The following is a 115,343-nucleotide window of genomic DNA, read 5'->3' as shown; positions in this document are numbered from 1 at the left end:
ATAAGCGCCTTTATTCGGTACGATCCGTACCAGTCCTTCCAGTTCAAGCTGACGGAGAGCTTCCCTTACCGGTGTACGGCTGACTCCCAGTTCATCCCCGATGGAAATCTCCCTAAGCTCATCATTTTCTTTGTATTTACCATTTAATATATCTTCACGCAGTCTCTGAAAAACTCTTCCTCTCAGAGACTGATCCTGATATTCCATCATTTTTATACCTCTCTCAATTTGTTCGTTGTTATCTGAGACGGATGCCAAGCTCTTTGCACGCCTCATCAATAACACCTAACAGTTCTTCATCTGTCAGGACGGTGACACGACCGCTTTCATATTCCTTATCTACCCACTCTTTTACTTTGTCAACAAGCTTGCTGTTCTTGTCAACCTGCTTCTCTTCTTTCAGTCCGAAGTAAGTATTGATCCAGTGTGCGATTCCCGCAAGACCAGATGTATTTGAAATTGCAACAAGTGGCGGGCGATTCAGGAATTTATCTGTATCGAAAATATTATAAATCTCTTCATTTTTCAGCAGACCATCCGCATGGATTCCTGCACGGGTAACATTGAAATTCTTTCCGACAAACGGTGTCCTCGACGGGACTCTGTAGCCGATCTCTTTCTCGTAATACTCTGCAATCTCTGTGATCACTCTTGTGTCCATGCCATCCAGTGTTCCGCGAAGCTGTGCATATTCAAATACCATAGCTTCCAACGGTGTATTACCGGTACGTTCACCGATTCCAAACAGCGAACAGTTTACACTGCTTGCACCGTACAGCCATGCGGTTGTAGAATTGCTGACTGCTTTGTAGAAATCGTTATGTCCATGGAACTCGATCAGTTCGCTCGGAACTCCGGCATGTACACGAAGGCCATAGATAATACCCGGAATGGATCTTGGGATCACGGCACCCGGATAGTTGATACCATATCCCATCGTATCACAGACTCGGATCTTCACCGGAATCTTATATTCTTCCATCAGATGCATAAGTTCCAGACAGAACGGAATCACGAATCCGTAAATATCAGATCGTGTAATATCTTCCAGATGACATCTAGGTGAAATTCCTGTCTCCAGACATTCACGAACGACAGAAAGATAATGGTTCATTGCCTCTCTTCTTGTCATTTTCAGTTTATAAAAAATATGATAATCAGAACAGCTTACAAGAATACCGGTCTCTTTCATACCGATCTCTTTCACAAGTTCAAAGTCTTTCTTGCTTGCACGGATCCAACTTGTGATCTCCGGAAACTTATATCCTCGCTCCATACATTTATAAACGGCATCTCTGTCTTTTTTACTGTAGAGGAAAAATTCACACTGTCTGATCTTTCCATTCGGTCCGCCCAATCTGTGAAAATAATCATAAAGCGTTACGATCTGATTTGTGGTGTACGGAGTTCTGGACTGCTGTCCATCGCGGAAGGTTGTATCTGTGATCCAGATTTCATCCGGCATACTGTGCGGTACAATACGGTCATTGAATGCAATCTTCGGGATCTCATCATAGTGGAACAGATTCCGGAACACATTCGGTTTATCGACATCTACGAGCGGATACATATGCTCTTCCAGCTGCAACAGATTGCTGTGTTTATCAAGGTATACTTTTCTATCTTCCATTGCTATCATCTCTCTTTCCGTAACAAATACAATTTTTTTCAATCTTTATGTATGATTGTATACAATCATACATTGTATGTCAAGAAAAAATTACAATTTTTATGAGGAAAATAGAAAAGCAATATGAATATCTTAGGTTCTCTCCTATTATACCCATACTGCTTTTATGTCTGTAGCATCTCTGTATTCAATTATTACTTCCACCAGATGACCTGGCAGAAAGTCATGTTTTGCTATATCATACTTTCAGCATTTCTTTTCATTAGTACAGTTTTGCACTGATCTCTCTCGGGCGAAGTCCTTCATCTTCCAGTGCCTGGAGAATCTCATTCTTATGCTCTGTTCCAAATGCTTCCATTGTGATACGAAGCTCCACAGCCGCATTACGGTTCGTGCTTACAAACTGGTTGTGTTCCAGTTTGATAACGTTACCTTTGGCATCCGCAATCGTCTTCGCAACACGCACTAGCTCACCGGCTTTATCCGGAAGGAGTACAGATACAGAGAAGATACGGTCTCTCTGGATCAGACCATGCTGTACGATAGATGACATCGTAATAACGTCCATATTACCACCGCTTAAGATTGCAACTGCTTTCTTACCTTTTAAGTTCATCTGTTTCAGCGCTGCAACTGTCAGAAGTCCGGAATTTTCGACAACCATCTTATGGTTCTCTACCATATCAAGGAACGCGCCGATCAACTCATCGTCCTCTACGAGCAGAATCTCATCGATATTCTCTTTCGCATATGGGAAAATATTTTCTCCGACACGTTTTACAGCTGTACCATCAGCAATTGTATCTGCGCTGTCCAGTGTAACCGGCTCACCCGCATTAAATGCTGCAGTCATACTTGCTGCTGCTTTCGGCTCTACACCAATGACTTTGATCTTTGGGTTCAGCATCTTCGCAAGTGTTGATACACCTGTGATCAGTCCGCCACCACCGATCGGTGCAAGAATATAATCAACTGTAGGAAGTTCCTGTACAATCTCCATTGCGATACTTCCCTGTCCGGTTGCAACTTCCAGATCATCAAACGGATGTACAAATGTGTATCCTTTCTCTTCGGCAAGCTTCAGCGCATACGCACATGCATCGTCATAAACATCACCATGAAGGATAACTTCCGCTCCATAGCTCTTTGTACGGTTGACTTTGATAAGTGGTGTAACTGTCGGCATAACGATTGTTGCTTTACAGCCAAACTGCTGTGCTGCATAGGCAACACCCTGTGCATGGTTTCCGGCAGAAGCAGTGATGAGTCCACGTTCTCTCTCTTCTTCTGACATTCTGCTGATCTTATAATAAGATCCACGTACTTTGTAAGCGCCTGTATACTGCATATTTTCCGGTTTCAGATAAATCTTACCACCTGTCTCTTTGCTTAAATACTCGCTGTAAACCAGCTTGGTAGGCAGTGTGACTTTTTTCACGATCTCACTCGCCTGTTCAAAACTTTCCAGTGTTAAACTTTCCATCTTTGTTGCCCTCCTAATTCTCGTCTTCCTTCGCAAATAACGCATTTACAAATGCATCCGCATCAAATTTCTGCAAATCATCTATTGTTTCTCCGACACCGATGTACTTCACCGGTATACCAAGTTCTGCCTGGATTGCAACTGCAATACCACCCTTGGCTGTTCCATCCATCTTCGTCAGTACGATTCCGGTAATATCCGCAACATCATTAAAATCCTTTGCCTGCTGCAATGCATTCTGTCCCGTTGTCGCATCCAGCACGACCAGCGTCTCTCTGTATGCTTCCGGAAATTCCCGGTCAATGATACGATTCATCTTTCTGAGCTCTTCCATCAGGTTCTTCTTGTTGTGCAGTCTTCCTGCCGTGTCGCATAAAAGTACGTCTGCATGTCTTGCCTTTGCGGCTGCAACTGCATCAAATACAACGGATGCCGGATCGGAACCTTCCTGACCGCCGATCAGCTCTGCCTGCGATCTGTTTGCCCATTCTTTTAACTGTTCACCGGCAGCAGCACGAAATGTGTCCGCAGCAGCTAGTACGACTTTCTTATTCTGGGCACGCAGTTTTCCTGCGAGCTTGCCGATTGTCGTTGTCTTTCCGACACCATTGACACCGATCATCATTACAACAGAAGTCTTGTCTTCAAATTCATAAGCAGTCTCACCAACATCCATCTGTTCTTTGATACTCTCAATAAGAATTTCTCTGCAGTCTGCCGGTTCCTTGATGTGACGCTCTTTTACCTTTTCCTTCAGGTCATCCAGAATATCGTAGGTTGCCTGAACGCCAAGATCTCCCATGATCATAACTTCTTCCAGTTCTTCATAAAAATCATCATCAATATGTGTAAATCCGTGAAAAATGCTGTCCATTCCGGATACAATATTATCTCTTGTTTTCGTAAGCCCTGAAACGAGCCGGCTGAAAAAGCCGCCCTTTTTCTCCTCTGCCATAACAGCCTCCTCTTATCATACTATTATTTTAATTCATTTTCCAGTAAATCTACCGAAACAAGGGTTGAAACACCTTTTTCCTGCATTGTGATTCCATATAATCTATCCGCAGCGATCATCGTTCCTCTACGATGTGTAATTACAATAAACTGTGTATTCTCTGTCAGCTTGTGTAAATATTTTGCAAAACGATCTACGTTATTATCGTCCAGCGCCGCCTCGATCTCATCTAAGAGACAGAACGGTGAAGGCTTGAGATTCTGTATTGCAAACAACAGGGAAATCGCCGTCAATGCTTTCTCCCCTCCGGATAACTGCATCATATTTTGCAGTTTCTTTCCCGGTGGCTGTGCGATAATGCGGATTCCTGCTTCCAGAATATCTTCATCTTCCATAAGCTCAAGCGTTCCTTTACCACCACCGAACAGTTCTTTGAATACGGTGTCAAATTCCTTACAGATCCGTTCAAACTGCTCCCTGAACTGCTTACGCATCGCTGTATCCAGCTCCGCAATGATCTGTTCCAGTGTCGCTTCCGCTTCCACAAGGTCATCGTGCTGGTTCTTTAAGAATGTATAGCGCTCGGAAACATTCTTGTAATCCTCGATTGCGTTTACGTTTACGGAACCTAACTGCCGGATTTCGCCTTTTAACTCCTGGATACACTTTTTCATTTTGGAGAGATCTGTAAGGTTCGCATCTCTTAATTCCTGTGCATGACCATATGTGATCTCATATTCATCCCACATATAATTAATCTGTTTTTCTGTGGATTCCTCGTAGCCTTCTTTCTGGCTTTCCAGACGGAATACTTCCTTATCCAGATTAGACATATGTCTCGAAAGTTCTTCCCGTTTCTCTAAGAAACTTTTATGTCTCTGGTTCAGTTCTTCACGCTCTTTCCTTGATTTCTCAATCTCCTGCCGGATCTCTGTAAATAACTCTCCGGAATTTGCAATCGTCTCTTTCAGCTCACGGATCTGTAATTCCTTATCTTCGATTTCTTTCGAATTACCGCCCTGGCTTGCTGTAAGTTCTTCCATTTCCTGTGTGAATTTATCAATTTCTTCCTGGATACGTGTAACATTTTCTGTAATAAATGTTATCTTCTGCTCCTGACTTGCATTAGCAAGATGCAGAGTCTCCACCTCTTTCTGACATAAAGTTTCTTCCTCTCGGATCTGATCTAATACAGTCTGATCCGCTTCAATTCTGGCATTTAACTCCTGCTCCATCTTCTCTGATGTATCCAGCTCTACCTGTATAGATTCCTGATTATCAGAAATATTTGACATCTCATGTTCCAGCTCTTCTGATTCTCTGTTAATATCTGAAATCATGTTCTCTGACGTATGGATCTTCGCCTCCGCCTGATCAAGGTTCATCTTCGCTGTATTCTGAACGACATATGCCTTCTGCAATTCTTCTTTTAACAGCTCTATCTTCTCATAATATCCGGTACGTTTCGTTCTCTTTTCATTCAGAGACTGCTCCAGATCATTCATCTGTGCTTTTAGCTTCTGTACCGCTTTTTCCAATTCTTCAATCTCTCTCCTGCGGCTTAACAGATTACTCGTATTCTTAAATGCACCACCAGTCATAGAACCACCTGGATTGATCAGTTCTCCTTCTAACGTAACAATGCGGATTGACTGTTTGTATTTTCCCGCAATCTGGATTCCATGATCAATGTGGTCAACAACAAGCGTACGTCCCAGAAGATTCGATGCAAGACCGTTGTATTTCGGATCGACTGTAACAAGTGCATTCGCAGGTCCGATCACTCCCGGCTCTTTCAGCGCTTCCGGTCTGCCGATTCCATTTCCCGGACGAATACTTGTAAGCGGAAGAAATGTTGCACGTCCAAACTTATTCTTCTTAAGGAACTGAATCATCCGCTTAGCAGTATCTTCATCACGGGTAACAATATTCTGGATACTTCCGCCAAGTGCAGTCTCAATCGCAAGCTCATACTGCTTTTCTACTTTGATGAGATCTGCAACAACACCGAGAAGTCCCGGTTCCTGGTTCTTGTTGTCCATGACACGCCGAATGCTGTTTCCATATCCATCATAACGCTCTGTAATATTTTTCAGAGACTCCAGTCTGGACTGCTCCCGGTGATAAGAAGTCTGGCTGATACGGAACTGTTCCGACAGCCGGTTCATCTCTGCCTGAATACTTTTAATCTGTTCTTCATATGTATTCTGCTTCTCATTAAGTTCAATGATCTGTGCGGAAATATCTTCTAATTCCGCAGCATATTTTTCTTTCTCTTTCTGCTGTTTGTTTCCGGATGTCTGTTCCTCTAAAATCCGTTTTGTAAGCTCTGAACGACGCACCTGGATCTGTTCCCGCATCGTGTCATATTTCTGGATCTTTGCTTTCGTAGATGCACGGTTATTCAGCACATCCATGATATTGCTGTTACCGCGGTCAATCGCATCTGTCAGTTCTGCAATCTTGCTCTGTACTTCAACAAGTGTCAATTTCGCCTCATCTTCCTTGTCCCGGCTTTCCTTATGTTCAGCAAGAATTACCGTCTGTTCTTTCTTAAGTTCAGCAAGCTGGCTTTCACGTTCACTCAGTTCCATCTCAATGCTCTGTGCACGCTGGGCATAATGCTCATCGTTCATACGTGCACTGTGGATCTGTTCTTTTAAAAGTGCGATCTGGTTCTCCAGCTGCTGCTTAAGCATGGAAGTCTCATTCAACTGATTCTTGGAGTGTTCAATGGATTCATCAATCGTCTCCATCTGCTCTTCTACAGCTTCATATTCCTGCTTCATTCCATCATAATCTGCAGAAGCTTGCTCCAGCTCTTCTTTAGTAAGCTTAAGCTTGTCTTCCACCTGACCGGAAAGATCCTTAAGTCTCTCTGTCTCCAGAAGAAACATATTAATATCGTATGTCTTGAGCGCTTCTTTCTTCTTCAAATATTCTCTTGCCTTTTCCGATTGTCGTTCCAGTGGACCGATCTGTTTTTCCAACTCAGCAAGAATATCATTGACTCGCAGAAGGTTCTGACGCTCTTCTTCTAACTTCTTAACAGAAGTATTCTTCCGTCTCTTAAACTTAACGATACCTGCCGCTTCATCAAAAAGCTCTCTTCGTTCCTCCGGCTTCCCGCTTAAGATCTTATCAATCTGGCCCTGTCCGATGATCGAATACCCTTCTTTACCTATTCCGGTATCATAAAAGAGTTCATTGACATCTTTCAGCCTGCATGTACCGCCGTTGATCAGATATTCACTTTCGCCGGAACGGTATAACTTTCTTGCTACCGTCACTTCCTCATAATCAATCGGAAGCTGATGATCGGAATTATCCAACGTAATCGCAACCGATGCATAACTTAAAGGCTTACGGTTCTCTGTCCCGGAGAAAATAACATCCTGCATCGTGCCTCCACGCAGTTGCTTGATTCGTTGTTCACCAAGTACCCACCGGACAGCATCCGCAACATTACTCTTACCGCTTCCGTTCGGTCCGACAATTCCAGTAATTCCGTTATGAAAGTCAAACTTTAATTTGTGCGCAAAGGATTTAAATCCATGCACTTCAATACTTTTTAAATACATACCTCACCTACTCAATGTTCTTTTTCCGAAGTGCCAGTATACTCTGATAAGCAGCCTCCTGCTCCGCTGCTTTCTTTGTGCGCCCGGAGCCGACTCCATATCTGTCGTCTCCGATCCGGACAGCCACTTCAAACACTTTATTATGATCCGGTCCTTTTTCTCCGAGCAGCTCATAGGACACAGGTGCTTTAAAGTTTGACTGTACAATCTCCTGCAGGATAGTCTTGCTATCATAAAAGAGCTTCTTATTTTCCAGATCTTTTAAAATAAATCTCTCAATAAACTCTTTTGCATTAGCAAAACCACCGTCCAAATAAATTGCACCGATCAGCGCCTCCATCGCATCTGATGTGACAGATTCTCTCTTTCTTCCTCCGGTTGCATCCTCACCTTTTCCGAGCAGCAGATATTTACCCAGCTCAATATCTCTTGCACAGAAAGCAAGCGCAGGTTCGCACACCATACTTGCACGCGTCTTTGTAAGCTGCCCTTCCGGCATCGTCTTGTGCAGGGAAAATAAAAATTCACTGGAAATAAGCTCCAGCACCGCATCTCCTAAAAATTCCAGACGTTCATTGCACTCGTATTTTGGAAGATGCTTCTCATTTGCATAGGAACTGTGTACCATCGCTTTTTTCAGAAGTTTATCATCCTGAAAATGATAACCGATCCGATCCTGTAACTCTTTTAACATATTATCCATAAATTATCTACCTCATAAAACGAAAAAGCCCGCTGTGGGCTTTCTCGTCTTGTTCATGCCTAGTCATTTGTTGCGTTTTTTATCTGTTCTACAGCATCTCCGACTGTAACAATCTTCTCCGCATCTTCATTATCGATCTCGATATCAAAAGTTTCTTCGATTCCCATAATAATCTGGAAAATATCCAGTGAATCTGCTCCGAGATCATCTACAAATGTAGAATCCATGTGAATATCATTCTCATCAAGATTTAATACATCTGCGATAATTGCTTTCAATTTTTCAAATTCCATATCTGTTCATCCTTTCTGCTCTTCTATCTATCCAACGGAAATTACTCCGGCTGAATACTTTCTTTGATCTTCTCATTGATCTTCTGTTCTTTAAATGTAACACACTGTATAATCGTATTGCAGATTTCCTTCGCAGTAGAGCTGCCGTGTGTCTTGACAACGAGACCGTTAAGTCCCAGAAGTGGCGCTCCTCCGTACTCGGACGAGTCAAAACTCTTCAACGCCTTCTTCAGTGCCGGTTTTACAAGAAGCGCACCGATCTTGCTTCTTAAGCTTCCCATCATGCCTTTCTTGATCTCGGAAATAAGCACACTTCCGACACCTTCGAATAATTTAAGAATAATATTACCGGCAAATGCTTCACAGACAATGACATCAGCCTGTCCATGCGGAATCTCTCTTGCCTCCACACTTCCAATAAAATTGATATTCTTCTCTCCTTTTAATAATGGGAAAGTCTCTTTTACAAGCGCATTGCCTTTCTCTTCTTCTGCTCCGATATTCACGATGCCGACTTTCGGATTCTTAATGCCGACAACATGCTCCATATAAATGGAACCCATCTTCGCAAACTGTACAAGATGAGACGGTCTTGCATCTACATTGGCTCCACAGTCAACCAGAAGGCTGACGCCTTTCTCCGTCGGGATCAGCGGTGCAAGAGGAGGTCTCTCCACGCCTTTGATCCTGCCAACGATTACCTGACCTCCAACTAGTACAGCCCCGGAACTTCCGGCAGAAACAAAGGCATCTGCCTGTCCTTCCTTCACGAGCTTCATACCGACCACAATAGAAGAATCCTTCTTACGACGGATCGCATTCACCGGCGGTTCTGCTGTCTCGATCACTTCCGTTGCATTTACAATCTCGATACGTGCTTTATCATACGTATACTGTGCAAGTTCTGCACGGATCACATCTTCTTTACCTACAAGGAGTACCTGCACGGCATCTGTTTTTTCAAGTGCCTGCACAGCTCCCTTGATCATTTCTTTTGGGGCATTGTCCCCGCCCATAGCATCCAGGGCTACTATTGTTCTATCTGTCATCTTAATTCCTCCCAGAACTACTAGAATAATTCTACTAGACATCATTATAAAAATCAATCATTTTATAATGATATAAAAAGATTGTGTCAAAAAAAATCAAGAGCGACAAACGCCGCTCTTGATTTTAACTTCATTCTCAAAATTAGTCCTGAGCAATGATTTCTTTTTTGTTGTACGAACCACAAGCTTTGCATACTCTGTGAGGCATCATTAATTCGCCGCATTTGCTGCATTTTACCAGGTTTGGTGCGCTCATTTTCCAGTTCGCTCTTCTTTTGTCTCTTCTTGCTTTTGAAGATTTATTCTTTGGACAAATTGACATAGGTTACACCTCCTTAAAATTCTTAAAAACATCGCGGATAACTGACATTCTCGGATCGAGGCCTGTATCTTCACAGCTGCAGGTACCCTCATTTAGGTTTTGACCACATACGCTGCAAATCCCTTTACAGTCTTCGCTACACAGAACTTTCATCGGCCATCCTACCAATATCTCATTATAGAGTAATTTTTCTACGTCAAGATGATATCCGTCAATATAATTATTTTCGTCTAATTGATCCGCTTCATCCGAAGCGACTTCTGCTTCTTTTGTCTCAACTTCTCTTGTAAAATCCAGTTTGAAATCAACCGGGACCTCTTCAAGACATCGATCACACGGAATTCCAATCGTCAGATTTGTCAGACCGGATACTCTCAGCTTCTGATCACCTGCATATTCAACCTGAATATGCAACTCATCTTTTGAAAGAACCGGATAAGTCTTTCCTCTGAGTCTGAATTCATCCATCGAAATCGAAACATTCTTATCCACAGATTTGTGCTGTTCAGACAAAACATTGGATAGGTCTAATAACATAATACTATCACCCCTATTCATACCTAAATTATTATATCATGGAAAATTGTTTTGTCAACTGGTATTTGAGATATTTTTCCTATGTTTGTCCACATTTTTTCAAAAGCTGCTCTAAAACACTTAATCTGTCAAGTCTTCTGTTACAGATTTAAGGTTCAGGAAGTTTGTCAGATAATCCGCTGTTCCTGTCTTCGCATCTGTTCCGGACATATTAAATCCTCCAAACGGATGCTACAATACAACAGCTGCTGTAGATTTACCGTTGAAATATAAGTTACCAACCTGGAACTCTACTTTTGCTCGAAAGTATTTCCGTCTACATAAAAAAAATATGTGCATACTGCCGAAGGATTTTTATTTATATGAAATGAATGAAATTTCCTATCACGCAACAATAAAAAATAAGCGAACAGCCACAATATTCACGGTAGCTGTCCGCTTACTCTATGATTCTGTTTTGTTATCTCTGTATTTACAGCCTGCACTATTACATTCTGTATGCGATGCGCAATTACAATTTATTTCCATTTCAGAGAATACCATCCTGAAGATTTGGAATTACCACGGTATACTTTAATATAATAAGTTCCTTTTGACCATTTGCCTAATGACTGTAAAGTATAAGAAGAATTTGAATAAATCAATGATCGAGTTCCGATCGTTCTTCCTCCCTGATATACGGTAATCTTCATTGTATCATTGGTCTTTGCTTTCCATAAAATCTTCACACTCTTCTTGCTGGTCAGTTTGAATTTGTACCAGTCTGCCTGTGAGCTTCCTGCCTGCAGTGTTCCGCTTACAGTCTTGCCTTTCTTTATTGTTACAGCTTTTCCCTTGCTCTTGCCACTCTTTTCAGAAACTTTGTAATTCTTAACTTTAAAGAAATATCCACCATTGCTGTTATAGGATGACGCTACTTTAAAATAATATGTCTTTCCTTTTGTTACTCCATAAGAAGGATTGTATCCAACCGCTGTATAATCGGAATAAGCTTTTTTCTTGCTGTTACAAAGTGCAACCTTTACTGAATATTTGCTGTCTTTGCTGGCAAATGCAGAGACATATCCCGTCTGTGTTGCTTTGAATTTAAAATAATTTGTCTGTGGCTCTTTTTGTCCAATCGCAATCTGCTTATTATGCAAAATCGTACGGTCTGCACCGTTATAGAAACCTGCTGCAGCCACAAATCCCCAAGCATCATAGACTCCATCTGAATAAGTGTTTGCATAAACATAGATTCCAAGATAATATTTTCCCGGTTTCGGGACTTTGAACATGCGGGAAGTTGTCTCTCCCAGCTCATCACAAAACTGATAAGAATCTACCGGCTTTGTTAAAGCGGAATCATAAAACAATCCGTAAGTAGCTGATTTCTGCTTTGCACCGTCTGATTTTGCCGAATAATTCATTGCGAAATCCAATGTACCTTTCGTTTTGAATGTTACAGCCTGACTGTACTGATAGTGATTGCCTACTGTTCCATTCCGGGCCGCAAGTATAATCTGACCTACTTTGTTGACACTCTCGTTTCCTGTATTCATCATGATAACCGGAATACTTCCATCTACAACTGTTGTTTTCGTTGCTTTCACAGTTGCGCTCTGTGCGCTTACCGGACTCACTTTTGCAGCCTTCACTGCCTTTACAATACTGCTCTGTGCTTCCAGACTCTGCGCCTCTGCCTTCACTGCCTGTGTATTCTGTACTTTTGTCGATGTATCTGCCGCCTGTACTACACTTCCTGAAGAAACAGTAAGGATAGCCGCTAATACAAGTGACAATACTTTGCCTTTTCTCTTCATCATAACCTCTTTCTCCTTTTCCTTTATTGTGATATAAAATCAGGGGCAATCATCGTAATATCATTCTATTTAAAATGGTATTGAGAAAAACTGTCCCTCTTTTTATTCATTATAATATAAATATCTGATTATTTCCATCTTAAAATATACCAACCGGAAGATTTTTCTGTATCTGTATATACTTTCAGATAATATGTATCTTTTGGCCATTTTCCAACGGACTTAAGTTTGTAGGAAGCATCTGCATAAGTCAACGTCTTTGTATCAATCTTTCTGCTTCCCTGATAAATAGCAAGTTTCATCTTTTCATTCGTTCTTGCTTTCCAGGAAAGTTCCACACTCCGTTTGGATGTAAGGCGGATCTTATACCAGTCCGCTCTCTTCACTCCTGTTTCCATTGTTCCTTTGATTGTGGTATTTTTCTTAATCTCCACAGCATTAGATTTACTGCTTCCGCTTTTTTCGGAAATCTTACGATTTTTTGCCACCAGCGTATAACCGCCATCTTCACTCGCCGGAGACCATACTTTAATATAGTAAGTTCTTCCCTTTGGTACACCATATGTGACACCATATTTTGCAATTGTACTCTCTGTAAGACGATTCTTCTTACTGTCATAAAGAACGATCTTATTCTTCGGATCACTTGTGATCACTGTGATATAACCGCTTTCTGTGGTTTTCATTTTAAAATAATTCGTCTGCGTTGTTTTGTGACCGACTGCAATCTTCTTATCACTGGTAATCGTACGATTATTGCCATTCCAGTAGATCGCTCCTGTCGTAAACTTCCAGGATTCGCTCTTATCTTTTGCATTGACCATTGTATAGATGCCGATATAATAGGTTCCTGCTTTCGGGATCTTTACAACGACTGTCTTGTGATCGCCTTTTTTCGTTACAACATCAACGCTTGACTTATCAATCGGATCTTCCAGGGATGCCTGCTTGAATACTCCGTAGACAACATTACGTCCCGCCGTCTTTGCTTCTGTACATTTAACAGAAAATGAAAAAGAACCCTTGCCCTGAAATTCAACTTTCTGTGAATAGAGGTATCTCTTTCCCATCGTGCCATCTGTAGTTCCGACAGAATTACCAAGTGCAACATTGCCCTGCTTGCCTTCTTCTGAACCTGTTACACCTTTGACTACCGGAATATAACTCATATTCTTCTTTGTTGTTGCTTTGGCTCTGACATTCTTGCCAGTAAGTGCTGCTTTTTGCTTTGCGGCGCCTGTCTGGATTGCAAGTTTCTTCTGGCTCTTCCCGGTATCCTTTGTCAACACGTCTGTTGTCAGCGCATTTCCTTTTTCTGCACTAACTGTCTGAAGTCTGACACCGGATGTATTTCCTGCCGCCTGTACATGACCTGCACTTGCCAGAGATGTAACACTGAGAATTGCTGTAAGTAAAACTGCTGCATACATGTTCCTTTTTTTCATTCTATATCTACCCCTTTTTATTTTATCTCCTATCTTAAGAACAAGCACATTATACTTGATATTTCTCTCAAATTCAATTCTCTTTCCGATCATTCCCGGAATCTTAAGAAAAATATTAGAAATAATGTTCTGCCTCTTCGCGCGAGTGCGCATCCTGCCGACGGCTTTATATCTGTCGAAAGCTTTATATATAACAGGAAATGCAATTTCCTATTATATATAAAGAAGGCTGCCGCTCCCGCGACAGCCTTCGATATACCTCTCAATTCTATGATCGTTCAACTATGCTGATTAAACTAATGCAACAGTCTCTCTTGCAATTGCAAGTTCCTCATTTGTAGGAATTACAAATACATCAACTTTAGAATCTGGAGTTGAGATTTTCACTTCTTCACCATGTGAATCATTTGCTTCTTTATCGATTGCAACTCCAAGGTATCCAAGGTATTCCATAACTTTCTCACGTACAAGACTTGCATTCTCACCAATTCCTGCTGTAAATGCAATTACATCCACACCATTCATGGCAGCTACATAACTTCCAACGTACTTAGCTACACGGTAGCAGAATACATCAACTGTTGTAGCAGCAATCTCATTTCCGCTCTCAGCAGCGCTTGTAAGATCACGGAAATCACTGGATAAGTTATTAGAAAGACCAAACACACCAGATTTTTTATTTAACATTGTCATAAGCCCTGCAATATCAAGGTCTTCTTTCTTAGCGATGAACTCTAAGATAGCCGGATCGATATCTCCGGAACGTGTTCCCATTACAAGACCCTCCAGTGGAGTCAGTCCCATAGATGTATCTACGGATTCACCATTCTCTACAGCACAGATACTTGCACCGTTACCAAGATGACAAACGATTGTCTTCACTGCATCATATGGTTTCCCAACAAGTTCAGCAGCTCTCTTGGATACAAAACTGTGGCTTGTTCCGTGGAATCCATAACGTCTTACTTTGTATTTGTCATAATACTCATATGGCAGACCATACATATATGCCTTTGCTGGCATTGTCTGATGGAAAGCAGTATCAAATACAGCTACCATCGGCGTACCCGGCATTAATTTCTGGCATGCATTGATACCAATCAGGTTAGCTGGGTTATGAAGAGGTGCAAGGTCATTACACTCTTCGATTGCTTTCATAACTTCATCTGTAATTACTACAGATTTGGCAAACTTCTCTCCGCCATGTACAACACGGTGTCCGACTGCCCCAATTTCCTTTAAGTCTTTTACGACACCTGTCTTGTCATCTGTCAGTGCGTCAATAACGAACTGAATAGCCTCTGTATGAGTCGGCATAGCTTTGTCAGATTTGACTTTCTCTCCGCCTGCCGGCTGATAAGTAAGGCTTCCATCAATTCCAATTCTCTCACAAAGTCCTTTTGCAAGAACCTGCTCTGAATCAGAATTGATCAGCTGGAACTTCAATGAAGAACTTCCACAGTTGATTACTAATACGTTCATAATCTTTTTTCCTCTCTTTTTTATTCTTCAGCCATACACTGTACAGCTGTAATGGCAACAACACCTTCAATGTCTTTTGCGCTGCATCCTCTTGAAAGATCATTAACCGGCGCTGCAATTCCCTGTGTTAAAGGACCGTAAGCTTCTGCTTTACCAAGTCTCTGTGCAAGTTTGTATCCGATATTACCAGCATCCAGGTCTGGAAATACGAGTACATTTGCTTTACCTGCAACCGGGCTGCCCGGTGCTTTGGATGCTCCAACTTCCGGAACGATTGCTGCGTCAAGCTGGAACTCTCCATCTAATAATAAACCTTCTTTTGCATTTTCTTTTGCAATACGTGTAGCTTCTACAACTTTGTCTACGTCAGGATGTTTTGCACTTCCCTTAGTAGAGTGTGAAAGCATTGCAACGATTGGCTCTTTTCCTGTCAGCAGTTCGAAAGAATCTGCAGAAGAAAGTGCGATTGCTGCAAGTTTCTCTGGATCCGGATTCTGCTCCAGACCGGAATCTGCAAATACAAATGTTCCGTCAGCTCCCATATCGCAATCCGGTACTACGATTACGAAGAAAGCGGATACGAGTTTTGTACCTGGTTTTGTCTTCAGGATCTGAAGGCATGGTCTTAATGTATCTGCTGTAGAATGGCATGCTCCGGATACCATACCGTCAGCATCCTTCATCTTAACCATCATAACACCATAATATAAGTAATTTGTCAGAAGAAGCTCTCTTGCCTGTTCTTCTGTCATTCCTTTTTTCTGTCTTAATTCAACAAGTTTTGCAATGTATGCGTCTGTCTTTTCAGACGTTGCAGGATCTACAATAGTAGCTCCGCTGATATCAAAAGATCCTTTGTTCTTTGCGATCTCTTCTTCGCTTCCGATCAGGATCAGATTAGCTGTTCCTTCTTTTAATACAGCTTCTGCTGCTTCATAAGTTCTGCTGTCTTCTGTTTCTGGAAGAACGATTGTCTTTTTGCTTGTTTTTGCTTTTGCTTTAATCTCATCTATGAATCCCATGATAAATAGACTCCTTTCCATATTTTCTCAGATAGGACTATTATAATACAAAGAGACCTTGCAAACAAGGTCTCTTATGTGTATTTTTTCATACATTCTGTCACTTTATCTCATTTTTTCTGTCTATATGCATATATCACGCATCTATAACTGAAATACTGCACTGACAATTGCAAAGTATACGCTGATCGTGCTGATATCTACCAGTGTTGAAATCAGAGGTGTTGCCATAATCGCCGGGTCCAGACCTACCCGCTTTGCGATAAGCGGAAGTGTACATCCAACAACTTTGGCGATCACAACGGTACAAGCCATCGTCAGACCGATCGTAAATGCCATCAGCGCATCGCCCTGCCCCATCAGCATAATTCGCAGTCCATTTACCACAGCAAGCACAATACTGATACATACTGCGATACGGATTTCTTTCCATATTACTTTCAGGAGATCCCGGAATTCAATCTCGCCGACTGCCAGTCCCCGGATCACCAGTGTTGAGCTCTGGGAACCGCAGTTTCCTCCGGTACCTGTCAACATCGGGACAAATCCTGCGAGCTGCGGCATAATGGCAAGCGCTGATTCATAACTGTTCATGATCATCTGTGTCACGGTTGCCGATAGCATCAGAAACAGAAGCCATGGGATTCGGCTCTTCACATGTTCCATAACCGTTGTCCCAAAATAAGATTCTTCATTCGGATTGACACCCGCCATGATACTGATATCTTCCGTCGTCTCTTCCTGCAATACATCCATTGCGTCATCTACTGTTACGATACCGACCATACACATCTCATGGTCTACGATTGGAAGTGCGATCAGACCGTATTTGCGGATCGTCAGTGCAACTTCCTCCTGGTCATCTGTTGTATGTGCATAGAGCATGTTTGTCTCCATGATCTCTTCCACTGTCTTCGATTCACTGGTCGTCAGTAATTCTTTGACATCTACAAGACCGATAAGCTTACGCTTTTCCGTGACATAACAGGTATAAATTGTCTCCCGGTTCAAACCGACCTGACGAATCTTCAAAATAGATTCTGCAACCGTCATCTCTTTACGGAGTGCAATATACTCCACATTCATAATGCTGCCCGCACTGTCCTCCGGATATTGCAGGAGCTGATTGATCTGCACTCTTGTCTCTTCATCTGTCACCATCAGGAGACGGTCAACAACATTCGCCGGCATCTCCTCCAGCACATCGACCGTATCATCCAGATACATCTCTTCCATGACTTCTTCCAGCTCGGAATCAGTCAGTGCATTAATCAGAATCTCACGCATGTCACTGTTCATATAAGTAAACGTCTCAGCCGCTTCTTCTTTAGCAAGAAGCCGGAAGATCATAACAAGCTGCTTCTGGTCAAAATCCTCTAAAATCTCAGCGAGGTCAACAGGATACATATTACTTTCCAGTTGTTCTTTTAATTCTTTGTACTGCCGATTTTCCAACATCTCTTTAATCTCATCTTCTGTCAGTATATCTTCGATTTCCTGGCTCATATATATCCTCCTTTCTCTCCTGAAAACAATTGTAATAAACAAAATGTGAAAATAATGACTTTTTTGACCTAAAGTCCCTTTTTATAGTATAATCAATTTCAAATAGATATACAAGGAGATTTTTTATGAAAATTGTCGGACTGATTGCTGAATACAATCCCTTTCATAACGGGCATTTATACCATATAAGAAAAGCAAAAGAAATCACCGGAGCAGACGCTGTTCTTGTTATTATGAGTGGAAATTATGTACAGCGTGGAACACCCGCGATCATGCCAAAGCATCTGCGCGCCCAGGTAGCTCTGGAAAGTGGTGTTGCCGCCGTCTTTGAACTTCCGGTCTGCTACGCAACTGGAAGCGCCGAATATTTCGCCACAGGTGCTGTTTCTTTGCTTAACCATCTTGGCTGTGTAGATGCACTCTGTTTCGGAAGTGAATGTGGAAACTATGCACTACTGGAACGTATCGCCGGGATTCTTACAGAGGAACCGGAGGATTATACCTTCTATCTGAAAGAAGCACTGCGCAAGGGGCTTTCTTTTCCGCGCGCAAGGCAGCAGGCATTATCCTCCTATTTAAAAGATGAAAATGTGGATCAGGTACTGGATGAACCGAACAACATTCTCGGCATCGAATATATCAAAGCATTATATCAGACCGGAAGCCTGATCAAAGGCTATACAATCCAGCGTAAAGAGTCCGGTTATCATGATCGGGATCTGTCCGGAAATTACAGTTCTGCCTCTGCGATCCGCAGACTCCTTGCGCAGGCCGGAAGTTCGATTCATTTAAGAAGTGACAGCATTTACGACGAACCACCGCTCTCTGATGTACTGACAAGACTGGAAGACCAGGTACCTTCTGCTTGCATTGATCTTCTTCGGGATACACACCTGATTCGGTATCCGGTATATGCAAATGATTTTTCACTTCTTCTGAAATACCGGCTTATGAACGAAACTTCAGATTCTCTTATGAAATATCTTGATATCACAGAGGATCTTGCAAACCGGATCATGAATCACATTGATGACCTGATCTCTTACGAACAGTTTTGTGATCTTCTGAAATCAAGAGATCTTACCTATACAAGAATCAGCCGGTCACTGCTTCATATTCTTTTGCAGATTAAAACCGCAGATATGCTGGATTATCAGGCTCGTGGAAATTGTCAGTATGCACGCCTTCTCGGTTTCCGAATGGATCAGTCTTCTGTCCTTACAATACTTAAGCAGACTTCTCGCATCCCATTGATTACGAAGCTAACACAGACAGACAGCTTATCAGAGACAGGGCTTTCCATGCTCCACACAGATATCCAGGCTGCTAATTTATATGAGAGTGTTTTAACTGATAAGTTTAAGATTCCATTCTTTAATGAATACAGACAGCAGATCATAAGAGTTGACACCGAATAATCCTGTTATTCAGAATGATTAACAGATTTGATACAGATTCATTCTGTTGACACAGGTTTCGGAATGATATCCAAATTAAAAATTTATTATATAAAATCATTGGACAAATAAATTTGCAAGGAAATTTTTGCAAGTATGCAGCAGATTCCCAGAGTAATAGCTCATCGGTGGTTCCCCCGGAAAATAACACACCATGCGGTAAATATAAAAAATCACAAGTGCCACAAGTGCGATTCCTGCAAGTATCTTCATACTCTTTGGCTGCCTTAACTGAAGCCTGATATAACGGTTCCAACAATAGTGAAATACAAGAATTGCAACCACATAGATAAATGGATGCATATGCCATGCTCCTTCAAAATCAAAATGCAATAGCCGGATACCGGCTCTTGTAAGTCCGCAGGACGGACATGGATATCCGGTAAGAATAATGAGCGGACAAATACTATAAATAAATTTTCTACCAAACACAAAATAGGCGATTATAACAATAATCGCCCATTTTGTTTGCTTTATATCTTTTATGAATTGTTCATATCCTTCGGATATTATCGTTTTGAAAGATCTTTTCATACGATTCTCCTGTATCCCAATTTCATAAATCTCTGAAAAAGACGTTCTTCTACAGAATGATCTTCTTCGGACATTTTGCTGCACATGCACCGCATCCGATACATTTTTCCGGATCAATATGTGCAATGTTATTCTCAACCTTAACAGCGTCGAATTTACAGATCTTCTCACACATCTTACATCCGATACATCCAACGGAACATACAGACATAACATCTTTACCTTTGTCCTTAGAGCTGCACTGTACGAGGTGTTTCTGGTCATACGGTACAATCTCGATCAGGTGTTTCGGACAAACTGCCACACATTTACCACATGCTTTACATGCTTCTTTATCTACAACAGCAACTCCGTTTACAATATGGATGGCATCAAACGGACAGGCTTTCACACATGTTCCTTCTCCAAGACATCCATAATTACATCCTTTCGGTCCTCCCGCCTGCATCATGTTCATCATAACACAGTCGTTCAGTCCGTGATATTCATATTCCTGTTTTGCTTTGTCACAGGTTCCTGCACATTTTACAAATGCTACTTCGTGTACCTGTGCACCGGCTTCCTGTCCCATGATCGCACCAATCTTTGCTGCAACCGGAGCTCCACCGACCGGACATCCTCCAACTTCAGCTTCGCCTTTCACAATAGCAGCTGCAAGTCCGGAACATCCTGCATATCCACAACCACCACAGTTGTTTCCAGGCAATACTTCAAGGATTGCTTCTTCTCTCTCATCTACTTCTACTGCAAATTTCTTTCCTGCAATACCAAGGAACACACCAATGAATAATCCGGTGCCGCCTACGATTGCAGCAGCTAAAATAATACCTGTTATACTCATAGTCTGTTTCCTCCTATATTAATCCTGAGAATCCAAAGAACGCAATTGACATCAGTGCTGCTGTAAGCAGTACGATAGGAGTTCCCTGGAATGACTCAGATACATCATTGTATTCGATCTTTTCACGGATACCTGCCATGATCACAATTGCGATTGCAAATCCGACAGAAGTACCGATACCATTGATCACACCTTCCAGAATAGAATACTCATTCTGAACGTTTGTAAGTGCTACACCAAGTACTGCACAGTTTGTTGTGATCAGAGGAAGATACACACCAAGTGCATTATACAGAGACGGCATGCTCTTCTTCAGGAACATCTCTACAAACTGTACCAGTGCAGCGATTACGAGAATGAATACGATCGTCTGCAGGTAAGAAATATTCAATGGTAACAAAATAAACTTATAAATCAAACTTGTAAAGAATGATGCGATTGTAATAACGAAGATTACAGCTCCTCCCATACCGGAAGCAGTCTCAACCTTTTTGGATACTCCAAGGAATGGACAGATTCCCAGGAACTGGCTGAGTACAACGTTGTTGACAATCGCAGATCCAATTGCGATAAGTAATAATTCTTTCATCTATGTACTCCTCCTATTCTTCGTTTCCTGTAGGGAATACTTTTCCGCCGCATCCATTACATGATGCACAGCCTTCGCCGCATCCCTTAGCTTCTACAACTTCTTTACCCCTCTTGGCAGCATTGGCTTTGATCTTGTTCTGAAGAGCAACCAGTCCTGCAAGTACCAGGAATGCTCCCGGTGCAAGAATAAAGATTGTAACCGGTACATATCCGGCTTTTCCTGCTGCTTCGTCAGCGATCGGAATAATCTGTTTACCGAAGATCTGTCCTGCTCCGATCAGCTCACGTACAATACCAATACATGTAAGACCTACAGTAAATCCAAGTCCCATACCGATACCGTCAAAGATTGACGGAAGAACCGGGTTCTTGGAAGCATAGCTTTCTGCACGTCCTAAGATAATACAGTTTACTACGATCAGTGGAATGTAAAGACCAAGTGCGTCATAAAGACTCGGTACAAAACCTTCCAGAAGAAACTGTACAATTGTTACGAATGATGCTACGACTACGATGAATGCCGGCATTCTGACTGAATCCGGGATGATCTTACGTAACATGGAAATCAGCATATTGGATAATACCAATACTACTGTTGTTGACAAACCCATACCAACACCATTGGTTGCGGATGTAGTTACGGCAAGTGTAGGACACATACCAAGCATCAGCACGAAGGTAGGATTCTCTTTAACTAAACCATTATATAGTCTTTCAGTACATCTGTTCATGTCTGCTACCTCCTAAAATGCATTCTGATAATAAGCCAGTGCTACGTTGACAGCTCCTGTAACTGCACGTGATGTAATTGTTGCACCACTGATTGCATCGATCTGTTCACCGTCTCCACCATCTTTTGATACAACGAATTTCTCAGCTTTCTTGCCCTTGTACTGATTGTAGAACTTCGGCTCTTTTGCTTTCATACCAAGACCGGCTGTCTCGCTGATCGATAAGATAGAAATTCCGTTTACTGTACCATCAGAAGTAATACCTACTGTAATCTGGATATCTCCACCATAACCTTCCTTGTCTGTGGTTGTGATTACATATCCTTTGTCACCTGCTTTACAGACTTCATCGACAGTTGCTTTTGCACCGACTGATTTGATCGCTTTATCTGCAATCTTCGCATCTACGTCCTGTGCTTCAAAAGCATTCGCATCTACATCTGTAAATACCGCCTGCCATGCTTCTTTCTTAGCTTTTTCCTGCGCCTGTGCGATCGGGTTTTTGGTGATCTCATATACAAAGCCAAGACCTAATCCTGCGATTAATGTAATAATTGTAAGAATAAGTGCATTCTTAATAATTGGATTTTTCTTCATTATTTTTCTCCTCCTTTACCAAATGGTTTTGGAAGAGTAACTCTTTCAATCAGTGGGACTAAAAGGTTACTGATGATGATCGCATAAGATACCCCTTCTGCGGAACCACCGAACAGACGGAACAGTCCGGTCAGTACTCCAAGAAGGATACCATATACATACTGTCCTTTTTTCGTAATCGGAGATGTTACATAATCGGTTGCCATGAACCATGCTCCGAGCATCAGACCACCACCGCAAAGGTGTGCTGTGATGTACTGTGGATCAAAGAATCCTACATGTGCTTTTGTAAATGGTCCGAAAATTCCGACGAAAATAACAAAGGATACAATGTATGTTCCCGGAATACGCAAATCAATAATACCAAGCATAATAAGGAATACTGCTCCGATAATGATTGCGATCACAGATGTCTCACCGATTGTTCCCGGAATTGTTCCGATAAGCATCTTCATGGAATCAACAGAGCCACCGTCTTTTAAAGTAGCAAGCGGTGTCGGTCCGGATACTCCATCGTAAACAAACTTTGTCATCGGTCCTGCAAAAGAAATCAGCAGGAAACATCTTGCACCGAGCGCCGGGTTCATGAAGTTCTGTCCCAGTCCTCCGAATAACTGTTTTACAACGAGAATTGCAAATACACTACCAAGAGCGCCCATCCACCATGGTGCTGAAGCCGGCATGTTAAGGCCAAGCAACAGACCGGTAACAACTGCACTCCAGTCGTTGATGGTAATCTTCTTGTGCATCAGTTTCTCATATATGTACTCTGTAAGAACCGCTGATACGGTTGTGCTGATCAGTACGATCAGTGCTGGTATTCCAAAGTTATAAACTCCGAATGCCGAAGCCGGCAAAAGTGCAATAACAACCATAAGCATGATATTGCTGGAGGTAACTTTGTCACGAATATGTGGTGAAGATGACAGTTTATAATTGTTCTCACTCACGTTTGTTCACCTCTTCCTCTCTTCTCTTATTTTTTCTTCTTACGATTAGCAAGTGCAATTTTTCTCATAGAACCGATTGCCTGTTTCAACTGACGTTTTGCCGGACAGACGAAACTGCATGATCCACATTCCATACATTCCAGACCATTATGTTTTGTAAAGGTCTCTTCGTCATGATGCTCTGCATAATCTGCAAGTCGAGATGGAATCAGACGGCTTGGGCAGGCATCTACGCATCGTCCGCAGTTAATACATGCGGTTGGCTCGAATTTTGCTACTTCGTCTTTTGTAAATCCAAGAATGGATGATGATGTCTTTGTAACCGGAACATCTAGTGAAAACATTGCAAATCCCATCATCGGACCACCTGAAATCAATTTCTCCGGCTCTGTCTTGAATCCACCGGCAGCTTCTACCAGCTCAGCCTGGTTCATACCAAACGGAACACGGAAGTTACCTGGTTCATTCACTGCATCTCCGCTGACTGTTACGACACGTTCCATAGAAGGTTTTCCTTCTGCTACAGCCTGATAAATGCTTACAAGTGTTGCAACGTTGTCTACAACGCATCCTGCATCTGCCGGAAGCATAGCAGAGTTAATCGCACGACCTGTCGTCGCATAAATAAGCTGACGCTCACCACCCTGTGGGTATTTTGTCTTAAGCGCCAGAACTTCCAGACGTGGGTCACCTGCTGTGAGTTCTTTTAATTTTGCGATACAATCTGGTTTGTTATCCTCAACACCGAATATACCTTTCGCGTTATCGAAAAGTCTCAGAACGATCTTCATACCTTCTACCAGTTTCTCCGGTGTTTCGATCATTGTTCTGTAGTCTGCTGTGATATATGGTTCACATTCTGCACAGTTTGCAATAATGTAATCAATCTTGTCAGGTTCTTTTGGAGAAAGCTTAACTCTGGTCGGGAAACCTGCTCCTCCCATACCAACAACACCTGCGTTGCCAATTGCGTTAAGGATCTCTTCCTTTGTCATCTCATCAACTGGTTTTACCGCAGGATATTCTACTTCTTTATATTCACCATCATTTTCAATGACAATGCTGTTGACAGTACCTCCAGTCGGGTTCAAATGTGGAGCGATCGCCTTAACTGTTCCTGATACTGAAGCATAGATTGGTGCAGAAACAAATCCTCCGGCTTCTGCTATCATCTGTCCTTTTAAAACATGATCGCCAACTGCTACGATCGGATTGGCAGGCGCCCCGATGTGCTGGGAAACCGGATATACCAGATCTCCTGTGGGTTTAACATCAACGATTGCCTTGTCTTTTGCAAGACGCTTACCGTCATCCGGATGAATACCACCCTTAAAAGTTAACAATGCCATTCCCTTTTCCTTCCTTCCTTTTAATTTTCATATTAACTATACCCAAAAAGCACCAGACTTACCAGTGTGTCAAGTGATTTTTTTGTACATTTTAATGAACATCTTGTTCATTTTTTAACAGATGTTCAGACACACAAAAGATAGAGGTATGAAACCTCTATCTTTTCTCTTTCGCTTTTATATATACGCTTGAATTCTTACAGTACGATTACTCTTCAGAGCTTTCGTTCTGTGAAGCCTCTGACTCAGCCGGCTCTAAAGCTTTCATGCTCAGGCTGATCTTCTTGTCAGCTTCATTAAGATCAACAATCTTAGCTGTTACTGTCTGTCCTACAGACAGTACATCAGACGGTTTATCAACATGTGTTCTGGAAATCTGTGATACATGAAGAAGTGCATCTACTCCAGGAGCTAATTCAACAAATGCTCCGAAGTCTGTCATTCTTGCAACTTTTCCTTCGATTACAGTTCCTACTGCATACTTCTCAGCTGCATCTGCCCATGGATTAGTCTCCGGGAATTTTAAGCTGAGCGCGATCTTTGTATCGTGAATGTCTTTGATCAGGACTTTCAGTTCATCGCCAACTTTGAATACTTTCTTCGGATTCTCAACGCGTCCCCAAGACATCTCTGAGATGTGAAGGAGTCCGTCTACTCCGCCAAGGTCGATAAACGCTCCGAAGTCTGTAACATTCTTAACAGTTCCTTCTACAGTATCTCCAACCTGTAATTTAGCAAACAGTTCTTTCTGTTTTTCTGCTTTCTCTGCAACAAGAAGCTGTCTTCTGTCACCGATCACGCGGTTTCTTCTAGGATTAAACTCACTGATAACGAATTCAATCTCCTGATCCTGATATTTGCTCAGATCTTTCTCGTAGGTATCAGATACAAGACTTGCAGGGATAAAGACTCTTGCCTCATCAACAACTACGCTCAATCCACCGCCAAGGATCTGTGCAACCGGAGCTTTCAGAACTTCATGGTTCTCATAAGCTTCTTTCAGTCTCTCATTTCCTTTCTCGGCAGCCAGTCTCTTGTATGTCAACAGCACCTGACCTTCTCCGTCGTTTACTTTCAGTACTTTTACTGTCATTGGATCTCCAACAGATACGACTGTTGTCAGATCTACGTTAGGTTCGTTCGTATACTCATTTCTCATAATGATACCGTCTGCTTTGTAGCCGATATTCAAGATGATCTCATCCGGTTTTACATCAATGACTGTACCATCTACGACTTCTCCATTTCTGATTGTCTTAAATGATTCTTCCAACATTTGTTCAAAAGTTAATTCTGACATTATTTTGAACCTCCTCAATTATTTTCTTGGGCGTGGATGCCCCTGCTGTAATACCTACTGTTTCCACGGACCTTAATTGATTCATATCAAAATCGTCAAGTGTCTGTATATAGTACGTATCCGCACATGCATTACTGCATATCTCAAATAGTTTGCGGGTATTAGAGCTTCTCTTGTCTCCTATAACAATCATAGCGTCCACCCTCTTTGCAATGTCGCGAGCCTCTTCCTGGCGTTCTTTTGTTGCACTGCAAATCGTATTTAAAACAAGTATATCATACCTCTTTTTTTCAATAATTTCAACTATATCTTTGAATTTATTGTAATTAAATGTCGTCTGAGATACGACACACAGTTTTTGCTTTTTATTTTTTAATTGAAAACTTTTCGCTTCTTCTACAGTCTGGATGACTGTCACATCATTTCCACTCCATCCTTTAATGCCCTGCACTTCAGGATGTTCCGAATTTCCGATCACAACAATGTGTGCACCCTGTGCGCTCTGCTCTTGGACAATTTTATGGATTTTCTTGACAAATGGGCAGGTTGCATCCACACAGGTCAGTCCTTTTTCAGTCAACAAATCGTAGACTTCTTTTGCTACTCCGTGAGACCGGATGATTACGATTCCGCTGTCCAGATTCTCCAGCTCTTCTGCGCTTCCAATCACCTTCACGCCGTGTTTTTTCATATCTTTGATGACTTCTTCATTATGGATGATCGGTCCGTATGTGTAAATCGGACTGTCTGGGTGTGCTTCTATCTGTCTGTATACAGTATCCACTGCCCGCTTTACTCCGAAGCAAAATCCCGCTGTCTTCGCAAGTTCAACTTTCATATATGCCTCCTAATGGCAGAGCGCCGTAATTGCGGCAACTACTTCCGGGATTGTCATATCTGAGCTGTCTACGAGTGTCGCATCTTCTGCCTGTCTAAGCGGTGCGATCTCTCTCGTCATATCTCTTCTGTCGCGCTCTTCAATGTCTTTTTCAATCTCGGCGAGATCACAAGTTTCACCTTTTTCTGTCAGTTCATCAAAACGACGTTTTGCTCTTGTCTGTACACTTGCAGTTAAAAATACTTTCACATCTGCATCTGGTAATACACAGGTACCGATGTCACGTCCGTCCATGACAACATCTTTTGTTTTTGCAAGATCTCTCTGCAGTCCTAAAAGTGCTTCTCTGACTGCCGGGATTGCAGAGATCTTAGACGCCATATTTCCTACTGCTTCTTCTCTTAATTTCCCTGTGATATTCTCACCGTTTAAGTAGACCTGCTGTCCGCCTTCTTCATAGCCGATCGTTACTTTTACATTCTTGCAGTCTGCTGCGATCGTTTCTGTATCTTCCGGCGAAATATTCTTTTCCAGAAAATAAATTGCCATTCCACGGTACATCGCTCCTGTATCTACATAAATGTATCCTTTTTCTTTTGCCACCAGTTTCGCAATGGTGCTTTTTCCGGCTCCTGCCGGTCCGTCAATTGCGATATTATATCCCATTCTTCTGCCCTCTTTCTCTATCTGTTTTATTTAATTTTAATAATATATAGCTTGCTTTTCAAACTCACGTGCCTTCCCGTTACAATCTTTGTCTGTTTTCCAAAACAGCACGTAAGCATATACATATCCATTTATTTCTGCCATGCACAGGCTCTTGCAGCCGCACATGCAGTAGACCATGCAATCTGTAAATTAAATCCTCCGGTCACTGCATCCAGATCCAGTACTTCTCCTGCAAAATACAAGCCAGATACTGTCTTTACCTCCATCGTGCCCGGATCGATCTCTTTCACGCTGACACCACCTTTTGTGATGATTGCCTCATTATAGCCGCGCAGTCCGGTTAATGTCACTGGAATTTTTTTGATCAGGGAAACAAAATGCTGTCTTTCCTCTCTGGAAATTACATTGACCTTTTTCTCCGGATCGATTCCGCTAAGTTTGAGCATCACCGGAATGAGTTTCGCCGGAAACAGCTTGTGGATCGCATTCTTGAACTGTCGGTTATGGTTTTCTTCAAAATCACGTAGGACTCTCTGATCGAGCTGCTCTATAGACAATGCCGGTTTCAAGTCGATTTCCAATGTCAGTGGATGATCTTTTAGTTTCTTGCCAATTACACTGCTGGCACTTAACATAAGCGGACCGCTGACGCCGTAGTGCGTGAAAAGCATCTCTCCAAAGTCTTCATACAGCTTCTTCTTACCGTCTCTGATAACCGCATTTACATTTCGAAGAGACAGTCCCTGAAGCTCCGGCACCCAGTCTTCCTGAGTCTCCATCGGTACAAGCGACGGCAGACAGTCTGTCACTTCAAGTCCCAGTTCTTTTGCAAACCGGTAGCCGTCCCCGGTAGAACCTGTAGACGGATAAGAGATGCCTCCGGTTGCAACGACACACGCATCTCCGGACACTTTCTTTCCATCAGATAATACGACGCCTGTAAAATGCCCGTCCTTCGCTTCAATCTTCTTCACAGATGTATTCAGGCAGATCTTCACACCAAGTCTCTTCATCTCTTCTTCCAAAGTGCGGATCACATCGGAAGAATGATCAGATAACGGGAATACCCGTTCCCCTCGTTCAATCTTCGTCCGCATGCCAAGCTCTTCAAAGAAATCCATGACATCCTGGTTTGTAAATCCGTAAAAACTACTATACAGAAACTTCGCATTCGTTTTCACTGCCGGAAACAGATCTTCTACATCACAGGCATTTGTCAGATTGCAACGACCTTTTCCTGTGATAAATACCTTCTTGCCCAGTTTTTCATTTTTTTCAAACAGTGTAACCGCGCAACCTTCTCTTGCCGCCATAACTGCCGCCATCATGCCCGCAGCGCCACCGCCTGCGATTAATACTTTATTCATAAGTCTCTTCTCCATCTATCTGTGCTTTGGACGAAGACAGTTCTACTTTATCATCTACCATGTTTAGTTCATCTTTGCTGTATACCTGATACTCATCCCAGATCCGTTCCAGCGTCTCCAGTGTTGTGATGACTTCATCCTGCTTCTTCATACAAAGTGCTACCACAAGCGCATTTACCACGCTCAGAGGTGCTACAAGTGAATCTACGATAGACGCCATGTCACTTCGTGCGATCAGATTGCAGGAAGAATATAACGTCATCGGCGAATGGACGCTGTCTGTCAACGTGATTACTTTTGCCTTGCGGTTGCTTGCAAATTCCAGCGCTTTTAAAGTACGCATGGAATACCGCGGGAAGCTGATTCCGATGATCACATCGTCTTCATCGATCCGGATAAGCTGTTCAAAAATCTCACTTGAACTGTTTGTGTGCACAGCAACTACATTATCACAGATCAGGTTCAGATAAAACCCAAGAAAACTTGCAAGCGGTGCACAGCTTCTGATACCGATCACATAGATCTTCTTCGCATTCAGAATCGTCTCCACTGCAAGTTCAAATGATTCATGGTCAATGGACTGCATCGTCAGCTTGATCTTATCAATATCTGACTGTAATACAGATGTCAGTATCTCGCCCTGACTGATGCGTCCATATGTGACTTCCATTCTCTGGATGGAATTTAATTTGGTACGGACCATCTCGCCCAGCGCTTTCTGGAATCCCGGATAGCCGTCATATCCAAGCGCCATCGCAAATCTTACAACCGTAGACTCACTGACGCCGACTTCTTCCCCCATCTTCGCAGCAGTCAGGAATGCCGCTTTATCATAATCTTCTTTGATAAAATCCGCCAGTTTTTTCTGACCTTTGCTGAATTTTGAATAACCTTCATCTATCTTCTGAAGTAATTCATTTTTATTTCCCATATCGTTTTTGTCCTTTTCTTCTCAATTTACCGTATCCATTATATATAAATTTGAGAAAATATTCAAGGACTATAAACATTCCATCTGCCCGGTTATTTCCCTGTAAAATGCATCTTTGTCTTCCCCTGCCTTCAATTCTTTGAGAATAACTCCATCTTTCAGAAGCAGAATCCGCCCGCAACAGCTCGCCATCTTTGGATCATGCGTCACCATAAGAATCGTTTTTCCAAGTTCTTTCGAGATTTTTCCAAGCGCATTAATCACGATCTGCCCGGATTGGGAATCCAGATTTCCTGTCGGTTCATCTGCAAGAATCAGTTCCGGTTCATTCATGAGTGCACGGCAGATCGCCACTCTCTGACGCTCTCCGCCGGACAGCTCGTATGGATATTTCTTAAGCAGATGTGTAATCTCAAACTGCGTGGCATAGGCGGCAGCTCTTTTCCTCATTTCTTCCGGCTCGCTCTTTGCGATCATCATCGGAAGCATAATATTTTCTTCAACAGACAGACTGTTCATCAGGTAAAAATCCTGAAAAATAAATCCGATCTTCCGGTTGCGGATGTCTGCCCTCTTTTCTTCCGGCAGTTTTCCGGTATCTTCTCCTTCAAGCCAGACACTTCCGGACGTAGGACGGTGGATCAGACCGAGAGTCTTTAAGAGCGTCGTCTTTCCACAGCCGGATTTACCCATGACTCCGACGAATTCTCCTGCCTCCACGGAAAAATCCAGTCCCTTCAATACATGGATCTGCGTCCTTTCTTTTTTATCTTCACTGATAATGCTGTAATCACGCACCAGTTCTTTCACTTCCAGTATATGCATATCCACTCCTCCTACAGTTCCTGCATCTTGTCCACAATTCTGTGGTAAAACGCATCCTGGTCTTTTTCTCTTTTCAGTTCTTCCAGAATCTGTCCGTCTTTCAGCAAAATAATCCGGCTGCAATAGCTTGCCATTTTCGGATCATGCGTAACCATAAGGATTGTTTTCTTCATTTTCTCGTTAATCTCGGTCAGTGCATCAATAACGATCTGTCCTGACTGGGTATCGAGATTGCCTGTCGGTTCATCTGCAAGGATGAGTTCGGGATCATTAATGAGCGCGCGGCAGATTGCTACCCGCTGACGCTCCCCGCCGGACAGTTCATTCGGTTTCTTCTTTGTCAGATGCATCAGACCAAATTTCTCCATATAATAAGCTACTTTTTCCAGACAGTCCTTCACCGGCGCTTTATCAAGCACCATCGGAACCATGATATTATCTTCTACCGAAAGACTGTCAAGCAGATAAAAATCCTGAAATACAAATCCCATTTTTCTTCTGCGGATATCAGCAAGCTCGTCGCTCCACAGTTTTCTCGAATCCACGCCATTGAAATACAATGTACCATCGGTTGGTTTATCGATCAGACCAAGCACTTTCAGAAGCGTTGTCTTTCCACAGCCGGATTTTCCCATGATCCCGACAAATTCTTCTGTCTTCACAGCGAAATTCAGTCCTTTTAACACCTTGATCTCCCGGTCTTCCGGATTCTCTGCGTAGATCATCCGATAATTCCGTGTCAGATCTTCTACTTTTATGATTTCCTGATTATTCATCGTCTTTTTCCACCTTTCGAACCATAAACTTTCCAAGCAGCCACATAAACAGAAGTTCTACAAGAATATAGCCGCCCCAGAGCCATACTGCGTGAGTTATAAACTGTAGCTTAACTGCATTTGTATACATCCGCACATAGAATGTAATTCCGGTAAATACAGCTGTCACAAGCGCGGTAAACGCTCCCGGAAGCCAGAACATCAGATGTAATTCACCGAGAAGAATGCGGATTCTCTCTTTCTTTCTCATACCCATACAAGTGAAAAATTCGGCTCTTTTGTTCTTCTCATCCAGTTCAGAAAGCACTTTAATATAGACAAGGAACATGCTTATAAAAAGCATTGTTGCCGTGACAAACAGGTTCACGATCAGCTTCATCATGCGTTCCGTACGCAGGTCTTTTACACTTTCATCCTTTGCATAATAATTTGCGATTTCCGCATCGTAAGCCTGATCTTCTTTATGTTTTTCCTGGAATTTTTCCAGTTCTCTCTTGATTGCTTTGTGATCTTTCGCTTTACTGTTTATCAACACCAGTTTTGTCGGTCCCTGCTTCACAGTCAGCCCTTCAATCGCATCCGTTTTCTTTTTAATAAACGAACCATTCAGCACATTCGTTGTCTTCCAGAGATTCTGTGCTTTTGTGAAGAATGCATCCGAAAACACAACGAGATTTTCCAGTTTTCCATCGCGGAAACATCCGGTCAGGCTTCCAATCTCCTCGCCTGCGATTGTACGTTGCTGATATGTCGTCTCCTCGGAAAAATGCTCATATGGGGTATATCCTTCACATACAATGCCAACATGGATATTGGGTTTCTTCTTACTAAACGTCCAGTCTATCGGCTGTGCTTTCACAGAGCGGTCCTGCTGGTGCACAAGATAGACTTTCTCTCCCTTTGCATCCAGATGGAGAAAGTGTGGTTTATAATCCGGATCAATTGCTTTTTTCAGTGCATGATAAGTAGATTCTGAAATACCGATCTGTTGTCCCTGTATTCGTTTTTCATAATAGCCCTCATTCTTCTCCGTTTTATCCGAATTCGAGATTCTTACCATCGGATAAGTCGTAACCTTTGCTCCGTACTGTTTCTCCAGATTTTCAAATGTCTTCTGGTCTTCATCGTAAGAAATGCACATGAAATCATATGGGAACAGGCTTTCCGGTTGTTCTGCAACCGTTACAGATACTGACTGGAATGCAAAATAAAACATTCCGCAGATATGCAAAGCTGTAAGCGCTGCCAGATACCACGCAGTTGTCTTTGAACGGTGATAGCGGTCATTGCGTTTCAGAAGCGTACCCAGATACCCTTTTGATGCCTTGTCTTTTCGCAGCAACAATGTCCCGCCAAAGCGGTAGAGAAGAAACAGTCCGACAAACAATGCCAGCATCAGTGTAATCTTCTCGTAATTGTAAATCTTGCTGTAAGAAATAGCACTGTATCCGCAGATAGCAGCTCCGATCACAGTAATGATCTTCAAAAACCTCCGCGGCATCTTCTCTTTTGCAACATTACGTGTTGCCGCTGAGATCAGGTTAAAATCCGACACAATGTCTCTTGTCGCCATCAGTGAAACAAGATAGACAAGGAACAGAACAGCAAGTGATACCAGATACGTTGTTTTACTTGCATATGACAGATTGATCTGATCGCCCACCATGTTTCCGACAATTTTACGGAAAAGCAGAAGGACTCCATTTCCGACAATTACTCCGCCTATATAGGAAAATACAAATCCCAGTCCGATTTCCAGTCCGGCGATCGTCCAGAGCGCCTTTCTTCTAATTCCGAGTGTTACAAAGATACTATAGTTCTGAATCCATTTTCTGAGATAAAAGATCAGCACAAATACCATCAGGAAAAGGCAGCATGCCGCAAGCGGGATCATCGCATTGATCAGGATTCGTCCAAGTCCTTCGCCACCATACATAGACAGATCAGCCCGGTGGGAAGAAGACAGCATCTCATAAGCTCCCAGTCCGGAAAATGCCAGTGTTCCGACCATGATTCCGCAGAATAGGAAAAGCCGGTAATCTTTCCAGTCAGAGCGGAAATTCTTCCAGATCATATGATAGAAAAGTTTCGTGTATTTGCCCGGAAAATCCAGTCTTCTGTGCGCTTCTTCTTTCTTTTCCTGTTCCTGCACTTCATAATTTCTAGATCTTGCCAGTGCTTCATCATAGACATCGATCATCTTCTGCAGAGCAAGCTCAAGAAGACTCATTACTACCATAGGCACAAAAAACATAAATGCCATCACATTATCTGCAACTGTACCGTAAGCTGCATAATCACTCAGAAACATCTCTGTGATCGCAATACCGATCACAACCGGCTGGATATACCGGTATTTGTTTAAAATCAGCAGTATCAGATACAATACTGCCACGATCTGCATAATTACAAACAGGCCAACCTGAATCTTTATGGCTCCCATATTGCCGTCCCACACATCCCGGCAACTGTCTGTCAGTGCGGCAGCTCCTTTCTGCGACAATAATCGGAAAACACCATAAAAGGAATGATACCCATCCCGGAGCCGGTAAACCGGCCACATGGAATAGATCAGAAATATCGCGTATCCGATGACTCCGACACATATTTTTTCTTTTCTTCTGCTCTTTTTCTTCTGCATTTCTTTTTCCTCTCAATCCTAAGATTTTCTCTATTTCATGTCATATATGGATACACTGACAAGAAAACTGGTATCTGTAGTTATATATTGCAGATCACCTTCATGTTTTTCTACGATTTCCCGAACATTTTTCATACCGTATCCATGCAGTCCGTTTTCTTCTTTCTGCGACCGGAACTGTCCATTTTCCACTCTCACTGCTTCCTCTGCACTGTTCTCAATCTCCACGTAAAAAAGCCGGTTCCGTCTTATAAATTTCACATGGATCCATGGATTTTCCGAAGTCACTTTCTGCGTTGCCTCCAGTGCATTATCCAGAAGATTCCCAAATAGCGTAATGATCTCCCAGTCCGTAAACGGCAATTTTGTAAATACTTCCGTCTGGATCGTCATCTGTACACCGGAGTCTTTCGCATCCTGCATCTTCTGGTTCAGAATCATATCCAGCATCTGGTTTCCTGTCCACACCTGATAATTATGCACCAGTATCGCATCACTTAATTTTTCCAGATATTCGTGAATCCCATCCCAGTCTCTTTCCTGTTCATAACGCCTTAGCGCCAACAGATGATTCTTCATGTCATGGACAACCTGCAGGCTCTTTAACATTCCTTTGAACCGCTCTTCCAGCACATTTACCTTAAGTTCCAGTACTTCCTGTTCTTTCTGCTCCAGCTTTTTCTGGCTGGAAAGATTCATATACTCCAAACTTTCTGTCATCCTACATGCAAAATACTGGACACCTTTGACCACAAGCCACGTATTCAGGTAAATGAACATGGACATCGGAATATAAAACTGCTCATCTGCTCCCTGATAATCTGCATATTCAAGGAAGAACACCCACGTCATCGCGATAACCCAAAACAGTCCCTGATGATCTCGGTACGGAATCTGGTTCATATTCCGGTATAAAAGAAGCAGATCCACTACCTGCGCCACCAGAAAACTCATCAGATAAACAAGGACCAGGATTGCCATCTTCTGTTCATAAATCCCCAGATCTTTTCCCGGATAGTACGTCTTGTTAAACGCTTCTATGTAATCATTTCTTGTCAATGCTCGGAAAATATACCGATGCAGAGAACAATGCAGGCCGCTATACTTAAGCCACGGGAAGAAATAAAAAATCTGCATTAGTCCGCAGAATATGATATTTATCAGTTGGACACTTGTCCATTTTCTTTCTCTTCCCATTAGTTTTTTCTCCAGTACGCAGTTACTTTTTGTTTCACTTCCCAAATCAGTTCTCTTCCGGCTCCGATTACATCCCCATTATCTAATTGCATCGACTCTGCTGAAATACCCGCAATGTGTTCAATATTTACAAGACAACTTCGTCCGACCATGATAAATGCATCTGTTCCCAGTTGTTCCTGTATCTGAAATAAAGGCATCCGCTCCCTGTACACTTCTTTCTTCGTTCTGTACTCCGAGTATTTCTGCCCTTTTACCTTACTCACACAGATGATGTCTTTATAAAACAACTTCTTCTCATGATCTCCAACCCACAGGAAATCCTGTTCGCTCGTTTGCTTTTCCTTCGCAATCCCCCGGAGCACATCTCCGAGTCGCTCTTTCATATCCCGCTTCAGAATATACTGATAAGCCTCCAGTATATAACTGTCTGCCGCAAATTCTGCAAAAGACGTCAGAAATACGAGATATGTTTCTATGCCGTTTCCTTTTAACTCCGCTCCCAGTTCAATTCCATTCATTCCCGGAAGGTCAATGTCAGAGATTACAACGTCCGGATACGCTGTTTCTTTCTTCACTTCAAGTGCTTTAAGGAACCTCTCTGCGTCTTCGTATTTTTCTATATAAACTTCCGTCTCACCGGACAGTTCCTGTATGACAAGCTCGCCGATTCGCTCACGCGCCGGCTGTTCGTCTTCTATAATTGCTATTGTTAAATGCATATATTCCCGCATCTCCCTCTGTACACATATCCGAAGACTTTCGTCTTACTTTTATGCTTGTAGCAGGGCAGGCACTGAATGATTATTCTCTTTGTATGTGAAACCTATGTAGATGTACCATATTCACCTGCCGATATCACACATTATAGCACATCACAAAATTTTCTTATACATTTGGACATGAATCCAGGTATTTCAGGACATGAAAAAGTCCTGCCGGACAACTTTCATTGTCTGACAGGACTTCTGCATCGCATATAAAATATACAATTTTTAATTAAAAGAAGTTATTATACCGGATAACTTCCGTTCTCTGTATCAGCAGCATTCGGATCGATCTTTGTCTGCTGTGCTTCTCTGTATTTGAAGAAGTCAACAGCTACCTGCGGGAATAATGCATAAGTTAATACATCTTCATCCTGCTGGATCCACTGTGCACACTCTTTGCGGAGTGTATCTAATTCTGCCGGAATCAGATCTGCCGGACGGCATGTGATGATCTCAGCATCGTCTCCTAATACTTTCTTCTTCACTTCTTCGTTAAATGGTTTTACAGTTGCACCGTATTTACCACTTAATACGTCTTTTGTCTCTTTTGTAGCCATCTTATAACGCTCGCCCATCAGTACGTTAAATACAGCCTGTGTACCTACGATCTGTGAAGACGGTGTTACAAGCGGCGGCTCACCTAAGTCTTTTCTTACTCTCGGCACTTCTTCCAGTACTTCATAGTATCTGTCTTCTGCATTCTGCTCTTTTAACTGAGATGTCAGGTTTGAAAGCATACCACCCGGTACCTGATACAGAAGAGTCTTGATATTTACACCAAGGTTCTTCGGGTTCAGCAGTCCGCTGTCTAATGCATCGTCACGGATCGGGCGGAAGTAATCAGCGATCTCCGCAAGTAATTTCTGATCCAGACCTGTATCATAAGGTGTTCCTTTGAACGTCTCAACCATAACTTCTGTTGCCGGCTGTGATGTTCCCATTGCAAATGGTGACATTGCAGTATCAATGACATCTACACCTGCCTCTACTGCTTTTAAGTAAGTCATAGAAGCAACACCGGATGTATAATGTGTATGAAGCTGGATCGGAAGATCTGTAGCTTCTTTTAATGCACCGATCAGCTCTGTTGCCTTGTACGGAAGGAGCAGACCCGCCATATCTTTGATACAGATAGAATTAGCACCCATATCTTCGATTCTCTTGGCGATATCTACCCAATAATCCAGTGTATAAGCATCTCCCAGTGTATAGGAAAGCGCTACCTGTGCTTCTGCTTTTTCTTTGTTTGCTGCTGTAACGGCCGTCTGCAAGTTTCTAAGGTCATTCAAACAGTCAAAAATACGGATCACATCAATACCATTTGCAACCGATTTCTGTACGAAATACTCTACTACATCATCTGCATACGGACGATATCCTAAGATATTCTGTCCACGGAACAGCATCTGTAATTTTGTATTCTTAAATCCGTCACGGAATTTACGAAGTCTCTCCCATGGATCTTCTTTCAGGAAACGTAAAGATGCGTCAAATGTTGCACCACCCCAGCACTCTACAGAATGATAGCCAACCTTGTCCATCTTATCGATGATCGGAAGCATCTGTTCTGTTGTCATACGAGTGGCAATCAGAGACTGGTGTGCGTCACGCAGAATTGTCTCTGTTATTTTAATTGGTTTTTTTTCAATTTCTGCCATTATTTCTTCCTCCATATAATCAGTATTCAATCGTTATCATACGAAATATCCGGTTCTTAAACTCCGAAGATCGCCATAAATGTTCCGGCTGCAACTGCTGTACCGATAACTCCGGCAACGTTCGGACCCATTGCATGCATCAGAAGGAAGTTCGTAGGATCTGCCTCTGCTCCAACCTTCTGGGATACTCTGGCTGCCATTGGAACGGCGGATACTCCGGCTGATCCGATCAGCGGATTAACTTTTCCCCCTGTAACTTTGCACATGATCTTACCGAATAATACTCCGGCTGCTGTACCAAACATAAATGCAATCAGTCCAAGGATAACGATGAAAATAGTCTGTTTGTTCAAAAATGCTTCCGCACTTGTTGTCGCTCCGACAGATGTACCAAGTAAGATAACTACGATATACATCAGTGCGTTGGAAGCAGTCTCTGTCAACTGTCTTACAACACCTGATTCACGGAAGAGGTTTCCGAGCATCAGCATACCTACCAGCGGTGCTGTTGTAGGAAGGATCACACAAACAACGATTGTAACGATGACCGGGAACAGGATTCTCTCCAGTTTGGATACCGGTCTTAACTGCTCCATCTTGATCTTACGTTCTTTTTCTGTTGTTAAAAGCTTCATGATCGGCGGCTGAATGATCGGGACAAGCGCCATGTACGAGTACGCCGCCACTGCGATCGGTCCCATAATTGCTGTCTGCTGTAACTTTCCGGCAAGGAAGATGGAAGTCGGTCCATCCGCCCCACCGATAATGGATACAGCCGCGGCCGCTTTATCAGAGAATCCAAATGCCATCGCTCCAAGGTAAGCTGCGAAAATACCAAACTGTGCTGCAGCACCTAAGAGGAAACTCTTCGGATTCGCGATCAATGGTCCAAAGTCTGTCATTGCTCCAACTCCAAGGAAAATCAGAGACGGCAGGATTGCCCATTCATCTAATTTAAAGAAATAATACAGAAGTCCGCCCGTTCCATTTGCCGAATCTTCTGCATGCAGCATAATATCCGGATAGATATTAACAAGCAGCATACCGAATGCGATCGGCACAAGGAGCAAAGGTTCAAACCCCCGCGCGATTGCCAGATACAGGAAAAAACATGCTACAGCAATCATGATCAAATTGCCCCATGTGAGACTGAAAAAAGCTGTCTGATGCACGAGGTTTCCCAATGTTGATGTTATATATTCCATTTCTTAACCTCCAGTCGTATTCATTCCATAAGGAATCAGTTTCACATTAGTTTAATGTAGCTAAAACTGCACCGGATTCGATTGCGTCTCCAACTGCTACGTTAATGCTTGCAACTGTTCCGTCTTCCGGAGCTACTACTGGAATCTCCATCTTCATTGCTTCAATGATGATAACTGCATCACCTTTCTTCACGCTCTGTCCGACACTTGCTTCCAGCTTAAATACTTTTCCGGCTGCTCCTGCTTTTACTTCAATGCTTCCGGCATTTCCAGCCGCAGGTGCTGCTGCTTTCGGCGCTGCCTTAGGAGCTGCCTTAGGTGCTGCTGCTCTTGGTGCTGCTGCAGGTGCTGTGCCTGCGCCGTTCTCTTCAACAGTTACATCATATACATTTCCGTTTACTGTAATTGTATAATTTTTCATGATTCAATCCTCCTAAATTCTCTATGCGTTCCATTTATTAGACGGACGGCGTCTGATGCTTCTTACTACAAATCCATCTGTGCCTGTTCCTTCATATTCTGCAATAGCCGCTGCAATAACCGCTACCAGCTCTGTATCATCCGTAACATCTTCTGCCTCAGCAGATGCGCTCTGTGTTGCCTCTTCTACTACAACAGCCTCAGCTTCTTTTGCCGATTTCTTTCCTCTGTTCTTCCATGCTTCTTCCAGCGCAGGGATGAATCTGAAAAGAGAAATAATCAGGGAGATAAAGATCAGCACAACGAATACCGTTCCCATTCCAAGTACGGTATTCAGGCCGGCTTTTTCCAGGACTTCACCCATGGAATATTTTCCGTCAACTGTCATACTCTCCAGTTTTAATTTCTGGTTATATACAAATGTCAATGTGGCATCTCTGTCTTTGAATTTTGCCGCTGTTGTAACCTTAAGTTCGTCTTTGGAAGTTTCATATTTGAAATCTCCATGACTTACATATGCTCCACACTCTTTGATTCCAGACTGCCAGCTTTCCAGTGCACTGGTAAATCCGTCTGCTGTATACGGAAGTCCTGACTGCATCAGCTGATATTCCAGATTAAAGTCGTCCATATCTTCCCACTGCTGAATCGTCGCATCATCTGCACTCTGGCAATAGTTGATCAGAAACTCTGTTGATTCTTTAATAGAAGATTTGTCATACTTCAATTCATTGCCTGAATTGGAACAACCGGTAAAGCATAATACAGCTACAAGCATACAGATTATTAAGCTAATTTTTTTCTTCACTTTGCCTCACCTCTCTAAATTGTTCCGTGTTTTTTCATCGGGCGATCCTCTCTCTTGGTAAATAACATCTCAAATGCGCCAATGATGTATTTTCTTGTATCTTCCGGATTGATGATCGTATCCACATATCCTCTTCTTGCTGCTGCATCCGGGCTTGTCTGAAGCTTTGCATAAGCAGCTGCTTTCTCATTAATTGTCTCAGCATCTGTATCTGCATACATGATTTTGGCAGCCAGCTTCGCATCCATCATACCGATCTCTGCCTGTGGCCACGCATATACCATATCTGCTCCGACAGATTTGCTGTTCATTGCTACATAAGCACTTCCAAAAGCTTTGCCGATCACGACGTTTACTTTTGCTACAGTTGCCTCTGTAAATGCATAAGTCAGTCGTGCTGCCGCTTTTGCAAGATGTGTCTCATCGTATGCACTTGCTGCAAATCCGGATACATTCGTAAGAGTCAGCACCGGAATTCCAAATGCATCACAGAAACGCACAAAATCTGCTGCTTTATCTGCTCCGTCAGCAGTTAAAGATCCGTCAAATTCTGCTACAACTTCTGCTTCTTCATTATATACTTTTGAACGATTGGCAACGGCGCCAACAGTCAGTCCGTTTAATTTGATGAATCCTGTTACCATATCTTTCGCAAAATCACGTTTTGTCTCAAAGAAAATATGGTCATCAGAAATCTCTGCAAGTGCGATTGCAGTATCTTCTGCTGCATTCGCCAGATCTGCACATACACGGTTCAGATCATCCTCGCATGTCTCATAGGAAGCATCATCTTCGTTGTTAGAAGGTAACATGCATACGAGAGAACGGATATCTGCAAGAATCTCTTCTTCTGTCTCTGCAACATCTACCAGACCAGCTTTCTCGCTCTGGAATTTTGCAGATGATGTATCACATCTGGAGATCTCATTTCCTGCAACTGCGTTCGGAGAGTTTACGAAAAGCTTTCCTTTCTCTACTTCCATAAATGTAAAATCAGAAAGAGCCGGAACTACGGAAAGTCCTCCTCCGCATGTTCCAAAGATTGCTGTAATCTGCGGAATCACGCCGGATGCAAGTGCCTGTTTTGTATATAATTTACCAAAAGCATCCAGTGCATCGGTTGCCTCTTGAAGTCTCAGTCCCGCGCAGTCGATCATTCCGATCACCGGCGCTCCCATTTTCATTGCCATATCATAGATGTTTACAATTTTCTTCGCATGCATCTCGCCGATCGCACCGTTTAATACGGATGCATCCTGGCTGTACACATACACTAAATTACCGTCTACTACTCCATATCCGGTCACCACACCGTCTGCCGGAGTTTCTTTGTCCTGCATGTTGAAATCTGTTGTTCTTGCTGTTACAGCGCCACCGATCTCAACAAAGCTTCCTGCATCAAGAACCGATAAAATACGATTACCTGCTGCATTTTCTGTTGCCATGTTGCCCATAGTCCAGCCCTCCATTTTCCTTATTTTAAGGTTTATACTTCTCGGAAAAGTAAAACCAAATTTTAGCCAATTATATTATATCTTTTCCGACATCAATCTGCAAGTATTTTCCTTTATTTTTTGTTAAAATCTTATCAACTTTTTTACAGGTTTTTATGCACAAACATGTTGTTTCCTATTAATAATATGCATAATTATAAACTTTTATATTGCATTTTTCCTCGTCGCCATAATAAATAAACAGGACACGAAAAGCACTTACATTGCTTCTCCATGTCCTGTTCTTTAATAATATCTTAAAATTTCTTTACTTTCTTGCGCCTCATATTCGTACAGCGTTCCAATAAAAATGCTCTCAGCTCATCAATACTTCCTTGTTCCAGCGCATCCTTCGGGAAGCCGCACATTGCTCTCGGTGATCCTTTGCTGTCCGGTTCTGTCTTCACAACAACCGCAAATGCATCTTCCGATTCCAGTAATTTAACGACATTCGCATACTGAAAGGATCTTGTCTTCATTTCCATTACACTGTCAAAATGATCGTCGTAAAAATCCAGCTCAGTCGATACAGTTCCACCGTTCAGTTTATTTCTTCTAAGGAACTGGTCTTCCGCATCTCCGATTGCTGTAGCATCCAGAGCCTTTCTCCAGATTGTACGATTTAATGTAATACCAACTGCAAAAGCTGCAATCCACCAGATTATATACCGTACAACAAACTTTGTCATATCATTGCCAGGATTTCCAAATTTCATAACAAAATAAAAAATCAGGATTCCAAGGAAAAATACTACAAATTTAAGCGTAATATCACTCTCATCCATTCGGAACAGCTTACAGATCTTCTGCAATGTATTCTGAGATTCCTTATACTTCACACAATAACGTCCTGCCATAAATCTTCCCCATCTTTCTTCTATTATAATTTTGTAAAATATATCCGTTTCATTATATATGTTCAGATACTAACATTCAAGCATTTTACGTTTTTTTTATATTCCCCGTTAATTTTCTGACAATTATGCATTTTGCATTACCAAATGGGTGTTTTTTTATCCTTTTTATGGCATATTTATGTCAAAAAAACGACAAAAAATGAAAAACTTAACATTTTCTTAAATTAATTGGTTGTACTTTAGTCTAAGTTATGCTATCATATAGAACATTGAGAGCACAAAATTTAGAACTTATGTCTCTACATTTTGTACATCATGAAAAATTTCATATTGGAGGGTGAAACTCATGGAAAACACTAAGAAAAAATTTCCATTTGGCTTCTATGTATGCTGCCTCTCTTTCACATTCGAAAGACTTGCATACTATGCTGCTAAGTGGGGACTGTCGATCTTTATCGTAGTCGCTGCAGCAAAGGGTGGTCTTGGATTAGACAAATCCGTAGGTGCTGCAATGAGTTCTAACCTGGTAGCGTTTACTTATATCACACCAGTTATTGGTGGATATATCGCTGACCGCTGGATTAGTCCTCGTCTTCTTGTACCAGTTGGAGAGATTCTTATGGGACTCGGATACCTGTGTGCATGGAAAGCTAACGGAGTTGGAATGCTTTGGGTAATGATCGTACTGATCGCTATCGGAACTGGATTCTTCAAAGGAAACGTTTCTGGTATCAACGGACGTCTGTTCCCATCATCTGATCAGGATGAACTGGATACTGCATTCAGTCTTCAGTACTCATTCGTTAACATCGGATCATTCATCGGAACAACTTTCCTGTCACTGGTCGGTACTAACGTTGGATATCGTGAGATGTTCCTCGTTTGCGGAATCTTCATGTTCATCGACTGTGCATGGTGGTTATTCGGAATGAGATTCTTCGGCGATGCTGGTAAGAAACCATTCCTGGTTGACAACCGTACAGAAAATGTTGAGAAAGCTGACAAAGAGAAAGACAACGCTCCACTTACCAAACTTGAGAGAAACCGTGTTATCGCTATTCTGATCGTAACATTATTCTCTGGAATCTTCTGGCTGATTTGGTACATGGTTTACATGCCTGTTTACTATGAATTCGGTCCAGCTTCTCAGGGAGGACAAGGATGGGCTAACTGGAACATCGGTTCCTTCGAGATGCCTACTGCATGGTTCGACTCTATGAACGGTCTGCTTTGTATCATCCTTTGCCCTGTATTTGCAGGAATCTGGGCTAAGATGAGACAGCGCCCACAGGGAGACTGGGGAATGTTCACAAAGACAGCTTTAGGAATCATCGTACTTGGTCTTTGTACAGCATCCATGGTACTTGCAGCAGTTCTTTCAGGACAGAGCTCTGATCATCCGGTTGGTATCTGGGTAATCATTCTGACAGCCGTTTGTATGTCTGTTGGTGAAGTTATCTTCTCACCACTTGGAAACGCTTTCATCAGCAAGTATTCTCCGAAGAAACTTCTCGGAACAATGCTTGGTGTATGGCCACTGATCATCTTCTTCTCTGGTAAAGCTTACGGACCACTTTATAACTGGCTCGGAAACTTCGACTTCGTTAAAGCTTATGGTACAGTAACAGCTATCATCATCGCTTGCGGAGTTATCATGTTAGCATTTACTAAGAAGTTCGACAGAATGGTTGAAGGCGAATAATTCAAACTGAATATCGTACATAAAAAGAGTTGTCTACTAACTTCGGTTAGTACGACAACTCTTTTTGTTATAGCAATTTTTTGTTATAGCAATACACAATAAATGGGAACCAGCACTTGTCTGATTCCCATTTATAACTTACTTCTTCTTATGATTCTTTTTTGACTGCGTATAAGTCATCTTCGTCTGGCTGACACTTCCTCTGGATGTGATCTTCTTGGAAGTCCGTTTCTCTTTCTGGTCTTCAAAAGCAGGTTTTAATAAAACTTCTGCTCCGATTACAAAACATGCTGCCTGCACTGCAAGCTGTATGTTATCGGCCCAGCTTCCCATCTGTGCAAATACTGGATCCAATACCCTCGCACCGGCCAGAATGATAAGACTTAATCCCGCATATGCAAACAATGCATAGATACGCATTGTCTTACCGGAGCCTTCATTCTTCTTCATAAAAGAATATCCAGCAAGGAAAATCAGGCCACCGGCAACTACTAATAAATACTTTACCATGTTCTCTCCTCCGTCTTGTACCCTTTCTTCTATTGATTCCTGCGTATACCGCTCTGATATCTTACAAATTTATAAGTCTATATTTCTTCGTATACCGCTCTGTCTATTATACGCTAAAACATCCCGGCTTTCAATCAATGATAATAAAAGATCTATAAAATTTCAGGAACAGGTTTGTACTTTAGTCTAATAAGTGTTAAAATATAGACAGATTTAAATACTAAGGAGGATTTTCAAATGAAAGTATCAGAAAGAATCGCAAAACTGCGTGCTCTGATGGCTGAAAAAGGAATTGATGCCTATGTCGTTCCAACAGCCGATTTCCACCAGAGTGAATATGTGGGAGAACATTTCAAAGCCAGAAAATACATCACCGGCTTCAGTGGTTCTTACGGAACTGCTGTTATATGCCAGGATGATGCAGGTCTTTGGACAGACGGACGTTATTTCTTCCAGGCTACAAACGAACTGGAAGGCAGTGGAGTCCGCCTTATGAAAATGTTCGTTGGGGATACTCCATCTGTTACAGAATATCTGGCAGACAAGATTCCGGAAGGCGGAAAGGTTGGATTTGACGGACGTGTTCTTTCCATGGATGAAGGAAAAGAATATGAAGATGCTCTTTCTTCGAAGAACATTTCTATTGATTACGAAGAAGATCTGATCGACCAGATCTGGGAAGACAGACCACCGCTTTCTGACAAACCGGCATTCTTCCTTGAGGAGAAATATTCCGGCGAAAGCTCAGCACACAAACTGGAGCGTGTCCGCAAAATCATGAAAGACAATGGTGCAACAGTACATATTATCGCATCTCTGGACGATACAGGATGGCTTTTAAATGTCCGTGGTGATGATATTGATTTCTTCCCGTTACTGCTCTCTTACTCTATCGTAAGAATGGACGGCGTAGATCTCTACGTTGACGAGACGAAGTTAAATGACCGTATTCTGGAAGAGTTCAAGAAAGTAAATGTTACACTTCATCCGTACAATGACATTTACGAAGACATTAAGAAACTGGATGCTTCCGAGACTGCCCTCATCGATCCGATGAAGATGAACTACGCACTTTACAAGAACATTCCTTGCAAGATTGCAGAAGCTGCCAACCCGACAATTCTTATGAAAGCCATGAAGAATGATGTTGAGCTGGAGAACATCAAAGAAGCTCATATCAAAGATGGTATTGCGATTACAAAATTCATGTACTGGATCAAGACTCGTTACGACAAAGAAGATATTACAGAGTTAAGCTCTGCTGACAAGCTGACAAGCTTAAGAGCAGCTCAGGAAGGATATATCCGCGACAGTTTTGAACCTCTATGCGCATTTGCAGATCATGCAGCTATGATGCATTATTCTCCGAGTAAAGAGACAGACGTTGTATTAAAAGAAGGCGCAATGTTCCTGAATGATACAGGCGGTGGATACTATGAAGGATCTACAGATATTACACGTACTTTCATCCTTGGTTCTATCGATCAGGATATGAAGAAATATTTCACAGCCGTTGTACGTGCTATGATGAACCTGTCCCGTGCAAACTTCCTCTACGGATGCCACGGTTACAACCTGGATGTCCTCGTAAGACAGCCGATCTGGGATCTGAACATTGACTTCCAGTGCGGTTCCGGACATGGTGTCGGATACCTTGGAAATGTTCACGAGCCACCGACAGGCTTCCGCTGGTATGTTGTTCCAAGCAAGAACGAGCATCATCAGTTAGAAGAAGGTATGGTTATCACAGACGAGCCTGGTATTTACGAAGATGGTAAATTCGGTATCCGTATCGAGAATGAATTTATCGTAAGAAAAGGTGAGCTGAACAAATATGGTCAGTTCATGCATTTCGAGACGATCACTTTCGCTCCGATCGACCTTGACGGAATTGATCCGGAAGAGATGACCAAATCCGAGAGAGAATGGCTCAACAACTACCACAAAGACGTATATGAGAAGATCGGACCGCACCTTACAGATGAGGAAAGAGAATGGCTCAAAGAATACACAAGAGCAATCTAGGCCTTGACTGCGAGGCTTCCCTGGCTACACGATTTTCTGGCTGCCAGCTAAGCTGTTTGCATAGTAGAATTGCATATATTGATTGCAGGATCCGGCGGATTCCCGCCGGATCCTGTTTTATGAAAATTTTCGGCTTAATTTCGAAATTTTTTAATAAGAATAGCAAATACGCGCAAAATCTTATGTTCTCTTGCAAGCAGTGCGCTCACAATCCCAAGCAGTACTGCGAAGCCTGCAAAAAACGGATACATAAGGAAACCACTTACCGGCGCGAGAAACACCGCAATCGAAACGAGTCCGGTAATGATCATTCCTACAAATGTGATAATTGATATTTTATTCATCATAAGTATTGTCCTCCCAGTATTTTTCGCATCTTCCGGCATTTCTTTTCCAAAGTTGATTTCTTCGTGTACCAACTGTCATAGCCAACGCTGATGCTCATATTTTCCGGCGTAAATATCTCATTTGCCAGTTGTTTTAATTCTTCAACTGTAACATTTTCATATTGGCGGATAATCTCTTTCACTTCATATGCAGAACTACCCTGTGTAAACACATTTTCCGCAATATACTGATTATATTCGCAAGAGTCATCCCATAGTCCCGGCTGGAATGTATGAAATCCAATCACTTCTTCTCTGTCTTTTTCGGATAAATTTTCTTTTGCTTTCTGAAGTGTCTTAGCAAAACAGATCATGGAATCTGGCAGATCTTCTTCTTCGACTGCATAGTCAATTTTTAATCTGGCAAAATTTGCAAAATTTTCTATGCTTCCAAAGACATCTCCTGTCCAGCCCTTTTTATCCTTTAATTTCCATTGTAACTTTGCTCCATCTCCATTTACGAATATGTTCATCAGCATATCCACAGCAAACGGATTACATTCCCGCAAAATATCAAAGGATTCCTATAATTTTATTATAGCTGGAATATACAGGTTGTACAACCGGAGAATCATATCTCATACCAGAACATATAATCACAGCCTCTGACTGCTATATACCGATTCCCAATAAATTGAATTTCACACCAGCTAAGCTCTGAATCTTTCAAAGTAATTTCCCGCTCACATGCTTCTTTTTCGAGAGAATAAATGTATACTTTTGAGGTCTTCCCCGGTATCACATAAGCGCATCGCTTTCCATCCTCGGAAAATGCAAGCAAATCATTTATTTCAGTCAGTTTTCTAAAGCTATCCATTTTTCTGCTATCTTCTAATTTTACCAGATACGATTTCCAAGCCGGCGCAAAACATCCACGAAACCAAATTTTTTCTTTTCTGTCAAATGCATAATCCCAAAAATCCTGATCTTGCTCCATTTCATAGCGCATGAACATTTTCCCGCTTCTAAGCCATGCCAGCTCCTCCCAGAATACTTCTCTCCTGTTTTCTTCGTATATCTTTCTATAACACAGCAAGTAATCTTTTTTTCTCTTGCTATAAAGAATCTGCAATAAATATGTATGCTCTGATTGCCAGACAACCTCTTCCCTGTAATCTTCATTTATATGAATTATCGTTAAAACAGCAGTGTCTTTTTTATCAGAATACAAGCCTGAATATACAAGTTGTTCCTGCTTATTGTATATCATATTTGTCGATTCACTTCGTACAAAATATCGTTCCTCATTCCATTTGATCCTTTTCACTAATTCTAAGGATGGTATTTGCAGCACATCAATAAATGTTGTATCTTTCCCCATCGCGAACAATGTATCTTCTACAACTAAAATCTGCGCATAATAATACTGCGGATTATCTCTTTTCAATATCTGATCAAATGATTGGTTATAAACACGGATCGAACGCGTATACAGTTCAATATAATACAAATTCTTATATTCAACAATCTGCCATGCTTTATCATTATATACAAAACTCATTGGCTTTCTCCTCTGCTTTCAGTCGGAAACTGTCTCTCTAACCTCTACTATCTTCTAAACGTTGTATCTTCTTCCCTCATGATAAATTTTACACCCACAAAGTCTTCTGCTCTGATTCCCTGATGTTTTCTGCCATCCACAGAAACATATGGTGGGCAAAATTTTCGGTCGGCATAGAGCCTTTTCCCGTTTTTCAGATAAACACGCACTTCATACAATATATAAATCATTTCTTTTATATCATCTTTTGATACAACAATTACTTCTTCCGGCAATTCAAAACAAATATCATTTCCATTTATGATTACTTCGGCAATGAAATTGTAATCTTTGAACTTTATTATTATTACAACCATCAAATTTGCGACTATAAACCAGCCGCACAGTGCAAAAGTCGCATCTCCTCCGTACTTTACAGCCAAAACAAAAAAACACAATATTTAATATAAATATTCCTTTTAAAATTTTCTTACCTATCCGAAGTGCTCTCGCATGTGTCCATGGATCTGACTTCGGTCCAAAAATATTTATAAGTAGCTTTTTCAGTGGTTCCAACTATTATCTCCTTATCAAAAACTTATTCTATTACCTACTTTTTGACTCAATGTCAGTTTTTTTTAAATGAAGCTTAGCTATTCTAGCTAATTATTGACTTAATCTTGAATTTCTTCAATTTTAGCTTAGAATACTTCTTAATTTCTTTGACTTTATTTCAGATTATCTCATCTAAGGCTTATTCTTGCACTTGATCCTGTCAGCATCATTCAATATTTCGCCATTTTAGGCTTCTTTTCCTGTAAATCTTGGTTTTTTTTGAATTTCTCCAATCCTTTCTGCTCTTCGGATGAATACACCGCCAGGATTATCTTATCATCATTTGCCGGATCATTGTCTCAGTAGTTAAATGATAATTCATATAACATAGATTCACCTCTTTCTCAGATAATTTTCTTACATATATAGTAACAATCCACAACTCCATTTCGTGACATATAATATTAAAGTTTTTAGAAACAGCAGGGAAATTCTGTTTCATATATTCAGAAATTGCTCTGCTGTTTCTCTTTAACTATCGTACAGTTCTGTAAATCAAATCTCTATCGCATCTAACAGCTTCATATCTCCATTTTGCTGCCGCACAAACACAAAGACAATATTTCCACAAGTCTGTACCGTATATTCTTCATTCCGCTTATAGCCGTTCACTTTGCTTTCTTTGATACATTTATCATCTTTCACCTGATAACATTTTACAGTTCCTTTGCAAAATGTCGAATAATAGTTATCTGATACTGCAAGCACCTGCTCTTTGTCTTTGATTACTTTATGTGAAATCTTTCCTGTTGATAAATCAATCCGTGCAAATCCACTGCCTTCAAATTCTGCTAAAGAACCTGTTCGGTTCACGCCACGTCCATCATCTCCATAAGATATAAATCTCACAAGGGCAGTATTTTTCTTTACATCTGCCGACACGATGCTGTACTTGTCCGTAATACAATTTGCATAATCTTTCCATTTGTTTTCTCCGGATATTTTCAGCAAATCATCACGGACATATAAATCTTTGCCATCATAATTAACTACCATATTCTCTGTTAATACAAGCCGTTTTTCATGTTTGTCTACAAATGCAACTCCAGCGATTTTACCAGTTATTTTCAACGTTTTCTCTTTGTCCATCCATTGCACTTTGCTGTCCGACCGGTCAACAATAAGCCATAAATCCGGTAATTCCACTGCCCGGTATTCTTCTAACATCTTATTCCCATCTGCCGAATAGTCTGTTGTCTGATCTAAAATTTCCGAAGACATTTTGCCCGGTCTTGCCACATCGTCCAGATCAAAACTATACACATACCGTATTCCTTTTAAATCTTTCACATAGCAATACAGATTCTTCTGTCCTGTATAAAGCCATATTTCCGATATTCCCTGACTGATTTTCCTTTTCTGAATTAGTTTCCCTTCTTTTTCATATTGCAGCACTCCGTCGGCTACTGCACAATATATATATTTATCAGACACGGAAAAATTACGACACTCATTTGGTACAGTAACAATGTGCTTCTTATCTTCCAGAGAAAATATTTTTTTACCTTCACGATAGTAATGATTTTTCCCATCAAATGTCGCTAACTCCATACCTTCATTTTCCAGAATATCTACTTCTGTACCCAGCTCACCAGAAACTGCTTTTTCACTGATTTGTGTCATCGTAGAGCCAGACATGCTTTTTATAATTAAATTAACTGCAATAATATTGGTTACAAGAAAGACCGTCCAGATTTTCCAATTTCCTTTTCCACTTCTCTTTCCATAATATGCCATTCCAAATGTGCTTAAGATAATATACAGCACACATATAATAAATACTATCATTCTTTCATAATTCATAAGACACCGCCTCTCATAGTAGAATAATATCGTATCCCGGATAATTTATCTTACATATATAGTAACAGACCACAGTTTTCTTTTGTGACATATAATTTCAAGTTTTTTAGAAACAGCAGGGAAATTCTGTTTCATATATTCAGAAATCGCCCTGCTGTCTTATTGCTTATATAGACAAATCCATAAGCCAATACATAAGATTTACTCCATCCAAATTAAATAAATCACACCAAGCATTATGCACTTTTGTTACAAATTCAGGACACAACAGCATCCACGGTGCTGTTACAATAGCAAATGTCAATGCATATTTTTTAATCAATACTTTTTCTATATTTAGTTTATTAAATATCCAGCGTCTGGCAATCCGGTAAATAACAAATATAGTAATTACAAATCCTATAAGAACCCATACAAATGTAACAGCTTTAAAATATATGTAGTAGCTTTCAATTGGATATTCTATATTTATATACCAAAGATTCATTAGTTTATCATTCAAAATATCAACATAGCCAAAAATGTCCACTGAAGTCATTAATATAGGAAGTAAAAACGCTGATCCTATATTAGTGATTACACATTTTGTCCAAAATATTTTTTTATTAGCAATTGTTCCGTTCGTCTTCTTTAGATACTTGCTAAATATAAATAGATATAATAAATCTACTATAATGTATGTGGATATAATTACTACCCATGTTGGGTATGAATATAATATATCTATCATTTGTTTTCCCCCTTTACTTGCTTATAATATAGCCGTTCTTAAAATGTGCAGTTATTCTACGCAAAATATCCTCAACACTATCGAAATCATCTTTTTTTGTATATGAAAGTGAATATCCCGTCAAATTATAGCAATGAAATTTCTTCCCGACCTTTCTTATCATTGCAAAATGTCCTCCACCAGCTCTATAGTTTGCCTCCAATATTCCAGGTTTTGTTGAAGTAATTTTCTTTTCGAAATTCTTTTGCTTATCATAATCTTTAATTTTAAATCCATGTTGTTTTATAGAACTGGCAACAGTGCTCCACTTAATTCCATCTCTTCCGGATGATTTCATGTTAAAATCATAAAGCATTACTTTATTATAATTCATACCAATGCATATAACTATTGTCTCTGACCGCAATGTATTTATCATCTATAAACTGCATTTCATAATATGGCGTTTTCATTTGCAATTTGATCTTTTTTAAGTAAAGGTTCTCTTCCCAAGAATAGACATATAACATATCTTTTTTTATATATGCAATTTTTTTCTTATCTTTTGAAGTCGCAATCAAGTCTACATCTTTAGCTATTTTTTTATCTTCTGCTATATTTAAAATATAACCATTATAAAAAAATCCTACTAAACAGCATATTTCATCATTGGAATTAACCATAACCTCACATATACTTTCATATTTTCCTTGTATGTTTATGTTTTGCATAATTTTCTTTTTCTGCTTTATCCATAAAATTTCATCTATATATGCTTCTTTATTTTTATAAGTAGATATTTTTCTATATAGTATCAAATAATCATCCATTTTATCACTGTAAATAATATTCTTTAAAAATGTTTTTTCAGCTCTCCATACTGTCTTTTCTCTATAAGTATTTATATCTATCATTGTAATAATGGATATATCTTTCATATCAGAATATAATTCTGTAATCACAATATTTTTCTTTTTTATATACAATAATTCTCCGCTTCTTTCAAATCCCTTTTCTTCTTTCCATTGTATTCGTTTTTTCTTTTCAAGTGTAGGAATTTCCATTATGTCAATAAATGTCGAACATCCTCCTTGTGCAAATAATGTATCTTCCACAATCATAATTTGGGAATAGTAATTATTTGATGTTCTTTTTTTGTATACTAATTCAAACGTTTTACTGTAAATACAAATAGCATTTTCATATAATTCTATAAAATAAATATTTTTATAATTAACAATTTGCCACGACTTATCTCTATGTACACAATTCATAAGCTACCTCTTTTTTTACATTTTATAAATTGTAGAGGCAAAAAGTACTATGATATTTACCTAGCGTATTTTCTGCCCCTACTGCTATCTAATTTTCAAAAGTTATCTAGCTGATTTGTTCTTTACACCATTTTTACTAACTGATTTGCTTTAAGTAAAATTCTTTTAACTCTGGAAAGTCTATATAATATATTTGGTTTTGTTACAGTATCTTTTCCAACATAGTCCCTTACATAAATATAATATATATTTGTATGCAATCTTCTATGCAATCTATAATCCAAATAAACAGTATTTGCTTTTGAATGAATACTAATTCCTAAGTCTTCCATACGTTTTTTTAATTTATGATGTATTTTAGCTCCTTGTGCCACTATGTGATGTTTTTCATCTTTTCCTCTTTTTGTAGCAACTCTAGCCTTAGCAACTGTTTTAGCAATTTTTTTCACAAACTCTCTAGTTTTTACCGCTACACATGCTACCGCTAACAGCGCTGATATTATCTTCCCCGTTACCTTTGCTACAATTTTAGGTTTATTATGAGCATACATCGCAATTAAAATTCCAACACATACTGCTGCTACCGGCCATAATCCCGCTGCGCTCACCGTTGCAAAAATTGCTTTCATTCCTGCTGCTATAGATATTGTCATATGTCCACTCGGATCTACGTAATTAATCGGATCATTTGCACAATACGCATACAGATGTAAGGTGTCTGGATCATTTACTTCTCCCCGGTAGGTATCTTCTGTCAGGAATCTTCCATTCTCCGGATCGTAGTATCTTGCATTCAGGTAATAGAGTCCGGTGCTTTCATCATAAATGCCGCCTGTGTAGCAGATCTCATTCTTTAATGCACTGTTTCCGTGGATACTGGTCTCTCCGAAGTCATCATACTCGTAGGAAAGTTCGCCTTTTGTATCTTTGTTCAGGATGCTGGAGGTGCTGCCTTGGATATCTTTCGTATACAGGAAGTCCTGGTAATCGGATGCTGTTCCGGCTTTTCCGGTTATTTTCTGTTCCGCATAGATCACATTGTCTTCCAGTCCGGACAGGTTCTGGATCAGCTTCTCTCCGGTGTCTGCTCCGGTTGTATAGGATACCATGCCGTCTTCGTAGAAGTAGTTTGTGACTTCTCCGGCTTCCTTCTTCTGGATGCGCTGTCCCTCTCCATTGTACAGGTTTTCCTGTGTCAGGCTGACGGTCTCATTGCCGGATGTACCGCTCTTCTTCGTTACAGTTACCGTACTTAAGCGATTTTCCACATCATAGGTGTTCTCCACGCTGTCTCCCGTCTCTTTATCGGTCTCTTTGATCTGGTTTCCGTTGACATCGTACTCATAAGAAATGTCATTCTTTACGGTATCGCCTTTGGTTGTCTTTGCCTTTAAGAGCTGGTTCAGACCATTGTAGGTATACGCCGTCTCTTCTTCACCTTTGACTTTCTTTGTGCGGTTTCCTGCGGAATCGTAGCTGTAAGTCGTGGTGGTCTTCTCCTCATTCTTCTTATGGTCGGTCACGACACTCTTCGTCAACCGTCCCAGTGCATTGTACGTGTATTCCGTTGTCTGATCCGTATGATCTTTTTCCTCTTTTGCGGTACTGTTCTTCTCGGTCTTCTTCACGATGTTGTTATTCTTATCGTAAGAATAAGTATAGGCTTCCAGAACAGTCGTACCACTCTTATAGGTCATAGAAGATACACGGTCCAATGCATCATACTCATAGAACCTTGCCACATAGCTTTCGTTCTTATCTCTATAATCAGTAAAGTCAACGATCGTAAACAGTTTTCCTCGTTCGTTATAGCGGTATTTGCGGATCAGTTTTTCCTCGTCACTGCCTTTGATCTTTGCTTTGATAGCGATCAGATACTGGTTCTTGTCATACGCATAGTGCAGGCTTTCCACTCTTCCGTCTTCTGCCAGCGCATAAGTAACTTCCGTGATCTTATCTTCCGTATCATAGCTGTAAGAGATCTTGTGTTTTGCGATCTGTGCATCAGTCGGCTCTGCTTCCTGTGAGACTTCTGCTGTCCATGCAGTTCTTCCAAATCCGTCATAACCGGTATAAGTATAGCGGTATGCTTTCATCGCACTGCCGGACTTCTTCGCATCGGTCATCTTCGTAAGACGGTACTGGTCATCATACTGATAATTCGTCTGCAATGTCTGGGTTCCGTCTGCCTGATAGTATTTCGATACGGTCTTCAGATTCCTTGCATCATAAGTATCTTCCCGGTAGTCTCCATTTTCATAAGTAACCTTTGTCTGGTTTCCACGGCTGTCATAGCTGTAAGCGGTTGCAATGCTTTCGTCTTCCTTCTCGCCCTGATCCTGACTGCTCTTTATGAGACCTGCCGCATCCGTGACTTCGATACTCTTTCTTCCGCCTGCATCGGTAACGGTTGTCTTATTCTTCTGGTTCTCTGTGTCCGTTTCATAGGAGGCTTTGGTTACAACAGCGCCATCTTTGCCTGCGTTCTGTGTCACTTCTGTCACACGGTCAGAGGCATCATAGGAATACGCGGTTGCAGTTCCCATGGCATCGGTTTCTTTTGCAACATTTCCTTTGGTATCGTAAGACTGTTTGGTAACCAGACTGTCCTCACTGACCTGATAAGTTTCCCCGGATACGCCCGGATTCACGATGGTTGCAAAGTTTCTGCCCTCTTCATCATAGAGTGCCAGTGTCACTTTTCCTTCTGCTGCGTCCGCACCGGTTCCGTTCTCATATGCAACGACCTGATTGCCGGAAGCATCATATGTGTAATCCGTATACAGACCGTTTGCTTTCTCTCTTACCACATTGCCGGAAGCATCGGTATACGTCTCGGACGCCGTTGTTCCACTTGGATAGCTTTCCTTCTGGATCGAAGCGTTCTTAACCGTTCTGGTTCCTCTGCCATCCTGTACGGTAACATCCCCATAAGAATAGGCGGTAGTGTAAGTAAGGGATGTACCCTTTGTAACCGTTCTCTTTACCACACGGTTCAGGGAATCGTATACATAATCCGTCTTTACTCCGTCGGTTCCCGTCTCGGAAACAACCGTTCCATTAGCATCATAAGCGGAGGTTGTCGTCTGGCTCTTTCCATTCAGGGTGCTGACAGACTTGATCTGTCTTCCCAATTCATCATAGCTATATTCCGTTACTTCTCCGGTATCCGGATCTACCTTCTTTGTCACGCGTCCCATGACGTCATAAGTATTCTTTTCCTGGCTTTCTAAGTCTCCACTGGTGGTTGCAGATTCTGTTGCGTTACCGGAAAGGTCGTACTTGGAGATCGTTTTGGAAGTCTCAATCCCGGCTACTGTAGTTGTGGATTCTAAGACATTTCCATCTCCATCGTAAGTATTCTCTGTTATACTCTTATTGGAAGGATCGCCACTTTCCTCTTCTTTCTTCAGATTTCCGGTCTTACTATAGGTATAGTTTTCCTTGCTGATGACGGTTTCGCCTTTAGTCACAACTTCTGTCTTCGGCTGGTCTTCTGTCCACTCACTGGTTGTGTCATAAGTGTACTCTGTTTTCGTTCCGTCTTCTTCTGTTTCGCTGATGGTATTTTCCTGCTCATCATAGCTGGTCTCAGTAACAGACTCTTTGGTCTTCCATTCGACTTTTCCGTCATTCAGCTCTTCGTATCCGGTCTGCTTTGTTGTCTTTGTCACAAGATATGGATTCTTTGCATAGCCATAAGTATAAGTTGTTACGCTTCCATCCGCTTCGGTCTCTTTTGTGACTTTTCCGCTCTTTGTGTCATACTCCCGGCTGTTCATGCGGACTTCTGTTCCGTCAGAAGCTTTCTTTGTTATGATTGTCTTTCCACCTGCATATCCCCAGTTTTCTTTCTCTCCGTTCGGGTAAGTTACTGCGGATACTTTTTCACCATTATAAGTGATCGTATATTTTTGTGCCTTGCCATCCGTCACACTGTTCAGGTGACCGCTGTCATAGCCATAAGCATAAGAAACCAGTGCTTTGCCATCCTTACTGCAATGGCTCATTTCCGTTAATCTTCCATTACTGTAAGTATAACAGAGTTTTGTTCCGTCTGGAAGTGTAACCTCTTCCAGAAGCCCGGAATCTTTCTGATAACTCAGTTCTATTGTCTTTAACGCATCGGAAGATACCCGTTTCAGTCTTCCATCTGCAGAATACTCATAGAGAAGAAACGTACCGTCCGGATCGAGCGCCGCTACCAGTTGTCCTTCTTTATTGAAACGGTAGAGGACGCCCTTCTTGTCTTTGATCGTATAGGCATGTTTGCGGTTCTTTACGATATTTTCTTCTGCGATTGTTTCTTTATAAGAGTAACTCATCTCCCCAATCTGGGTACTCTTTACACTGGCTGCGGTATCACCGGAAGGTGTTTTTATGCTTCCATCATTCAGTGTCAGATCTTTCGTTTCTTTACAAACATAAGTGTCCCCACTCTTCTTAAAATGATAGATGCTTCCGTCACTGTCCAGATAGTACATCGTGCCATCTTCACCTTTGATCAGTTCTTTATGCAGGGTATCGCTCCATCCGGTTCCTAACATTCCGTTAATCAGCGACTGGCTGTTATAAGTTCTTGCCATCTCGAACGTCAACTGGCTTGCCGGAAGTGTTGCATCTTCCTGACTGTAAGTAAGATTTCCGCTCTGGTCTTCTACAGTTCCATCTCCAGTAGGTGTCTGAAACTTCTGATACCCCAGATATTCCTGGCTTCCGGTATGTTTTTCAAACTCTTCCGGCGCGGTTCCTGTTCCACTTAAGATCGTATCAACCAGTTCCTGCTCTTCGATCTCACCGGAGGAATCTGCACGGACAGCTTCTACTTTATAATACCATTTCTCATCCTTTGCACTTTCCAGATCGATCCAGTAACCTTTGAACACTTTCTTACAGACCATGTTTTCTTCACTCGGTGTGAAGTCTTTCTCTGTTCCTCTGTAGACCCGGTAATACACCGTGTCATTTAACACTTTATCGGTCTCCCAGGAGATCAGGTTCTTGCCATAGTCTTTCCGCAGGGTGAGGGTTCCGTCTTTTGGAAGATAACCGTCAAATCCGACAGTATTATCTTTGTAATAATAATCCAACACTTCTTCTTTGACATTGCCTGCTTTGTCCACTGCACGGACTGCAATCTTATGCTGTCCATTTCCGGTGATCGTGCCTGCCGGAAGTTCCACACTTCCACTGGTTCCGGTTCCCAGCTTCTTCCATGCGCCATCGTCGATCTTATATTCCATCTGTTTGAGGTTTGCATCGGATACACCTGACCACTGGATTGTCGGGTTCTGCACATCGGTCGGTTCTTCTTTTGTTGTTGCCGGTGTCAGCACCGGTTTTGCCATTGTCGGCGCCGTTCCATCGATCACAAATCTTGCACCAGCTCCCGGTCCTGCAAGGTTTCCTTTGTCCACACCACGGATACCGATCTTATAACTGCCTTCTTTCCAGCCGGTACTTGCTGCGATCGTTGCCGAGCCACTTCCGCTTGTTCCCAGTTTAGTACCGGAAGAATACGGAACTAATTCACTGACATCTTCCAGAGTTGTTGGATTCAATGTTACTATCTTGTACTGGACATAGGATAATCCTTTGGATGTGATCCCTGCCCAGTTTGCTTTGATCGCTGTTCCCGGTTTTGCATAAGACGGTGTTACGGATACGGAAGTTGCCTTGGTCGGTTTATCATAATAAGTAACAACCAATTTCGGGCGCAAGCTGGTCGTGCTGTTTCTGGAACCTACAAACTCCGCATACTTTCCGGTCTCATCCGCGCCTTTTAACATCACGCCGTAATTGACAATCGAATCATTGGCAAGCCCTCTGGCAAAAGAAGTCAAATCTAACGTTCTGGCGGTCTTTGCTTTTCCGGTTGTCTTCACCGTGCTGTATAAAGTATTGTATCCCGGACGTTTGTTCCAGGTCACTTTGGAACGCTCCCACGCTTCCTTTACCCGGTATGCCTGTACCGTCTGCCCTTTCGTACTGTTTGCTGTCTCATACATCGTCAGGATGGCACTGTCTACATAGTTGCCTTTGATCTTGGACTTCATATCTTTGAAAGCAAGATAAGTCCGGTAGATTCCTTTGGATGCCTTTCCTGCATTCATCACCGTTACACCGCTGGTGTAAAAGTTGTAATCTTTATAAGTAGAGCCACTTAAGATATATACGTCCCCAAGATCCGTGTTGCCTGTCCACTTGATCGTCGGATCGATCACGACCGGATACTGACGGTCTTTGTCTTTCAGATAAGACCAGTCTGCGGTCACTGTTACACGGTAGGTGTCTTCCCCTGCTTCCTCTACTTTGGTCGTCAGTTCTTCGCTGTATGCCTTCCCACTGGCATCGTTCATGTTCGGAACACCGACCGAACCAACAATCTCGTCGCTTTCTTTATCGTAGAGAGTCAGCCCTTCATCCACCGGATTTTTTCTAAGCTTCAAGCCTTTTAACTTCAAAGTATAAGAAAACGTATTTTCTTTCGGACACTCTGCAAGCCGGATCTCTTCCTTGATCCCGGACTCCCCGGAAGTGTACGCATAAGTGACCGGATCTGAAGTATCATAAGCTGCTGTCAGTGGGACTTCTTCTGTCTTTTCATATCCGTTCGTGAAGTCCTCCTTCTCTACTTCAACAGCCTTACTTTTCATGTCCGGACTGAGCGCAACACTGTAACCGTCCTTTTCCATCAAAAGTGGCGTCGTATCCGACAGCTTCTCCGGAAAGTACTGTTTGGCATCCCCTTCTTCGTTCTCGTATGCATAACCTTTCAGACTTTCCTTGTTCTCACTCTTCGCACTGTCCACTTTTACCAGTGACGGGTCATAATCAATGAGCTTCCCCGACTCATCTTTATATCGCACCGGTTCCTGATAGAATACGGATACTTTCTTACCATTCCCGATCTGAAATGTGGTGGAAGTCTCGGTATTCTCTTTCTTCACAGCGTCCTCTTCCGTCACACCTTTTAGCTCTTTTGGACGCTCCACGCTGTCATCTGCATCGAAAGCCGCTTCGGTCTTCGCCGGATTCTCCGCTGTCTGTGCCGGTTCAGCCGCCAGTGATTCTAAGGATACGGAGGTGACAGACAGTGCCGCTATTAATGTCGTTGCTGTAATTCGTTTCCAATTTGAATAATATTTTTCTTTTCGCTTTTTGCTTTTTTTCATAAGCTTTTTACCTCTTTATCTTTTTGCAGAACTACTGTTTTTAGTAACTGTTTCATTTCCAACTTTGAAAGTTGTCCTTACACGATATGTTCCAGTTGCAATTGTGTAGTTTTTACTCAAGCTATATGTTTTACCAGTTGTTGAACCAGTCCATTCTTTTAATGTCTTCCATTCCCCAGATAAATACTTTTGTAATTTCATTGTAACTTTAATAGATTGTGAACTTTTACTGTTTACACTGCTTTTACATGTAGCTTCTTTTCCCGATATCGATAAATTACAATCGCATTTCGATACATTTACATACGCAAGCTCTATATCCTCCTCTCCATTCACTTGCGTTTCTGCTGCATAGGACACTGGCGTAGCCACCACCAATCCCATGCTCAAAATTAATCCTCCGAGTAACATTTTCATTCTTTGGTACATAAAAAAGTACCTCCTTTCTGCTTTTACTACTGCTTTTACTATAAGTAACAATCGAAAGAGGTACTTCGTGACACTTTTTATTTAATTTTTTTATTTTTTTCTAAAATACTTATGAGATTATCAATATTTTCATGTCCAGAAAGATAATATACATATCCATCGTTAACATATATCAAATGATTCCAGCCTCCCGTATCCTCAATCCAATATCCATACTTATTTTTTACATCTATTTTTTCCATTCTTTTTCCATTTGATGAAATAGATGGAGTAAAAAATTGTATTGCTGTCTGTTCATAGAAAAGTGAATAATCCTCTTCATTTACATAATCAGCCGAATACATTAAAAATGTTTCATCCGTCTCCTCATTCTCCAGCACATACCCTTCCGGCACATACTCCAGCTTCTGTGGCTTAAATTCTTTGATTTCTTCTTCCTGCCCCTTGATCTCGCTTTGCACTTTCTCGAAGCTGATGTCTGTATGATCCGAAAAACATTTTTCAATCAACTGGTAGATGCCCTCACGAATCGGCTCTATTGCAAATACTGTCATACTCATACTGATCATTAGAAGTATAACTATCAGTAAAAATTTTGGATGCAGCCGTGTCACACGGTATGAAGTAAATTGCTTTTTTCCAGCATCTGCTTCCTGTCTCGGATATGTATATACCCTATATCTGTCCACAAGTTCTTCTGCCTTTTTTCTCTTCATCTTCCTGTATAAACGCCGCATGCGTATCTGATGACGGATCGAGAAATGATGCTTCGCATCTTTTGTAAATTCTTCGTAATAAGTGCCTTCCCGCTCGCATGCCTGCTTTACTGCTTCTCGTAACAGTTCGTCACTGATTCTGTTCATTTCCATCTGTGATTTCCCTTTCGCGCAATTGTTTTTCCAGTTTTTGTCTGGAACGGGCAGCGATCTGGCGCACATTTTCTTCGGACAACTCCACGATCTTTGCAATCTCCACAAACGTCATATCCATATAATAGTGTAAATAAAGAATCTGACGCTTCGGATAAGGCAGTTCCAGAATCAGCTCCTGCAATATGGTCGTTACATCTTTATAAAGATATGCGTCTTCCGGACTTTCCTGCTGTTCACATGGATAATTCCTGTAGTCCTGCTCCCGGGCTTCCCGTTCAGAACGTTTTCCTTTTCTTTGATAGATGTTAAATGCTCTGCTCTTAACTATAGTAACAATGTAACTCCATGTTTCGTGACAGTTTATTTTCTTAATTTTTTCTAAATTATCTATGATAGCAATAACACTGTCGTGTCTGTTGTGCAGGATCTGATATGCAACTTTGTACATCTTGTCCTTGTACAGAGCATATAATTGTTCAAATTTTTCTTTGTCTTCCTGCGTATCAAGCAGATTTAAGTATACTTGTAGCATGCGCTTCTCTTCCCCCTCTTGATCATACCGCTTGCATGCAATGTCGCTATCTTACAATTTCAATTCTTTTTCTTATATCTTCTTCTAACTTCAACTTACCAATCTCTTGCCCTTTTGAAAGGTATGTACATTTATTATAACATTTCTCTTTATAGCTTTTTGAAAAAATTGCAAGAACTTTATTTGTTGGGTTAGACAATCGTTTTACATCTTCATTGTATAATGTTACTGGATAATCCACACGATTTCCATTACGAAAACCAACACTTAATATCGCTTTTGTATCACCAACAAAATAATCTGCCCGAATATATACCCCACTATTAATAAATTCTCCAACTAGACAATGATGAGACATAAGCTTAGAAAGACATGGTAATACCATTAATTTCTGTTGCACCTTCCCTTTATTATCAATTTCAAAATCTCTTTCTGCTAATTTAGACTCCAAACATGCCGCATAAAATTGTTGTGCAGATAACTTAGTCTTTACTCCTGTTAAATGTAAAAAGTTCATATCACGAAAACCGATTTCTACTGTTTTAGTAAGTGATTTTTTCTGATAAACAATCAAAAAGTGCTTATTATTCAATTTTTCTTCATATTCTTTTGCTGCATGTACAATAATTTTTATTGCTGATTTTTTATCATATTTTTTCATTTGTATTCCCCACTATACAAAAAAGGTTGCCCTCTCGGACAACCTTTTCTAATTCTGATATTGCTGATTTTACTGTTGTCTGCCAACATTCCGCCCCACTATGTGCGGTTTAACTGTAGAGTTTTTCTGTTGCTCTCCAACCTGCCAGCCAACGAACTGGCTAAAATGTCAGATTTTTAAGGTGTCAGCTCACCCAGACAGACGCATCTGTCTTTACAATATTATTATACGAATCAATAATTTTAATGTCAAGTATATGACTAATTTTAAACTTTTTTCTCTTACACGATTCCCTGAGCGGTCATAGCGTCTACAACCTTCTCGAATCCTGCGATGTTAGCGCCTGCTACATAGTTACCTTCCATTCCGTAACGTTTTGCAGCTTCGTCCATGTTATGGCAGATATTTACCATGATGTCTTTTAATTTGGCATCTACTTCTTCGAATGTCCAGCTTAATCTCTCGCTGTTCTGTGACATCTCCAGTGCAGATGTTGCAACTCCACCGGCGTTGGCAGCTTTACCAGGTGCGAAGATCACTCCGTTCTCCTGCAGATACTGTGTTGCTTCGTATGTAGTAGGCATGTTCGCACCTTCGCATACAGCTACGCATCCGTTAGCTACTAACTGTTTTGCATCTTCCAGATGTAATTCGTTCTGTGTTGCGCAAGGAAGAGCCAGGTCAACTTTTACTGACCATACGCCGCGTCCTTCATGATATTCTGAGTTCGGACGATATTTCTTATACTCTGTCAGTCTTGCACGGTTTACTTCTTTGATCTCTTTTAATGCAGCTACATCGATTCCTTCCGGATCGTATACCCATCCTGTAGAATCGCTGACTGTTACAACTTTTGCTCCAAGCTGCTGTGCTTTCTCTGTTGCGTAGATTGCTACGTTACCGGATCCGGATACTGCTGCTGTCATTCCCTTTAAGTCTTTTCCGTTAATCTTCAGAAGTTCTTCTGTTAAATAAAGAAGACCATATCCTGTAGCTTCTGTTCTTGCTAAAGATCCGCCATAGCTTAATCCCTTACCTGTAAGAACGCCTTCATACAGTCCGCGGATTCTCTTGTACTGTCCGAACATGTAACCGATCTCTCTTGCTCCTGTTCCGATATCTCCGGCAGGAACATCTGTGTCTGCTCCAATATATTTGCAAAGTTCTGTCATAAAGCTCTGGCAGAATGCCATAACTTCTCTGTCTGATTTGCCCTTCGGATCGAAATCAGAACCACCTTTACCTCCGCCGATCGGGAGTCCTGTCAGGGAGTTCTTGAAGATCTGCTCAAATCCGAGGAACTTGATGATTCCAAGATTTACAGATGGGTGAAGACGTAAGCCTCCTTTGTATGGTCCGATCGCACTGTTGAACTGTACACGGTATCCTGTATTCACCTGTACCTGTCCTTTGTCGTCTACCCACGGTACGCGGAACTTAAACTGTCTCTCTGGTTCTACAAGTCTCTCCAGTAAGGCGTCTTTTCTGAACTTCTCTTCATTCGCCTCAACTACCACTCTCAATGATTCTAATACTTCTTTTACTGCCTGGTGGAATTCTGGTTCAGCAGGGTTCTTAGCTACTACTCTTTCCAGTACTTCATCAACATATGACATAACCTTGTTACCTCCTAAATCTTTCTGTCTCAAAAAAACATCCTTTTAAAAAGAAAACGGATGGACAAATCCACCCGTTTTTCTCTGACGTCTTTGTCCTTTATCATTGTAAAGGAAAAGAGTGCATATGGCAAGTATTTTTTTTACAAATTTTGCTATTTTTTGCAACATTTATTTGTACTACTTGCAAAAATATTGATTTTATTTCATTTTAGTTGATTCTTTTTCGCTTTTAGTGAAACAGATTGCACTCTAAGTTTCACTTTTATTTAAAGTATGCAACACCGGATTCGAAGATCTTCAGATCCTGTTCTCCGTAAATATTCATAGCTACACTTCTGTCACGTCTCTCGGAATGTGCCATCTTACCGAATACACGTCCGTCCGGACTTGTGATACCTTCGATCGCGCAGTAAGAACCGTTGACATTCCATTCTTCATTCATCGTAACATTTCCTTCCGGATCACAGTACTGTGTTGCTACCTGTCCGTTTGCAAAGAGTTTCTTAAGCCACTCTTCATTTGCTACGAATCGTCCCTCTCCGTGGGATGCCGGGTTCGTGTATACACCGCCAAGCTCTGCCTGTGCAAGCCATGGGGATTTGTTGGATACAACTTTTGTATACACCATCTTGGAGATATGACGTCCGATCGTATTGTAAGTCAGTGTCGGTGCATCTGTATTCTGTCCGGTAACTGCTCCGTTCGGAACCAGTCCCAGTTTGACAAGTGCCTGGAATCCGTTGCACACACCGAGTACCAGTCCGTCTCTTTCATTTAACAGCTTCTCTACTGCTTCTTTCATCTTCGCATTCTGGAAAGCAGTTGCGAAGAATTTAGCGGAACCGTCCGGCTCATCTCCTGCACTGAATCCACCCGGGAACATGATGATCTGGGACTGTGCGATTGCTTTTTCAAATACATCTACAGAATCTACGATGTCGGCTGCATTCTGGTTGCGGAAGACTTTGACGATCGTCTTCGCTCCTGCACGCTCAAATGCTTTCGCGCTGTCGAACTCGCAGTTTGTTCCAGGGAATACCGGGATAAATACAGTCGGCTGTGCAATCTTGTGTGTGCAGATGTGGATATCGGATGCTTTGTATACATCACTCTTCACTGCTTCTTCCTGTCCTTCTGCTCCGGAGTTGGTTGGGAATACTTTCTCCAGTGGTTCTTTCCATGCTGCTTCTGCATCTGCTTCTGTCAGTTTTACCTCTTTGTATGCGAATACGGCATCTGCATTTACTTCACCAATCACCGTGTACGGGATTGTCAGTGCGTCTACTTTATCTGCCGGTACTTCTGCGATAATATCACCAAATGCCGGTGCAAACAGGTCTTTTGCATCTACGCTGTCGCAGATGGTAACACCCATACGGTTACCGAATGCCATCTTGCTGACTGCGGATACGATTCCGTGTCTGTCTAATGCGTAAGCAGATACGATCTTGCCGCTTCTGATGTCGTCTGTGAATTTACCGTAAGCATCCATTACTTTTGCATATTCCGGTACGTCGTATTCATCTGTCGGAATCTGCATCCATACGAGTTTATTTCCTGCTGCTTTTAATTCCGGTGTGATGATGTCTTTTTCTGTTGCCACATCTACTGCGAAGGAAACCAGTGTCGGCGGTACATCGATATCTTCAAATGTTCCGGACATACTATCTTTTCCTCCGATAGATGGAAGTCCGAATCCGAGCTGTGCATTGTAAGCACCGAGCAGTGCTGCGAACGGTTGACTCCATCTGGTCGGATCTTCTGTCATTCTGCGGAAATACTCCTGGAATGTGAAACGGATCTTGCTATAATCTCCACCTGCTGCCACGATCTTCGCAACAGACTCTGTCACTGCGTAAATAGCTCCGTGATATGGACTCCATGTAGACAGATATGGATCAAATCCGTAACTCATCATTGTAACGGTATCGCAGTCTCCTGTCAGTACCGGAAGTTTTGCAACCATTGCCTGTGTCTCTGTCAGCTGGTATTTTCCACCGTGCGGCATGAATACGGAAGCTGCTCCGATAGAACCGTCGAACATCTCTACAAGACCTTTCTGCGAGCATACGTTCAGGTCTTTTAATGTCTCTAACCATTTTGCTTTGACATCTTTTACTTCTTCTCTTGTAAGAATCGTATCTTTGCGGCTTGGGATCTCTACAGTAACCGTTGTCTCCTGATGCGCTCCGTTTGTATCAAGGAAGGCACGGGATAAGTTGACGATCTCTTTTCCTCTCCAGGAAAGTACCAGTCTCGGCTCTTCTGTTACTACAGCTACCTTTGTTGCCTCTAAGTTTTCTTCTGCTGCATAGTTCATAAATGTATCGACATCTTTTGGATCTACGACAACAGCCATACGCTCCTGGGACTCGGAAATAGCGATCTCTGTTCCGTCAAGTCCGGCATATTTCTTCGGCACTTTGTCCAAATCGATCTGCAGTCCGTCTGCAAGTTCTCCGATGGCAACGGATACACCACCTGCACCGAAGTCGTTACATTTCTTGATTAATTTACTTACTTCTTCTCTGCGGAACATACGCTGGATCTTACGCTCTGTCGGTGCGTTACCTTTCTGTACTTCTGCACCGCATGTCTCGATGGACTCTTCGGTATGTACTTTGGAAGATCCGGTTGCTCCACCGCATCCGTCACGTCCGGTACGTCCGCCGAGGAGAATGATGATATCTCCCGGATCAGATGTTTCACGGATAACGGCACGTCTCGGTGCTGCTCCGAGAACGGCTCCGATCTCCATACGTTTTGCAACGTAGTTCGGATGATAGATCTCTTTGACTGCTCCGGTTGCAAGTCCGATCTGGTTTCCGTAAGAGCTGTATCCATGTGCTGCTTCACGAACCAGTTTCTTCTGCGGCAGCTTTCCTTTCATCGTATCTTTGACAGATACGGTCGGATCTGCTGCTCCGGTTACACGCATTGCCTGATATACATAAGTACGTCCTGACAGTGGATCACGGATAGCTCCTCCAAGGCAGGTCGCAGCTCCACCGAATGGCTCGATCTCTGTCGGGTGGTTGTGTGTCTCGTTTTTAAAGTTTACGAGCCACTCTTCTTCTACACCGTCCACTTTGATCGGTACTACGATACTGCATGCGTTGATCTCGTCAGATTCTTCCTGATCTTCAAGCTTGCCTTCTTTTTTCAGTTTACGCATTGCCATCAGCGCAAGATCCATCAGGCATACGAATTTATCTTCTCTGCCTTTGAAAATCTCACTGTGGTCTGCAAGATACTGTCTGTATGTCTCTTCCAGTGGTGCCTTATAGTCTCCGTCCTCGAACTTCACATCTGTAAGCTCGGTAGAGAATGTTGTATGACGGCAGTGATCGGACCAATAGGTGTCCAGAACACGGATCTCTGTCATGGATGGATCTCTGTCCTCTTCCTTTTTGAAATAATTCTGAATATGCTGGAAATCCTTGAATGTCATGGCAAGTCCAAGGGACGCATATAATTCTTTCAGTTCGGCTGCTGCCATATCTTTGAATCCGTCAAAGATCTTCACATCTGCCGGCTCTTCGAATTTTGTAACGAGTGTCTCCGGGATCTGCTCCTGTGCTTCTCTGGAATCTACCGGGTTGATGCAGTGTGCTTTTACTGCCTCGAACTCTTCCTCAGAGATCACGCCCTCTGCTCCAACGATCACGTAAGTTGTCGCTGTCTTGATCACCGGCTGCTCATCCTCTTTGATAAACTGGATACACTGTACTGCAGAGTCTGCTCTCTGGTCGAACTGTCCCGGCAGGAACTCTACGGAAAATACTTTTGCATTCTCTGTCTCCGGGAATGCATTATGATATAAGATATCTACCGGTGGTTCGGAAAAGATACCGTTGCATGCTTTTTCAAATGTATCATCGGAAATATTCTCCACGTCATAACGAATCAGAATCCGGACTTCTTTGATATCACGGATTCCAAGATAATTCTTGATCTCATGCTTAAGATCCTTTGCCTGTACTGCAAATTCAGGCTTTTTCTCCACGTAAACTCGTCTTACACTACTCATACAATTTCCTCCATTTGTACTCTTTTACTAGTCATTAGTTACATTGTAACACATTTTATTTTATTAATAAAATTAATATACATAAATATTTTTATTAGTATATCTTATTAATCTATCTTGTAATCTATGTAATATGTGTGGCTATATCTTATTTTACAACTTATCTATTCTTAGCCATATACGAACTTTTCCGGTTGCACATACAGTTCCATATAAATAGCATAGCCCACAATATGATCACAGCCACGCCAAATGTAAGCAGGATCCGAAATGCCATGTCCGAGAAGAACCCTTCCGGCAGCATCCGGATCATATAATCCGTCCCCGCATCAAACAGCCACAGTTTATTTGTAAAAATCAATTCGTGAAATAAGGTAAATGTCGCCGAGAAATCTCTGACACATGCGGCGGCGATTACTGCTACGATTGCCGCAAAGATTCCAAGTGCTGTCGTATATCCTCGAAAAAGGATTGTACGCAACCGCCACTGTTTTGCCTGTACCCCTGCTGTCTGCCGATCTTTTATTTTCAGATATTTCTTACATACATATAATACTGCAAGCAAAAACGCTGCTACTGCTGTGGCAAATCTCCGTACGATTCTTCCTTTATGAAAGAGTACCTGTACATCTGCCATATGTTCCCGGTCCTGTCTGTTGAAGAAATCCTGCATTTTACCCTCCACCGGAACTTCCACAGAGAGTTTTTCTTCCTTTCCATCCAGATATGCCATCATATGTTCCGTAACTTCCATCAGATCAGATATTTTCATATCCAGTGCTTTCGCGACCGTATATTTCTCATATTCTTTTTGATAAAAATGATACTCCGAATCACCGTATATGGCAATTTGAATACTTGTCACCAGTATGATGATAAGCAGAGCAAACATAGACATTGCCGCTAATACAGTATATATCATATTTCGTTTCATATTTCTTGTTTTCTCCGTTTATTTTTTCGATTCTTCCTGCCTGATACCTGATTCTTCTAATAATCTGTATTTTCACACTCTATTCTTATTTTAGCATATCCATTCTTGTAATTCACTTGTTTTTCACTTATAATAATTCCAATATTTATAAGGAGGTCTTATAAAATCTATGAATAACAAAACAGATATTAATTTTGAGTTGTACAAAGTTTTTTATTATGTAGCGACTACCTTAAGCTTCTCCGAAGCTGCCGGTAAGCTTTTTATCTCCCAGTCTGCAGTCAGTCAGTCCATCAAGACACTGGAAAAGAAACTGAATCAGACGCTGTTTATTCGCAGTACAAAAAAAGTCCGTCTCACTCCGGAAGGGGAGATCCTCCTGCGCCACATTGAGCCTGCCGTACAGTTGATCGTGCGCGGAGAATCGCAATTATTGGAAGCCTCCTCCGGAATCGGTCAGCTCCGCATCGGCGCAAGCGATACGATCTGCCGGTATTTCCTCGTTCCTTATCTGGAACAGTTTCACAAGGCTTTTCCTGGGACGCACATCAAAGTTACCAATGCTACTTCCATCCGCTGTGTAGAACTTCTGCGGAGCGGGCAGGTCGATCTGATTGTAGTGAATTTTCCGAACAGTCATCTGGACTCTATGTTCACGTCCACAACCATACATGACTTTCAGGATGTATTTATTGCAGATGAAACTTTCAAGGAACTGCGCGGCCGGAAAATGTCCTATCAGGAACTGCTGAAGTATCCAATCCTCATGCTGGATAAGAACAGCACGACCAGCGAATATCTGCATGCATTGTTCCAGCAGCATCAACTGGATCTTGTTCCGGAAGTGGAATTAAGCAGCAACGACCTGCTCATCGACCTTGCCCGCATCGGTCTTGGGATTGCATTTATCCCGGATTACTGCCTGACCAAAATGCCGGAAGATCTCTTTCTTCTGGAAATGAAAGAGGAACTTCCAAAAAGAAAACTGGCACTGGCTTATAACAGCCATGTACCAGTCTCCAAAGCCGCCGTAGAATTTATGCATCTGCTTCAGCCTGTATAAATGTTCTTATTTCGACTTCTTTTCCTTTCAGGGAACCCTGCGTCATCTCCGGTTTTCCGCCGCCTCTTCCCTGGAAGGAAGCATTAAGGTTCTTACTCATCGGACGGACATCCGTCTCCCTGCTTCCGATGACGTAACGATAACCGTCTGCATCATTTCCCGCAAATACCGCAACAATCTTCGCTCCTCTTTCCAGAAGCTGATTCATCAGCTCCCGCGGTCCATTACCTGAAAGATCGGCGTCAAATACTGTCACAATCGGTACGTCCACCGGAATCTCTTTTGCACGGTAAGCAAGAAGTTTTCCTGACAGATCTGCCACTTTGCTTTTTAATGCTGTCTGCTCTTCCTTCATATGGTGGACTGCATCTGCAATCTCCAGTTCCTTCGCACAGAGCAGTGCGGAGATCTCTTTTCCATTTGCATCTTTTGCTTCGTAATCTTTCAGCGCACGCACGCCACATAACATTGTGATACGTTCGCCGCCTTTATAATTTACCATATTTACCAGCTTGAGCATCCCGATCTCGCCAGTCTTCTTTACGTGCGGAGCACAGCAGGCACATACATCATACCCCGGAACCGTTACGATCCTTACCTGTCCTTCAATCTCGATCTTGCTCCGATAATCCATATTTGCCAGCTCTTCTTTGGACGGATAGGTCACTACAATGTCTATGTTCTTCCAGACTGCCTGGTTCGCTGCCAGCTCAATCTCTCTTAATTGTTCTTTTGTCAGTGTTCCGTCAAAATCCATCGTGCAGTAATCACTCCCAAGATGAAATCCGACATTGTTATAACCGAATCTTTCATGCACCAGCCCGGATACGATATGTTCTCCGGTATGCTGCTGCATCTTCTCAAAACGTTCTTCCCAGTTGATCTTACCGGTTACAGTTTTCCCGGTTTCCAGTGCCTTCTCTGTCGTATGATAGATGATGCCTTCCTTCTCATGTACATCCAGCACACGTACATCATCCAGCATTCCGGTGTCTGCATACTGACCGCCGCCTTCCGGGAAGAAGGCGGTGCGATCTAATACAACCTTATACTGTTCTTTATATGGTTCGCAGGAGATGACTTTTGCTGTAAACTCCTTCAGATGACTGTCTTCGTAAAATAATTTCTCTGTCTCCATATTTTTCCTCACTTGTGTATTCAAGAATGCCCTCGGCATTCTTGCTGCGAGATACACGTCATGCAACGCATGACATATTCTTCTGTGCATCTCTGCAATCCTGCCGGAGGCTATATCAGATAATTACATTCTCTCCGGTGCTTCAAATCCTAATACGTCAATGCATGCTTCCAGTACTTCTTTTGTAAGGATCAGCAGTGCGATGTAGCTTTCTTTCTTCTTTGCGTCTTCTTCTGCGAGGATCTTCGTTCCGTGATAGAAACGGTTAAATGCATTGGAAAGATCGTAAATATATGCACAAATCTTGTGCGGTGCCAGTTCTTCAAATGCATTCTCCAGCACTTCGTTGTATTTTGCGACTTCCAACATCAGTGCTTTCTCACTGTCTGATGTTGCCGGAAGAAGTGTAATATCTTCTACATTACCGCCCTGCTCTTTGTACTTGTTCAGGATAGACTTGATTCGCACGATCGTGTACAGAATGTACGGTCCTGTATTTCCTTCAAAGGAAGTGAAACGGTCTACATCGAATACATAGTCTTTGGCTGCCTGGTTGGACAGGTCTCCGTATTTGATCGCGGAAAGTCCGACAATCTTCGCTGTCTCTTTTGCTTCTTCTTCTGACACTGTACGATTATCTGTAATTTTCTTATACATCTCTTCATCGATCTCTGCGATCAGATTCTCCAGACGCATAACGCCACCTTCTCTTGTCTTAAACGGTTTACCGTCTTTGCCATTCATCGTTCCAAAACCTAAGAATGACAGTTTTGTCTCTTCCGGTACGATCCCTGTCTTCTTGGCAGCGCGGAATACCTGTACAAAGTGCAGTTCCTGACGTTTATCTACTACATAAACAACCTGATCCGGATGGTAATCCTGTGTTCTCTGTACTAATGTTGCAAGATCCGTTGTTCCATATAAAGAAGCGCCGTCTGATTTCTGGATCATACATGGTGGAATCTCTTTTGTATCGGACTCTTCCTGTACATCAATAACAAGTGCTCCGTCATCAATGTGGGCATATCCTTCTTTTTTCAGGCGCTCGATCATATCCGGGATGTATGCCTGTGCATCAGACTCGCCCTTCCAGAGATCAAATTCTACATTCAGATTCGCATAATTTTTCTTAAGGTCAGCTACAGAAATATGCATGATATGATTCCAGATTGCTGTATATCCGCGATGACCATTCTGTAATAAATATGTTGCATGCAATGCTTCTTCACGGTATGCATCATCTTCTTTGGCTTTACCGCTTGCAGTCGGATAAATCTCTTCCAGTTCTCCGATGGTAAATGGTGCTTCTTCCGGATACTCTCCTTTAAATGCATCATCAAAATATGGCAGATCCGGCTGTCTCTTGCGAAGCTCTGTGATAATCAGTCCCATCTGGTATCCCCAGTCGCCAAGATGAATATCTCCTAATACTTTATGTCCTGCTTTTCTTGCGATACGCTTCACACTCTCGCCGATAACTGCAGAACGAAGATGTCCGACATGTAACGGTTTCGCTACGTTCGGTCCGCCGTAATCGATTACGATCGTCTTTGGTTCCTTTGCCTGTTCCAGTCCAAGATTCTCATCTTTTTTCATATCATTTAAGTATGCAGCAACTGCATCTTCATTTAACTTAATATTGATAAATCCTGGTTTTACAACCTCGATCTCTCCAATATATGTTTTATCTGTTAAATTTGCAAGAACATCCTCTGCGATCATAAACGGTGCTTTTTTATATTTCTTCGCTCCAGCCATTGCTCCGTTACACTGATATTCACAGAGATCCGGACGGTTGGAAAGCGTTACTTTTGCCAGCGCACGATCATATCCTGCCTTGTCAAAGGCTGCGGCAATTTCCTGTTCCACAAGATTAATAATTTTATCCATGTTTTTCCTCCTACTCATTCTTCCTTGCCATTTCAGAAGTCTTCCTATTTTAATATATCTACGTCCAGACAGACTTCTGAACATAATATGTATTCTAACACAAGACAATCCCCTCAACAACCTCAATCCTCTCTCTTCTTGTAAAAAAATACAATTTGTGTTACGATATCAAGAATTTAATGCCAGGGTCAAAAAGCCTGAAATCACGATGTGCTTGCGCAGGAGTAGTTTTATGGCTTAATGGTCCTCAAATATAAATAAAAACAAAAGGAGTATGATTATGTTACTAGGTTCACATGTCGGCATGTCCGGCAAGGCAATGCTCTTAGGTTCTGCGAAAGAAGCAGTCTCCTACGGAGCGAATACATTTATGTTCTATACAGGTGCACCACAGAATACCCGCCGCAAAGATATTTCCGAATTAAATATTGATGCTGCATGGGAATATATGCATGCACAGGGCATTGAACAGATCGTTGTTCATGCACCATATATTATTAATCTTGGCAATTCCGTAAAGCCGGAAACTTTTGAACTGGCTGTCAATTTTCTACGGACAGAGATCGAACGGACGAGGGCCTGCAAAAGCCATGTGCTGATCCTGCATCCGGGCGCTCATGTCGGTGCCGGTACAGATGTCGGTATTTCACAGATTATCAAAGGATTAAATGAAGTACTTACACCTGACATGGATCTTCAGATCGCACTGGAAACAATGGCTGGAAAAGGATCTGAAATCGGCAGAAATTTTGAAGAGCTCGCACGTATTATCGATGGGGTTACTTACAATGAAAAATTAAGTGTATGTTTTGATACCTGTCACACGCACGACAGCGGTTATGATATCGCACATGATTTTGACGGTGTAATACAGAAATTTGACCATATTATCGGGAAAGAACGTATTGCCGTTTTTCATATTAACGACAGCAAAAATGTCTGCGGTGCTGCCAAAGACCGCCATGCTAATATCGGCTTCGGCGAGATTGGTTTTGATGCATTATCCTATATCGTGCATCATCCGGATTTTGCCGATGTTCCAAAGATACTGGAGACGCCTTATATCCCTTCACAGGTCAAGGAGAAGAAATCTTACGCACCGTACAAATATGAGATTGAGATGTTGAAAGAAAATCATTTCAACCCGGATGTACAGGAACAGATTCTGCGCGATGCGGAAAAATAACTGAAACGGGAGAACTGCCACTATGGAAACTACTATGAACGAAAACCTCAAAGAAACTGACGTCAAAATTGAAACCGCTTCCGAAGATGATGCAAAAGAACTTCTCGATATTTATGCACCATACATTCTGGAAACCGCAATTACTTTTGAATATACGATTCCTTCTGTAGACGAATTTCGTGAACGCATCCGAAATACGCTGACAAAATATCCGTATATCAAAGCTGTTCATAACGGCAGTATCGTAGGTTATGCATACGCTTCTGCTTTCCATCCGCGAGCTGCCTATGGCTGGGCAATTGAGACTTCTATCTATGTGAAGAAAGATGCCAGAAAGATGGGACTGGGCAAGAAATTATATGCCGTTCTGGAAAGCATTCTGAAAAAGCAGGGCTTTCTGAATCTGAATGCATGCATTGCCTGCCCGAAGATTGATGACGAATACTTAACCCGCAACAGCATCAATTTCCATGAACATCTAGGTTACCGTTTTGTCGGTGAATTTGAAAAATGCGGTTATAAATTTGGCCGCTGGTACAACATGGTCTGGATGGAGAAGCACATAGGCGAACACCTCACCGAACAGCCACCGGTTATTCCATTCCCGGAACTTAAAAATTTACCGGTACTTAAAGAATTATCGTAATTTACGATTCTCTCATAATTTCAGGATTTATCCCGGAAGTTTTCGAAGCTTCTCTCGCAGACCAAAAATTTTTCACATTTTCTGCGGCACTGTTCAGATTGCAGATTTGAAAGTCTTTCCATTCACGTGGGAAGACTTTTCTGTATCTGTAATCCAGAAAGCGATCATCTAACAGCAGGATGAGTCCTTCATCTTCCTCTGTCCGGATCACACGTCCCGCAGACTGCAGGACTTTATTCATCCCAGGATAGAGATACGCATAGTCATATCCTGAAATTCCCTGCCCGTCAAAATAAGCTCTTAAAAGTTCCCGCTCTCTGCACACCTGTGGAATTCCCGGTCCAGCAATCAGCACACCGATCAGGCGGTCCGCTGTCAGGTCAATTCCTTCCGAGAAAATTCCACCCATCACGCAGAAACCAACCAGACCTTCTTCTGTATTTTCTTCAAAATTTTCCAGAAAAATCTCCCGTTCTTCTTCTGACATATACGGCGCCTGCATAACTGCCGGTATCTGCTCTCCCGGTAATTTCATAAACGCATCACAGACATTTTCCATAAAACGATACGAAGGGAAAAATGCAATATAATTGCCACGCTTCGCCAGAGCGGTCTGCCGGATATATCTTGCGTAGCGCTCGTACATGTCTTCTCCACGCTTTGTGTATTTGGTACTTACATCATTTCCTATCAAAAGCAGCCGGTTCTTCGTATCAAACGGTGATTCTGCATAGACTGCATAGTCTTCTTTCCCTGTACTTAAGAGTTTCTTATAGTACTGGATGGGAAGCAGTGTAGCTGAGAAAAAAATCGTACTATTCCCCTTATCCAGATATTCTTTAAGATTTGCTGCCGGATTCACACAGAAGAGATGGATTCGGAATCTCCCATCATCCGTTATCTCCGAATAGATCAGGTAATTCTCATCCAGCCGGTCATGAATATAGAGAAACATCCGTACTTTAAAATAAAACTCCAATACTTCTTCCTTTAATGTTTCATCTTTGCAGTCTTCCAGAAAATGATCCATCTCTGTCACCAGGTTCAGTAACTTCAGATAAACGTGTGACACACTGTTCAGGATCTGGCAGTCTTCACATTCCCGTTTTAATGCAAGGAACTGCTTATTGCATTCTTCCAGCTTCTTTGCAAGCTTCGGTGCGGTATTCTTCACTTTCTTCTTCACTGCCAGAACATCTTCTTTGTATAGATCTGCGCTGTACATTGTCCTTGCACGCTCCACCAGATTATGTGCTTCATCGATCAGAAACAGATACTCTCCCGAATTGCCTTCTCCAAAAAAGCGGCGCAGATATGCATTCGGATCAAATGCATAATTATAGTCACAGATAATCGCATCCACCCAGTTTGATACATCCAGACTCATCTCATAAGGACAGACATTCCATTTTTTCGCCTGCTCTTCCAGAATCTCTCTGCTCATCTCATCGGAAGTTGTCAGAAGTTCATATACTGCATCATTTACCCGGTCAAAATGTCCTTTGGCGTATGGACATGCATCCGGATTGCACACAGTCTCTTCACAAAAACAGGTCTTCTCCTTCGCTGTAAGCACCAGCACTTTCATCCGCAATGCCTGCTCCTTTAACGTATCAAATGCCTGCCATGCAACCGTTCTTGTGATCGTCTTTGCTGTCAGATAGAAAATCTTCTCTCCCAGTCCTTCTCCAACTGCCTTCACCGCCGGAAACACCGTTGCCATTGTCTTGCCGACTCCTGTCGGCGCCTGAATGAAGAGTTTCTTCTTCCTTGCGATCGTCCGGTAAACCGATGCCGCAAGGTTCTTCTGTCCTTCCCGGTAAGCAAATGGAAATTCAATTCCCTTAATAGAAGTGTTTCTCTTTTGCTTCCATCGCACCTGGTATCTTGCCCATTTTTCATATTGCCCGGCTACATCCAGAAACCATCTTTTCAGATCTTCATACGCATATACACTCTGAAAGCGCCGGATATCTTCTGTCTCCAGATTGCAATAAGTCATCTGCACTCCGATCTCATCCAGATTCTTCTGTGTGGCATAAATGTATGCATAACACTTTGCCTGCGCCAGATGAACAGAAACCGGTTCCTCAATCTGCTCCAGATCCCGCATAACTCCTTTGATTTCATCAATCACTATACCGGATGCATTCTCGATAATTCCATCCGCACGTCCATCTATTACCAGCGTGAATCCATTACACGGAATCTCAATCTTAAGTGGAACTTCTGCATGGTAATCTGCCCCCATTCTTCTCTGGATCTTCCGGTGCATCTTGCCACCAAGAAGCATGGCATCTTTGTCCGTTCCCGCCACCCGGTTATCAATATCTCCGCTTCTTAAAATAAATTCTACCAGATTCCGGACAGAGATATGCACCTGTTCCTCTGCCACTTCCATGTTCTTATCCATCTCTTACTCCATAACACTACTCTACTTATGATGATTAAAATTGCCCCCGGATTTTGATGTTCAAAACCCAGAGGCTCTCTTCCGATATTTCTATCTTACAGCATCTCAATAAATGCAGTAATTCTTGTATTAAGCTGTCCAATATCTGCTTGCGAATAATCTGTCTCAACATTGATATACGGAATATGCTTCTCTTCATTTACAAATTTGCGTACAGATAATGTCTCGACATTGTATGTATGACATGCCTGCAAAGTCATCTCTACAACACCGTCCACCTGATATTCGTCGATCAGTCTGCCTAACAGCTCAAAACGGTTCGGGTTCGGAGTCATAACCGAACATCCGATATTCAGATATCTTCTTGCAATTGCATCATACACATCCGGATTGTTCTCGTCTACCAGCTTGTCAATGGATTTTGCACCGGAACAGTTCTCATATGTAACAACGATTCCGCCGTTATCTTCCACTGCACGGATGACCTTCTCCGTTGCTCCTCCGATCGGACATCCTGTGATCAGAATTCGCGGTTTCTTCTCCTGCATTTTACCTTCGGCATACTCTTTCTCAATCTTATCTACAAGTGCATTTACCTCATCAGGAATCTGTTTGCGATCAAATTTAAATGTACTTCCGTATAAAACTTTGAATAAATCATAGCCAGAAATCGGCGCCGGATCATGGCGCATAACCTCATAAAGCTTCTTCAAAGATCTTCTCGCTTCATTATTTACTTTAACTGCTTCTCTGATCTGTTCTTCTGTAATCTCTACATCAAACTTTTTCTCCAGATATTCTTTGAAACGGATGATCTCTTTCTTCCAGAGTTTTAAAGAATTTTCACTCTGCGAATTAGGAAGCTCCATTACGAATGTATCCTTAAACTCGGACATTAATTCGTACATCTTCTTCTTTCCGTCACAGGTTGTCTCTCCGACTACAACATCGGAAAAATAAAAAAACGGACATTTGTCTGTCTTCGCAAATCCGTAGCTGGATTTGATCAGCGGACATAAGTTCTTTGGAAGATCCTTTTCCGCTTCTGCAATTGTCTCATCCGATGTAGAACAAAGACTGACTGTTGCAGCTCCCATTGCCATTGCAATCTCCTGCGGAAAATAAGTACAATAAGATCCTACTACCGGTATTCCCTGATCTTTTAACTGTTTTACTGCAAGGAAAGAGTTCTTTCTCTGTTCTGCAAATTCTTCAAAAACCTCCGGCAGTTCTTTAATTACTTCCATGGTTGTTCTCCTCTTTGACATTTACAATTTATTTACAGCATCGGTCAAATAATCATTGCTGATCTCGTAGAAACGCTCTTCTTCCACTGCTTCTGCCAGTCCTGCATCGATCGGCATCTTTCCAATTACCGGAATATCCAGTTCTTTTGCCGTCTCATCTACATGGCTCTCACCAAATACAGAAATCTTCTTTCCGCAGTCCGGACAGACAAGATAACTGTAATTTTCTACAATTCCAAGCACCGGAATATCCATCTGACATGCCATATTGTATGCTTTCTTCACGATCATCTGTACCAGATCCTGTGGAGATGTTACAATCACGATTCCATCAACCGGCAGTGACTGGAATACTGTAAGCGGAACGTCACCGGTTCCCGGTGGCATATCTACAAAGAGATAATCCAGTTCTCCCCACATAACATCTGTCCAGAACTGTGTTACAACATTTGCAATGACCGGACCTCTCCATATAACCGGATCAGATTCATTCGGCAAAAGCAAGTTAACAGACATGATCTTTGTTCCGTCTTTTGCTTCTTCCGGAATGATACCTTCTTCTGTTCCCATTGCCTGTTTGTGGATTCCATACATCTTCGGGATGGACGGACCTGTAATATCAGCATCCATGATTCCTACATTAAATCCCTGCTCTCTCATAATACGCGCAAGGGATGCTGTTACCATAGATTTACCAACTCCGCCTTTTCCACTTACAACTGCAATTACTTTATTCACATGTGAATGTGGATTTGCCGGTTTCAAAAGACTCTGCGGTTTGCTTCCGCAGGAATCTGCATGTGCGCATCCGGCACAATCTGACGGCTTACATCCATTTTGTTCTTCTGCCATTCTAACTGTCCTCTTTTCTTGATACTTTTTATTTCACTGCTCTGTGAAACAGCTCTTTCTTATTCTTCTACTGCTGCGATCAGTTCTACTTCGCATTTGACATTCTTCGGAAGTGTCTTTACAGCAACACAGCTTCTTGCCGGTTTAGATGTAAAATATTTTGCATATACTTCGTTAAATGCTGCGAAATCATTCATATCTGCAAGGAAGCATGTTGTCTTAACTACTTTGTCAAAAGATGTTCCTGCTGCTTCCAGAACTGCTGCCAGGTTCTTGCATACCTGTTCTGTCTGCTCTTCGATTGTCTCCGCTTCTACTGCATCTACAGCCGGATTGATTGGAATCTGACCTGCAGAGTAAAACATTCCTCCATGAACATATCCCTGTGAATAAGGTCCTAATGCTTTTGGTGCTTTTTCTGTTGCTACTACTTTCATAATTAGTTCTCCTTTGCTTTTTCTAATATTTTCTGTGCAATACACACATCAAAAAGTCCCATACCTACGGATTTAAAATAGGTGGTCTTTTTTGGGTCGGTAATTTCCTGCGGATTCCCTGCCAGATAATCACTCATTAAAATTGTCTGCTCTTCTTTCAGACGTCCATCTTTTATCGGCTGACTTAAGTCTCCACTCTCTTCGCATGCATATGGGAGCTCAATGTAGACTTCATTTGTCAAATCCCAGATCGCATCCGGAATCTCACGCATCTCAGGCGTGTAAGAACCGATTGCAATGATACATTTTCCTTCTAACAAATCCTTGTCATCCGGTAATACCGGCTGCGTGGAAGGTGTTGTTGTACAAATGATCTCACTGTTTTTAACCATCTCCTCCACTGTCTTACATTGTACTACCTTTACATCCGGGTTATCAATAGCTTTTTCCAGTCTTGCCAGATAATCTGTCAGATCTCTGTCACTGTGATTATACACATAAACCGTATCAATCGGTCTTGCCGCACATGCATACAACGCCTGATAGAATCCCTGTACACCGGCTCCTGCGATTCCGACTGTATGACAGTCTTTTCTGGATAAATGCCGGATGCCGACACCTCCGACTGCTCCTGTTCTCCATGCAGTTACCCTCTGGCCGTCCATTACTGCCAGCGGTTTCCCTGTCTTATAATCATTCAGATACATGATTCCATCGATAGATGGCAAACCAAGTTCTGCGTTATCTGGAAAAATACTTAAAATTTTTGTTCCAATAACTTCCTTCGTATAACATGGCATATACATCATTGTCTTGTTCGCATCTTCTACACACGGACGCGGCGGCATATAATAATCACCTGCTTTAAAAATCTTATAGGCTTCTTCAATCTGATCCATCATCTCATTTCTGTCGATCAGCTTATCAATCTGTTCACTGTCTAAAACTATCATACTACTTCTCCTTCCAATTCTTCTCTTTCTCTTGTGACATCTTTCAACCACTTATAGCTTAAATACCGCTTAATCGTAATCGGTATCTTGATCAATTCATCGCTCATCAATATCATATAAACAACCGGAACACCGGCATGGAAGATAAATGCTGCTGCCGCTCCCAATAAGATTGAGCAGCCCCACATCGTTGATACATCCATGATCATTCCGAATTTGGTATCTCCTCCTGACCGGAAAATTCCGATCACCATTGTCGTATTAAATGCCTGCGCCACAGTAAAATACGACATGACAAAAAACATAAAGCTTAAATAACTTCCCGCCTGTGCCGTAAGTGCCAAATTCGCTCTTGCAAGCGGTGCCGCCAGCAGGATCAGAAGTCCTCCAAGTCCTCCGAGCAACAGGCTCAACCAGATAAAGCGGACTGCATACGCTTTCGCATGTTCCATCTTCTTCTCACCAATTGTCTTGCCTAGATAAATAGCCGCTGCATTTGAAATACCAAAAGCTACAACCGTTGCAAGCTGTCTTGCCACCTGTGCCACAGAATTAGCCGCAACTGCCGCGCTTCCAAGATGACCGATCACTGCCGTATTCGCAGAGCTTCCAAGTCCCCACATTAATTCGTTTAATACAACCGGAAGTGCATAAACAAGAAAGTCTTTCCATAAAACAGGATCAATGTGCAGCATATCCTGCAACCGGATCCGTACGATTTTATTTTTCAAGAATGCATAGAACAGTACCATAATCGTCTCGGCACCTCTTGCACACAATGTTCCGATCGCCGCACCCGCAATGCCTAGTTTCGGAAATCCAAACATCCCAAAGATCAACACAGCATTGATAATAATATTCAGACCCAGCGACACTGCATAGATAAATGTTGCTATGACAACCTTCTCCATACTGCGGATAATATTCAGATATACCTGTGTTACTGCCATAAATATGTAAGAAAGTGCCACGATTCTTAAATATTTCACACCTTCTGCTATGACAACAGGATCAGAAGTATAGATCCGCATCAGCAGCCCCGGTATGCCAAGTGCCGCCACTGCAAATACAACCGCCGTTGTCAGTCCGGTACGAAGCCCGATACCAAGTATTTTTTCTATCGTTCTTGTGTCTTTCTTTCCCCAATACTGTGCGGTCAGCACCGTTGCTCCGGATGTCGTACCATAGAAAATCAGTGTCATAATAAACTGCACCTGTCCGGCAAGTGATGCTCCTGACAGTACCTTTTCTCCGACTTTTCCAAGCATAATCACATCCGTTGCCGTCACACCGACATTAATCAGATTCTGTAATGCCATCGGGATTACCAGTGCAAATACGCTCTTATAAAAAAGTTTCCAGTCGATATTTAAGTTCTTCGTCTTATTCATGATTTGCTGCTTTGTAGATTTCGTACATATCCTGCTTCTTCAGTTTCTTAAAGCTTCCAAGTTCTACAGTATCTCCTTTTGTCGCACTATCTGCCATCTGCATAAGAACATCATCTTCCAGTACGCCGGTCTTCATCTGTCCAATACATACTGGCATCTCGATTCGTTCAAAGAACTTCTCTGTCTCTTCAATCGCTGCCAGTGCAGCCTTTATATCATCCACTTCTTCAATCCCCCAGACTTTTCTTCCGAAATGTGCAAATCTTGGGATGTCAATCTGGTAAACATACCGTGCCCAGCTTCCCCATACTGCGGAAAGTGTTGCTCCGTGTGCTTCATCAAACATGCCACCGATCTCATGCCCCAGCTTGTGACATGCAAAATCTTTTGGTCTTCCAAGTCCTGTCATATTATTATGCGAAATGCTTCCGCACCACATGATTTCACTTAATGCATCATAATTCTGCTGATCTTCATATGCTTTTAATCCATTGCGAATCACTGTGCGGAGAACACCTTCTGCAATCTCATCTGTCAGTTCATTACCATCTACCGGTGTGAAATAACGCTCCATTGTATGCATCATAATATCTACAATTCCACATGTAAGCTGATACTTCGGCAACGTATACATCAGTTCCGGATTCATCATTGCAAACTTCGGACGCACAAGATCACTGTGTGCACCTGCTTTCTTTCCGGTCTCCTCATTTGTCAATACAGCAGAATCACTCATCTCACTTCCTGCTGCCGCAATCGTAAGTACAACTCCAACCGGAAGTGCCTTCTCAATTGGAACTTTACCACTCCAGAATTCTTCCAGATCTGTTCCCGGTTTTGCTGCTGCGATTGCAATTGCTTTAGCAGTATCAATACAGCTTCCTCCACCAACTGCCATAACCAGATCAGCGCCAGAATTGATTGCCTTTTTCACGCCTTCTTTTGCAAGGGACATTCTTGGATTCGGCTTCACGCCTCCAAGTTCTTCCACTTCGATTCCTTCTGCTTTTAAAACCGCTTCAACCCGTCCGAGCAGCCCACTTCGAACGACACTTCCACCACCATAAACAAGCAGAACTTTCTTTGCCTGCCATTCCTTTGCAAGTGTTCCTGCTTTCAGCTCTGCCTCTTTGCCAAACACAATCTTCGTTGGCATATATTGTTCAAAACTATGCATGATTTTTCTCCTTTCCGTTTCCAAATCCGTATCTTTTATTATAACGGATAAGTCTTGTTCCGTCCACCGCTTACATGCCGAATCATTCCCTGTTAAGAAATAAGCAATTTAAAAAAAACAGAAAGAGAATATGCATCGATATATCTCTATATCCGATTCACATTCTCTTTCTGTTCATTATTCATCTATGGCTAATAAATCTCTTCTAATCCTCAAAAGCTTCTTTCACTTTATCCATAAAGCCTTTTTTCTTCTTTCCACCTTTTGCAGAATCCTTTGGTTCGGATGATTCCGGTGTATGCAAAGTATTGCCGGAAAGCTCATCGAACTTGCGGAGTGCTTCTTTCGCTTCTGCACTTAAATGTTCCGGTGTCTGGATCACCAGTGTTACATAATGATCGCCACGGATGCTTGCACTTCGGATAGAAGGAACTCCCTTGCCTTTGAGACGTACTTTTGTACCGGTCTTGGTTCCCGGTTTTACAGTGTAGATCACATCTCCGTCTACGGTCTTGATCTTCACATCTGCACCAAGTGCTGCCTGTGCGAATGAAATCGGTACCGTAGAAAAAATATGCATATCCTGCCGCTGGAAGATCGGATGTCTGGATACAACCACTTCTACCAGAAGATCTCCTCTTGGTCCGCCGTTCACGCCCGGTTCTCCTTTTTCACGGATTCTTACACTCTGTCCATTGTCAATACCTGCCGGAATGGATACAGATATTTTCTTTCTGTTGGAAACATAACCGGTTCCACCGCAGCCTGAACACTTCTCACGGATGATTTTACCGGTTCCGTGACAGTCCGGACAGGTCTGTACATTCTGTACTGTTCCGAAGAAGGACTGCTGCGTATAAACAACCTGACCTTTTCCTCCACATTTTGAACATGTCTCCGGGGATGTTCCCGGTTTTGCACCTGTTCCATTACATTTCGGACATGAATCTTTTAATACAACATCCAACTCTTTTTCACAGCCAAACACTGCTTCTTCAAATGTAATTCTGACACTCTTGCGGATGTTTGCACCTTTCATAGGTCCCTGACTGGCACGACCGCCTCTTCGGCCGCCTCCAAACAGATCACCAAACATATCTCCGAAAATGTCACTGAAATCTGCGCCGTTAAAATCAAATCCGCCGAATCCACCGGCTCCGCCTGCGCCACCTTCAAAGGCTGCATGACCGTACTGGTCGTACTGGCGACGTTTGTCTGCATCGCTCAGTACCGCATAGGCTTCCGATGCTTCTTTGAATTTCTTTTCCGCCTCTGCATCACCAGGATTCATATCAGGATGGTATTTTTTAGCGACTTTTCTGTATGCTTTTTTAATTGTGGCTTCATCTGCATCTCTGCTTACGCCAAGCACTTCATAATAATCTCTCTTTGATTCTGCCATCTCTTATCCCTTTCCACTGTAAATCTAATCTGCCTTTCCTGTACCTGTAAGCACCTGCCACTGACAGCTTCTTACGGATACTGTGAAACAGAAAGAAGTTCTGTGTGCCCGGCTTACACCGGACACACAGAACAACCTATCTTACCAGGTCTTATACTTCTTTATAATCTCCGTCTACTACGTCGTCTCCCTGGAATCCTTCCGGTGCCGGACCTGCTCCCTGTGCACCTGTTCCCATGTTCGGATCAGCTCCCTGTGCGCCAGCTGCAGCTCCTGCCTGCTCATACATCTTTGTGAAGAGTTTCTGAGCACTCTCTGTCAGTTTTTCTTTTGCTGCTTTAATCTCAGCGATCTGAGCATCTGTCATCTCTTCTGTATTTGCCTTCTCAAGCAGATCTTTCAGTGCTTTGCAGTCAGCTTCTACTGCTGCTTTGTCAGCTGCATCCAGTTTGTCTCCAGCTTCAGACAATGCTTTCTCTGTCTGGAATACGAATGCATCTGCTTCGTTCTTTGTATCGATTCCTTCTTTACGTTTCTTATCCTGTGCTTCAAATGCAGCAGCTTCTTTTACAGCTTTATCAATATCTTCATCAGACATGTTAGATCCTGCTGTGATTGTGATATGCTGCTCTTTTCCTGTTCCAAGATCTTTTGCAGATACATTTACGATACCATTTGCATCGATATCGAATGTAACTTCGATCTGCGGTACTCCACGCGGAGCCGGTGCGATTCCATCCAGTCTGAACTGTCCGAGGGACTTGTTGTCTTTAGCAAACTGTCTCTCACCCTGTACAACGTTGATATCAACGGCTGTCTGGTTATCTGCTGCTGTAGAGAAGATCTGGCTCTTCTTTGTCGGGATTGTTGTATTTCTCTCGATCAGTCTTGTAGCTACACCACCCATTGTCTCGATAGACAGTGACAGTGGAGTTACATCCAGAAGAAGGATGTCGCCTGCGCCTGTATCTCCTGCAAGTTTACCACCCTGAACAGAAGCACCAAGTGCTACACACTCATCTGGGTTCAGAGATTTGCTAGGCTCTTTACCTGTCAGACGTTTTACTTCTTCCTGTACAGCCGGGATACGTGTAGATCCACCAACCAGCAGTACCTGACCAAGCTCAGAAGCTGTGATACCAGCATCAGATAATGCTCTCTGAACCGGCTCAGATGTCTTCATCACAAGGTCGTGTGTCAGTTCATCAAATTTAGCTCTTGTGAGGTTCATATCAAAATGTTTCGGTCCCTCTGCTGTAGCTGTAATGAATGGCAGGTTGATATTTGTGGTTGTTGCAGAAGAAAGTTCTTTCTTCGCTTTCTCAGCTGCTTCTTTTAATCTCTGCAGTGCCATCTTATCTGTAGATAAGTCTACACCTTCCTGTTTCTTGAATTCGGCGATCATGTAATCTGTAATCTTCTGGTCAAAGTCATCTCCACCAAGTCTGTTGTTACCTGCTGTAGATAATACCTCGATAACACCATCACCAATCTCGATTACGGATACATCGAATGTACCACCACCAAGGTCATATACCATAATCTTCTGTTCATTCTCATTGTCAAGTCCGTAAGCAAGTGCTGCTGCCGTAGGCTCGTTGATGATACGTTTTACATCAAGTCCTGCGATCTTACCGGCATCTTTTGTAGCCTGACGCTGAGCATCGTTGAAGTAAGCAGGTACTGTGATAACAGCTTCTGTTACTTTTTCTCCAAGATATCCTTCTGCATCTGCTTTTAATTTCTGAAGGATCATTGCTGAAATCTCCTGCGGAGAATATTTCTTCTCATCTACAGTTACTTTATAATCAGATCCCATCTCTCTCTTGATAGAAGAGATTGTTCTCTCTGCGTTTGTAACTGCCTGACGTTTTGCAGGTTCACCTACAAGACGCTCTCCTGTTTTTGTAAATGCTACTACTGACGGTGTAGTTCTTGCACCTTCTGTGTTAGCGATAACTGTTGGCTGTCCACCTTCCATTACGGCTACACAGCTGTTTGTTGTACCTAAGTCAATACCAATGATTTTACCCATAATAATTGTCCTCCTGTTCTATTTCTAAATAAATTCTAATTTGCTACTTTTACCATACTGTGTCTCACTACAGAGTCACGATACATATAACCTTTTTGGAATTCTTCGGCAATGATATTCTCACCGAGATTCTCATCTTCCACATGCATAACCGCATTATGAAGATTCGGGTCAAATTCCTGACCTACCGCTTCGATAGGTTTCACCTCGATTCCTTCCAGTGTTGTCATCAGTTGTTTGTAAACCTTCTCCATTCCCTGGATAAATGGATCCTCTTTGTCTTCTTCCTTCACTGCATCCAGACCTCTTTCGAAATTGTCTACAACCGGAAGAATCTTCTCTATGATATCTTTCGCACCAACTTCGTACATTTGGGATTTCTCCTTCTCTGTACGTTTGCGGAAGTTATCAAACTCTGCCATCTGACGAGTGAGTCTGTCAGTCAGTTCCTCAATCTTCTCGTCTTTTTTATCTTTCTTATCCTTCTTGCCAAATAACTTCTTGCCGGATTTCTTCTCTTCTGTATCGGATTCTTTGCTGTCCTCTGTCTCTGCTTCCTTCGCTTCGTCTTCGGCTGCCTCTTCTTTAGTGGCTTCAGCTGTCTTCTTTGCTTCCTCCACAGCTTCCTTTACCATCTCTTCCTGGCTCTTTTCTTTGTTATCTTCCAAGGGTACTTCCACCTTTCTTATTCATTCTTATGAAACATCTGATCCAGTTCTGTCTGGAGACGCTTCATAGATTTTAAAACATGCTCATAATCCATCCGCTTCGGTCCGATAATGCCTATCGTTCCCTTCATGCCCTCGCCTAATTCATAGGTTGCGGTCACGACACTGCAGTCCTTCATGTTCTGTACCGGTGCTTCATCACCGATATAAACCTGAATTCCTGTATTCTCTTCATGAGAAAGTGTCTGGGTTACAAGCTCTGTAAGCTGTTGTTTTTCTTCAAATGCACTGATGATATCCTGAGCGCTCTGCTTATCGCTGAGCTCCGGATATTTGAAAATGTTCGTCGCACCACTTGTATAGATCTGCATATCTTCATCGACCTGTATCGTATCTGCGACTGCATCCAGTACGTTGCCAATCACCACGCTGTGAATACCTGCCTGCTCTTTGAGTCTTGCGATCAGTCCTAAATTGATCTCCTCAATGGACATACCATTGAGTGTTGTATTCAAAAGCATATTCAGCTTCAGCAGGTTCTCATTGCTGAGCGGTTCTTCCAGATGAATGAGCTTGTTCTTTATCACATTGCCGCCGAGAACAATTACCGCGATCACCTGTTCTTCATCCACCATAGACAACTGGAGGAACTTGATCTTATTGGAATTGTTCATCGGAGTGGAAACCATCGTTGCGTAATTCGTATTGTTCGCTAAAACTTTGGCTGCCTGTTTCAGAAGCTGATCCATCTTATCTGCTTTCTGAAGCATCTGATCCTGCATATCATTCAGTTCCTGCTCCTTCTCCTGCATCAGCATATCTACATATAATCTGTAGCCTTTATCCGAAGGAATACGACCTGCCGATGTATGTGGCTGTATGATATAACCAAGTTCTTCCAGATCCGCCATCTCATTACGGATCGTTGCTGAACTTAAATTCAAATCCGTATATTTGGAAATGGTTCTCGATCCGACCGGCTCGCCACTCTCTAGATAAGTCTGTATAATCGCATGTAAAATCTTAAGCTTACGATCACTCAGTCCATGTTCTTCTAACATCAGCTCTCCTCCTTTCGGATTTTTCTTTGTTAGCACTCATTAAAAAGGAGTGCTAACATCTTTCGACTATTAATGTAGCACTCCTTTTTCTGTTTGTCAACAGTATTTATTATTTTTTTAGATTCTTTTCAAACGCTTTAAAACAGTCTAGCTCAGTTCTACTTTTGCAGCCTCTTCCGGTTTGAAATCATTTGCCAGATCATAGATATTATGTCCTGTAGACTCACTTAATACACGTCCCTCTAATGAATAGCAGCGGATAAATCTTTTACCATCTACACTTGACCAGTGTTCTACATCCCAGCTCATGTATCCGTCTTCATCAGATTTCTTCTCTTTCAGATAAAGATCTACCTGACGGCCGTCTTTCATAAGCTGAACCAGTCCGTCTGTTCCATTTACTTCTACTTCTGCTTTGTTTACTGTGTCAAAAATTTTCATTTTGCATTCCTCCTGCGTGGTTATATATTTCCTCTATTATAGCCTTTTTCTATGTAAAACACAACCGAACATCCCCTATCCTTCAAACATTTTCCGCAGATCTCTTCTTTTCTCCACCTCAAGTTTTGAAAATATACGGGTAATTACATTTTTCACATAACCATAAGAATAATGATATTCCGCCGCAATCTCCCGGTTGTCCATCCCTTTTGCAATTGCCTGCGCAATCTTCCACTCGATTGGGCTTAACACTTCCTGCATCTTTTTATACGTTTCATTCTCCTTTATTTCTTCCGTTCGTTCTTCTCTGGCCCGTCCTTCTTCATATTGTAAATGGCGTTCCACTCTTGCAAGCAGTACTTCTTTCACAAATGGTTTCACAATATAATCTACCGCGCCGGATTTTAATCCGCGCACTTCATAATCTGCATCGGAAAATCCGGTCAGGAAAATAATCGGCACACTGCCTGCCGCCGGAATCTTCTTCATCTCATTTAGTGTCTCATATCCATCCATTCCAGGCATAGCAATATCCAGAAGGATCAGATCCGGGATCACGCCTTTTTCCAGAAGTGCAATCGCCTGGCTCCCGGCTTTGGCTACACTGACACTGTAAAATTCTGACAGAATCTCTTCTGCTGTCTTTAATAAAATCAGATCGTCATCCACGACCAATACATGTTTTTTCTCCATCAGTGTTCCTCCTTCCACTTTCTGAAAATACTCTCTGCTTCTTCAAAATCCAGCTCGCGGATTTTCTGTCCGATCTGTTCCAACAGCTTTCTTCTCTCCGGATCATTTTCTGTGTCCAGCAGCTTTTGATTCCAGGTGGAAGCTTCCTTCCCCTGATAACGCATCAATGCTTCCCGTAATGCTTTTTCATAGGTTTCTTTCAGATTTATATCTGCTATGGTACTTTCTGCTTCTTCGTTTTCTCTCTGCGGTATGAGCTGCACTATTTCTTTCCGGAACTGTCTGGCTCCTTTTACCGTTCTCTCCCATTCCAGATAAAGAAGCGGCATTGCATATTTGAAATAATCCGCATCCATTTCTTTGCCATGCACTTCCATCGCCTGTGCCAGCTCTGAGAGTTCTCCTGCGCCAATTGCTTTTGCATTGCTTTTCAATGTATGCATTTCACCGGTCAGTGCCATCAGGATCTCAGTCCTTTTCTTTTCTGTATCTGCATATTTCAGTGCTTTTTCCATTTTCTCCATCTGCCTGCGATTCGGTTCATAATAATCTGTAAAAAATTCTATCAATTTTGCATATTGATATATATTTCCATCCAGTAAATGTAGTCCTTTTTCCATCTGGATCTCACAGACTTGCAGCTGTGCTTTCAGCCGGTTGTAATCTTTTCCTGATATTTTCCATTCTTTTCGGCTGCTTTTTGTAACCAGTATATCCGGCAGATAAGCCAGAAGCAGCTCTTCCATTCTCTCCCAGCGAATCGGTTTTGATAAATAAGCGGCAAATCCTTCTTTTTCAAATATCTGCTGGATTCCACTTGTAACATCTGCCGTCAGTGCGATCACCGGAACACGGATTTCCATCTCCTTCATACGCCGAAATGTTTCCAGCCCATCCATTTCCGGCATCATATAATCAAGAAATATCATATGATAATTTCCTTTTCTGACTTTCTCGATACATTCCGAGCCACTCACTGCTGTATCTGTGCGGATCTTGGTATGTTTTAACAGTGAACAGATCACTCGCAGGTTCTCTTCCCTGTCATCCACAATAAGAACCTTTGCATCCGGTGCAACAAAAGTGCCCGCATGCTTTTCTTCTATTTCTTTCCTTGGATGCCATTCTCCGGATTTTTGTTTTCCTGCCTCTTCCAGAGGAAATGTTACCGTAAATCTGCTCCCTGTCCTGACTTCACTTTGTACTTCAACCTTTCCATCCATCTCCCGGCAGAGTTCTCTGACAATTGCCAGCCCCAGACCGCTTCCTTCAATATTTCTGTATTTTTTCACATCCACTCTGGTAAATGCATCAAATAACGTATTCATTGCTTCTTTCTCTATGCCATATCCGGTATCTTTCACAGAAAAACGGATCTTTTCGCCACATCTTTCCACCTGGAATACGATAGAACCGTTCTCCGTGTATTTCACAGCATTACTGATCAGATTCAGCATAATCTGTTTCATATGTAAAGCATCCCCGTTTATATATTCCGGCAGTGTTTCATCTATTCTCACCTGAAACTCCAGATTTTTATTTTCCGCCTGTCCGGATCCTAACAGCCAGATTTCCTGTACAAGTGCCGAAATAGAAAATGGTTCTTTTGTAATCTTTACTTTTCCGGATTCAATTTTGGAAATATCCAGCACGTTATTGATCAATGATAACAGATAATTTCCGGATTTTTCAATTCCCTGTGCGTATTGCCTGATATCCTCCGAATCACATTCCCTGAGTATCATTTCATTCATTCCAAGCATCACATTGATCGGTGTCCGTATTTCATGACTCATATTTGCAAGGAAAACACTTTTCGCCTGATTTGCTTTCATAGCTTCTTCTCTCGCTTCTGTCAGATAGATCTGCTGCCTGTTATACAGACGGAAATGCAGGTAAGTAACTGTACCGATAGCAAGACTCGATACTGCAACGCCTACGATGGTATCAATAACGATCTCTTTCTCCGACAGAAACCAGATAACCGTCTGCGGGTATGCATAGGCAATTCCTATTGTTGCAATATAGATTATCAGTTCAATCAATACACAGCAGATCATCTGCAAACGCTCCAGCATAAATACAGTAAATATAATTCCAAAGACATAAAAACATGGCATGCCACTTTTATAACCGCCGCCTTTAAAAAACAGAATTGGAAACAGGATCATGAAGATCGCTATAATTGTTATAAAATAACAGAACTGATAATTTCGGCTTTTATATGCATAATATAAAAGTGAAAAAGATAAGACCGCTGTCACCCCATTGGTAAATAACAACACCGGATTTCCACTGTTCATATAAGAAAAAATACCATTCATCACACTGATCAGTACTCCCACGATCGCCAGTATATTAAACAGCCTTACACGAAACGGAAGCGCTGTATCTAAAAACAGTGATTCCAAAATATGCTGCATTTTCTTGTCTTTTCGTTCCTTCATGCGACAATCCTCCAATTTGTTCTGTTTTCAGTATAAAATACTCCCTCTGAAATCATAGTGTCTTCCGGTCACATTTCTTTTAACCAGAATTCATTCTTCCGGCAGTCCAGTATGCCTGTTTTTTTTAATTTACCAAGTTCCGCAGACATGGCACTTCTCTCCACGCAGAGATAATCGGCAAGTTCCTGTCTGTCGAAAGGAATCGTAAAATGCATACTCTGTGCCTTCTTTGCACAATCTGAAAGATACGATAACAGTTTTTCTTTTGTACTCCGTCTGGAAAGATGGCTGATTTTTTCATTCAATGCAACATTTTTTATTGCCATGATCCGGACAAGGTTGCTGATGAGCCGCTGGTGAAATGTACACGACATCGGACATGTCTCGATCACTTTATTCATATTAATAAGAAGTATTCTGCAATCTGTCACCGCCATTACACTGACCGGACTCTTCTTAATTCCCGCACAGGAAAATGCAGCCCCGTATAACTGTCCCGTTTTTACATGCTCCAGAATATTACGGTTGCCAAACACATCCTCTTCGGCAACCTGCACCATCCCTTCCAATACTAATCCCGCACCTGCAGATGATTCTTCTTCCGTAAGGATCATCTCTCCTTTTCTGTAACTTTTTTCTCTTCCATCCAGACATTTTAACATTTCTGTCAGATTTTCCTCCCGGATTCCTCCAAATAATGGAATTTCATTTATTTTCATAAAAAATCTCCTTTTGTTGGAAATACAACATCTTTTTTATTTTTATTGTAGTAGACTAAGCAAGACAAAACAAGTAAACCATTTAATTTTTATTATATGAAAAGGAGAATTTCACATGATCAGAAAAATTATTCAAATAGACGAAGAAAAATGTAACGGATGCGGTGCCTGTGCAAACGCATGCCATGAAGGTGCAATCCAGATGATCGATGGGAAAGCACGGCTGATTCGTGACGATTATTGTGACGGACTGGGCGATTGCCTTCCTGCCTGTCCAACCGATGCCATCCATTTTATAGAAAGAGAAGCGGCAGCATACGACGATGATGCTGTGAAAGAACATTTGAAGAAAAAAGGCGGCGACGCGCTTAAAAGACACTTGGATGCAAAAGAAGCACATAAACATGACACTCCTGCCGGAAAATCTTCTCACGAAGAGAAAACACCTGCTTTCACAGGCTGTCCGGGACAGCGCATCCGCTCCATCATGCACCGTAATGAAGAATCAGCTACCTCTGCTGATAATGGAACGGCTCCGGTAAGCCAGCTCAGCCAGTGGCCTGTACAGATCAAGCTTGCTCCGATCAATGCTCCTTATTTTGACGGTGCAAACCTGCTGATCGCAGCCGACTGCACTGCATACGCTTACGCTGATTTCCACAACCGTTTCATCCGCAACCGCATTACTCTCATCGGATGTCCGAAGCTGGATGCTGTCGATTACACTGAAAAACTGACCTCGATCATTGCCGGAAACGACATCAAGAGCGTTACCATTGTCCGCATGGAAGTGCCTTGTTGCGGCGGTCTGGAGTATGCCGTAAAAGAAGCTTTAAAAGCAAGCGGGAAATTCATTCCCTGGCAGGTTGTCACTGTAAATATTGACGGTTCTTTACGGAAATAATTAAAAAGGGACAGGGGGATTTTAATTTGGGACGGGGATTTTCTGGAAAATCCCCGTCCCAAATTTATTCGCGAATATATTTCATCCACGCCTGTATGTCTTTTTCATGTCCATTATCACTTGGCACATAAAATTTCTCATCTTTAATCTCATCCGGCAGATACTGCTGTTTCACATAATGTTTCGGATAATCGTGTGCATATTTGTAACCAACGCCATGTCCTAAATTTACAGAGCCCTTGTAATGCGCATCCTGTAAATAAGAAGGAACTGTTGTCTTCTTCTGTTTCACATTATCCATTGCTGCAAATACCGCATTGCATGCGGAATTGCTCTTTGGAGCAGTAGCTACATATAAAACCGCCTGTGATAAAATAATCTGTGCTTCCGGCATACCGATCCGTTCTACTGCCTGTGCGGCAGACACGGCTACGGTCAGAGCCATCGGATCTGCATTTCCGACATCTTCTGATGCGCAGATCATAATTCGTCTTGCGATAAATTTGATGTCCTCTCCGGCATATAACATCTTCGCCAGATAATAGACTGCCGCATCTGGATCAGATCCTCTCATACTCTTAATGAACGCCGAGATTGTATCATAATGATTATCTCCCGTCTTATCATATTGCACGACTCGTTTCTGGATACACTCGGATGCCACATCCAGTGTAATGTGTATTTTCCCGTCTTCTTCACTTCGTTCGGTGGTCAGAATACCAAGTTCTATCGCATTAAGTGCACTTCTTGCATCCCCTCCGGCTATATCAGCAAGGAAATCCAGCGCATCTTCATCAATCTCTGCGCGGTAGCTGCCCATTCCTTTTTCCACATCATAGACTGCTCTCTGCAATAATTTCTTAATGTCTTCTTTTTTCAGCGGTTTCAGTTCGAAAATACTGGAGCGGGAGATCAGCGCACCATTTACTTCAAAGTATGGATTCTCCGTTGTCGCACCGACCAGGATGATCGTACCGTCTTCCACAAACGGGAGCAAATAATCCTGCTGCCCCTTATTAAAACGGTGGATCTCATCTACGAAAAGGATCGTCTTCTTCTGATACATTCCCAGCAGTTCTTTTGCCTTCTGCACCACTGTTTCCATATCTTTCTTACCAGCAACGGTTGCATTGATCTGCGTAAATTCTGCACTTGTCGTATTGGCAATGACTTTTGCCAGTGTTGTCTTACCGGTTCCCGGCGGTCCATAAAAAATGACGGAACTTAATTTATCCGCCTTGATCGCCCGGTATAGAAGTTTGTCTTTTCCTATAATATGCTCCTGCCCGACAACTTCTTCCAACGTCGTTGGTCTGAGTCTGGATGCGAGCGGTGCTTCCTTATCCATATTTTTCTCTCTGACATAATCAAATAAGTCCATTCTTTATCGCCTCTCTATCTTATGTTTCTATCTATACATCCTGTACAGATTAACATTTCCTATTTATACTTTCTACTTCCTGTACGGATTAACTTTTTGTACTTTCTGCTTTCTATACAGTTAAAAGCTTTTCCGTTGATTAATCAATAATCAGTTCTTCTGCCGTTACAAAAGCAAATCCTCTGTCCCTGAGCTGATCAATAATCCGAAATGCAGCTTTCACAGAGGAATCATAGCAGTCATGCAATAAGATAATATCATTTTCCTTTGTCTGCGTCACTACTTTCCGCACAATTTCATCCACATTTTTCGTCGTCCAGTCGAGTGGATCTACTGTCCATAGCACCGGCATCACTTCCAGTTCCGTCTCCATCTCTTTCTTCCATGCCCCAAACGGTGGTCGCATATAAGCCACATGTTCACCTGTGATCTTACTGATCGTCTGATCTGTCTGCTCTACTTCCTGCCTTGCCTTATCTTCCGGCAGTGATGTCAGCTCGACATGATGATAGGTATGATTCCCGATCAGATGTCCTTCTTTTTTCATCCGCTTTACAATTTCCGGATAGCGCTTCACATTTTCCCCAATCAGGAAAAATGTTGCCTTAACTTTCCTCTTTTTCAGACCATCCAGCAGTTTTTTTGTGTATTTTCCACTTGGTCCATCGTCAAATGTAATTGCCACTTTCTTCGCTTCGTTATCTTTTCTTACATAATCACTCATCTGCTGTCCATCTTCCAACTGTAACTTTCCATCTACCGAAACTGATTTTTTGCCGGCCTGCATCTTCCCGTCTGCCGGAACAGATTTATCACTGTTTTGTATGAGTCTGTCTTCCGGATGTGCTTCTTTCGCCACCGGACGCAGAGAAATTCCAAGTGCCAGACAAAGTCCCATCATATACAACAAAGCACACATCACTTTGATTTCTTTCTTCTCTCTTTTCTTCATGTTCTTCCATACCATTTGATTTGCACTTTGTAAAAATATATGTATCTGCCCAAAATCCTATGCGGCAGATTTAATGCTTGACAACCTATGTTCCCACTGCAATACCCTGTATGTATTACTTCGTATTATGTTGTATCGTGCTGTTTTCTACTATGATGTCCGAATCAAAAGATGCCATACGAATGTACTGTACTTCATACTCCCGCAATTCTGTCCCGTATTCACATATCATACAAACTTACGCTCCACTTTTATGCTCATATCAGAGACAAAGAAAAAGTATGTTATCATATTATGTATTGTTAATTCCATCTGCAAATGCTATAATTAAATTTACGTGTGCATTTACATGTTTTTATTCTAAAGGAGGATTTTTATGGTACAAACAAAACAAAAAACAACACCTGTCCATGAAAATAAAATGGGAACCATGCCGGTTCCAAAATTGCTTATCTCAATGTCACTGCCGATGATGTTATCCATGCTCGTCCAGGCATTGTATAATATTGTAGACAGCATGTTCGTAGCCAAACTAAGTGAAGACGCACTGACTGCCGTATCACTCGCTTTCCCGATCCAGACGCTGATGATCGCTGTCGCGTCTGGAACCGGCGTTGGTATCAACGCACTTTTGTCCCGTAATCTTGGTGAAAAAGATTATAAAGGTGCCAATCGTGCTGCAAAAAATGGTATTTTCCTTGCTGTTTTAAGTTTTATCATATTTGCAATTATCGGCGGCATCGGTTCTCATTTTTTCTTTTCTGTCCAGACAAAGAATCCTGAGATCGTTGCTTACGGTACAGAATATTTAAGCATTATCACAATCTGTTCTTTCGGAATTTTCATGCAGATTACCTTCGAACGTCTTCTGCAGTCTACCGGAAAAACAATTTACAACATGATCACACAGGGAACCGGAGCGATCATCAATATTATTCTTGATCCGATTATGATCTTCGGTCTGTTCGGATTTCCACGACTGGAAGTTGCCGGAGCTGCACTTGCCACCATTACCGGACAGATTGTCGGTGTTATTTTAGCAGCATTTTTTAATCATACGAAAAATCATGAAATTGATATTAATATGAAAGGTTTTCGCCCTCACGGACGCACGATCGCCACTATTTACAAAGTAGGTGTTCCATCGATCATCATGCAGGCAATCACTTCCGTCATGACATTCGGTATGAATAAAATCCTGCTAATGTTCTCTTCAACTGCAACTGCTGTATTTGGTGTCTACTTTAAATTACAGAGCTTTATCTTCATGCCGGTATTTGGATTGAACAATGGTATGATTCCGATCGTTGCTTATAATTATGGTTCCAGAAATAAACACCGTATTATACAGACAGCTAAATTCAGTGTCGCGATTGCAGTGACGATTATGATGATCGGTCTTGTATTATTCCAGACCTGTCCTCGTTTCTTCCTGTTCACACTGTTTGATGCATCAGACCAGATGCTTGCTATCGGCGTACCGGCACTTCGGATCATCAGCTTAAGTTTCCTGTTCGCCGGATATAACATCATTGTCGGTTCTGTATTCCAGGCTTTGGGAAATGGGGTCTACAGCCTGATCGTTTCTCTGGCAAGACAGCTTTTTGCGATTCTACCGATTGCTTATATTTTCGCAATCCTGTTTGGACTGCATGCTGTCTGGTGGGCAATTCCTATCGCTGAGATTGTCTCACTTATCACGTCAACGATTCTGTTAAAAAGAATTTACCGTCTGAAAATCGCACCTCTTTAAAAGAGGTGCTTTCTTTTTTCCTTATACGGATACTTTTGTGCATGAATTGTTTTTCTTACAGTTCATTATCAAATAACTTGACATTATACTACAAAGAGTGATACGGTTACTGTGATATTTTTCAAAAAATTCAATAACGAGGTGTAAACAATGCAGGAATTAAAGCCAATCAAAGAAGGTAAAGTACGTGAGATTTATGACAATGGAGACAGTCTGATCATGGTTGCTACAGACCGCATCAGTTGTTTCGATGTGATTTTACACAATGAGGTTACAAAGAAAGGATCTGTTCTCACACAGATGTCCAAATTCTGGTTTGATATGACAGAAGATATTCTTCCAAACCACATGATCTCAGTTGACGTAAATGATATGCCGGAATTTTTTCAGAATGAAAAATATGCCGGTAAATCCATGATGTGCAAGAAGCTCCACATGCTTCCGATTGAATGTATCGTCCGCGGATATATCACAGGAAGTGGCTGGGCAAGCTATCAGGAGAATGGAACTGTTTGCGGAATCAAGCTGCCGGAAGGATTAAAAGAATCCGACAAACTGCCGGAACCAATCTACACTCCGTCTACCAAGGCTGAAATCGGTGATCACGACGAGAATATTTCTTTTGAACAGAGTATTGATCACCTGGAAAAATATTTCCCTGGAAAAGGTCGTGAATATGCCGAACTGCTTCGTGACAGCACTATCGCGTTATATAAAAAATGTGCAGAATATGCATTAAGTAAAGGAATCATCATTGCAGATACCAAATTTGAATTTGGTCTTGACGAGAATGGTAACCTTGTTATCGGTGATGAGATGCTCACACCGGACAGCTCCCGCTTCTGGCCTGCAGACGGTTATGAGCCGGGACATGGACAGCCGTCCTTCGACAAACAGTTTGCCCGTGACTGGCTGAAAGCAAATCCGGACAACGACTGGACACTCCCTCAGGAGATCGTTGACAAGACGATCGAGAAATATCTGCAGGCATACAAGATGCTCACAGGTGAAGACCTTGCTTAATTTTAGAAGCATTCATAAAAACAGATCCCTCTGATAGAAGGATCTGTTTTTATTATATTATATTATTTTATTCTATTTTTTCTTCTTCACACTATAGCCAAATGTTCCAAGCTTCTTTCCCAGCGAATAATACTCTCCATGGGAATATGTCAGCAGTCTGCTGGAGGCAAGATCAAATTTTCCATTCTCCTGCATATATCTGTCATCTACCTGAACAGCCTGTACTTTCGCCGTGAACATGTGATGTGAACCGAGTTCCAGTATCTGATCCACCTTGCACTCAATATTCACCGGGCTTTCTTTGATACACGGTGAATATTGTAATGTCTCGCTTTTGCCACGGGTAAGTCCCATCTCTTTCCATTTATCTACATCCCTGCCGGAACGAACACCACACCAGTCGGTTGCCCTTGCCAGTGCCTCCGTCGTCAGATTTACAACAAATTCTCCGCTTTCTTTAATCATATGATAAGAATAGCGCTCCGGACGCACGGATATATAGAGCATAGCCGGATTCGTACAGATCGTTCCCGTCCATGCAACGGTAATAATATTGTCTTCTCCGCTCTTATCTGCTGTACTAACCATAACTGCCGGAAGCGGGTAAACCATATTGCCCGGTTTCCATATCTGTTTTGCCATCTTCTCCTCCTGTATCAGATCCTTTTTATATATCTTATTGTTGTAATGTCTCCACCAGTGCCGGGATCAGCTGTTTCTTTCTGGAAACAACTCCCGGAAGGATAATATCCTGTGTATCCTCCGGCAGATCAAATGCTGCTGCAATATGTGCTTTTGCATTTGCTCCACAACAGAGTAATTCTGTTGACTCATTCAAAATATCTGTCAGCATATAGTAGATCATATGGAGATTCTGCTTCTCCAGCACCTGTTCCAGATGCGGTTCCAGCACTTCTTTGATCTCCCTAAGTTCTTCTCCGCTCATGGAATTGATCTGTCCGACACCAAATACGACGTCATTTACCGTAAACTGTTTGAAATCCTGGAAGCAAATCTCTTCCGGCGTCTTGCCTTTCATGCTGCTACCTGCATTAAACATTTCTTTCGCAAGCTCTTCCATATCGACTCCGGCGATCTTTGCAAGCTTCGCTGCCGCTTTCTCATCTATGGATGTGCAGGTCGGCGAACGGAACAGCAATGTATCGGAAATAATCGCTGAACAGAGAAGACCTGCAATCTTCGGTGAAATGGAGATTTCTTCCTCTCTGTACATCTGATAAACGATCGTCGCCGTACAGCCTACCGGCTGATTCCGGAAAAATACCGGTCCTGTTGTCTCAATATTGCCCAGTCTGTGATGGTCAATGATCTCTACAATCTCTGCTTCTTCCAGCCCATCTACAGCCTGTGACTTCTCATTGTGATCTACAAGGATCACTTTCTTCTTGCTTGCATCCATAAAACGACGTCTGGAAATGAATCCACGGAATCTGCCATGTCTGTCAAGGATCGGAAAATCACGGAATTTTGTCTTCGTCATAACTTCCTTAATCTCATCTACATAATCATTCATATGAAATGCAACCAGAGGTCCTTTACTCATAAAAAACTTCACCGGTATACTCTGATTGATCAGACGGGCTGTTGTAAATGTATCATGCGGTGTACTGATAATCACAATACTCTGTTCTTCTGCTCTGCGGATCATCTCCGAAGAAACTTTCGCATTCTGGCATACAACAATACAGCTCGCATCAATATTGATCGCACACTCCTGTGCTTCATCACGGTTTCCAAGGATTACCAGATCATCCCGTTCGATAAACTCCTTCATCAAATTCGGATCCGATGCTCCGATCGTTACTTTTCCTTTGGTAAAATGTCCATGTTCATTTCCCGTAAGTAATGTACCATCCAATGTACGGATAATATTCCTATACTGCGTCCTTGCTCTTGCCAAAATGTTACTGTCATAAACATCCATATAAGATGTCGCAATATCTCCGGTAGAGATCACTCCTACCAGTTCGTCTTCCTTCAATACTGGAACCGTCTTGATATTATTTTCTTTCATCTTTGCCCATGTATCTTTGATTGAAACATTCGGTGCAACCCCTTCAATCTTATGAATATCAAGATCTTTCGCCTGTAACTTGACATTTTTCAAAAGATCCGGCGCTTTCACATTAAATTTAGACAATATATACTGTGTTTCTTCGTTCACCTGACCTGCACGTTTTGCAACATACTCATCCCCTGTCAGTTTCTTTTTCAACTCTGCATATGCAATTGCGGAACAAATGGAATCGGTATCCGGATTCTTATGTCCGACCACATACACTTTTCCAGTCTTTTTTCCCATCTATCTCTCTCCAAACTTTCGTTAATATTATATTTTATGATATTTTTAGCGCATTCCTTGCTTCTTTTTATATCATATATTTTTCATAAGTTCACTAGTTAGATTGCCATTTTTTTTTCGTTTCGTCAACTATTTCTTGCATACAGGCGCAAAATCCTTGCACATTTTTTGAAACAACGGTCATTTTTATGTTATACTGTATACAGTTTCTATCGCCATATAGAAAAAACGTTTATCAAAATCATGTCAGGAAGGAACAAAAAAACTATGAGTGAAGAATTAATGAAAGAAGACAACAACTTAACAATGGCAGATCTGGAAGATCATTTTGACGATGCCAATCCTTGGAATGTCGTAAAAAGATATCTCGAGAAGAAAACTATACTACCTGTTAAGATTGAGGGGATCGTCAACGGTGGAGCAATTGCTATGGTAGAAGGACTGCGCGGATTCATTCCGGCTTCCAGATTATCTTTATCTTACATTGACGATCTGGAATCTTATCTTCTGAAAGATATTGAAGTCCAAGTCATTGACGTTGACCAGGCTGAAAATAAATTAGTCCTCTCTGCCCGCGAACTTCTGAAAGAAAAAGAACGCAAAGCAAAAGAAGAAAAGATTTCAAATCTGCAGGTTGGCGCTGTTATGACAGGTACCGTAGACAGTTTACAGACTTACGGTGCATTTATCCAGCTTGAGGACGGTCTTTCCGGACTGGTTCACATTTCCCAGATCAGTCAGAAACGTATCAAATCTCCAAAAGATGTCCTGAATGTCGGGGATGAAGTTCAGGTCAAAGTAATCGGTATCAAAGATGGTAAGATCAGTCTCAGCATGAAAGCGCTGGAAAAAGTTGAAGAAGAGCCGGTTGAAAAGGTCGAGATTCCAAAGGCGGAAGAGATTGGAACAAGCCTTGGAGATCTCTTCAAGAATATCCAGTTATAATCTCATCTCCACGCTCTTTAATGAAATTCAGTTTCCTATTACAATCGAATAGACTGACTCATTATATAAGGTACAAAAAAGGTTTCGCTCACAACCGTGAATGAAACCTTTTTTATTATATTTCTCTATGTGTTTATTCCATCTCATCGAGATTTTTAAGCCATCCGGCTACGCACGCATCACTTGGCATTCTCCAGTCACCTCTCGGTGATAATGCAACCGTACCAACTTTCGGTCCGTCTGGCAGGCAAGAACGCTTGAACTGCTGTGCAAAGAATCTCCAGCAGAAGGTACGAAGCCATTTATAAATCGTCTCATTATCATACTCTCCTGCAAAGGCTTCTTTGGCGATCCTGTAGATTTTTGACGGTTCGTATCCGAACCGGAGCATATAATAAAGATAGAAATCATGCAGTTCGTAAGGACCTACCAGGTCTTCTGTTTTCTGTGAAATCTCGCCGTCTTTTGGTGGCAGAAGTTCCGGGCTTACCGGTGTGTCTAATACATCATACAGAATCTCTTTAAGTTCCTGATCCTCACAGGTATCTGCATAATAATGAACCAGATGACGAACTAACGTCTTTGGAACGGAAGCGTTGACACCATACATGGACATATGATCGCCATTATATGTTGCCCATCCAAGAGCAAGCTCCGACATATCTCCAGTTCCTATTACCATGCCTCCTGCCGCATTGGCAATATCCATCAACACCTGTGTACGCTCACGTGCCTGTGAATTCTCATAAGTAACACTGTGATCCTCCGGATCATGTCCGATATCTTTAAAATGCTGTTCTACCGAAGCTGCGATCGGTACTTCCTTAAGTGTCGCTCCAAGCTTCTTCGACATCTTACATGCATTCTGATAAGTCCTGTCTGTTGTACCAAAGCATGGCATTGTAACCGCTGTAATTCCACTTCTGTCCATGCCAAGTGCATCAAATGCCTTCGCTGTCACAAGAAGTGCCAGTGTCGAATCCAATCCTCCGGAAATACCTACTACTGCACTCTTTGCATGTGTATGTGCCAGGCGTTTCTTAAGTCCCATCGCCTGAATGGTAAGGATTTCTTCACATCTTCTGGCTCTCTCGCCCTCTTCTCCCGGCACAAACGGTCTGGAATAAAATGTTCTCGTAAGCTTTGTCTCCTGTATCTTCATATCAAACGGAACACGCATAAGCTTTCTGTCTTCCACAAGCTGGAATGTCGTATTCTTCCGTCTCTCACTGAGCAGACGTTTTATATCTATCTCTGTATAAATAACATTATTTACAAAACGTTGTCCCATTGCAAGAGTTGTTCCGTTCTCAGCGATAATATTATGTCCGCCAAACACAACATCTGTCGTAGATTCACCTTCTCCGGCATTGGCATAAATATAACCGCACAAAAGTCTTGCAGACTGCCCCTCGATCAGATTCTTTCTGTATGTTGCCTTTCCAATCGTCTCATCACTTGCTGAGCAATTCACGATCAGGACGGCACCTTCTCTTGCTGCCTGGATGCTTGGCGGAACCGTACTCCATACATCCTCACAGATCTCTGCAGCAATCACAAGCGACTGCATCTCTTCTGCCACAAAAAGGATCTGTGGTCCAAACGGAATCATCTTACCGTCAAAAGAAATCATTCTTGCTTCCTTCGGACCCGCGCAGAACTGGCGCATCTCATAAAATTCACCATAATTCGGCAGAAATGTCTTCGTCGTAAATCCAAGAATATGTCCATGGTTCACTGCCGCCGCAACATTATACAACTCACCGTCTACAGCTAACGGCATTCCGATAAAGAATATACCATCCTTATTACCGGTATGTGTCGCAATCTTCTGCAATCCTTTCTTTGCATTTTCCAGCAACAGATCCTGTGTAAATAAATCTCCACACGTATATCCGGTAATACATAATTCCGGAAATACAACTACTTTTGCTTCCTCTTCTGCTGTCTCATCGATCAGCCGACAGATCTGCTCTGTATTATACTCTACATCTGCAACCCGGATATCCGGTGTCGCTGCTGCAACTTTCACGAATCCATGTTTCATTTTCTTTCGCCTGCCTTTACTTACTTCTCTTTAAAATATTTTTCAGTTCCTCTACACTGTAATGATAAGCGGTATTACAGAAATGACATTTGACTTCAATTGGTTTGCCATCATTGATCATTTCCTGAATATCTTTTTTACCTACACTTGCCACAGCCTGCTCCACACGCTCCTTGGAACAGTTGCAATAAAATCGTGTCGGCATTGTATCCGTAATTTCCAGACCGACATTGCCAAGCAGTTCTTCTAACAGCTGTTCCGGAGTATAGCCTTTGTCCAGAAGTTCTGTCACGGAAGTCACATGTTTTAAGTTCTCTTCAATCTGGCTTATTGTTGCATCCTCTGCAAATGGCATCATCTGGATAATAAATCCACCTGCAGTCTTAACTGTATTGTCCTTTTCCATCAATACTCCCAGACCTACTGAAGACGGTACCTGTTCCGAATTTGCAAAATAATAAGTCAGATCTTCTGCGATCTCACTGCTCACCAAGATCGTCTGTCCGGAGTATGGTTCTTTCAGTCCCATGTCTTTAATAACCTGCAAAAGTCCGATACCTACTGCTCCGCCAACATCCAGTTTACCATTCTTTGGTGGAAGCATCACATCCGGATTCTCAACATATCCCTTTACATCTCCCTTGCTGTCTGCTGTTACGGTAATCCCGCCGATCGGTCCGTCTCCGCGTACCTGTAATGTCAGCATGTCTGTCTCATTCTTCATCATACTTCCCATCATCGTACCTGCTGTCAGCAGACGTCCAAGCGCTGCTGTCGCAACCGGGCTTGTTCCATGGTGCTGTCTGGCTTCTTCTACTGTCTCTCTCGTAATTGCAGCAAAAGCACGTACCTGTCCGTTTGCTGCTGTTGCTCTTACAATATAATCTTTCATACTTAACATCCTTTTCTAATCTTATCTTCTAAACTTATCTTCTCGTTTGATTTTCTTATTATCCTCTGACATTCCACATTCATGGAATCATCTTACCATCTTCTGACATTCCTGTGCTACAACACAGATCCTCTGGCTTGTATAAAGCGGTGCATCCTGCGTATACGCATCATAAGCGCCCAGATATGACAGTCCTGCTTTTTCAAGCAGTGTCTTTATCTTCTCCAGTGTATATGCTTTCTGGTAATGTACTTCCTGATATTTGCGATACAATTCCGGATCCTCTGCACTTCTTACAAATAAAGACAGTTCATATTCATTAATCCGGTCTTCCTCATCATAATAATTATCCCAGATAAAACTGCATTCATCCCGGTCTTCTGCAAATACATTATCCGCAAGGATCTTCTGATATTTGTATTCTGTATTAAAATCAAACACAAAAATTCCGCCTGGATCGAGATAATTATTTACCAGCCGGAAAACTTCTTCCAGTTCGCTCTCCTCTGTAATATAGTTCACACTGTCACATACACTCACAACTGCGCGGACCGTTCCATATAATTCAAACTCACGCATATCCTGCAACAGATAAAGGATATCTTTTCCACTTTCTACTCTTTTATCCAGCGCAATTTCCAACATATCTTCGGAATTATCCACACCGATCATATCATATCCTCTGTCATTCAGGATCTCAGTCATTGTTCCGGTCCCACATCCCAGTTCCAGTACCAGTCCGTCTTTAATCCCATATTGTTCTAATACCTTCAGCAAATATTCTGCCCATTCTTCGTATGGAACATTATCCATGAATGTATCATAAACTTCTGCAAAATTCGTATATGCCTTCATTGATGCGCTCCTTTCTTCTGTCACAAGCTTTCCATATTATAACATAAGCATTAAACTTTTCAAATAGTTACTGCCAAAAGAAATGCTCACCACAACTGCTGTGATGAGCATTTTCTATTATACATGTTCATATATATTACAATCCAGACTCTTTAAGGTCTGCGTACATACCACATTCCGGACTGTACACTGGATACCTTAACAACGTCTCCTGTATGCGGTGCATGGATCATCTGTCCTCCACCAATATAAATTCCTACATGGCCGGAACGTACACATACGTCTCCCGGCTTTGGATTGCTTACACGTGGCCATCCTGCAAATGTACCTGATGTACCGATACGTGCATACCGTCCTGTCAGACAATAACTTACGAAACCGGAGCAGTCAAATGTGTTCGGTCCGCACGCGCCCCATACATATGGACATCCAAGCTTTCCGTACGCACGGCTTACAACTGCGCTTCCTGAAGAATAATGTCCACCGCTGTTACCACCGCTATTATTACCACTGTTATTGCTTCCGCCATTATTGTTGCTTCCACCGTTATTCTTGTTACCACTGTTGCTGTTTCCGCTATTGCCGCTTCCACCGTTGTTCTTATTTCCGCTGTTGCTGTTATTATTGCTTGTATTGTTCTTGTTGCTGCCGCTTGTCTTCTGAGCCGCTGCTGCTGCAGCTGCTTCCTGACGCTGTTTTGCTTCGGCTGCTTTTGCTGCCGCTTCAGCCGCTTTCTGAATCTCGGAATCCAAATCTGCAACTTCTGCCTTCTTGGAAGTCAGCACTTTATCAAGATCATCCTGTTTTGTCTCGAACTGTGTCTGCTTCTTCTCCAGACTCTTCTGTTCTTTCTCAAGGTTCGTCTTCAGAGTTGCAACTTTCTTCTTTGTAGCAACATACTCAGCCAGTTTCTTTCTGTCATAATTATGTACATTCGTAACATACTCGGCTTTGTTTACCATATCAGAGAAGTTCGTAGAGCTTACCAGTGTCTCGAAAAATGTACTGTCGCCCTCTTCATACATATACTTGATACGAAGCTTCATATCCTCGTACTGTTTCTTCTCGTCTTTCTTGGCCTGTGTCAGATCCTTTGACGTTGTCTCGATCTTCTCACCTGTTACAACCAGCTCATCTTCCAGATTATTGATTTTCTCAATAATGCCTGTCAACTGTGTCTGCAATGAATCAACCTGTTTCTGTGCTGCCTTTTTATTCTGTTTTAAATCTTTTACCGAAGGTGCTGCCATTACAGGTGTCACGATCATCGAACTGGTCACTACAACTGATAATAGTTTCACTCCAAATTTTTTCATTATATCATCCTTTTTCTTAACATTTCTTTAATTCTAATTTGACATAGTATCACTATCTAGGGACGATTATACTCTATAAAAAACAATTTTGCAATAACTTTTAATAATTTTGTAACATTTACCAGAACTCTTATCTGAAAAGAAGATCGAATACACTCCTACTGGATATTCAGATTTGTATATCCCATCAGGCTCTTATCAACAGCCTCAGCCACTTCTCTTCCTTCACGGATCGCCCATACGACAAGTGATTGTCCGCGGTGCATATCGCCTGCTGTAAATACATGTTCTGCACTGGTCTTATATTCTCCCGGATTCGTACTTACATTCGTTCTCGCATTTACTTCTACGCCAAATGCTTTCGTAATATAAGATTCACTTCCCAGAAATCCTGCTGCGATCAGCACCAGATCGGTCTCCACCTCATATTCGCTGCCTGGTATTTCCACCATCATACGTCTTCCGGTTTTTGCATCCTGTTTTGATTCAAGCCTTACCAGAATTGCCTTGCAGACACGTCCGTTTTTATCTTTGACAAATTCTTTTACGGTTGTCTGGTATACTCGCGGATCCTGTCCGAATACTGCTGCTGCCTCCTGCTGCCCATAATCGGTCTTGCAGACTCTCGGCCACTCCGGCCACGGATTCATCTCTGTTCTCTGATCCGGTGCTTTCGGCATCATTTCCAGTTGTAAAACAGATGCCGCACCATGGCGCATGGATGTTCCAACGCAGTCATTTCCGGTATCTCCACCGCCGATAACCATAACTTTTCTTCCTTTGGCTGAAATATAAGTGTCTTCTTTTAATTCATGTTCAGGATTTGCCCAGAGTGCTTTCGTCGTAGATTTAAGAAAATCCACTGCAAAATAAATACCATCGGCTTTTCTTCCCGGAACTTTGATATCTCTTGGGTTGGACGCACCACAGCATAAGATTACACGGTCAAACTCCTTTAATATAGAAGAAGCCCGTTTATCTTTTCCGATATTGCAACTTGTCTGAAAAATCACACCTTCCTCTTCCATGATCTTTATCTTCCGATCGATAATCTGTTTTTCCAATTTCATATTCGGAATTCCATAGCGGAGAAGTCCTCCAACTTTGTCTTCCCTTTCAAAAACAGTGACATGATGTCCGCGACGGTTCAGAAGATCTGCTGCCGCCAGTCCGGACGGTCCGGAACCAACAATTGCAACTTTTTTTCCGGTGCGTACTTTCACCGGTCTTGCATCCGCATATCCCATTTTATACGCATGTTCTATGATGCCATATTCATTAGATTTTGTCGCTACTGCGTCTCCGTTCAATCCACATGTGCAAGCTGCCTCGCAAAGCGCCGGACATACTCTTGATGTAAATTCCGGGAAATTATTTGTTTTCTTTAATCTATAGTACGCTTCTTCCCAGTTCCCGTGATACAAAAGATCGTTCCACTCCGGAATCAGATTATGTAACGGGCATCCACTCGCCATTCCCATGATCATCTGACCAAACTGACAGAATGGTACACCACAGGACATACATCTTGCTCCCTGAATTTTCTGTTCTTCTTCCGATAATGGTTTATAAAACTCTTTAAAATTCCGGATTCGCTCCTTTGGCGCCTCTGCTTTCTTATCCTGTCTGTCATATTCCATAAATCCTGTTGCTTTTCCCATTTTGTGCGCCTCCTTATCTTCCTTCTTTGATCATGTAAAAAGCTTCGATTTTTGCCTGTTCACTGCTCATTCCCTGCTCTTCTAACTGGAGGATCGTTGTCATCATCTTCTCATAGTCAGCAGGAATGATCTTTTTGAATTTTGGAAGATAATCTGTGAAATGTTCCAGAATTTTTTTACCAATTTCTGAATTCGTATAAGCAACATGTTCTTCAATCATTGTTTTCAGTTCTTCTACATCCATCTTTGCTGTAACATGTTCAATATTTACAAGCTGTTTATTTACACTCAGATAGAGGTCATTATCTTCGTCCAGCACATAAGCAACTCCGCCACTCATACCTGCCGCGAAGTTTTTACCGGTTTTCCCAAGAACTACTACACGTCCTCCGGTCATATATTCACAGCCATGGTCGCCTACACCTTCCACAACTGCTGTCGCACCGGAATTGCGGACTGCAAAACGCTCGCCTGCCATACCATTGATGTATGCTTTACCACTTGTGGCTCCGTAAAGTGCAACGTTTCCAATAATGATATTATCTTCGTGTTTGTATTTCACTCCTGTCGGCGGATATACGATCAGTTTACCGCCGGATAATCCTTTGCCAAAATAATCATTGCTGTCACCTGTAAGTTCCAGTGTCAGTCCTTTTGGAATAAATGCGCCAAAAGACTGACCGCCTGCGCCTTTGCACTTGATCACATAGCTGTCTTCATCCAGTCCTTCCGGATAACGTCTTGTAATCTCCGATCCGAAAATAGTACCAAATGTTCGATTGGTATTCGCAACGTCAATTTCGAGAACCCGTTTTTGTTTTTTCTCCAGTGCCGGAAGTAATTCTTTTATAAGTACCTTCTCGTCCAGTGTTTTTTCCAGCTCAAAATTGAAAACTTTCTTTGGGTTAAAGGTCATTGGCACTGTCTTTTTATCATACGGATTATAAAGAATTTTACTTAAATCCAGGGTTTCTGCACGTTCAGACACCGGTACATCTTTTACTTTGAGGAGTTCTGTTCTTCCTACCAGTTCGTCAATCGAACGGACACCCAATTTTGCCATGTATTCCCTCAGATTCTGCGCCATAAAACGCATAAAGTTCACAACATATTCCGGTTTCCCGGTAAAACGTTTACGAAGCTCTGGATTCTGGGTTGCTACTCCTACCGGGCAGGTATCCAGATTGCAGACACGCATCATAACGCATCCCATTGTGACCAGCGGTGCTGTGGCAAATCCAAATTCTTCTGCCCCTAAAATAGCTGCGATTGCAACATCACGCCCACTCATTAATTTTCCATCTGTCTCGATCCGCACACGCTCTCTTAACCCATTGGCGATCAATGTCTGATGCGTTTCTGCAAGTCCCAGTTCCCACGGAAGTCCAGCATTATGAATCGAACTTCTTGGCGCCGCACCTGTTCCTCCGTCATATCCGGAGATCAGGATCAGACCTGCACCGGCTTTTGCAACACCGGCTGCGACTGTTCCAACACCGGCTTCGGATACAAGTTTTACTGAAATTCTTGCATCTTTATTTGCATTTTTACAATCGTAGATCAACTGTGCCAGATCTTCGATAGAATAAATATCATGATGTGGCGGTGGTGAAATCAGGCTTACCCCCGGCGTTGAATGTCTGGTCTTTGCGATCCACGGATATACTTTTCCTCCCGGAAGATGTCCACCTTCGCCCGGTTTTGCACCCTGTGCCATTTTAATCTGGATTTCATTTGCGCTAACTAGATAACGGGATGTTACGCCAAATCTTCCAGACGCTACCTGCTTGATTGCAGAACAACGGTTTGTGTCCAGACGTTCAATTTCTTCGCCACCTTCACCACTGTTTGATTTTCCATGGAGCTGATTCATAGCTATTGCCAGTGTCTCATGCGCCTCTTTGGAAATAGAACCGTAAGACATTGCTCCTGTCTTAAATCTTGTTACGATATCATCTACGCTCTCAACTTCTTCAATCGGAACGCCTTCTTCCGGGTAATTGAAGTCGAGTTGTCCACGCAAATTGATTTTTTCTCCTTCTGCATTGACCATCTCCGTATATTTCCGGAACATTTCATAATCACCACGTCTGGTTGACTGTTGCAGCATGTGGATTGTCTGCGGATTGTACAGATGTTCTTCGCCACCGCTTTTGGATTTATGATGCCCGACACTATCCAGTGTCAGCTCCACTTCCAGTCCAAGCGGATCAAATGCACGGGAATGTCTCGCACTGTAATCTTCCGATATCTCTTCAATTCCGATTCCTCCGACACGGCTGACCGTATCTGTAAAATATTTATCAATAAAACACTCTTTCAAACCGATCGCTTCAAAGATTTTTGCACCCTGATAAGACTGAATGGTGGAAATTCCCATCTTGGAGGCAATCTTTACAATTCCGCTGATAACCGCATGGTTATAATCGTCAACTGCAGCATAATAATCTTTCTGCAACATATCAGTATCAATAAGCTGGCGTATTGTCTCATGTGCAAGATACGGATTGATCGCACATGCACCATAGCCAAGCAGTGTTGCAAAATGATGGACTTCTCTCGGTTCTCCTGTTTCCAGAATAATAGCCACAGAAGTTCTCTTCTTTGTCCGTACCAGATGCTGCTGAAGTCCTGACAATGCAAGAAGTGACGGCATTGCCACATGATATTCGTCCACACCACGGTCGGAAAGGATCAGAATATTGGTTCCTTCACGGATTGCACGGTCTACTTCGATAAATAAGTAATCCATCGCCTTTTCCAGACTGGAATTTTTATAATAAGTGATCGGGATCTCTGTAACCTGGAAACCTTCTGTTTTCATATTTTTAATTTTCAGCAGGTCTGTATCGGTAAGAATTGGATTATTTACCTTTAACATTTTACAGTTTTCTGCTTTTTCTTCCAACAGGTTGCCATCCTCACCAATATATACGGTTGTAGATGTTACGACTTCTTCACGGATTGCATCAATCGGTGGATTAGTAACCTGTGCAAATAACTGTTTGAAATATCCGAACAGATTCTGAGATTTCTGTGAAAGAACGGCAAGCGGGGAATCAATTCCCATGGCTCCAGTGCTTTCTGTTCCATTTTTCGCCATATTTAAAATAGAAGTCTTCACATCTTCATAAGAGTAACCGAATGCTTTCTGTAATCTTCCGAGTTCCTCCTCTGAATATGTTTCAATTTTCTGATTCGGTATTTTTAAATCTTTTAACTCGATCAAATTGCTGTCCAGCCATTCTCCATACGGCTGTCTTCTTGCATAAGATTCTTTCAGTTCATCGTCATCAATCACTTTACCTTTTATTGTATCCACAAGAAGCATCTTGCCCGGATGCAGACGCTCTTTAACAATGATCTTAGACGGATCAATATCAAGTACACCTACTTCAGAAGATAGGATCAACGTATCGTCTTCCGTAATATAATATCTGGAAGGACGTAATCCATTCCGGTCCAGTACTGCTCCCATGCAGTCGCCGTCACTGAACAGAATAGATGCCGGTCCGTCCCATGGCTCCATCATTGTTGCATAATACTGATAGAAATCTTTTTTCTTCTGTGACAGATTTTTTGTATTTGCCCATGGCTCCGGAATCGCGATCATCACTGCCAGTGGCAGTTCCATTCCGCTCATTACCATAAATTCGATGGCATTATCAAGCATCGCGGAATCGGATCCGGATGTATTGATCGCCGGAAGAACTTTATGCAATTCTCCTTTCAGGCACTCAGATTCCATATTTTCTTCTCTGGCACGCATCTTATCCGCATTACCACGAATTGTATTGATCTCTCCATTATGTACAATGAACCGGTTCGGATGTGCTCTCTCCCAGCTCGGATTTGTGTTTGTACTGAATCTGGAATGTACCAGTGCAATTGCAGATTCATAGTCTTTATCCTGCAGATCCGCAAAAAAAGAGCGAAGCTGTCCGACAAGGAACATACCCTTATACGCAATTGTCCTACTTGAAAGAGACGCTACATAAGTATCATCACTGCTCTGCTCAAAGACTCTTCTTACAACATACAAACGTCTGTCAAAATCAATTCCCTGCGCAATATGCTCCGGTCTTTCAATAAATCCCTGCATAATGCATGGCATACAAGCTGCTGCACGGCTTCCAAGTACTTCCTCTTTTACCGGTACCTGTCTCCATCCCAGGAAATTCATTCCTTCCTTTCTGACAATAACTTCAAAAATCTTCTTTGCCTGTTCTCTTTTCAGTTCATCCTGCGGGAAGAAAAACATTCCCACACCATAATCTCTCTCAGAACGTAAAAGGATGCCGAGAGGTTCACAGACTTTGGAGAAAAACTTATGTGAAATCTGTAATAGAATTCCAACTCCATCACCTGTTTTACCTTCGGCATCCTTGCCAGCTCTATGTTCTAAATTTTCTACAATCTTAAGTGCATCTGCTACCGTGTTATGGGATTTCCTGCCCTTGATATTAACGATTGCACCGATACCACAGTTATCATGTTCAAACTCTGTGCGATACAAACCGGTATGCAGATTCTGCTTCTGCTCATACATACCTTTTCTTTCCTTTCTTATTTTTGTCCTACTATACTACAATTTTTCCAGCTTGTAAACCTCTTTTTTTCTTAAATTGTCAGATATTCAGATAATTGCTCGTATATATACAAAAAATCTGACTTCTCTACTCTTGAGAAGTCAGATTTTCCTGATGCAAAGTCTGTTCCGGTTTATTCGGATGATCCGGCTTTTCATCGATCCGCTGCATCCATACATACATGCTGGAACCGATCGTTCCACATAAAACAGTAATAATGCCGATCCGCATCGGATTTTTTGCCATCCACTCAAACCAGTTGTAATGTGTTGCAAATACGGAAATCAGATTTGCAACCATATGTGCAAATATCGGTGCTTTCACAGAACCGTATTTTTCATACATATAAGCATATACCACTCCAAGGAAAAGTGCATATATCATCTGAACCATATTGCCATGCAGCAAGCTGAAGATCACTGCTGAATACAATGCCGCAGATAAAAATCCGCTCCGCATACGCAGCCTCTGAAAAACGAGTCCACGAAATACCAGTTCCTCACAGATTGGAACTAATATGCCAAGTGATATGCCCTGTATCAGAAGCGGTGCGGAATAGAATCCCTGCATTACTGTCTGATACTCCTCGCTGACAGTTGTAATGTTGCCTATAATAAGCAAGTTGTTCACTCCTACGCATAATGTTGCACTTAAGAGCGCTACTGCACTGTATTTCCACAGTGGCGCTTTCTTATTCGGTGTAAATCCGGTAAGTTTCTCCCTGATCCTGTCTTTGTGGAACATGATAAGCAACACCGGAATTGTTACAAATGCCGCCACACCTTCTACATAGGAAGAAAGCCTTGCTGCTTCCTTTGTCACCGCTTTTAAAATCTGTACATAATCCTTCTGATATATGTTTGCAATCTGCTGTGCATAATCTGTCATCTGTGCCGACAGTCCATAATGTCTGATCATATATGCTGCCCCGATCGCTGCCGATGCCACACCGGATACAATCATACCGATCACTATTTTCACTACGATCGGTCCCCAGATATACCAGATCTGGTTCCCGTAACTGTTGCGATTCACCGGGGGTGTCTGTTGTCCGTTGTATTGATAATGATCCATAGTATTCCTCACTTTCTTCTGTCACTGTACTATTCTACTTCGAACACAACGAACATGCAATTAAAAAACTATTAAATATCTTTATATTTTATAATTCTCTTATAATCGTACTTTTACAACATCCACATCCAGATCCCACAGGAATTTGTCCAGATCCTTAAATGATAAAAATACTGTCGCTGTATTCTCCAGCGGATGGATTCCCATGCTTTTGCATTTACTGAGATCTTTATCAATGAAAAATTCTACTGCGTGATCGGTATCATTCATCAGTCCAAACGGTGTCACACTTCCCTGTTTTACTCCCAGATATTTTTCCAGACGTTCTTCAGATGCAAAACTTAAATTGCCTGCTCCGAGCTGTCTTCCAAGAGATTTTAAATCTACTTTCTTCTTCT

At 42.1% G+C, this 115,343-nt stretch carries 94 protein-coding genes (2 of these 94 cut by a window edge); 10 read left to right on the top strand and 84 right to left on the bottom strand.

Annotated features, from left to right (window positions below; translation table 11 throughout):
* The 15 genes from H8S07_RS02215 to mgtE all read right to left on the bottom strand — a co-directional run.
* On the bottom strand, nt 1-210 hold the 5' portion of the coding sequence (locus H8S07_RS02215; protein WP_186855344.1) for a GntR family transcriptional regulator. Its footprint begins 444 nt before the window's first position; 210 of the gene's 654 nt are visible here — the first part of the coding sequence; its start codon is at nt 208-210; the stop codon falls past the left edge of the window.
* A gap of 28 nt (nt 211-238) precedes the next feature.
* Nucleotides 239-1,630 carry a beta/alpha barrel domain-containing protein gene (locus H8S07_RS02210; RefSeq protein WP_186855343.1) on the bottom strand — a complete coding sequence of 464 codons (1,392 nt, stop codon included), beginning with the start codon at nt 1,628-1,630 and terminating at the stop codon, nt 239-241.
* Between the two features lie 262 nt (nt 1,631-1,892).
* A complete protein-coding gene (ilvA, locus tag H8S07_RS02205; protein WP_021861104.1) occupies nt 1,893-3,113 on the bottom strand; it encodes a threonine ammonia-lyase in 1,221 nt (406 codons plus the stop codon).
* 13 nt (nt 3,114-3,126) lie between these two features.
* Complete coding sequence (gene ftsY, locus H8S07_RS02200) at nt 3,127-4,068, bottom strand: signal recognition particle-docking protein FtsY (RefSeq protein WP_021861105.1); 942 nt, start codon at nt 4,066-4,068, stop codon at nt 3,127-3,129.
* Nucleotides 4,069-4,091: 23 nt separating this feature from the next.
* A complete protein-coding gene (smc, locus tag H8S07_RS02195; protein ID WP_186855342.1) occupies nt 4,092-7,649 on the bottom strand; it encodes a chromosome segregation protein SMC in 3,558 nt (1,185 codons plus the stop codon).
* Between the two features lie 7 nt (nt 7,650-7,656).
* A complete protein-coding gene (gene rnc / locus H8S07_RS02190; RefSeq protein ID WP_186855341.1) occupies nt 7,657-8,352 on the bottom strand; it encodes a ribonuclease III in 696 nt (231 codons plus the stop codon).
* Nucleotides 8,353-8,411: 59 nt separating this feature from the next.
* Nucleotides 8,412-8,645 carry an acyl carrier protein gene (gene acpP / locus H8S07_RS02185; protein WP_021861108.1) on the bottom strand — a complete coding sequence of 78 codons (234 nt, stop codon included), beginning with the start codon at nt 8,643-8,645 and terminating at the stop codon, nt 8,412-8,414.
* 41 nt (nt 8,646-8,686) lie between these two features.
* Nucleotides 8,687-9,694 (bottom strand): phosphate acyltransferase PlsX, encoded by a 1,008-nt coding sequence (plsX, locus tag H8S07_RS02180; RefSeq protein ID WP_243175947.1) that lies wholly within the window; start codon nt 9,692-9,694, stop codon nt 8,687-8,689.
* 142 nt (nt 9,695-9,836) lie between these two features.
* Nucleotides 9,837-10,016, bottom strand: a complete 180-nt coding sequence (gene rpmF, locus H8S07_RS02175; protein ID WP_005332600.1) for a 50S ribosomal protein L32 — start codon at nt 10,014-10,016, stop codon at nt 9,837-9,839.
* 3 nt (nt 10,017-10,019) lie between these two features.
* Entirely contained in the window at nt 10,020-10,553 is a 534-nt protein-coding gene (locus tag H8S07_RS02170) for a YceD family protein (protein WP_021861110.1), read from the bottom strand.
* Nucleotides 10,554-11,071: 518 nt separating this feature from the next.
* Nucleotides 11,072-12,358 carry a hypothetical protein gene (locus H8S07_RS02160; protein WP_117537223.1) on the bottom strand — a complete coding sequence of 429 codons (1,287 nt, stop codon included), beginning with the start codon at nt 12,356-12,358 and terminating at the stop codon, nt 11,072-11,074.
* A gap of 125 nt (nt 12,359-12,483) precedes the next feature.
* A complete protein-coding gene (locus H8S07_RS02155) occupies nt 12,484-13,800 on the bottom strand; it encodes a hypothetical protein (RefSeq protein WP_186855340.1) in 1,317 nt (438 codons plus the stop codon).
* 291 nt (nt 13,801-14,091) lie between these two features.
* The gene (locus tag H8S07_RS02150) at nt 14,092-15,282 is read right to left on the bottom strand and encodes an acetate/propionate family kinase (protein ID WP_186855339.1); all 1,191 of its coding nucleotides are present in this window, start codon (nt 15,280-15,282) and stop codon (nt 14,092-14,094) included.
* Nucleotides 15,283-15,302: 20 nt separating this feature from the next.
* Nucleotides 15,303-16,304: a phosphate acetyltransferase gene (pta, locus tag H8S07_RS02145; RefSeq protein WP_021861114.1), complete on the bottom strand. Its 1,002-nt coding sequence runs from the start codon at nt 16,302-16,304 to the stop codon at nt 15,303-15,305.
* A gap of 144 nt (nt 16,305-16,448) precedes the next feature.
* On the bottom strand, nt 16,449-17,810 hold the full coding sequence (mgtE, locus tag H8S07_RS02140) for a magnesium transporter (protein WP_021861115.1): 1,362 nt from the start codon (nt 17,808-17,810) through the stop codon (nt 16,449-16,451).
* A 125-nt stretch (nt 17,811-17,935) separates the two neighbouring features.
* Between mgtE and H8S07_RS02135 the strand changes: the two genes are divergently transcribed.
* On the top strand, nt 17,936-19,228 hold the full coding sequence (locus tag H8S07_RS02135) for a nucleotidyltransferase (protein ID WP_186855338.1): 1,293 nt from the start codon (nt 17,936-17,938) through the stop codon (nt 19,226-19,228).
* A gap of 96 nt (nt 19,229-19,324) precedes the next feature.
* On the opposite strand, the gene H8S07_RS02130 is transcribed toward H8S07_RS02135, so the two are convergent.
* The 23 genes from H8S07_RS02130 to H8S07_RS02020 form a co-directional block, all read right to left on the bottom strand.
* Nucleotides 19,325-19,801: a DUF2752 domain-containing protein gene (locus H8S07_RS02130; protein WP_186855337.1), complete on the bottom strand. Its 477-nt coding sequence runs from the start codon at nt 19,799-19,801 to the stop codon at nt 19,325-19,327.
* 49 nt (nt 19,802-19,850) lie between these two features.
* Nucleotides 19,851-20,642, bottom strand: a complete 792-nt coding sequence (locus tag H8S07_RS02125) for an RnfABCDGE type electron transport complex subunit B (protein ID WP_186855336.1) — start codon at nt 20,640-20,642, stop codon at nt 19,851-19,853.
* Between the two features lie 13 nt (nt 20,643-20,655).
* A complete protein-coding gene (rsxA, locus tag H8S07_RS02120) occupies nt 20,656-21,231 on the bottom strand; it encodes an electron transport complex subunit RsxA (protein WP_021861118.1) in 576 nt (191 codons plus the stop codon).
* Nucleotides 21,232-21,244: 13 nt separating this feature from the next.
* On the bottom strand, nt 21,245-21,964 hold the full coding sequence (gene rsxE, locus H8S07_RS02115) for an electron transport complex subunit RsxE (RefSeq protein WP_021861119.1): 720 nt from the start codon (nt 21,962-21,964) through the stop codon (nt 21,245-21,247).
* A gap of 12 nt (nt 21,965-21,976) precedes the next feature.
* On the bottom strand, nt 21,977-22,561 hold the full coding sequence (locus tag H8S07_RS02110; RefSeq protein ID WP_021861120.1) for an RnfABCDGE type electron transport complex subunit G: 585 nt from the start codon (nt 22,559-22,561) through the stop codon (nt 21,977-21,979).
* A complete protein-coding gene (locus H8S07_RS02105) occupies nt 22,561-23,511 on the bottom strand; it encodes an RnfABCDGE type electron transport complex subunit D (RefSeq protein WP_021861121.1) in 951 nt (316 codons plus the stop codon). The genes H8S07_RS02110 and H8S07_RS02105 overlap by 1 nt, the downstream gene beginning before the upstream one ends.
* A gap of 26 nt (nt 23,512-23,537) precedes the next feature.
* The gene (gene rsxC, locus H8S07_RS02100) at nt 23,538-24,860 is read right to left on the bottom strand and encodes an electron transport complex subunit RsxC (RefSeq protein WP_118659718.1); all 1,323 of its coding nucleotides are present in this window, start codon (nt 24,858-24,860) and stop codon (nt 23,538-23,540) included.
* A gap of 208 nt (nt 24,861-25,068) precedes the next feature.
* A complete protein-coding gene (gene rpsA, locus H8S07_RS02095; RefSeq protein WP_021861123.1) occupies nt 25,069-26,160 on the bottom strand; it encodes a 30S ribosomal protein S1 in 1,092 nt (363 codons plus the stop codon).
* The gene (gene ispH / locus H8S07_RS02090) at nt 26,141-26,998 is read right to left on the bottom strand and encodes a 4-hydroxy-3-methylbut-2-enyl diphosphate reductase (RefSeq protein WP_118519323.1); all 858 of its coding nucleotides are present in this window, start codon (nt 26,996-26,998) and stop codon (nt 26,141-26,143) included. The genes rpsA and ispH overlap by 20 nt, the downstream gene beginning before the upstream one ends.
* A 9-nt stretch (nt 26,999-27,007) precedes the next feature.
* Nucleotides 27,008-27,664 (bottom strand): (d)CMP kinase, encoded by a 657-nt coding sequence (gene cmk / locus H8S07_RS02085; protein WP_021861125.1) that lies wholly within the window; start codon nt 27,662-27,664, stop codon nt 27,008-27,010.
* A gap of 131 nt (nt 27,665-27,795) precedes the next feature.
* Nucleotides 27,796-29,034: a BaiN/RdsA family NAD(P)/FAD-dependent oxidoreductase gene (locus H8S07_RS02080; RefSeq protein WP_186855335.1), complete on the bottom strand. Its 1,239-nt coding sequence runs from the start codon at nt 29,032-29,034 to the stop codon at nt 27,796-27,798.
* On the bottom strand, nt 29,027-29,965 hold the full coding sequence (locus H8S07_RS02075) for a MurR/RpiR family transcriptional regulator (protein ID WP_021861127.1): 939 nt from the start codon (nt 29,963-29,965) through the stop codon (nt 29,027-29,029). Before H8S07_RS02075 ends, H8S07_RS02080 begins: the two co-directional genes overlap by 8 nt.
* A 69-nt stretch (nt 29,966-30,034) precedes the next feature.
* Nucleotides 30,035-30,790: an ABC transporter ATP-binding protein gene (locus tag H8S07_RS02070; RefSeq protein WP_117537232.1), complete on the bottom strand. Its 756-nt coding sequence runs from the start codon at nt 30,788-30,790 to the stop codon at nt 30,035-30,037.
* Nucleotides 30,791-30,801: 11 nt separating this feature from the next.
* Nucleotides 30,802-31,566 carry an ABC transporter ATP-binding protein gene (locus H8S07_RS02065; protein WP_118287902.1) on the bottom strand — a complete coding sequence of 255 codons (765 nt, stop codon included), beginning with the start codon at nt 31,564-31,566 and terminating at the stop codon, nt 30,802-30,804.
* Complete coding sequence (locus tag H8S07_RS02060) at nt 31,559-34,207, bottom strand: hypothetical protein (protein WP_186855334.1); 2,649 nt, start codon at nt 34,205-34,207, stop codon at nt 31,559-31,561. The genes H8S07_RS02065 and H8S07_RS02060 overlap by 8 nt, the downstream gene beginning before the upstream one ends.
* Nucleotides 34,208-34,237: 30 nt before the next feature.
* The gene (locus H8S07_RS02055; RefSeq protein ID WP_186855333.1) at nt 34,238-35,404 is read right to left on the bottom strand and encodes a sensor histidine kinase; all 1,167 of its coding nucleotides are present in this window, start codon (nt 35,402-35,404) and stop codon (nt 34,238-34,240) included.
* Entirely contained in the window at nt 35,404-36,126 is a 723-nt protein-coding gene (locus H8S07_RS02050; RefSeq protein ID WP_186855332.1) for a LytR/AlgR family response regulator transcription factor, read from the bottom strand. The genes H8S07_RS02055 and H8S07_RS02050 overlap by 1 nt, the downstream gene beginning before the upstream one ends.
* A gap of 290 nt (nt 36,127-36,416) precedes the next feature.
* Nucleotides 36,417-37,832, bottom strand: a complete 1,416-nt coding sequence (locus H8S07_RS02045; RefSeq protein WP_021861133.1) for an oxaloacetate decarboxylase subunit alpha — start codon at nt 37,830-37,832, stop codon at nt 36,417-36,419.
* A gap of 56 nt (nt 37,833-37,888) precedes the next feature.
* A complete protein-coding gene (locus tag H8S07_RS02040) occupies nt 37,889-39,037 on the bottom strand; it encodes a sodium ion-translocating decarboxylase subunit beta (protein WP_118287907.1) in 1,149 nt (382 codons plus the stop codon).
* Nucleotides 39,038-39,083: 46 nt separating this feature from the next.
* Nucleotides 39,084-39,458 (bottom strand): biotin/lipoyl-containing protein, encoded by a 375-nt coding sequence (locus tag H8S07_RS02035; RefSeq protein ID WP_021861135.1) that lies wholly within the window; start codon nt 39,456-39,458, stop codon nt 39,084-39,086.
* 21 nt (nt 39,459-39,479) lie between these two features.
* A complete protein-coding gene (locus H8S07_RS02030; protein ID WP_021861136.1) occupies nt 39,480-40,265 on the bottom strand; it encodes an OadG family transporter subunit in 786 nt (261 codons plus the stop codon).
* Nucleotides 40,266-40,279: 14 nt separating this feature from the next.
* Nucleotides 40,280-41,719 (bottom strand): acyl-CoA carboxylase subunit beta, encoded by a 1,440-nt coding sequence (locus H8S07_RS02025; protein WP_186855331.1) that lies wholly within the window; start codon nt 41,717-41,719, stop codon nt 40,280-40,282.
* A 296-nt stretch (nt 41,720-42,015) separates the two neighbouring features.
* Nucleotides 42,016-42,615: a hypothetical protein gene (locus H8S07_RS02020; protein WP_118519316.1), complete on the bottom strand. Its 600-nt coding sequence runs from the start codon at nt 42,613-42,615 to the stop codon at nt 42,016-42,018.
* Between the two features lie 346 nt (nt 42,616-42,961).
* On the opposite strand from H8S07_RS02020, the gene H8S07_RS02015 reads away from it, so the two are divergent.
* Complete coding sequence (locus tag H8S07_RS02015; RefSeq protein WP_186855330.1) at nt 42,962-44,317, top strand: peptide MFS transporter; 1,356 nt, start codon at nt 42,962-42,964, stop codon at nt 44,315-44,317.
* A 138-nt stretch (nt 44,318-44,455) separates the two neighbouring features.
* Here H8S07_RS02015 and H8S07_RS02010 read toward each other — a convergent pair whose 3' ends face one another.
* Complete coding sequence (locus H8S07_RS02010) at nt 44,456-44,827, bottom strand: hypothetical protein (RefSeq protein ID WP_117537243.1); 372 nt, start codon at nt 44,825-44,827, stop codon at nt 44,456-44,458.
* A 237-nt stretch (nt 44,828-45,064) separates the two neighbouring features.
* Between H8S07_RS02010 and H8S07_RS02005 the strand changes: the two genes are divergently transcribed.
* On the top strand, nt 45,065-46,852 hold the full coding sequence (locus tag H8S07_RS02005; protein WP_186855329.1) for an aminopeptidase P family N-terminal domain-containing protein: 1,788 nt from the start codon (nt 45,065-45,067) through the stop codon (nt 46,850-46,852).
* A gap of 134 nt (nt 46,853-46,986) precedes the next feature.
* Here H8S07_RS02005 and H8S07_RS02000 read toward each other — a convergent pair whose 3' ends face one another.
* The 16 genes from H8S07_RS02000 to H8S07_RS01925 all read right to left on the bottom strand — a co-directional run bounded on the left by H8S07_RS02000 (nt 46,987) and on the right by H8S07_RS01925 (nt 69,371).
* Nucleotides 46,987-47,199, bottom strand: coding sequence for a hypothetical protein (locus H8S07_RS02000; RefSeq protein WP_186855328.1), 213 nt, complete (start codon nt 47,197-47,199; stop codon nt 46,987-46,989).
* Entirely contained in the window at nt 47,196-47,717 is a 522-nt protein-coding gene (locus H8S07_RS01995; protein ID WP_330598495.1) for a peptidase M16 family protein, read from the bottom strand. Before H8S07_RS01995 ends, H8S07_RS02000 begins: the two co-directional genes overlap by 4 nt.
* A gap of 92 nt (nt 47,718-47,809) precedes the next feature.
* Complete coding sequence (locus H8S07_RS01990) at nt 47,810-48,739, bottom strand: hypothetical protein (RefSeq protein WP_186855326.1); 930 nt, start codon at nt 48,737-48,739, stop codon at nt 47,810-47,812.
* Nucleotides 48,740-48,786: 47 nt separating this feature from the next.
* Nucleotides 48,787-49,161 carry a hypothetical protein gene (locus tag H8S07_RS01985; RefSeq protein WP_186855325.1) on the bottom strand — a complete coding sequence of 125 codons (375 nt, stop codon included), beginning with the start codon at nt 49,159-49,161 and terminating at the stop codon, nt 48,787-48,789.
* Nucleotides 49,162-49,828: 667 nt separating this feature from the next.
* The gene (locus H8S07_RS01980; protein WP_186855324.1) at nt 49,829-51,136 is read right to left on the bottom strand and encodes a hypothetical protein; all 1,308 of its coding nucleotides are present in this window, start codon (nt 51,134-51,136) and stop codon (nt 49,829-49,831) included.
* Between the two features lie 166 nt (nt 51,137-51,302).
* Nucleotides 51,303-51,866, bottom strand: a complete 564-nt coding sequence (locus H8S07_RS01975; RefSeq protein WP_186855323.1) for a hypothetical protein — start codon at nt 51,864-51,866, stop codon at nt 51,303-51,305.
* A gap of 13 nt (nt 51,867-51,879) precedes the next feature.
* On the bottom strand, nt 51,880-52,239 hold the full coding sequence (locus tag H8S07_RS01970) for a hypothetical protein (protein WP_186855322.1): 360 nt from the start codon (nt 52,237-52,239) through the stop codon (nt 51,880-51,882).
* Complete coding sequence (locus H8S07_RS01965; RefSeq protein ID WP_118661150.1) at nt 52,229-53,119, bottom strand: hypothetical protein; 891 nt, start codon at nt 53,117-53,119, stop codon at nt 52,229-52,231. Before H8S07_RS01965 ends, H8S07_RS01970 begins: the two co-directional genes overlap by 11 nt.
* A gap of 122 nt (nt 53,120-53,241) precedes the next feature.
* Complete coding sequence (locus H8S07_RS01960; protein ID WP_186855321.1) at nt 53,242-60,294, bottom strand: DNRLRE domain-containing protein; 7,053 nt, start codon at nt 60,292-60,294, stop codon at nt 53,242-53,244.
* A gap of 15 nt (nt 60,295-60,309) precedes the next feature.
* Entirely contained in the window at nt 60,310-60,723 is a 414-nt protein-coding gene (locus H8S07_RS01955; protein WP_118661147.1) for a hypothetical protein, read from the bottom strand.
* Nucleotides 60,724-60,800: 77 nt separating this feature from the next.
* Nucleotides 60,801-61,592 (bottom strand): DUF4367 domain-containing protein, encoded by a 792-nt coding sequence (locus H8S07_RS01950; RefSeq protein ID WP_158580503.1) that lies wholly within the window; start codon nt 61,590-61,592, stop codon nt 60,801-60,803.
* Nucleotides 61,570-62,127, bottom strand: a complete 558-nt coding sequence (locus H8S07_RS01945) for an RNA polymerase sigma factor (RefSeq protein WP_186855320.1) — start codon at nt 62,125-62,127, stop codon at nt 61,570-61,572. The genes H8S07_RS01950 and H8S07_RS01945 overlap by 23 nt, the downstream gene beginning before the upstream one ends.
* Nucleotides 62,128-62,173: 46 nt before the next feature.
* Nucleotides 62,174-62,788, bottom strand: coding sequence for a PBECR4 domain-containing protein (locus H8S07_RS01940; RefSeq protein WP_021861365.1), 615 nt, complete (start codon nt 62,786-62,788; stop codon nt 62,174-62,176).
* A 281-nt stretch (nt 62,789-63,069) separates the two neighbouring features.
* A complete protein-coding gene (gdhA, locus tag H8S07_RS01935) occupies nt 63,070-64,404 on the bottom strand; it encodes an NADP-specific glutamate dehydrogenase (RefSeq protein ID WP_021861366.1) in 1,335 nt (444 codons plus the stop codon).
* Between the two features lie 265 nt (nt 64,405-64,669).
* Nucleotides 64,670-68,437, bottom strand: a complete 3,768-nt coding sequence (locus H8S07_RS01930) for a phosphoribosylformylglycinamidine synthase (RefSeq protein ID WP_118661145.1) — start codon at nt 68,435-68,437, stop codon at nt 64,670-64,672.
* 160 nt (nt 68,438-68,597) lie between these two features.
* A complete protein-coding gene (locus tag H8S07_RS01925) occupies nt 68,598-69,371 on the bottom strand; it encodes a TIGR01906 family membrane protein (RefSeq protein WP_021861368.1) in 774 nt (257 codons plus the stop codon).
* A gap of 169 nt (nt 69,372-69,540) precedes the next feature.
* Between H8S07_RS01925 and H8S07_RS01920 the strand changes: the two genes are divergently transcribed.
* Nucleotides 69,541-70,434, top strand: a complete 894-nt coding sequence (locus H8S07_RS01920; RefSeq protein ID WP_021861369.1) for a LysR family transcriptional regulator — start codon at nt 69,541-69,543, stop codon at nt 70,432-70,434.
* Here the strand turns inward: H8S07_RS01920 and H8S07_RS01915 are convergent.
* Together H8S07_RS01915 and argS are read right to left on the bottom strand one after the other, a co-directional pair.
* Nucleotides 70,409-71,572, bottom strand: a complete 1,164-nt coding sequence (locus H8S07_RS01915) for an alanyl-tRNA editing protein (protein ID WP_021861370.1) — start codon at nt 71,570-71,572, stop codon at nt 70,409-70,411. The two genes, H8S07_RS01920 and H8S07_RS01915, sit on opposite strands and share 26 nt — an antisense overlap.
* A gap of 123 nt (nt 71,573-71,695) precedes the next feature.
* Entirely contained in the window at nt 71,696-73,462 is a 1,767-nt protein-coding gene (argS, locus tag H8S07_RS01910; RefSeq protein WP_118288468.1) for an arginine--tRNA ligase, read from the bottom strand.
* A gap of 280 nt (nt 73,463-73,742) precedes the next feature.
* Between argS and H8S07_RS01905 the strand changes: the two genes are divergently transcribed.
* Together H8S07_RS01905 and H8S07_RS01900 are read left to right on the top strand one after the other, a co-directional pair.
* Entirely contained in the window at nt 73,743-74,648 is a 906-nt protein-coding gene (locus H8S07_RS01905; protein WP_117537353.1) for a deoxyribonuclease IV, read from the top strand.
* 22 nt (nt 74,649-74,670) lie between these two features.
* Nucleotides 74,671-75,294 (top strand): GNAT family N-acetyltransferase, encoded by a 624-nt coding sequence (locus tag H8S07_RS01900; protein WP_243059898.1) that lies wholly within the window; start codon nt 74,671-74,673, stop codon nt 75,292-75,294.
* A gap of 1 nt (nt 75,295) precedes the next feature.
* On the opposite strand, the gene H8S07_RS01895 is transcribed toward H8S07_RS01900, so the two are convergent.
* The 15 genes from H8S07_RS01895 to H8S07_RS01825 form a co-directional block, all read right to left on the bottom strand.
* A complete protein-coding gene (locus H8S07_RS01895) occupies nt 75,296-77,707 on the bottom strand; it encodes an ATP-dependent DNA helicase (RefSeq protein ID WP_330598482.1) in 2,412 nt (803 codons plus the stop codon).
* 95 nt (nt 77,708-77,802) lie between these two features.
* Nucleotides 77,803-78,954 carry a double-cubane-cluster-containing anaerobic reductase gene (locus H8S07_RS01890; protein ID WP_118661142.1) on the bottom strand — a complete coding sequence of 384 codons (1,152 nt, stop codon included), beginning with the start codon at nt 78,952-78,954 and terminating at the stop codon, nt 77,803-77,805.
* A 21-nt stretch (nt 78,955-78,975) separates the two neighbouring features.
* A complete protein-coding gene (locus H8S07_RS01885; protein WP_021861379.1) occupies nt 78,976-79,806 on the bottom strand; it encodes an Mrp/NBP35 family ATP-binding protein in 831 nt (276 codons plus the stop codon).
* Between the two features lie 59 nt (nt 79,807-79,865).
* Entirely contained in the window at nt 79,866-80,243 is a 378-nt protein-coding gene (locus H8S07_RS01880; protein WP_021861380.1) for a RidA family protein, read from the bottom strand.
* A 2-nt stretch (nt 80,244-80,245) separates the two neighbouring features.
* Entirely contained in the window at nt 80,246-81,196 is a 951-nt protein-coding gene (locus H8S07_RS01875) for an ornithine cyclodeaminase family protein (protein ID WP_118661141.1), read from the bottom strand.
* The gene (locus H8S07_RS01870; RefSeq protein ID WP_117537356.1) at nt 81,193-82,587 is read right to left on the bottom strand and encodes an MATE family efflux transporter; all 1,395 of its coding nucleotides are present in this window, start codon (nt 82,585-82,587) and stop codon (nt 81,193-81,195) included. The genes H8S07_RS01875 and H8S07_RS01870 overlap by 4 nt, the downstream gene beginning before the upstream one ends.
* A complete protein-coding gene (locus H8S07_RS01865) occupies nt 82,580-83,764 on the bottom strand; it encodes an iron-containing alcohol dehydrogenase (RefSeq protein WP_021861383.1) in 1,185 nt (394 codons plus the stop codon). Before H8S07_RS01865 ends, H8S07_RS01870 begins: the two co-directional genes overlap by 8 nt.
* A gap of 205 nt (nt 83,765-83,969) precedes the next feature.
* Entirely contained in the window at nt 83,970-85,166 is a 1,197-nt protein-coding gene (dnaJ, locus tag H8S07_RS01860) for a molecular chaperone DnaJ (protein WP_117537361.1), read from the bottom strand.
* A gap of 151 nt (nt 85,167-85,317) precedes the next feature.
* Nucleotides 85,318-87,201: a molecular chaperone DnaK gene (dnaK, locus tag H8S07_RS01855; protein WP_021861385.1), complete on the bottom strand. Its 1,884-nt coding sequence runs from the start codon at nt 87,199-87,201 to the stop codon at nt 85,318-85,320.
* Nucleotides 87,202-87,236: 35 nt separating this feature from the next.
* Entirely contained in the window at nt 87,237-87,836 is a 600-nt protein-coding gene (grpE, locus tag H8S07_RS01850) for a nucleotide exchange factor GrpE (protein ID WP_186855362.1), read from the bottom strand.
* 50 nt (nt 87,837-87,886) lie between these two features.
* Nucleotides 87,887-88,930, bottom strand: a complete 1,044-nt coding sequence (gene hrcA / locus H8S07_RS01845; protein WP_021861387.1) for a heat-inducible transcriptional repressor HrcA — start codon at nt 88,928-88,930, stop codon at nt 87,887-87,889.
* A gap of 147 nt (nt 88,931-89,077) precedes the next feature.
* Nucleotides 89,078-89,371 carry a hypothetical protein gene (locus H8S07_RS01840; RefSeq protein WP_021861388.1) on the bottom strand — a complete coding sequence of 98 codons (294 nt, stop codon included), beginning with the start codon at nt 89,369-89,371 and terminating at the stop codon, nt 89,078-89,080.
* A gap of 75 nt (nt 89,372-89,446) precedes the next feature.
* Nucleotides 89,447-90,064, bottom strand: coding sequence for a response regulator transcription factor (locus tag H8S07_RS01835; protein ID WP_021861389.1), 618 nt, complete (start codon nt 90,062-90,064; stop codon nt 89,447-89,449).
* The gene (locus tag H8S07_RS01830) at nt 90,064-92,511 is read right to left on the bottom strand and encodes an ATP-binding protein (protein ID WP_186855319.1); all 2,448 of its coding nucleotides are present in this window, start codon (nt 92,509-92,511) and stop codon (nt 90,064-90,066) included. The genes H8S07_RS01835 and H8S07_RS01830 overlap by 1 nt, the downstream gene beginning before the upstream one ends.
* Before the next feature lie 68 nt (nt 92,512-92,579).
* A complete protein-coding gene (locus H8S07_RS01825) occupies nt 92,580-93,230 on the bottom strand; it encodes a Crp/Fnr family transcriptional regulator (protein WP_186855318.1) in 651 nt (216 codons plus the stop codon).
* 115 nt (nt 93,231-93,345) lie between these two features.
* Here H8S07_RS01825 and H8S07_RS01820 point away from each other — a divergent pair, with 115 nt between their 5' ends.
* Nucleotides 93,346-94,134 carry an ATP-binding protein gene (locus H8S07_RS01820; protein WP_186855317.1) on the top strand — a complete coding sequence of 263 codons (789 nt, stop codon included), beginning with the start codon at nt 93,346-93,348 and terminating at the stop codon, nt 94,132-94,134.
* A 64-nt stretch (nt 94,135-94,198) separates the two neighbouring features.
* On the opposite strand, the gene H8S07_RS01815 is transcribed toward H8S07_RS01820, so the two are convergent.
* Together H8S07_RS01815 and H8S07_RS01810 are read right to left on the bottom strand one after the other, a co-directional pair.
* On the bottom strand, nt 94,199-95,515 hold the full coding sequence (locus tag H8S07_RS01815) for a replication-associated recombination protein A (protein WP_021861393.1): 1,317 nt from the start codon (nt 95,513-95,515) through the stop codon (nt 94,199-94,201).
* 139 nt (nt 95,516-95,654) lie between these two features.
* Complete coding sequence (locus H8S07_RS01810; protein WP_330426469.1) at nt 95,655-96,482, bottom strand: polysaccharide deacetylase family protein; 828 nt, start codon at nt 96,480-96,482, stop codon at nt 95,655-95,657.
* Nucleotides 96,483-96,843: 361 nt separating this feature from the next.
* On the opposite strand from H8S07_RS01810, the gene H8S07_RS01805 reads away from it, so the two are divergent.
* Nucleotides 96,844-98,220: an MATE family efflux transporter gene (locus tag H8S07_RS01805; RefSeq protein WP_118288465.1), complete on the top strand. Its 1,377-nt coding sequence runs from the start codon at nt 96,844-96,846 to the stop codon at nt 98,218-98,220.
* 150 nt (nt 98,221-98,370) lie between these two features.
* Nucleotides 98,371-99,243, top strand: coding sequence for a phosphoribosylaminoimidazolesuccinocarboxamide synthase (locus H8S07_RS01800; RefSeq protein WP_118661134.1), 873 nt, complete (start codon nt 98,371-98,373; stop codon nt 99,241-99,243).
* Between the two features lie 72 nt (nt 99,244-99,315).
* Here the strand turns inward: H8S07_RS01800 and H8S07_RS01795 are convergent, their stop codons facing one another.
* Together H8S07_RS01795 and H8S07_RS01790 are read right to left on the bottom strand one after the other, a co-directional pair.
* Nucleotides 99,316-99,885, bottom strand: a complete 570-nt coding sequence (locus H8S07_RS01795; RefSeq protein ID WP_118661133.1) for a flavin reductase family protein — start codon at nt 99,883-99,885, stop codon at nt 99,316-99,318.
* 34 nt (nt 99,886-99,919) lie between these two features.
* Nucleotides 99,920-101,566, bottom strand: coding sequence for a putative manganese-dependent inorganic diphosphatase (locus H8S07_RS01790; protein WP_118661132.1), 1,647 nt, complete (start codon nt 101,564-101,566; stop codon nt 99,920-99,922).
* A 267-nt stretch (nt 101,567-101,833) separates the two neighbouring features.
* On the opposite strand from H8S07_RS01790, the gene H8S07_RS01785 reads away from it, so the two are divergent.
* The gene (locus tag H8S07_RS01785) at nt 101,834-102,511 is read left to right on the top strand and encodes a S1 RNA-binding domain-containing protein (RefSeq protein WP_186855316.1); all 678 of its coding nucleotides are present in this window, start codon (nt 101,834-101,836) and stop codon (nt 102,509-102,511) included.
* A 133-nt stretch (nt 102,512-102,644) separates the two neighbouring features.
* On the opposite strand, the gene H8S07_RS01780 is transcribed toward H8S07_RS01785, so the two are convergent.
* The 8 genes from H8S07_RS01780 to H8S07_RS01745 all read right to left on the bottom strand — a co-directional run.
* Nucleotides 102,645-104,558: an NAD(+) synthase gene (locus H8S07_RS01780; RefSeq protein ID WP_117537373.1), complete on the bottom strand. Its 1,914-nt coding sequence runs from the start codon at nt 104,556-104,558 to the stop codon at nt 102,645-102,647.
* A gap of 16 nt (nt 104,559-104,574) precedes the next feature.
* Nucleotides 104,575-105,450, bottom strand: coding sequence for an Hsp33 family molecular chaperone HslO (hslO, locus tag H8S07_RS01775; RefSeq protein WP_118288460.1), 876 nt, complete (start codon nt 105,448-105,450; stop codon nt 104,575-104,577).
* Nucleotides 105,451-105,537: 87 nt separating this feature from the next.
* Entirely contained in the window at nt 105,538-106,305 is a 768-nt protein-coding gene (locus H8S07_RS01770; protein WP_021861402.1) for a class I SAM-dependent DNA methyltransferase, read from the bottom strand.
* 152 nt (nt 106,306-106,457) lie between these two features.
* The gene (locus H8S07_RS01765) at nt 106,458-107,621 is read right to left on the bottom strand and encodes a coiled-coil domain-containing protein (protein ID WP_186855315.1); all 1,164 of its coding nucleotides are present in this window, start codon (nt 107,619-107,621) and stop codon (nt 106,458-106,460) included.
* Nucleotides 107,622-107,779: 158 nt separating this feature from the next.
* Nucleotides 107,780-109,282: a glutamate synthase subunit beta gene (locus H8S07_RS01760; RefSeq protein WP_186855314.1), complete on the bottom strand. Its 1,503-nt coding sequence runs from the start codon at nt 109,280-109,282 to the stop codon at nt 107,780-107,782.
* A gap of 13 nt (nt 109,283-109,295) precedes the next feature.
* Nucleotides 109,296-113,831, bottom strand: a complete 4,536-nt coding sequence (gene gltB, locus H8S07_RS01755) for a glutamate synthase large subunit (RefSeq protein ID WP_186855313.1) — start codon at nt 113,829-113,831, stop codon at nt 109,296-109,298.
* Nucleotides 113,832-113,958: 127 nt separating this feature from the next.
* Nucleotides 113,959-114,945, bottom strand: coding sequence for a CPBP family intramembrane glutamic endopeptidase (locus H8S07_RS01750; RefSeq protein WP_117537378.1), 987 nt, complete (start codon nt 114,943-114,945; stop codon nt 113,959-113,961).
* A 99-nt stretch (nt 114,946-115,044) separates the two neighbouring features.
* Nucleotides 115,045-115,343 carry the 3' portion of a prolyl-tRNA synthetase associated domain-containing protein gene (locus tag H8S07_RS01745; RefSeq protein WP_021861407.1) on the bottom strand. The gene runs 193 nt beyond the window's last position, so 299 of the gene's 492 nt are visible here — the last part of the coding sequence; its start codon lies beyond the right edge, outside the window; it ends in the stop codon at nt 115,045-115,047.

Source organism: Dorea hominis, from assembly GCF_014287705.1.
Classification (GTDB): domain Bacteria; phylum Bacillota; class Clostridia; order Lachnospirales; family Lachnospiraceae; genus Dorea_D; species Dorea_D hominis.
Note: the sequence above shows the minus strand (reverse complement) of the source record. Positions and strands in the feature narration are given on the sequence as shown.

What these genes read in the sequence shown, in the direction of transcription:
- H8S07_RS02210 (WP_186855343.1), bottom strand. Translation starts at nt 1,630, where the DNA reads ATGGAAGATAGAAAAGTATACCTTGATAAACACAGCAATCTGTTGCAG.
- ilvA (WP_021861104.1), bottom strand. Translation starts at nt 3,113, where the DNA reads ATGGAAAGTTTAACACTGGAAAGTTTTGAACAGGCGAGTGAGATCGTG.
- ftsY (WP_021861105.1), bottom strand. Translation starts at nt 4,068, where the DNA reads ATGGCAGAGGAGAAAAAGGGCGGCTTTTTCAGCCGGCTCGTTTCAGGG.
- smc (WP_186855342.1), bottom strand. Translation starts at nt 7,649, where the DNA reads ATGTATTTAAAAAGTATTGAAGTGCATGGATTTAAATCCTTTGCGCAC.
- rnc (WP_186855341.1), bottom strand. Translation starts at nt 8,352, where the DNA reads ATGGATAATATGTTAAAAGAGTTACAGGATCGGATCGGTTATCATTTT.
- acpP (WP_021861108.1), bottom strand. Translation starts at nt 8,645, where the DNA reads ATGGAATTTGAAAAATTGAAAGCAATTATCGCAGATGTATTAAATCTT.
- plsX (WP_243175947.1), bottom strand. Translation starts at nt 9,694, where the DNA reads ATGACAGATAGAACAATAGTAGCCCTGGATGCTATGGGCGGGGACAAT.
- rpmF (WP_005332600.1), bottom strand. Translation starts at nt 10,016, where the DNA reads ATGTCAATTTGTCCAAAGAATAAATCTTCAAAAGCAAGAAGAGACAAA.
- H8S07_RS02170 (WP_021861110.1), bottom strand. Translation starts at nt 10,553, where the DNA reads ATGTTATTAGACCTATCCAATGTTTTGTCTGAACAGCACAAATCTGTG.
- H8S07_RS02160 (WP_117537223.1), bottom strand. Translation starts at nt 12,358, where the DNA reads ATGATGAAGAGAAAAGGCAAAGTATTGTCACTTGTATTAGCGGCTATC.
- H8S07_RS02155 (WP_186855340.1), bottom strand. Translation starts at nt 13,800, where the DNA reads ATGAAAAAAAGGAACATGTATGCAGCAGTTTTACTTACAGCAATTCTC.
- H8S07_RS02150 (WP_186855339.1), bottom strand. Translation starts at nt 15,282, where the DNA reads ATGAACGTATTAGTAATCAACTGTGGAAGTTCTTCATTGAAGTTCCAG.
- pta (WP_021861114.1), bottom strand. Translation starts at nt 16,304, where the DNA reads ATGGGATTCATAGATGAGATTAAAGCAAAAGCAAAAACAAGCAAAAAG.
- mgtE (WP_021861115.1), bottom strand. Translation starts at nt 17,810, where the DNA reads ATGAGCCAGGAAATCGAAGATATACTGACAGAAGATGAGATTAAAGAG.
- H8S07_RS02135 (WP_186855338.1), top strand. Translation starts at nt 17,936, where the DNA reads ATGAAAATTGTCGGACTGATTGCTGAATACAATCCCTTTCATAACGGG.
- H8S07_RS02130 (WP_186855337.1), bottom strand. Translation starts at nt 19,801, where the DNA reads ATGAAAAGATCTTTCAAAACGATAATATCCGAAGGATATGAACAATTC.
- H8S07_RS02125 (WP_186855336.1), bottom strand. Translation starts at nt 20,642, where the DNA reads ATGAGTATAACAGGTATTATTTTAGCTGCTGCAATCGTAGGCGGCACC.
- rsxA (WP_021861118.1), bottom strand. Translation starts at nt 21,231, where the DNA reads ATGAAAGAATTATTACTTATCGCAATTGGATCTGCGATTGTCAACAAC.
- rsxE (WP_021861119.1), bottom strand. Translation starts at nt 21,964, where the DNA reads ATGAACAGATGTACTGAAAGACTATATAATGGTTTAGTTAAAGAGAAT.
- H8S07_RS02110 (WP_021861120.1), bottom strand. Translation starts at nt 22,561, where the DNA reads ATGAAGAAAAATCCAATTATTAAGAATGCACTTATTCTTACAATTATT.
- rsxC (WP_118659718.1), bottom strand. Translation starts at nt 24,860, where the DNA reads ATGGCATTGTTAACTTTTAAGGGTGGTATTCATCCGGATGACGGTAAG.
- rpsA (WP_021861123.1), bottom strand. Translation starts at nt 26,160, where the DNA reads ATGTCAGAATTAACTTTTGAACAAATGTTGGAAGAATCATTTAAGACA.
- ispH (WP_118519323.1), bottom strand. Translation starts at nt 26,998, where the DNA reads ATGAAAGTTGAACTTGCGAAGACAGCGGGATTTTGCTTCGGAGTAAAG.
- cmk (WP_021861125.1), bottom strand. Translation starts at nt 27,664, where the DNA reads ATGGGATATAATATCGCAATTGACGGACCGGCAGGAGCCGGAAAAAGC.
- H8S07_RS02080 (WP_186855335.1), bottom strand. Translation starts at nt 29,034, where the DNA reads ATGAATAAAGTATTAATCGCAGGCGGTGGCGCTGCGGGCATGATGGCG.
- H8S07_RS02075 (WP_021861127.1), bottom strand. Translation starts at nt 29,965, where the DNA reads ATGGGAAATAAAAATGAATTACTTCAGAAGATAGATGAAGGTTATTCA.
- H8S07_RS02070 (WP_117537232.1), bottom strand. Translation starts at nt 30,790, where the DNA reads ATGCATATACTGGAAGTGAAAGAACTGGTGCGTGATTACAGCATTATC.
- H8S07_RS02065 (WP_118287902.1), bottom strand. Translation starts at nt 31,566, where the DNA reads ATGAATAATCAGGAAATCATAAAAGTAGAAGATCTGACACGGAATTAT.
- H8S07_RS02060 (WP_186855334.1), bottom strand. Translation starts at nt 34,207, where the DNA reads ATGCAGAAGAAAAAGAGCAGAAGAAAAGAAAAAATATGTGTCGGAGTC.
- H8S07_RS02055 (WP_186855333.1), bottom strand. Translation starts at nt 35,404, where the DNA reads ATGGGAAGAGAAAGAAAATGGACAAGTGTCCAACTGATAAATATCATA.
- H8S07_RS02050 (WP_186855332.1), bottom strand. Translation starts at nt 36,126, where the DNA reads ATGCATTTAACAATAGCAATTATAGAAGACGAACAGCCGGCGCGTGAG.
- H8S07_RS02045 (WP_021861133.1), bottom strand. Translation starts at nt 37,832, where the DNA reads ATGGCAGAAATTGAAAAAAAACCAATTAAAATAACAGAGACAATTCTG.
- H8S07_RS02040 (WP_118287907.1), bottom strand. Translation starts at nt 39,037, where the DNA reads ATGGAATATATAACATCAACATTGGGAAACCTCGTGCATCAGACAGCT.
- H8S07_RS02035 (WP_021861135.1), bottom strand. Translation starts at nt 39,458, where the DNA reads ATGAAAAATTATACAATTACAGTAAACGGAAATGTATATGATGTAACT.
- H8S07_RS02025 (WP_186855331.1), bottom strand. Translation starts at nt 41,719, where the DNA reads ATGGGCAACATGGCAACAGAAAATGCAGCAGGTAATCGTATTTTATCG.
- H8S07_RS02020 (WP_118519316.1), bottom strand. Translation starts at nt 42,615, where the DNA reads ATGGCAGGACGTTATTGTGTGAAGTATAAGGAATCTCAGAATACATTG.
- H8S07_RS02015 (WP_186855330.1), top strand. Translation starts at nt 42,962, where the DNA reads ATGGAAAACACTAAGAAAAAATTTCCATTTGGCTTCTATGTATGCTGC.
- H8S07_RS02010 (WP_117537243.1), bottom strand. Translation starts at nt 44,827, where the DNA reads ATGGTAAAGTATTTATTAGTAGTTGCCGGTGGCCTGATTTTCCTTGCT.
- H8S07_RS02005 (WP_186855329.1), top strand. Translation starts at nt 45,065, where the DNA reads ATGAAAGTATCAGAAAGAATCGCAAAACTGCGTGCTCTGATGGCTGAA.
- H8S07_RS02000 (WP_186855328.1), bottom strand. Translation starts at nt 47,199, where the DNA reads ATGATGAATAAAATATCAATTATCACATTTGTAGGAATGATCATTACC.
- H8S07_RS01995 (WP_330598495.1), bottom strand. Translation starts at nt 47,717, where the DNA reads ATGCTGATGAACATATTCGTAAATGGAGATGGAGCAAAGTTACAATGG.
- H8S07_RS01990 (WP_186855326.1), bottom strand. Translation starts at nt 48,739, where the DNA reads ATGAGTTTTGTATATAATGATAAAGCATGGCAGATTGTTGAATATAAG.
- H8S07_RS01980 (WP_186855324.1), bottom strand. Translation starts at nt 51,136, where the DNA reads ATGAATTATGAAAGAATGATAGTATTTATTATATGTGTGCTGTATATT.
- H8S07_RS01975 (WP_186855323.1), bottom strand. Translation starts at nt 51,866, where the DNA reads ATGATAGATATATTATATTCATACCCAACATGGGTAGTAATTATATCC.
- H8S07_RS01970 (WP_186855322.1), bottom strand. Translation starts at nt 52,239, where the DNA reads ATGAATTATAATAAAGTAATGCTTTATGATTTTAACATGAAATCATCC.
- H8S07_RS01965 (WP_118661150.1), bottom strand. Translation starts at nt 53,119, where the DNA reads ATGAATTGTGTACATAGAGATAAGTCGTGGCAAATTGTTAATTATAAA.
- H8S07_RS01960 (WP_186855321.1), bottom strand. Translation starts at nt 60,294, where the DNA reads ATGAAAAAAAGCAAAAAGCGAAAAGAAAAATATTATTCAAATTGGAAA.
- H8S07_RS01955 (WP_118661147.1), bottom strand. Translation starts at nt 60,723, where the DNA reads ATGTACCAAAGAATGAAAATGTTACTCGGAGGATTAATTTTGAGCATG.
- H8S07_RS01950 (WP_158580503.1), bottom strand. Translation starts at nt 61,592, where the DNA reads ATGGAAATGAACAGAATCAGTGACGAACTGTTACGAGAAGCAGTAAAG.
- H8S07_RS01945 (WP_186855320.1), bottom strand. Translation starts at nt 62,127, where the DNA reads ATGCTACAAGTATACTTAAATCTGCTTGATACGCAGGAAGACAAAGAA.
- H8S07_RS01940 (WP_021861365.1), bottom strand. Translation starts at nt 62,788, where the DNA reads ATGAAAAAATATGATAAAAAATCAGCAATAAAAATTATTGTACATGCA.
- gdhA (WP_021861366.1), bottom strand. Translation starts at nt 64,404, where the DNA reads ATGTCATATGTTGATGAAGTACTGGAAAGAGTAGTAGCTAAGAACCCT.
- H8S07_RS01930 (WP_118661145.1), bottom strand. Translation starts at nt 68,437, where the DNA reads ATGAGTAGTGTAAGACGAGTTTACGTGGAGAAAAAGCCTGAATTTGCA.
- H8S07_RS01925 (WP_021861368.1), bottom strand. Translation starts at nt 69,371, where the DNA reads ATGAAACGAAATATGATATATACTGTATTAGCGGCAATGTCTATGTTT.
- H8S07_RS01920 (WP_021861369.1), top strand. Translation starts at nt 69,541, where the DNA reads ATGAATAACAAAACAGATATTAATTTTGAGTTGTACAAAGTTTTTTAT.
- H8S07_RS01915 (WP_021861370.1), bottom strand. Translation starts at nt 71,572, where the DNA reads ATGGAGACAGAGAAATTATTTTACGAAGACAGTCATCTGAAGGAGTTT.
- argS (WP_118288468.1), bottom strand. Translation starts at nt 73,462, where the DNA reads ATGGATAAAATTATTAATCTTGTGGAACAGGAAATTGCCGCAGCCTTT.
- H8S07_RS01905 (WP_117537353.1), top strand. Translation starts at nt 73,743, where the DNA reads ATGTTACTAGGTTCACATGTCGGCATGTCCGGCAAGGCAATGCTCTTA.
- H8S07_RS01900 (WP_243059898.1), top strand. Translation starts at nt 74,671, where the DNA reads ATGGAAACTACTATGAACGAAAACCTCAAAGAAACTGACGTCAAAATT.
- H8S07_RS01895 (WP_330598482.1), bottom strand. Translation starts at nt 77,707, where the DNA reads ATGGATAAGAACATGGAAGTGGCAGAGGAACAGGTGCATATCTCTGTC.
- H8S07_RS01890 (WP_118661142.1), bottom strand. Translation starts at nt 78,954, where the DNA reads ATGGAAGTAATTAAAGAACTGCCGGAGGTTTTTGAAGAATTTGCAGAA.
- H8S07_RS01885 (WP_021861379.1), bottom strand. Translation starts at nt 79,806, where the DNA reads ATGGCAGAAGAACAAAATGGATGTAAGCCGTCAGATTGTGCCGGATGC.
- H8S07_RS01880 (WP_021861380.1), bottom strand. Translation starts at nt 80,243, where the DNA reads ATGAAAGTAGTAGCAACAGAAAAAGCACCAAAAGCATTAGGACCTTAT.
- H8S07_RS01875 (WP_118661141.1), bottom strand. Translation starts at nt 81,196, where the DNA reads ATGATAGTTTTAGACAGTGAACAGATTGATAAGCTGATCGACAGAAAT.
- H8S07_RS01870 (WP_117537356.1), bottom strand. Translation starts at nt 82,587, where the DNA reads ATGAATAAGACGAAGAACTTAAATATCGACTGGAAACTTTTTTATAAG.
- H8S07_RS01865 (WP_021861383.1), bottom strand. Translation starts at nt 83,764, where the DNA reads ATGCATAGTTTTGAACAATATATGCCAACGAAGATTGTGTTTGGCAAA.
- dnaJ (WP_117537361.1), bottom strand. Translation starts at nt 85,166, where the DNA reads ATGGCAGAATCAAAGAGAGATTATTATGAAGTGCTTGGCGTAAGCAGA.
- dnaK (WP_021861385.1), bottom strand. Translation starts at nt 87,201, where the DNA reads ATGGGTAAAATCATTGGTATTGACTTAGGTACAACAAACAGCTGTGTA.
- grpE (WP_186855362.1), bottom strand. Translation starts at nt 87,836, where the DNA reads ATGGTAAAGGAAGCTGTGGAGGAAGCAAAGAAGACAGCTGAAGCCACT.
- hrcA (WP_021861387.1), bottom strand. Translation starts at nt 88,930, where the DNA reads ATGTTAGAAGAACATGGACTGAGTGATCGTAAGCTTAAGATTTTACAT.
- H8S07_RS01840 (WP_021861388.1), bottom strand. Translation starts at nt 89,371, where the DNA reads ATGAAAATTTTTGACACAGTAAACAAAGCAGAAGTAGAAGTAAATGGA.
- H8S07_RS01835 (WP_021861389.1), bottom strand. Translation starts at nt 90,064, where the DNA reads ATGGAGAAAAAACATGTATTGGTCGTGGATGACGATCTGATTTTATTA.
- H8S07_RS01830 (WP_186855319.1), bottom strand. Translation starts at nt 92,511, where the DNA reads ATGAAGGAACGAAAAGACAAGAAAATGCAGCATATTTTGGAATCACTG.
- H8S07_RS01825 (WP_186855318.1), bottom strand. Translation starts at nt 93,230, where the DNA reads ATGAAAATAAATGAAATTCCATTATTTGGAGGAATCCGGGAGGAAAAT.
- H8S07_RS01820 (WP_186855317.1), top strand. Translation starts at nt 93,346, where the DNA reads ATGATCAGAAAAATTATTCAAATAGACGAAGAAAAATGTAACGGATGC.
- H8S07_RS01815 (WP_021861393.1), bottom strand. Translation starts at nt 95,515, where the DNA reads ATGGACTTATTTGATTATGTCAGAGAGAAAAATATGGATAAGGAAGCA.
- H8S07_RS01810 (WP_330426469.1), bottom strand. Translation starts at nt 96,482, where the DNA reads ATGGTATGGAAGAACATGAAGAAAAGAGAGAAGAAAGAAATCAAAGTG.
- H8S07_RS01805 (WP_118288465.1), top strand. Translation starts at nt 96,844, where the DNA reads ATGGTACAAACAAAACAAAAAACAACACCTGTCCATGAAAATAAAATG.
- H8S07_RS01800 (WP_118661134.1), top strand. Translation starts at nt 98,371, where the DNA reads ATGCAGGAATTAAAGCCAATCAAAGAAGGTAAAGTACGTGAGATTTAT.
- H8S07_RS01795 (WP_118661133.1), bottom strand. Translation starts at nt 99,885, where the DNA reads ATGGCAAAACAGATATGGAAACCGGGCAATATGGTTTACCCGCTTCCG.
- H8S07_RS01790 (WP_118661132.1), bottom strand. Translation starts at nt 101,566, where the DNA reads ATGGGAAAAAAGACTGGAAAAGTGTATGTGGTCGGACATAAGAATCCG.
- H8S07_RS01785 (WP_186855316.1), top strand. Translation starts at nt 101,834, where the DNA reads ATGAGTGAAGAATTAATGAAAGAAGACAACAACTTAACAATGGCAGAT.
- H8S07_RS01780 (WP_117537373.1), bottom strand. Translation starts at nt 104,558, where the DNA reads ATGAAACATGGATTCGTGAAAGTTGCAGCAGCGACACCGGATATCCGG.
- hslO (WP_118288460.1), bottom strand. Translation starts at nt 105,450, where the DNA reads ATGAAAGATTATATTGTAAGAGCAACAGCAGCAAACGGACAGGTACGT.
- H8S07_RS01770 (WP_021861402.1), bottom strand. Translation starts at nt 106,305, where the DNA reads ATGAAGGCATATACGAATTTTGCAGAAGTTTATGATACATTCATGGAT.
- H8S07_RS01765 (WP_186855315.1), bottom strand. Translation starts at nt 107,621, where the DNA reads ATGAAAAAATTTGGAGTGAAACTATTATCAGTTGTAGTGACCAGTTCG.
- H8S07_RS01760 (WP_186855314.1), bottom strand. Translation starts at nt 109,282, where the DNA reads ATGGGAAAAGCAACAGGATTTATGGAATATGACAGACAGGATAAGAAA.
- gltB (WP_186855313.1), bottom strand. Translation starts at nt 113,831, where the DNA reads ATGTATGAGCAGAAGCAGAATCTGCATACCGGTTTGTATCGCACAGAG.
- H8S07_RS01750 (WP_117537378.1), bottom strand. Translation starts at nt 114,945, where the DNA reads ATGGATCATTATCAATACAACGGACAACAGACACCCCCGGTGAATCGC.